This is a genomic window from Phaeobacter sp. SYSU ZJ3003, assembly GCF_041300735.1.
Classification (GTDB): Bacteria; Pseudomonadota; Alphaproteobacteria; order Rhodobacterales; family Rhodobacteraceae; genus Phycobacter; species Phycobacter gallaeciensis_A.
This window is the reverse complement of the sequence record NZ_PXNU01000004.1, coordinates 114,649-226,663: the sequence shown is the minus strand read 5'-3', so window position 1 is coordinate 226,663 and position 112,015 is coordinate 114,649. Positions and strand designations below refer to the sequence as shown.

The 112,015-nt window shown below is 61.0% G+C and carries 98 protein-coding genes, 2 tRNA genes and 1 pseudogene; 51 read left to right on the top strand and 50 right to left on the bottom strand.

The genetic code is table 11. The annotated features are described in order from the left end of the window. Positions 1-371: 371 nt before the first annotated feature. Positions 372-3,458 (top strand): Hint domain-containing protein, encoded by a 3,087-nt coding sequence (locus tag C6W91_RS03985; RefSeq protein WP_370570446.1) that lies wholly within the window; start codon positions 372-374, stop codon positions 3,456-3,458. Positions 3,459-3,611: 153 nt separating this feature from the next. On the opposite strand, the gene C6W91_RS03980 is transcribed toward C6W91_RS03985, so the two are convergent. The 7 genes from C6W91_RS03980 to C6W91_RS03950 form a co-directional block, all read right to left on the bottom strand. Next, positions 3,612-4,196: an NTP transferase domain-containing protein gene (locus tag C6W91_RS03980; protein WP_274827987.1), complete on the bottom strand. Its 585-nt coding sequence runs from the start codon at positions 4,194-4,196 to the stop codon at positions 3,612-3,614. Positions 4,197-4,340: 144 nt separating this feature from the next. Further along, the gene (locus C6W91_RS03975) at positions 4,341-6,758 is read right to left on the bottom strand and encodes an FAD-dependent oxidoreductase (RefSeq protein ID WP_274867546.1); all 2,418 of its coding nucleotides are present in this window, start codon (positions 6,756-6,758) and stop codon (positions 4,341-4,343) included. A 111-nt stretch (positions 6,759-6,869) separates the two neighbouring features. Beyond that, on the bottom strand, positions 6,870-8,492 hold the full coding sequence (locus C6W91_RS03970) for a hypothetical protein (RefSeq protein ID WP_274867545.1): 1,623 nt from the start codon (positions 8,490-8,492) through the stop codon (positions 6,870-6,872). A 58-nt stretch (positions 8,493-8,550) separates the two neighbouring features. Continuing rightward, complete coding sequence (locus tag C6W91_RS03965; protein ID WP_065273411.1) at positions 8,551-9,861, bottom strand: HlyC/CorC family transporter; 1,311 nt, start codon at positions 9,859-9,861, stop codon at positions 8,551-8,553. Positions 9,862-9,951: 90 nt separating this feature from the next. Further along, complete coding sequence (locus tag C6W91_RS03960) at positions 9,952-10,911, bottom strand: site-specific tyrosine recombinase XerD (protein ID WP_065273412.1); 960 nt, start codon at positions 10,909-10,911, stop codon at positions 9,952-9,954. Position 10,912: 1 nt separating this feature from the next. Then, on the bottom strand, positions 10,913-12,475 hold the full coding sequence (locus C6W91_RS03955; protein WP_370570445.1) for a hypothetical protein: 1,563 nt from the start codon (positions 12,473-12,475) through the stop codon (positions 10,913-10,915). Beyond that, positions 12,465-12,614, bottom strand: coding sequence for a hypothetical protein (locus C6W91_RS03950; protein WP_197492328.1), 150 nt, complete (start codon positions 12,612-12,614; stop codon positions 12,465-12,467). Before C6W91_RS03950 ends, C6W91_RS03955 begins: the two co-directional genes overlap by 11 nt. An 81-nt stretch (positions 12,615-12,695) precedes the next feature. Between C6W91_RS03950 and C6W91_RS03945 the strand changes: the two genes are divergently transcribed. Beyond that, the gene (locus tag C6W91_RS03945) at positions 12,696-13,289 is read left to right on the top strand and encodes a shikimate kinase (protein ID WP_274867543.1); all 594 of its coding nucleotides are present in this window, start codon (positions 12,696-12,698) and stop codon (positions 13,287-13,289) included. Further along, entirely contained in the window at positions 13,289-14,416 is a 1,128-nt protein-coding gene (gene aroB, locus C6W91_RS03940; protein WP_274867542.1) for a 3-dehydroquinate synthase, read from the top strand. The genes C6W91_RS03945 and aroB overlap by 1 nt, the downstream gene beginning before the upstream one ends. Before the next feature lie 58 nt (positions 14,417-14,474). On the opposite strand, the gene C6W91_RS03935 is transcribed toward aroB, so the two are convergent. Together C6W91_RS03935 and C6W91_RS03930 are read right to left on the bottom strand one after the other, a co-directional pair. Further along, positions 14,475-15,554, bottom strand: coding sequence for a site-2 protease family protein (locus C6W91_RS03935; RefSeq protein ID WP_274867541.1), 1,080 nt, complete (start codon positions 15,552-15,554; stop codon positions 14,475-14,477). A gap of 103 nt (positions 15,555-15,657) precedes the next feature. Continuing rightward, positions 15,658-16,176, bottom strand: a complete 519-nt coding sequence (locus tag C6W91_RS03930; protein WP_065273417.1) for a single-stranded DNA-binding protein — start codon at positions 16,174-16,176, stop codon at positions 15,658-15,660. 332 nt (positions 16,177-16,508) lie between these two features. On the opposite strand from C6W91_RS03930, the gene C6W91_RS03925 reads away from it, so the two are divergent. The 3 genes from C6W91_RS03925 to C6W91_RS03915 all read left to right on the top strand — a co-directional run bounded on the left by C6W91_RS03925 (position 16,509) and on the right by C6W91_RS03915 (position 18,936). After that, positions 16,509-17,093 carry a lytic transglycosylase domain-containing protein gene (locus tag C6W91_RS03925; protein WP_274828146.1) on the top strand — a complete coding sequence of 195 codons (585 nt, stop codon included), beginning with the start codon at positions 16,509-16,511 and terminating at the stop codon, positions 17,091-17,093. A 163-nt stretch (positions 17,094-17,256) separates the two neighbouring features. Next, the gene (locus C6W91_RS03920; RefSeq protein ID WP_274836943.1) at positions 17,257-17,631 is read left to right on the top strand and encodes a hypothetical protein; all 375 of its coding nucleotides are present in this window, start codon (positions 17,257-17,259) and stop codon (positions 17,629-17,631) included. 135 nt (positions 17,632-17,766) lie between these two features. Next, a complete protein-coding gene (locus tag C6W91_RS03915; RefSeq protein WP_274867540.1) occupies positions 17,767-18,936 on the top strand; it encodes a cytochrome-c peroxidase in 1,170 nt (389 codons plus the stop codon). A 53-nt stretch (positions 18,937-18,989) separates the two neighbouring features. On the opposite strand, the gene C6W91_RS03910 is transcribed toward C6W91_RS03915, so the two are convergent. The 6 genes from C6W91_RS03910 to miaA all read right to left on the bottom strand — a co-directional run bounded on the left by C6W91_RS03910 (position 18,990) and on the right by miaA (position 27,534). Beyond that, complete coding sequence (locus tag C6W91_RS03910) at positions 18,990-21,077, bottom strand: ABC transporter ATP-binding protein (protein ID WP_065273419.1); 2,088 nt, start codon at positions 21,075-21,077, stop codon at positions 18,990-18,992. A gap of 4 nt (positions 21,078-21,081) precedes the next feature. Continuing rightward, positions 21,082-22,518 (bottom strand): ABC transporter permease, encoded by a 1,437-nt coding sequence (locus C6W91_RS03905; RefSeq protein WP_274827996.1) that lies wholly within the window; start codon positions 22,516-22,518, stop codon positions 21,082-21,084. Positions 22,519-22,533: 15 nt separating this feature from the next. After that, complete coding sequence (locus C6W91_RS03900) at positions 22,534-23,580, bottom strand: ABC transporter permease (protein WP_065273421.1); 1,047 nt, start codon at positions 23,578-23,580, stop codon at positions 22,534-22,536. Positions 23,581-23,717: 137 nt separating this feature from the next. Next, the gene (locus C6W91_RS03895) at positions 23,718-25,388 is read right to left on the bottom strand and encodes an ABC transporter substrate-binding protein (protein WP_274867539.1); all 1,671 of its coding nucleotides are present in this window, start codon (positions 25,386-25,388) and stop codon (positions 23,718-23,720) included. Positions 25,389-25,708: 320 nt separating this feature from the next. Beyond that, complete coding sequence (locus tag C6W91_RS03890; protein WP_274827999.1) at positions 25,709-26,530, bottom strand: helix-turn-helix domain-containing protein; 822 nt, start codon at positions 26,528-26,530, stop codon at positions 25,709-25,711. A gap of 125 nt (positions 26,531-26,655) precedes the next feature. After that, on the bottom strand, positions 26,656-27,534 hold the full coding sequence (gene miaA / locus C6W91_RS03885; protein ID WP_274828000.1) for a tRNA (adenosine(37)-N6)-dimethylallyltransferase MiaA: 879 nt from the start codon (positions 27,532-27,534) through the stop codon (positions 26,656-26,658). A gap of 132 nt (positions 27,535-27,666) precedes the next feature. Here miaA and pyrH point away from each other — a divergent pair, with 132 nt between their 5' ends. The 13 genes from pyrH (at position 27,667) to lpxB (ending at position 40,103) form a co-directional block, all read left to right on the top strand. Beyond that, entirely contained in the window at positions 27,667-28,413 is a 747-nt protein-coding gene (pyrH, locus tag C6W91_RS03880) for a UMP kinase (RefSeq protein ID WP_065273425.1), read from the top strand. 212 nt (positions 28,414-28,625) lie between these two features. After that, positions 28,626-29,189: a ribosome recycling factor gene (frr, locus tag C6W91_RS03875; RefSeq protein WP_065273426.1), complete on the top strand. Its 564-nt coding sequence runs from the start codon at positions 28,626-28,628 to the stop codon at positions 29,187-29,189. Positions 29,190-29,198: 9 nt separating this feature from the next. Beyond that, on the top strand, positions 29,199-29,957 hold the full coding sequence (locus tag C6W91_RS03870) for an isoprenyl transferase (RefSeq protein WP_065273427.1): 759 nt from the start codon (positions 29,199-29,201) through the stop codon (positions 29,955-29,957). Continuing rightward, a complete protein-coding gene (locus C6W91_RS03865; protein ID WP_274867538.1) occupies positions 29,954-30,727 on the top strand; it encodes a phosphatidate cytidylyltransferase in 774 nt (257 codons plus the stop codon). Before C6W91_RS03870 ends, C6W91_RS03865 begins: the two co-directional genes overlap by 4 nt. 17 nt (positions 30,728-30,744) lie before the next feature. Next, a complete protein-coding gene (gene dxr, locus C6W91_RS03860; protein ID WP_274867537.1) occupies positions 30,745-31,914 on the top strand; it encodes a 1-deoxy-D-xylulose-5-phosphate reductoisomerase in 1,170 nt (389 codons plus the stop codon). A gap of 9 nt (positions 31,915-31,923) precedes the next feature. Continuing rightward, a complete protein-coding gene (gene rseP / locus C6W91_RS03855; protein WP_274867536.1) occupies positions 31,924-33,273 on the top strand; it encodes an RIP metalloprotease RseP in 1,350 nt (449 codons plus the stop codon). A gap of 144 nt (positions 33,274-33,417) precedes the next feature. Continuing rightward, positions 33,418-33,543: a hypothetical protein gene (locus C6W91_RS03850; RefSeq protein WP_274828005.1), complete on the top strand. Its 126-nt coding sequence runs from the start codon at positions 33,418-33,420 to the stop codon at positions 33,541-33,543. Between the two features lie 158 nt (positions 33,544-33,701). Continuing rightward, positions 33,702-36,107: an outer membrane protein assembly factor BamA gene (gene bamA / locus C6W91_RS03845; protein WP_274867535.1), complete on the top strand. Its 2,406-nt coding sequence runs from the start codon at positions 33,702-33,704 to the stop codon at positions 36,105-36,107. A 91-nt stretch (positions 36,108-36,198) separates the two neighbouring features. Continuing rightward, the gene (locus C6W91_RS03840) at positions 36,199-36,798 is read left to right on the top strand and encodes an OmpH family outer membrane protein (RefSeq protein WP_370570444.1); all 600 of its coding nucleotides are present in this window, start codon (positions 36,199-36,201) and stop codon (positions 36,796-36,798) included. A gap of 99 nt (positions 36,799-36,897) precedes the next feature. Continuing rightward, on the top strand, positions 36,898-37,362 hold the full coding sequence (gene fabZ / locus C6W91_RS03835) for a 3-hydroxyacyl-ACP dehydratase FabZ (protein WP_065273432.1): 465 nt from the start codon (positions 36,898-36,900) through the stop codon (positions 37,360-37,362). 5 nt (positions 37,363-37,367) lie between these two features. Further along, positions 37,368-38,153, top strand: a complete 786-nt coding sequence (gene lpxA / locus C6W91_RS03830; RefSeq protein WP_274832145.1) for an acyl-ACP--UDP-N-acetylglucosamine O-acyltransferase — start codon at positions 37,368-37,370, stop codon at positions 38,151-38,153. Between the two features lie 4 nt (positions 38,154-38,157). After that, positions 38,158-38,949, top strand: coding sequence for an LpxI family protein (locus C6W91_RS03825; protein ID WP_274867534.1), 792 nt, complete (start codon positions 38,158-38,160; stop codon positions 38,947-38,949). Next, a complete protein-coding gene (gene lpxB / locus C6W91_RS03820) occupies positions 38,946-40,103 on the top strand; it encodes a lipid-A-disaccharide synthase (protein ID WP_274867533.1) in 1,158 nt (385 codons plus the stop codon). The genes C6W91_RS03825 and lpxB overlap by 4 nt, the downstream gene beginning before the upstream one ends. Here the strand turns inward: lpxB and mnmA are convergent. Further along, complete coding sequence (gene mnmA, locus C6W91_RS03815; protein ID WP_274867532.1) at positions 40,100-41,245, bottom strand: tRNA 2-thiouridine(34) synthase MnmA; 1,146 nt, start codon at positions 41,243-41,245, stop codon at positions 40,100-40,102. The genes lpxB and mnmA overlap by 4 nt on opposite strands. Positions 41,246-41,392: 147 nt before the next feature. On the opposite strand from mnmA, the gene C6W91_RS03810 reads away from it, so the two are divergent. The 4 genes from C6W91_RS03810 (at position 41,393) to recG (ending at position 47,489) form a co-directional block, all read left to right on the top strand. Further along, complete coding sequence (locus tag C6W91_RS03810; protein ID WP_065273437.1) at positions 41,393-41,671, top strand: DUF1153 domain-containing protein; 279 nt, start codon at positions 41,393-41,395, stop codon at positions 41,669-41,671. Positions 41,672-41,843: 172 nt separating this feature from the next. After that, positions 41,844-42,569: a response regulator transcription factor CtrA gene (ctrA, locus tag C6W91_RS03805; RefSeq protein ID WP_065273438.1), complete on the top strand. Its 726-nt coding sequence runs from the start codon at positions 41,844-41,846 to the stop codon at positions 42,567-42,569. Between the two features lie 292 nt (positions 42,570-42,861). Beyond that, positions 42,862-45,402 (top strand): NAD-dependent DNA ligase LigA, encoded by a 2,541-nt coding sequence (gene ligA, locus C6W91_RS03800; protein ID WP_370570443.1) that lies wholly within the window; start codon positions 42,862-42,864, stop codon positions 45,400-45,402. Beyond that, positions 45,399-47,489, top strand: a complete 2,091-nt coding sequence (recG, locus tag C6W91_RS03795; protein ID WP_370570442.1) for an ATP-dependent DNA helicase RecG — start codon at positions 45,399-45,401, stop codon at positions 47,487-47,489. The genes ligA and recG overlap by 4 nt, the downstream gene beginning before the upstream one ends. Before the next feature lie 529 nt (positions 47,490-48,018). Here the strand turns inward: recG and C6W91_RS03790 are convergent. Next, positions 48,019-49,425: a methyl-accepting chemotaxis protein gene (locus tag C6W91_RS03790; RefSeq protein ID WP_274867529.1), complete on the bottom strand. Its 1,407-nt coding sequence runs from the start codon at positions 49,423-49,425 to the stop codon at positions 48,019-48,021. Between the two features lie 58 nt (positions 49,426-49,483). Continuing rightward, entirely contained in the window at positions 49,484-49,936 is a 453-nt protein-coding gene (locus C6W91_RS03785) for an iron-sulfur cluster assembly scaffold protein (RefSeq protein ID WP_065270139.1), read from the bottom strand. Positions 49,937-49,994: 58 nt separating this feature from the next. On the opposite strand from C6W91_RS03785, the gene hisI reads away from it, so the two are divergent. After that, a complete protein-coding gene (gene hisI, locus C6W91_RS03780) occupies positions 49,995-50,390 on the top strand; it encodes a phosphoribosyl-AMP cyclohydrolase (RefSeq protein WP_274833959.1) in 396 nt (131 codons plus the stop codon). Positions 50,391-50,396: 6 nt separating this feature from the next. Here hisI and gluQRS read toward each other — a convergent pair whose 3' ends face one another. The 3 genes from gluQRS to C6W91_RS03765 form a co-directional block, all read right to left on the bottom strand. Further along, on the bottom strand, positions 50,397-51,239 hold the full coding sequence (gene gluQRS, locus C6W91_RS03775; protein WP_274867528.1) for a tRNA glutamyl-Q(34) synthetase GluQRS: 843 nt from the start codon (positions 51,237-51,239) through the stop codon (positions 50,397-50,399). A gap of 15 nt (positions 51,240-51,254) precedes the next feature. Beyond that, complete coding sequence (gene trmFO, locus C6W91_RS03770; RefSeq protein ID WP_274867527.1) at positions 51,255-52,598, bottom strand: methylenetetrahydrofolate--tRNA-(uracil(54)-C(5))-methyltransferase (FADH(2)-oxidizing) TrmFO; 1,344 nt, start codon at positions 52,596-52,598, stop codon at positions 51,255-51,257. Positions 52,599-52,937: 339 nt separating this feature from the next. Next, positions 52,938-53,726, bottom strand: coding sequence for an enoyl-CoA hydratase (locus tag C6W91_RS03765; RefSeq protein ID WP_274867526.1), 789 nt, complete (start codon positions 53,724-53,726; stop codon positions 52,938-52,940). Positions 53,727-53,784: 58 nt separating this feature from the next. Between C6W91_RS03765 and C6W91_RS03760 the strand changes: the two genes are divergently transcribed. After that, positions 53,785-54,207 (top strand): PaaI family thioesterase, encoded by a 423-nt coding sequence (locus tag C6W91_RS03760; protein ID WP_274867525.1) that lies wholly within the window; start codon positions 53,785-53,787, stop codon positions 54,205-54,207. A 3-nt stretch (positions 54,208-54,210) separates the two neighbouring features. Here the strand turns inward: C6W91_RS03760 and asd are convergent, their stop codons facing one another. Beyond that, positions 54,211-55,101 carry an archaetidylserine decarboxylase gene (gene asd, locus C6W91_RS03755; protein ID WP_274867524.1) on the bottom strand — a complete coding sequence of 297 codons (891 nt, stop codon included), beginning with the start codon at positions 55,099-55,101 and terminating at the stop codon, positions 54,211-54,213. Between the two features lie 199 nt (positions 55,102-55,300). On the opposite strand from asd, the gene C6W91_RS03750 reads away from it, so the two are divergent. The 6 genes and pseudogenes from C6W91_RS03750 (at position 55,301) to C6W91_RS03725 (ending at position 59,940) form a co-directional block, all read left to right on the top strand. Continuing rightward, positions 55,301-55,921: a holin-associated N-acetylmuramidase gene (locus C6W91_RS03750; RefSeq protein WP_274867523.1), complete on the top strand. Its 621-nt coding sequence runs from the start codon at positions 55,301-55,303 to the stop codon at positions 55,919-55,921. Continuing rightward, positions 55,822-56,220, top strand: a pseudogene (locus tag C6W91_RS03745) (3TM-type holin); the annotation flags it as partial. The gene C6W91_RS03750 and the pseudogene C6W91_RS03745, both read left to right, overlap by 100 nt. After that, positions 56,189-56,440, top strand: coding sequence for an Rpp14/Pop5 family protein (locus C6W91_RS03740; protein WP_370570448.1), 252 nt, complete (start codon positions 56,189-56,191; stop codon positions 56,438-56,440). The pseudogene C6W91_RS03745 and the gene C6W91_RS03740, both read left to right, overlap by 32 nt. Positions 56,441-56,590: 150 nt before the next feature. Continuing rightward, positions 56,591-58,558: a heme lyase CcmF/NrfE family subunit gene (locus C6W91_RS03735; protein ID WP_274867522.1), complete on the top strand. Its 1,968-nt coding sequence runs from the start codon at positions 56,591-56,593 to the stop codon at positions 58,556-58,558. A gap of 11 nt (positions 58,559-58,569) precedes the next feature. After that, a complete protein-coding gene (locus C6W91_RS03730) occupies positions 58,570-59,049 on the top strand; it encodes a cytochrome c-type biogenesis protein CcmH (RefSeq protein WP_370570441.1) in 480 nt (159 codons plus the stop codon). Positions 59,050-59,163: 114 nt separating this feature from the next. Then, positions 59,164-59,940 carry an enoyl-CoA hydratase-related protein gene (locus C6W91_RS03725; protein ID WP_370570440.1) on the top strand — a complete coding sequence of 259 codons (777 nt, stop codon included), beginning with the start codon at positions 59,164-59,166 and terminating at the stop codon, positions 59,938-59,940. A gap of 64 nt (positions 59,941-60,004) precedes the next feature. Here the strand turns inward: C6W91_RS03725 and C6W91_RS03720 are convergent, their stop codons facing one another. The 3 genes from C6W91_RS03720 to gltX form a co-directional block, all read right to left on the bottom strand. After that, positions 60,005-60,877, bottom strand: a complete 873-nt coding sequence (locus tag C6W91_RS03720; RefSeq protein ID WP_274867520.1) for a calcium-binding protein — start codon at positions 60,875-60,877, stop codon at positions 60,005-60,007. Between the two features lie 253 nt (positions 60,878-61,130). After that, on the bottom strand, positions 61,131-62,426 hold the full coding sequence (gltA, locus tag C6W91_RS03715) for a citrate synthase (protein ID WP_065270151.1): 1,296 nt from the start codon (positions 62,424-62,426) through the stop codon (positions 61,131-61,133). A gap of 128 nt (positions 62,427-62,554) precedes the next feature. Further along, positions 62,555-63,955, bottom strand: a complete 1,401-nt coding sequence (gltX, locus tag C6W91_RS03710; protein WP_274867519.1) for a glutamate--tRNA ligase — start codon at positions 63,953-63,955, stop codon at positions 62,555-62,557. 79 nt (positions 63,956-64,034) lie between these two features. On the opposite strand from gltX, the gene C6W91_RS03705 reads away from it, so the two are divergent. Beyond that, positions 64,035-66,047 carry a ComEC/Rec2 family competence protein gene (locus tag C6W91_RS03705; protein ID WP_274867518.1) on the top strand — a complete coding sequence of 671 codons (2,013 nt, stop codon included), beginning with the start codon at positions 64,035-64,037 and terminating at the stop codon, positions 66,045-66,047. Positions 66,048-66,148: 101 nt separating this feature from the next. Here the strand turns inward: C6W91_RS03705 and lexA are convergent, their stop codons facing one another. The 7 genes from lexA to C6W91_RS03670 form a co-directional block, all read right to left on the bottom strand. Further along, a complete protein-coding gene (lexA, locus tag C6W91_RS03700) occupies positions 66,149-66,841 on the bottom strand; it encodes a transcriptional repressor LexA (RefSeq protein WP_274828025.1) in 693 nt (230 codons plus the stop codon). Between the two features lie 228 nt (positions 66,842-67,069). Further along, positions 67,070-68,248 carry a gephyrin-like molybdotransferase Glp gene (gene glp / locus C6W91_RS03695; protein ID WP_274867517.1) on the bottom strand — a complete coding sequence of 393 codons (1,179 nt, stop codon included), beginning with the start codon at positions 68,246-68,248 and terminating at the stop codon, positions 67,070-67,072. Continuing rightward, positions 68,249-68,719, bottom strand: a complete 471-nt coding sequence (gene moaC / locus C6W91_RS03690; RefSeq protein WP_065270156.1) for a cyclic pyranopterin monophosphate synthase MoaC — start codon at positions 68,717-68,719, stop codon at positions 68,249-68,251. Beyond that, complete coding sequence (gene trpC / locus C6W91_RS03685; protein ID WP_274828027.1) at positions 68,719-69,531, bottom strand: indole-3-glycerol phosphate synthase TrpC; 813 nt, start codon at positions 69,529-69,531, stop codon at positions 68,719-68,721. The genes moaC and trpC overlap by 1 nt, the downstream gene beginning before the upstream one ends. 14 nt (positions 69,532-69,545) lie before the next feature. After that, positions 69,546-70,196: a uracil-DNA glycosylase gene (locus C6W91_RS03680; RefSeq protein WP_274867516.1), complete on the bottom strand. Its 651-nt coding sequence runs from the start codon at positions 70,194-70,196 to the stop codon at positions 69,546-69,548. Next, positions 70,196-71,218, bottom strand: coding sequence for an anthranilate phosphoribosyltransferase (trpD, locus tag C6W91_RS03675; RefSeq protein ID WP_274867515.1), 1,023 nt, complete (start codon positions 71,216-71,218; stop codon positions 70,196-70,198). The genes C6W91_RS03680 and trpD overlap by 1 nt, the downstream gene beginning before the upstream one ends. Then, positions 71,215-71,796: an aminodeoxychorismate/anthranilate synthase component II gene (locus tag C6W91_RS03670; protein WP_065270159.1), complete on the bottom strand. Its 582-nt coding sequence runs from the start codon at positions 71,794-71,796 to the stop codon at positions 71,215-71,217. The genes trpD and C6W91_RS03670 overlap by 4 nt, the downstream gene beginning before the upstream one ends. A gap of 194 nt (positions 71,797-71,990) precedes the next feature. Here C6W91_RS03670 and C6W91_RS03665 point away from each other — a divergent pair, with 194 nt between their 5' ends. Then, positions 71,991-73,547, top strand: a complete 1,557-nt coding sequence (locus C6W91_RS03665) for a polysaccharide deacteylase family 2 protein (protein ID WP_274867514.1) — start codon at positions 71,991-71,993, stop codon at positions 73,545-73,547. 82 nt (positions 73,548-73,629) lie between these two features. Here C6W91_RS03665 and trpE read toward each other — a convergent pair whose 3' ends face one another. The 5 genes from trpE to fabI all read right to left on the bottom strand — a co-directional run bounded on the left by trpE (position 73,630) and on the right by fabI (position 79,981). Then, positions 73,630-75,141, bottom strand: coding sequence for an anthranilate synthase component I (gene trpE, locus C6W91_RS03660; protein ID WP_065270161.1), 1,512 nt, complete (start codon positions 75,139-75,141; stop codon positions 73,630-73,632). A gap of 30 nt (positions 75,142-75,171) precedes the next feature. Beyond that, positions 75,172-77,016: a SurA N-terminal domain-containing protein gene (locus tag C6W91_RS03655; RefSeq protein ID WP_370570439.1), complete on the bottom strand. Its 1,845-nt coding sequence runs from the start codon at positions 77,014-77,016 to the stop codon at positions 75,172-75,174. A 156-nt stretch (positions 77,017-77,172) separates the two neighbouring features. Then, a complete protein-coding gene (locus C6W91_RS03650; RefSeq protein WP_274867512.1) occupies positions 77,173-78,348 on the bottom strand; it encodes an aminotransferase in 1,176 nt (391 codons plus the stop codon). A 168-nt stretch (positions 78,349-78,516) separates the two neighbouring features. Beyond that, entirely contained in the window at positions 78,517-79,020 is a 504-nt protein-coding gene (gene gpt / locus C6W91_RS03645) for a xanthine phosphoribosyltransferase (protein ID WP_065270164.1), read from the bottom strand. 157 nt (positions 79,021-79,177) lie between these two features. Beyond that, a complete protein-coding gene (fabI, locus tag C6W91_RS03640) occupies positions 79,178-79,981 on the bottom strand; it encodes an enoyl-ACP reductase FabI (RefSeq protein ID WP_274828035.1) in 804 nt (267 codons plus the stop codon). Positions 79,982-80,203: 222 nt separating this feature from the next. Here fabI and pdxH point away from each other — a divergent pair, with 222 nt between their 5' ends. The 6 genes from pdxH (at position 80,204) to C6W91_RS03610 (ending at position 87,556) form a co-directional block, all read left to right on the top strand. Then, entirely contained in the window at positions 80,204-80,809 is a 606-nt protein-coding gene (gene pdxH / locus C6W91_RS03635) for a pyridoxamine 5'-phosphate oxidase (RefSeq protein ID WP_065270166.1), read from the top strand. 118 nt (positions 80,810-80,927) lie between these two features. Continuing rightward, a complete protein-coding gene (locus tag C6W91_RS03630; RefSeq protein ID WP_370570438.1) occupies positions 80,928-81,473 on the top strand; it encodes a cold-shock protein in 546 nt (181 codons plus the stop codon). A 4-nt stretch (positions 81,474-81,477) separates the two neighbouring features. Continuing rightward, entirely contained in the window at positions 81,478-81,966 is a 489-nt protein-coding gene (locus C6W91_RS03625; protein ID WP_370570437.1) for a DUF192 domain-containing protein, read from the top strand. A gap of 43 nt (positions 81,967-82,009) precedes the next feature. Further along, positions 82,010-82,086 (top strand) — tRNA-Pro (locus C6W91_RS03620). Between the two features lie 832 nt (positions 82,087-82,918). Then, positions 82,919-86,593 carry a vitamin B12-dependent ribonucleotide reductase gene (locus C6W91_RS03615; protein WP_274867511.1) on the top strand — a complete coding sequence of 1,225 codons (3,675 nt, stop codon included), beginning with the start codon at positions 82,919-82,921 and terminating at the stop codon, positions 86,591-86,593. A 219-nt stretch (positions 86,594-86,812) separates the two neighbouring features. Beyond that, on the top strand, positions 86,813-87,556 hold the full coding sequence (locus C6W91_RS03610) for a glycosyltransferase (protein WP_274867510.1): 744 nt from the start codon (positions 86,813-86,815) through the stop codon (positions 87,554-87,556). On the opposite strand, the gene C6W91_RS03605 is transcribed toward C6W91_RS03610, so the two are convergent. Together C6W91_RS03605 and C6W91_RS03600 are read right to left on the bottom strand one after the other, a co-directional pair. Next, on the bottom strand, positions 87,543-88,322 hold the full coding sequence (locus tag C6W91_RS03605) for a hypothetical protein (RefSeq protein WP_274867509.1): 780 nt from the start codon (positions 88,320-88,322) through the stop codon (positions 87,543-87,545). The genes C6W91_RS03610 and C6W91_RS03605 overlap by 14 nt on opposite strands. Before the next feature lie 121 nt (positions 88,323-88,443). Continuing rightward, entirely contained in the window at positions 88,444-89,994 is a 1,551-nt protein-coding gene (locus C6W91_RS03600; RefSeq protein WP_370570436.1) for a trimethylamine methyltransferase family protein, read from the bottom strand. Between the two features lie 491 nt (positions 89,995-90,485). On the opposite strand from C6W91_RS03600, the gene C6W91_RS03595 reads away from it, so the two are divergent. The 5 genes from C6W91_RS03595 (at position 90,486) to C6W91_RS03575 (ending at position 96,235) form a co-directional block, all read left to right on the top strand. Further along, positions 90,486-91,034 carry a hypothetical protein gene (locus C6W91_RS03595; RefSeq protein WP_274867507.1) on the top strand — a complete coding sequence of 183 codons (549 nt, stop codon included), beginning with the start codon at positions 90,486-90,488 and terminating at the stop codon, positions 91,032-91,034. A 289-nt stretch (positions 91,035-91,323) separates the two neighbouring features. Beyond that, complete coding sequence (cysS, locus tag C6W91_RS03590) at positions 91,324-92,769, top strand: cysteine--tRNA ligase (RefSeq protein WP_274867506.1); 1,446 nt, start codon at positions 91,324-91,326, stop codon at positions 92,767-92,769. Positions 92,770-92,878: 109 nt separating this feature from the next. Beyond that, entirely contained in the window at positions 92,879-94,501 is a 1,623-nt protein-coding gene (cimA, locus tag C6W91_RS03585; RefSeq protein ID WP_274867505.1) for a citramalate synthase, read from the top strand. Continuing rightward, positions 94,501-95,469, top strand: coding sequence for an alpha/beta fold hydrolase (locus tag C6W91_RS03580; protein ID WP_274867504.1), 969 nt, complete (start codon positions 94,501-94,503; stop codon positions 95,467-95,469). Before cimA ends, C6W91_RS03580 begins: the two co-directional genes overlap by 1 nt. Then, positions 95,459-96,235, top strand: a complete 777-nt coding sequence (locus tag C6W91_RS03575) for a squalene/phytoene synthase family protein (protein ID WP_274867503.1) — start codon at positions 95,459-95,461, stop codon at positions 96,233-96,235. Before C6W91_RS03580 ends, C6W91_RS03575 begins: the two co-directional genes overlap by 11 nt. A gap of 89 nt (positions 96,236-96,324) precedes the next feature. On the opposite strand, the gene C6W91_RS03570 is transcribed toward C6W91_RS03575, so the two are convergent. Further along, positions 96,325-97,545: an MFS transporter gene (locus C6W91_RS03570; RefSeq protein ID WP_274828046.1), complete on the bottom strand. Its 1,221-nt coding sequence runs from the start codon at positions 97,543-97,545 to the stop codon at positions 96,325-96,327. 105 nt (positions 97,546-97,650) lie between these two features. On the opposite strand from C6W91_RS03570, the gene C6W91_RS03565 reads away from it, so the two are divergent. Continuing rightward, entirely contained in the window at positions 97,651-98,325 is a 675-nt protein-coding gene (locus C6W91_RS03565; protein WP_274828047.1) for a DNA-3-methyladenine glycosylase, read from the top strand. Further along, on the top strand, positions 98,322-98,987 hold the full coding sequence (locus C6W91_RS03560; protein WP_065270179.1) for an alpha/beta hydrolase: 666 nt from the start codon (positions 98,322-98,324) through the stop codon (positions 98,985-98,987). The genes C6W91_RS03565 and C6W91_RS03560 overlap by 4 nt, the downstream gene beginning before the upstream one ends. Positions 98,988-99,014: 27 nt before the next feature. On the opposite strand, the gene C6W91_RS03555 is transcribed toward C6W91_RS03560, so the two are convergent. Continuing rightward, positions 99,015-99,704, bottom strand: a complete 690-nt coding sequence (locus tag C6W91_RS03555; RefSeq protein WP_274867637.1) for a pseudouridine synthase — start codon at positions 99,702-99,704, stop codon at positions 99,015-99,017. A 216-nt stretch (positions 99,705-99,920) separates the two neighbouring features. Between C6W91_RS03555 and C6W91_RS03550 the strand changes: the two genes are divergently transcribed. Further along, the gene (locus C6W91_RS03550) at positions 99,921-100,505 is read left to right on the top strand and encodes an HNH endonuclease (RefSeq protein ID WP_065270180.1); all 585 of its coding nucleotides are present in this window, start codon (positions 99,921-99,923) and stop codon (positions 100,503-100,505) included. An 8-nt stretch (positions 100,506-100,513) separates the two neighbouring features. Here the strand turns inward: C6W91_RS03550 and C6W91_RS03545 are convergent, their stop codons facing one another. Further along, positions 100,514-101,578: an ornithine cyclodeaminase gene (locus C6W91_RS03545; RefSeq protein ID WP_274867502.1), complete on the bottom strand. Its 1,065-nt coding sequence runs from the start codon at positions 101,576-101,578 to the stop codon at positions 100,514-100,516. Continuing rightward, on the bottom strand, positions 101,575-102,501 hold the full coding sequence (gene rocF, locus C6W91_RS03540; RefSeq protein ID WP_274867501.1) for an arginase: 927 nt from the start codon (positions 102,499-102,501) through the stop codon (positions 101,575-101,577). Before rocF ends, C6W91_RS03545 begins: the two co-directional genes overlap by 4 nt. Positions 102,502-102,617: 116 nt before the next feature. Here rocF and C6W91_RS03535 point away from each other — a divergent pair, with 116 nt between their 5' ends. Further along, positions 102,618-103,043 carry an Lrp/AsnC family transcriptional regulator gene (locus tag C6W91_RS03535; protein ID WP_274832187.1) on the top strand — a complete coding sequence of 142 codons (426 nt, stop codon included), beginning with the start codon at positions 102,618-102,620 and terminating at the stop codon, positions 103,041-103,043. Between the two features lie 43 nt (positions 103,044-103,086). Here C6W91_RS03535 and C6W91_RS03530 read toward each other — a convergent pair whose 3' ends face one another. Both C6W91_RS03530 and C6W91_RS03525 read right to left on the bottom strand, forming a co-directional pair. Next, positions 103,087-103,551: a disulfide bond formation protein B gene (locus C6W91_RS03530; RefSeq protein WP_065270183.1), complete on the bottom strand. Its 465-nt coding sequence runs from the start codon at positions 103,549-103,551 to the stop codon at positions 103,087-103,089. Next, the gene (locus tag C6W91_RS03525; protein WP_274867500.1) at positions 103,548-104,126 is read right to left on the bottom strand and encodes a YqaA family protein; all 579 of its coding nucleotides are present in this window, start codon (positions 104,124-104,126) and stop codon (positions 103,548-103,550) included. Before C6W91_RS03525 ends, C6W91_RS03530 begins: the two co-directional genes overlap by 4 nt. A gap of 159 nt (positions 104,127-104,285) precedes the next feature. On the opposite strand from C6W91_RS03525, the gene C6W91_RS03520 reads away from it, so the two are divergent. Then, positions 104,286-104,371, top strand: a tRNA-Leu gene (locus C6W91_RS03520). Positions 104,372-104,557: 186 nt separating this feature from the next. On the opposite strand, the gene tkt is transcribed toward C6W91_RS03520, so the two are convergent. Continuing rightward, entirely contained in the window at positions 104,558-106,579 is a 2,022-nt protein-coding gene (gene tkt / locus C6W91_RS03515; RefSeq protein ID WP_274867499.1) for a transketolase, read from the bottom strand. Positions 106,580-106,858: 279 nt separating this feature from the next. Here tkt and C6W91_RS03510 point away from each other — a divergent pair, with 279 nt between their 5' ends. Both C6W91_RS03510 and C6W91_RS03505 read left to right on the top strand, forming a co-directional pair. After that, entirely contained in the window at positions 106,859-107,656 is a 798-nt protein-coding gene (locus C6W91_RS03510) for a colicin transporter (protein ID WP_274867498.1), read from the top strand. Further along, positions 107,656-108,057, top strand: a complete 402-nt coding sequence (locus C6W91_RS03505; RefSeq protein ID WP_274867497.1) for a cell division protein ZapA — start codon at positions 107,656-107,658, stop codon at positions 108,055-108,057. Before C6W91_RS03510 ends, C6W91_RS03505 begins: the two co-directional genes overlap by 1 nt. 132 nt (positions 108,058-108,189) lie before the next feature. Here the strand turns inward: C6W91_RS03505 and grxD are convergent, their stop codons facing one another. The 4 genes from grxD to purL all read right to left on the bottom strand — a co-directional run bounded on the left by grxD (position 108,190) and on the right by purL (position 111,525). Beyond that, on the bottom strand, positions 108,190-108,552 hold the full coding sequence (gene grxD, locus C6W91_RS03500) for a Grx4 family monothiol glutaredoxin (protein WP_274828054.1): 363 nt from the start codon (positions 108,550-108,552) through the stop codon (positions 108,190-108,192). Positions 108,553-108,662: 110 nt separating this feature from the next. Further along, on the bottom strand, positions 108,663-108,893 hold the full coding sequence (locus C6W91_RS03495; protein ID WP_065270189.1) for a hypothetical protein: 231 nt from the start codon (positions 108,891-108,893) through the stop codon (positions 108,663-108,665). Positions 108,894-108,898: 5 nt separating this feature from the next. Next, the gene (locus C6W91_RS03490; protein WP_065270190.1) at positions 108,899-109,135 is read right to left on the bottom strand and encodes a BolA/IbaG family iron-sulfur metabolism protein; all 237 of its coding nucleotides are present in this window, start codon (positions 109,133-109,135) and stop codon (positions 108,899-108,901) included. A gap of 224 nt (positions 109,136-109,359) precedes the next feature. Beyond that, complete coding sequence (gene purL / locus C6W91_RS03485; RefSeq protein WP_274828055.1) at positions 109,360-111,525, bottom strand: phosphoribosylformylglycinamidine synthase subunit PurL; 2,166 nt, start codon at positions 111,523-111,525, stop codon at positions 109,360-109,362. Between the last annotated feature and the right edge of the window lie 490 nt (positions 111,526-112,015).

Here is a 112,015-nt window from a genome sequence, read left to right as displayed (position 1 = left end):
TATCACCACTCCTTTTCGGAGCCGTGAATCATGCAGCGAGACCGAAATCAATGCATCCTGACCCTAGGGTAGTTTCGATTGAGCCCATCTGGGGGGGCTGTTTTTGAGTACGCCGAAATTCGGCACTGGGGTTCTGTTCGCTCTGGTATTTGCTGTCGTCTGCCTGGCAGTGAGTGTGTCGTTGAATGTGCATTGTTGACCTGCACGCCTTTCGGGCTGTGCGGAATACGGCGGCGGTAGAATAGGCCGCATCCCCCTACATGATCGGGTATTGGCGATGTCGGCAGATCTGTGCGGCATGGTTATTTGGTATTCGGTCGCTCCGGCGTCCAGAGTTTCTGGTGCGAGCGCGTGCCGAAGAGGAGAATGTGATGGCTGAGAATTTCGACAACCCGTATTCGGCAAATCTGATTGGTTTGTGGGACTTCCGCGAGGATTATACCACTGAGGACACCGGTCTGGGCGATGGCATCGCGCAGGATGGGACGGGGTCTCCCTCCACCACCTACGCTGGCGGCTGGATGCTCGGAAATGGCAGCAACACGCAATTCTCTGTCGATGGCAGCAATGATGGCCCCTTCGATCTGACCGAAGGCACCCTTATCAGCACCTTCCAGCCGAATGAGGTCCCGGCCTCTGACTCCCAAACCGTTGTCAGCCGCGGTCTGGAAACGTCGGGCGATGCCGATGGCGAGAATTTCGAAATCCGGGTCACCGCCGATGGGGCGGTCGAGGTCGCACATGCCGATGGCGGCGCTTCCGTGCTGCTGACGACGGACCCGGGCTTTTTCACCTATGGCGATGTGCTGACCGTGAAATACAGCTGGACCGATGGGGGCCAGACGATGGTGGTGGAAAACACCACTCAAGGCACGGTTGCTACCGCCGGGGATGATGTGGCTGGCCTGTCTTTGGATGTTACCGCCGACGGCGATGACAGTTTCTCCATCGGCGCCGCCGGGGACGGGTCTGCGTCCTTTAACGGTCTGATTGATTATGTGGCCGTGCTGGATGAAGACGTGATTGCCGGTGAGTTGGACGGAATTGTGGAAGGTGGAGCCACGGACGACCTGATCGACACGGCCTATACCGGTGATCCAGAAGGCGACCGGATCGACGCCGGTGATGCGATTAACCCGGCAGATGGCCCGGATGACGATCTGGTCAACGCCGCAGCCGGGGATGACACCGTTGAAGCGGGCGCCGGGGACGACACCGTGCATGGTGGCTCTGGGGCAGACAGCATTAGCGGGGGCGCAGGCGATGACGTGCTGGAGGGTGACACCGATGCGCCGGGCGCCGGTCCCAGCAGCCGCGAGGTGTTCCAGTGGGATCTGGCTCCGGACCCGGATGACGGTGGCGCCGTTGATCCGCAGGACGATCTGAGCGGCGGCTTTTCGCAGGATACAGGTTCGGTCACCGTGGACTTCTCCGTGCTGTCTCAGACCTCGGGTTCTGAGACGCTATTCAGCGACACCACGCAGTTTGTTGGCAATATCGACACCGATGGCAGTGCTGCCGATGCCAACAGTGGCATGGCGTCTGAACTGGACGGCGACGGTAACAACGCGGCCTATCAGCTCGACTTTTCTGACCCGGTTGGAAATGTTTCCTTCCGTATCAACGATATCGATGGCGATGGCTCGGTACAGGTCAGCGCATTTGACGCCGATGGAAACCCGGTAATCGTCAATCTCTCGGGCGGACCGGCGCTGACTTTGTCGGATGCGGATGCCGTACCGGGCGATGACAGCGCCGAGGTCAAGGTTGACGGCACCTATGCCAGCGATTTCGACCCGGACATTTCCCTATTGGTGACGATACCGGGGCCGGTATCTTCGATCGTGATCAGCCACACGCAGGATGGACATGACAACAGTGGCATCGACGTCTCCGACGTCTATTTCGATGCCACAGATCCCACCGCGCCGATCGTGCCGGGAAATGACACCATTGATGGCGGCGACGGCGATGATGTGATCATCGGCAATGGCGGGGACGACAGCCTGACCGGCGGTGACGGGTCTGACAGCGTCGATGGCGGCGACGGGGATGATGTCATCGACACCTCTGGCAACGAACCGACACCGCTGCCGGATCGCGGTTTCCCGGGCTACACCGGCACCACGCCGAACATTCCGCCGATCCCGGCGGACAGCGATCCCTATGATGACATGGATACCGTTGCGGGTGGCGCAGGCAATGACACCATCACCACTGGTGATGACGCCGACCTGATCTCCGGTGGCAGCGGTGATGACAGCATCGATGGTGGCATTGACGACGATACGGTCGATGGCGGCGCCGACAACGATATGATCATCGGCGGTGAGGGCTCTGACGTTCTGCTGGGGGGCGATGGGGACGATACCCTTTATGGCGGTCTTGATCCGGCCTTCCCGGATGGGCTCAACATCATGGACGATGGCGCTGATGGGCGCCCCGTTGATCCTGATCCGACCAATGGCATGGACACCATCGAAGGCGGTGCTGGCAACGATCTGATCTACGGCCAGGACGACGACGATGTCATTTCCGGTGGTGAGGGCGACGACACCATTGATGCGGGGATCGATGACGACGAGGTGACCGGCGGCACCGGCAACGACGTGATCACCGGCGGCCATGGGGCCGACACGCTGAGTGGCGGCGCCGACCGCGACTTGTTCATCGGTGCATCCTATGGCGATGTGGTCGATGGTGGCTCGACTGGCGATGACTATGACACGCTGGATCTGACCGGTCAGAACTTTGAAATCACCAGCCGCACGCTGGACGCCGATGGCAACAGCTATTCGGGCACCATCAACCTGCTGGATGGCGCGGACTCCGTGATTGGATCCATGACCTACAGCGAGATCGAGCGGATCATTCCCTGTTTCACGCCGGGCACCCTGATCGCGACCCCTGATGGAGAGCGCAAGGTCGAGGATCTGCAGGCGGGCGACCGGGTGATCACCCGTGACAACGGCATTCAGGAAATCCGCTGGATCGGAGCCCGTAGCCTGACCGAAGCCGAACTGAAGGACGCCGCGCATCTGCAACCGGTGTTGATCCGTCAGGGTGCGCTTGGCAATGGTCTGCCGGAGCGCGACATGATGGTCAGTCCGAACCACCGGATTCTGGTCGCCAACGACAAAACGGCGCTTTATTTCGAGGACCGCGAGGTTCTGGTCGCGGCGAAGCATCTGACCGGCCTTGAAGGGGTGGACGTGGTGGAAACCACTGCGGTGACCTACATCCACTTCATGTTCGACCAGCACGAGGTGGTTCTGTCGGATGGTGCCTGGACCGAAAGCTTCCAGCCCGGTGATCTGACCCTGCGTGGTCTGGATGGGGATCAGCGCAACGAGGTGCTGGAACTGTTCCCCGAATTGCAGACTGTCGAGGGCCGCGAGGCCTATACGTCAGCGCGCCGGTCGTTGAAGAAACACGAAGCGCGGCTGCTGGTTCACTGAACGGTCCGTCCGTAGCACCGGGGGGAAGCTGCGGAAGAGGACCCGTGAACCACTGCAGACCGAGGCTTCGGGGGAGGGGCAGGGCCGCTGGGTCCTGCCTTTCTTGTTATCAGGTGGTCTTTCGGATTGGGGTAGGCGTCCGAGGGTAGGCCTTCAAACCCGCGCGGCACGCCAGGCGGCCCAGGCTTCGGGCGTGTCCAGATCCGTTGTCGCATGGCGGGCGGGCAGGGCGATGTATTGTACCTTGTCCTGCTTCAGCAGCACACGGGCGCCCTGATCGCCGGTGATCGCCTCAAGATCCGCAAAACAGCGTTTGGGGAAGAGCACCGGATGCCCGGACTGGCCGTCCTCGGCCGTGGCGCGCAGAATCGGGCCATCGCCGCCATGGAAATGCGCTGCCATGTGCATCAGGTCCTGCGTTTCCAGCTCGGGCATGTCTGCGGGCACGATCATCACCCCTTCGGTCGTCTCCGGCAGGGCTGTCACTCCGCGCCGGATCGAGGCGGCCATGCCCTCATCCGCGTCCGGTACCGGGACGGGCGTTGCCGTACCGGTCAGACCGGTGCGCGGGTGTGCTTCATTCGGGACGGTAACATAGACCGGCAATCCGGTCAGCGCCGCGCGGCGGCACATCAGAGCGAGCAGGGGCTGGCCTTCCACATCTTCGCTCAGCTTGTCGCGCCCAGCCATACGGGACGACGCGCCTGCCGCAAGCAGAAGGATAGCAATGTTGGACATGGAACGTTCCCCCGTGGCTGCTCTGTCACCTGCCAGCCGTTTGGGGATCTTGTGGGCATTGTGCCCATAAAGCCAGAGATTTCTGGCGCCTGCGTCACCCCCGCCCGGGAACAGGCGGAGGCGAAATGCGTTTCAGAGCGCCAGTCAGCCGCGCATGCGGGCGCCGTCGGCGTCGAACAGCGGCGTGGTGATCAGGCGGGCCTTGTGCATCTTGCCGAGAATTTCGATCTCGGCCTCCAGCCCTTCGGCCACCTTGTCGGTCGGTACGAACCCTTGCGCGATGGATTTCCCGGCGTGATGCGAATAGCCGCCCGAAGTGCAGAAGCCGACAACCGTGCCATCCAGCCAGAGCGGTTCATAGGCGGTGACATCGGCGTCATCCGCATCAACCTCAAAGGCGCAGAGCTTGCGCGCAGGACCCGCATCGCGTTCTGCCTCGGCAGCAGCGCGGCCAATGAAGTCCACGTCCTTCTTAAAGGAGATGAAGCGGTCCAGCCCGGTTTCGGCAGCGGTGTAGTCGGGGGAGAATTCCCGCAGCCAGGCGCCAAAGAATTTATCCAGACGTAGCGACATCATGGCCCGCATGCCGAAGGGCTTCATGCCATGGGGCTGGCCCGCCTCCCACAACACATTCCACAGGGCACGTTGGCTGGGCAGATCGCAGTAGATCTCATAGCCGAGGTCACCTGTGTAGCTGACCCGCTGCACCACGCAGTCTGCCATGCCGACGCTCATCCGGCGCACGTCCAGGAATTTCATGTCGGAAATATCCTGTCGCGTGCAGGCCTGCAGCACCTCGCGCGCCTTTGGGCCAGCAATCTGGAAGCCGTTGACCCGGTCCGAGATATTCTCGACGTGGACGCCTTCCTGTGCGTTCTGCTGGAACCAGCGCATATGATAGGCCTGCGCGCCGTAGGATGCGGTCAGCTGATAGGTTTCCTGATCCAGACAGGAGATGGTGAAATCGCCGATCAGACGTCCCTTGTGCGACAGCATCGGCGTCAGGCTGATCCGGCCCGGCTTCGGCACCCGGCCGGCCATGACACGGTCCAGCCAGGCGCGGGCATTGGGGCCGGTGACGCGGTATTTGCCGAAGTTATGCACCTCGTTGATCCCAACCGCTTCGCGCACGGCCTTGACCTCACGCGCGGTGGCGTCGAAGGCGTTGGAGCGGCGGAAAGAGGGCGTCTCGTAGCGCGGCTCACCCTCTGCGGCGAAGTAGTTCACCACTTCCATGCCGTATTGCTGGCCCCAGACCGCGCCCATCTTGTCGAAGATATCGTACATCGGCGTGGTGCGGAAAGGACGCGCGGCGGGCAGTTCCTCGTTCGGGTAGGAGACGGAGAACCGGGTCTGGTAGTTTTCGATCACTTTGGGGCGGGTATAGCCCGGCGTGATCCAGTCGCCGTAACGGGCACAGTCCATGGCAAAAGTATCGCGTTCGCATTCACCTTCGACCATCCATTGCGCCAGCATCAGGCCAACACCTCCGCCCTGGCTGAAGCCTGCCATGACGGCGCAGGCGGACCAGTAGTTGCGCATGCCGGGCACGGGGCCGACCAGCGGGTTGCCGTCGGGGGCAAAGGTGAAGGGACCGTGGATCACCGATTTCACCCCGGCGCGCTCCAGCGCGGGGAAGCGGCGATAGGCAAAGGCGATGCTGTCCTCGATCTTGTCGAAATTGTCGGGCAGCAGTTCGTGGCCAAAGTTCCACGGCGTGCCATCCACCGCCCAGGGTTTGCAGGGTTGTTCATAGAAACCAATACAAAGGCCACGGCCCTCCTGGCGCAGGTAGCTTTCGCCGGCCGGGTCCATGACGTGCGGGTGCTCGCCACCCGCGTCGATAATGGCCGCGATTTCAGGCACTTCGTCGGTGACGATATATTGGTGCTCCATCGGGTGCAGCGGGAAATAAACCCCGGCCATCGCGCCCACTTCGCGCGCCCAAAGTCCGCCTGCGTTGACTACGTGTTCGGCGTGGATGGTACCCTTTTCGGTGACCACGTCCCAGGTACCATCGGGGCGCTGGTTGGTCTCGATCACCTTGCAATGGGTCTCGATGGTGGCGCCGCCCATGCGTGCCGCCTTGGCATAGGCGTGGGTGGTGCCCGATGGGTCGAGGTGCCCGTCGAGCGGATCGTAAAGCGCGCCAAGGATGCCGTCGGTATTGGTGACCTCCGACAGTTTCTTCACTTCTTCGGGGCCGATGATGTCGGTCTCAAGCCCCATGAAGCGGTGCTTGGCCCGCTCGGCCTTCAGCATGTCAAAGCGTTCCTGGTTGTCGGCCAGGGTAATGCCGCCGACGTGGTGCAAGCCACAGGACATGCCGGTGATCTCTTCCAGCTCGCGGTAGAGTTTGATGGTATAGCCCTGAAGCGCCGCCATATTGGTGTCGCCATTGAGCGTGTGAAAGCCGCCTGCCGCGTGCCACGTCGAACCCGAGGTCAGCTCGGACCGTTCGATCAGCATGACGTCGGACCAGCCCAGTTTGGTCAGGTGATAAAGGACTGAACAGCCGACGACTCCGCCGCCGATGACTGCCACGCGCGTTGTGGTCTTCATAATTGTGCTCCCTGGCGTTCTGCGTTTCGGCTATTCTGGACAGAAGTGAACAGTAGTCCAGTGAAAAAGCGACATATCATGTCGCTGGCAGATCGGAGGAGAGGGGAACTGTCAGTCTTCGCTGCGGAAACGGCTGTTCTGGATGATGACAATGGCGATCAGCGGCGCGACGAGCGTCAGCACGGCAACGGTGATCAACAATGGCCCGAGCTGAGTGTAATCGGCGGCGGTGACGACGGTACCATCGGCATCTGTGACCTCGCGCGTGACCACGAAGATCTGGTTGAGGTACTTGGTGCCAAGGCTGGAAGCCGAAAGCGCCAGATTGGTGAAGGAGGCCATCACCGCAAAGAAGGTCGCCTTCAGCCCCGAGGGCGCGTTGCGGGCAATCCATGCCAGCATCGGGATCATCGACACCTGTCCCAGCGGCGATTCCACGGCCGTGTCCACCAGTGCGATGAAACGGGCATCCACGACCCCACCGGTCATCGCCGAGGTCCATTCATGGACACCGTAGTAAAGCGCCAGATTCGGCAGGCTCAGCAGGGCCTCGCTGCATGTCAGGAAAATCACGATCCAGGCAATCGTGTGGTTGGCCATCATTGGCCGCAGAACGATCATGCCGACCAGTGTCAGCAGCGAAGCGATCAGCGACAGCACCGAAAAGAACTGAGGATCAAAACCCAGAACGTCGATTTCGAACCAACTGGCCCCGGGGCCACTGAGGGGCTTGGCGCGGTACACGAAAATGATGATCGCGGTGCCAATCAGCGCGCGGGCCTGGGCTGGCGTCAACACCGCGATCAACTGGCGCATCAGCAGCAGGACGATGGCCATGGATCCGGCAAAGATGATTTCCTGCCCATAGGCCAGATCGCTGAGTCCGACGCTGAGCGACAGCGCAACAAAGGCGCCGCCGCCAATGAAATACCACCAGTTCACATCTACCGGATCGCGCGGCGGATCGAGCCGGGCGCGGATCTCGGGCTGTGGCAGTCCGGCGCGGCGCAGATCGGCAGTCCTGCGCAAGCGCTGCACAAGGGCAAGCGCGACCCCGGACAGGGACAGCACCGGCACCAGCAGCGCCAGAGTATAGACATGGGCGTAAAGCGCGCCCTTTTCGGCTTGTGGCAGGGCTTCGGCGCCTTCGAACAACAGCACGTTCAGCGCGGCCGCCGCGCTGGAGCCGCCGATCAGGGCGATACGGCCCAGGGTTTGCATGGTTGTGTGCAGTGCGCGGGTTTCTTCTTCGGCTAGCAACGTGCCGTCGGCATCCCGGTGCGGAACCGCCTCGACAGACATGGCATCGGCGACCACGTCCTGCAGCACAAAACCGCAGGGCGCCAGAATGATTGCGGTTACATACCAGGCATTGACCGGCATGATCGCCTGCATAACCTCGGGCAGGGTCAACAATGCCACGATGATCCCATAGCTTGACGCCATCAACGCCGCACCCAGAAGGATCAGCAGGTATTTCCAGCGCCAGATCAGGTCGACCAGATGCCCGATGGGCATTTTCAGCGCCCAGGGAATACCCACCCAAAAGCTGAGCCCGGCGAGGAAGGCCGCGGGCAGATCCAGATATTCCTTGACGTAAAAGGCCCCGGCAACCGAGGTGATGCCCTGCGCCCCATAGGCGAAATAGATCAACAGAGGCGGCAGGAACGACCAGCGCATCTGCCGGGACAGATCCACGAAGATACTGTCGATCCACCGCCACGCCCGGGTCATGGGCTGCGTCCGGTCCGGGAGGCGGGGCTATCGCCTCCGTTTCTGCGTTGGCTCTGGGTCATGTCAGCGGGCGCACCTTCAGGTCGGTGATCCGGTTGCCTTCACGGCCAGTCACCTCGAACCGGAAGCCATGGAAGGAAAACACCTGTCCAACGGTGGGGATCATCTGGGCCTCATGGATCACAAGACCGGCGATGGTGTTCGCCTCATCATCGGGCAGGTTCCATTCGGTGGCGCGGTTGAGATCGCGAATAGTCGTGGCGCCCTCCACGAGGAAATTGCCGTCCTGGGTCTTCTTGGCAAGGGATTGCTCCGCCGGGTCGAATTCATCGGTGATCTCGCCGACGATTTCCTCAAGGATGTCCTCAAGCGTGATGAGACCTTGCAAGGCACCATATTCGTCCACCACCAGGGCGAAATGACTGCGCATGCGCAGGAACTGGCGCATCTGGTCGTCCAGCGTGGTGGTTTCCGGTACAAAGTAGGGCGGTTTCGCGACCGAGGTGATCTGGAAGTTGCGCAACGCCGCGGCATCGCCATCCGGCCCTCCGATCTGGGCATACATATCGCGCAGCAGGTCCTTGGCATGCACCACGCCGATGATGTTTTCCTGCTCATCCTTGAACACCGGCAGACGGGTATGGGGTGAGGTCAGGCATTGCTCCAGAATGACCTCTGGGTCGGAATTGGCGTCGATCATCTCGATATGGGAACGGTGCAGCATGATCTCTTCGACAAAGCGGTCGGACAGATCCAGCGCGCCGAGGATACGGTCACGGTCCTCTTTTTCCACAACGCCTTCGGAATGGCCCAGTTGCAGGGCACCTGCGATTTCTTCGCGCACTGCCATGATGTGGCTGTCCGGGTCGATCTGAACTCCGAAGAGGCGCAGCACGCCGCGCACCAGCAGCCGCACTGCACCGACGACCGGCGCCAGTATGGTCACCAGAAAGCCAATCACCGGGGCTACGGCAGATGCGGCCTTTTCGGCGTTGGAAATCGCGTATGTCTTGGGCAGAACCTCGGCAAAGATAAGAACCAGCAGAGTCATGACCAGGGTTGCCAGTGCAACGCCGCCTTCGCCGAATGCGCGGGTGAACAGCGCTGTCGCCAGTGAGGTCGCCAGGATATTGACGAGGTTGTTGCCCAGCAGAACCGAGCCGATCAGCCGCTCGCTGTCCTCGGTTACGGCCAAGGCGCTGCGGGCGCCGCGTGCGCCCTTGTCGGCCTGGGTGCGCAGCTTCCCGCGCGAGGCGGCGGTTAGGGCTGTTTCTGAGCCAGAGAAGAAGGCCGAAAGAACGAGCAGCAGAGCAATGGATCCGGCGCTAAGCCAGAATGCGCTGTCCAGAGTGGTCGGATCGGTTTCCATGTCGGGTCCAGTTTATCAGAAGGATTTTGTATGGTTATGGGCGTCCTGCCGGTTTCGTTCAAGGGGCAGGGCGCTTCCGTGCGGCGCGGCTTATTCTTTGTCGCCAGGGCCCTTGTTGCGGGACAGGGGGTGGTGCTGCAGGACCAGCTCGCTCAGCCGGGCATCCAGCACATGGGTATAGATCTCGGTCGTGGCGATATCGGCGTGGCCCAGCAGCGCCTGAATGGCGCGCAGATCGGCGCCATTGGCCAGCAGATGGGTGGCAAAGGCATGGCGCAGCGTGTGCGGCGTCACCTTTTGCGGCGACACGCCACCGGTGACGGCAAATTCCTTGATCAACAGGTAGAACCGGTGCCGGGTCAGGTGCCCTTCCTTGCCGCGCGAGGGGAACAGAAACCGTGAGGCGGGCTTGCCCTGTTTTTCAACCTCGGCAGCGGCGGCATCGCGGGCTTGCAGCCATTCGGCCAGCGCATCGCGGGCCGGGGGCGACAGGGGTACCATGCGTTCCTTGCCGCCCTTGCCCAGAACCAGCAGCATGCGCGGATCGCCCCGGGCGGCGCTGACCGGCAGCGAGACCAGTTCGCTCACCCGCATGCCGGTGGCATAGAGCAACTCCATCAGGCAGGTGTTGCGCAGCCGGTCGTCGGGTGTGCGGCCAGTCTGACGCGCGGCCTCTAGCAGGCGGTCGACTTCGGTCACCTCCAGCGTCTTTGGCAGGGATTTGCTGCGCCCCGGCCCTTTGATCTGAATGGCGGGATTGTCTGTGCGCCAGCCTTCTTCGAAGGCAAAGCGATAGATCTGCCGGATCGCGGAGAGACGCCGCGCGCGGGTGGCGCGAGAGAGGCCCTCGGCGTCGCAGGCAATCAGGTAGGATTCGATGTCATCCTGACTGGCCGCGCCAAAGGAAATACCGCGCCGGGCCATCCAGCCCGCCAGATCCTTCAGATCGCGGCCATAGGCCAAAAGCGTATTGCGCGCCGCCCCGAGATCCGCTGCCTGAGCATCAAGGAAGGTCGCGATCCATTGCAGATCATCGCGCGGGGCATCCATATCAGTGCCTGACGAGCAGCAAGAGCTGAAGGGCCGCCCGGCGCGCGGTATCCTCAAGCCCCATCGCCCGTAGTGCAACCAGCGCGGCGCTGAGATCGCCCAGGTTGCCGTCGGCGCCATGGGCAAAGAGTTCCATGGTCTGCAAGATCGCTTCGCCCAGCTGGCCGTTGTCCAGAAGGCGGGCGAGGGAAACAGGCATTTCTGCGTCGGTTGCGAAGCCGGTCGCGATGGAGGCCGCCAGATCGGAAGGGGGCTGCACCTCTGCTGGGCGGCCTTGTGCCAAAGCAGCCAGAAACAGATCTTCGGCGGAGCGCGACGGCGGATTATGCGCTGCGAGTTCATAGCTTCGCGCCAAGAGCCGGATACGCCAGGCCAATTCGGCGGCCTCTCCCTGCAGGCGTGCGCGGCCCAGATCGTCGGCAAAAAGATCGGCAAAGGCGACTTCGATCCGGGAGGCCTGCGCGGCCTCCCAGGCAGACTGAAGGGCGTCATCCAGTGCCGTAGATGTGCCCGGATCGCTCCGATTGCCGCGCAGCGCGGTTTCAAAGGTCTGCAGGGCGCGGACCCGGTCCCAGATACCGCCGGAGGCGGCAGGTTTGCGTTCGGTGAACAGGCCAAGCAGTTGGTTTGGGTTTAGCGCCCCGACACGGGTCAACCGCTCTGCCGCCTCAAGCTGGGCCTTCCAACCGGCAATGTCGCGCAGATCGGCAGCGGCAAAGGCGCGCGGCAAGGGCGCCGTCGGTTGCCGTTCTCCGATGGTTTCAAACAGGCGGAAGGTCAGGGGATCAGGATTGTCTGGCGCCGGAAGCGGTGCGGCTCCTTCGAAGATATCCGGATTTAGGAACCGGTCGAGCAAGGCCAGCGCCGGTGGATCCAGCAGCTCCAGCGCATGGGCGGATTCCAGCATTAGCGCCGCGGTCGGCCAGTCGCCGCGCCGGGCCGCGCAAAAGATCCGCGCGCTGTAATCTGGCGCCAGATAGGGTGCAGCGGTCAGGGCGGCGCAGGCGCGGTCCTCATCCCCGGTCAGGAGCGTGCTGTCGAACCAGCGGTCGAATCGCGCGCGTGTTTCCGACGGTCCAGCCTGTTCGGCCAGCGCCTGTGCCGGGTCGATGGCACCGAGGTCGATCAGCCGGTCGAGGCGGGCCAGCAGAATGGCGTCATCGCCGCCGGGCAAGGGGCGGCTCTCTGATAGAATGACAGTGAACAGCAGCGACTGCATCGCCGGGCTGTTATGCACCGGCACGTCGCGCAGCAGCCGTGCAATGTCCTGCGGAGCGCTGCCGCGCCAAAGGTCGATTGGCAGCCCGGTGGCAGAGGGCGTCACCAATCCGATCGGGGGCAACAGCGCCTCAAGCGGGGTTACCGAGATTTCCGGCCGCGCGGCGCTTCCCGCGGTTGGCGGCTCCAGCAGCACTGTATCCGGCAATACCTGGCTTTGGGTTTGTCCCAGCCAGTCGATCACCGTCAGCGGTTCCTCCGCCAGTGGCGGAGAGGCGCCCGCAGCGCCCGCAAATATCGCCGCAACGGCAAGGGCCAGAGGTCCTGAAGAACGCCTAGTCGGCATGCAGGACCACCGGTTTGCGGATCTCCTCTGTCGGGGCGCTGAAATCAGCGCCGAACCACGGGCCGACATAGGCGTATCCCACCAGGCCGATCGCGGCCAGAACAACTATATAAAATAGATATTTGATCAAACTTGCCATTGCGTCCCTGCTGCCTGCTTCTTTGTGTTTTGCTCAAGTTATATATGGCCTTTTCGGCAATATCACGTCATTCACTGAAGAATGAGCGAAAAAGAGCAAACCGAAGAAACTGTGACCGTCGGACCGACACCGGGAAGGCTGAAAAAGACGATCGTCATGGTTGGGATGATGGGCGCGGGCAAGACCGCTGTGGGCCGGGCGCTGGCTGCCCGGCTGAATGTGCCGTTTCTTGATAGCGACCATGAAATCGAAGCTGCAGCCAATATGTCTATCCCGGAGATCTTCTCGCGCGATGGGGAGCCGTTTTTCCGGCTTAAAGAACGTCAGGTCATCGCCCGCTTGCTCGAAGAAGAGCGCGGTGTGCTGTCGACCGGGGGCGGCGCCTTTCTGTCCGAAGAGAATCGCACACTGATCACCGAAGGCGGTGTGTCGGTCTGGCTGCAGGCGGATCTAGAGGTTCTTTGGAACCGGGTGCGCCACCGGGACAGTCGCCCTTTGTTGCGTACCAGTGATCCCAAGGCGACCCTGCGCGATCTTTATGACGCGCGGGTGCCATTTTATGAAAAGGCCGACCTGACGGTGAAATCCGATGGTCAGGCTTCGATTGAAACAATGGTCGACCGGGTGCTTGAGGCCCTGAAGCAGCGGCCAGACGTATTGGAATGGACGAAATAATGCAGCGCACAGTTCACGTACCCCTTGGCGAGCGCGCCTATGATGTGGTGATCGGCCCCGGCCTGTTGAAGGAGGCGGGCAAGCGGATCAAACCGCTGCTGAACCGCCCCCGGGTTGCGGTTCTGACCGACGAAAACGTGGCGGCCAGGCACCTTGATACCCTGCGGGCCGGACTGGCGGCGGAAGGCATCGAAATGGATGCGCTGGCCTTGCCGCCCGGCGAAGGTACCAAAGCCTGGCCGCAGTTCTCGCGCGCGGTCGAATGGCTGCTGGAGTCGCAGGTGGAACGCTCTGACATCGTGATTGCCCTTGGCGGTGGTGTGATCGGGGATCTGGCAGGGTTTGCTGCAGCCGTCCTGCGGCGCGGCGTGCGTTTCGTGCAGATCCCGACCTCCCTGCTGGCGCAGGTCGACAGCTCTGTTGGTGGCAAGACCGGCATCAACGCGCCGCAGGGCAAGAACCTGATCGGCGCTTTTCACCAGCCCTCGCTGGTGCTGGCGGATACCGAGGTTCTGGGCACGCTGACCGCGCGGGATTTCCTGTCCGGCTATGGCGAGGTGGTGAAATACGGTCTGCTGGGCGATGCTGCGTTCTTTGACTGGCTCGAAGAACACGGCCCGACACTGGCGGCGGGCGATATGGCGGCCCGGGTCGAAGCGGTGGCCCGCTCGGTCCAGATGAAGGCCGATATCGTCGTGCGCGATGAGACCGAACAGGGCGATCGCGCTTTGCTGAACCTTGGCCATACATTCTGCCACGCGCTGGAGGCAGCGACCGGTTATTCCGACCGTCTGATGCACGGCGAGGGCGTTGCCATCGGCTGCGCGCTTGCGTTTGAGCTGTCCTCGCGTCTGGGGCTGTGCAGTCAGGAAGACCCCAGCCGGGTCCGCGCCCATCTGAAGGCGATGGGAATGAAGGCGGATCTGTCGGATATTCCCGGCGATCTGCCCGGCGCGGCGGCGCTGCTGGAGCTGATGGGGCAGGACAAGAAGGTGGTCGCAGGCCAGCTGCGGTTCGTTCTGGCGCGCGGCATTGGCAAGGCCTTCGTGACGGCAGATGTGCCGCGCGAGACGGTGCTGGCCGTGCTGGAGGATGCGCTGGCCCTGCGTCAGGTCGAACGGGCGTAACCATTCCGGGGAATGGGGGCTGTTGGCCCCCGTCCTGTTACAGGTCGTCTGCCTATGGCTAGCGGCCTTTCACTACCATCATCTCCCCGATGTTCTCCGAGGTGATATAGCCTGCAAGAGCGCCTGTTTTTGTCGTGACGACAACGGCAGGCGCGCCCTTGTGCAGGGCGTCGAGAACGGTCTCCAGCCCGGCAGTCAGCGGGACCGAGGGGATATCATTTGTCATCAGCATGGAAACCGCCTTCATGCGCGGTGTTTCTGCGGCGATGGCGGCGAACAGATCGCCGCGCGTCATAAAACCCAGCGGGCGGCCGGTGGCATCCAGAACCGGGAACTCATGCTGGGTGGTGCGGATGACTGCGGCAGAGGCCGTCTCCAGCGTGTCCTCAGGGCGCAGCGCCTCGAAACTGGTGATCATGGCATCGCGGGCCATGAACCGCTTGGTCACGGCGCGCATCGCCACGTCCTGATTTTCTGCATTGGCGGCAATGAAGACAAAGCCCGCCACCAGCACCAATACCGGGTTGCCAGAGGTGAGGCCGAGATATGCCAGCCCCATGGCGGCGATCTGCCCGGCGATGGCGGCGATGCGGGTCGCCTTGACCCGGTCCATCTTCAGGCACAGCGCAGCACGCAGCACCCGGCCGCCATCCATCGGAAAGGCGGGGATCAGGTTGAAGACTGCAAGGATCAGGTTCACCAATGCCAGACGGCCCAGGAAATTCCAGCCGGAAAACTCCTGCGCCGGATCTGCCAGGCTCGCCAGATCCCAGCGGCCCGCACCAATCACCACCAGAATGGCCCAGATCGCAATGTTGACGGCAGGCCCGGCAAAGGCCACAGCGATCTCGTGCCAGGGGTTGGACGGCATCCGTTCCAACCGTGCCAGACCGCCGATGGGCAACAGGGTGATGTCGGGGGTAGCAATGCCGTAGCGCCGCGCCATCAGCGCATGGCCGAATTCGTGGGCCAGAACACAGGCAAACAGCGCCAGCACGAAAACGGTGTTCTCGACGGCGCCCGGCAGGCCCTGTTCGCTGTAGGCAGATAGCCCGATCCACCCCAGAAGAAGGAAGAAGGTGACATGAACTCTGACCTCTGAGCCAAAGAGGCGGCCGAGAGAAAAAGACCATGTCATCGCGTCATTCCTTTTGCAGCCTTTGCGGATCGGGCAAGGATCATAAGAAGGATATCACCGAGGCTGTATCGCCAGGGTGATATCACGCGTCAGAACCGTTAGATCAGAACGGGATCTCGTCGTCGTCGATATTGTGCGAGGGGCCACCCTGACCGCCGCCGCCAAAGCCACCGCCCTGGGGTCCGCTGTCGTAGCCACCGCCGCCACCGCCATATCCGCCGCCGCCACCATAGCTGCCGCCACCCTGGCCGCCGCCACCGCCGCCTTCACCGCGGCCATCCAGCATGGTCAGGGTGGAGCCAAAGCCCTGCAGGACGACTTCGGTGGAATAACGGTCCTGACCGTTCTGATCCTGCCATTTGCGTGTTTGCAGCTGGCCTTCGATATAGACCTTGGAGCCCTTGCGCAGGTATTGCTCGCAGACGCGCACCAGACCTTCGTTGAAGACGGCAACGCTGTGCCATTCGGTCTTTTCGCGGCGTTCACCGGTGTTGCGGTCTTTCCAGGTTTCAGAGGTGGCGATGCGCAGGTTGCACACCTTGCCGCCGTTCTGAAAGGTCCGCACCTCTGGGTCGCGGCCCAGGTTACCGATGAGGATGACTTTGTTGACTGAGCCGGCCATTTGGTCCTGTCCTTGTTCTTATTGGATGTTCTTGTCTGTGGATGGGCATCTGGTGTCAGAACCGAATCTGAGCGCGCCCGGATTTTGGGCCACAGTACAGACCCGCAAGCTCTGATGAAAGCAACCTTCTTGGCCGCGGGGCGGGGGCTTTCGCGGGTTTCCGGTCGGGCAACCTCCCACCAGAATCTGTTCGCCGCACGCTGACGCTTTCAATTTAGTTAAGATCCGCTATAGTCCCGCCGGTCGGAAAACGGATCGCGACGGTAACAGAGTTGAGGGCCGCTATGTTTGGGCAAGCCACGTTTAAGACCGCTTTGATCAATGTCTATGCAATGAACGCTCGTGGCCTTGCCGCGGCTGCCGGGGTTTCGCTATTGGCGACTGGCGCTACCGCCGACATGTTCTCGACCAAGAACCAGCGCAGCCTGTTCGCCGCCCATACCAAGGTTCTGGATGGCCGTGCGGCGCAACAATATGAGAACTCCAGCCGTCTGTTGCCGCGGTCCTCATTTGAAACGGGCCAGTATGGCAGTCTGCCCTATACCGGCAAATACCGTGGGAAATTCATGACCATGGCGCGCGCTGCAGCGCGCAAACACGGCGTGCCCGAGGATCTGTTTCTGCGTCTGGTGCAACAGGAAAGCAACTGGAACCCCGGCGCGAAATCCCACAAAGGCGCGCTGGGGCTGGCGCAGCTGATGCCGCAGACCGCCCGGTCGCTGGGGGTGGATCCCGCTGTCCCGCAGGAAAACCTGGAAGGCGGCGCGCGGTACCTGGCGCGCCAATTCCGTAAGTTCGGCTCCTGGCGCTTGGCACTGGCTGCATATAACGCAGGCCCCGAGGCAGTCCAGAAACACGGCGGCGTGCCGCCTTACCGTGAAACCCAGGCCTATGTAAAAACGATCTGGGGCGGCTGACCGCTTACGAAACGCCTTGAACCGTGCCCGTTTGGGGCGGCCCGGATCACGACCGTGTTAACGCCTCGGTAAACTTGGTAAATGCCGCGTTAACTTCTTTTCTCCGCCACGAAGCTGCCCGAATTCCCCCTGAAAAAAGCGAGCAGTTTCAGGAGGATTTGCCGTGACAGCCTACAGTTTTGATGATCGCCTTGACCGTATGCACTGGACCCCGTCGGCGGGTCCCAGCCGCGAGATCGTCGACAGCGTCCTTGGCGCGCGGCAGCGTGCCGGCGCCCGCAGTGTCGGTGTTACCCTTGCCGGGGCCATCGTGGGAATACTGATTGGCTTTGGCCTGATCGGCATGTCCTTCGAACAGTCGCCCTGGGGGCCGGGCAGCGGTGCTGTCGGTCTCGTGTTTGGTACCCTGTCGCTGGCCGGTCTGGCCCTGTCGGTCACGCTGGCCTTGTTCGCGGCGTGGAAAAGCAAACGTTTCCCGCGCTTGATGCAGTTCGCCTCGATGAACCTTCTGATGATCGTTGTTCTGTTGCTGAGTTAACCAGTATCGGCCCGCCCCATGATCGGGGCGGGCTTTTTCCTAGTTTTATTGTCGGGAATTGCGCTCGATCAAGGTCGGGGCTATAGCTGTCGGGTACTTCGCGTGGGGACTGCCCCGGATCCAAAGGCCCTGATGATGACGATTTCTCCTTTCTGGCGCATGGGCGCCGCTGCCCGTTGCCTTGCCTTGTTGGTCGTCGCGGCATCACCGCATACTGCATTGGCCGAGGATGCAGAGCTGACGCCGGTTGAGGCCTTGGGAGAGGCTCTGTTTCACGATCCGATCTTGTCGCAGAACCGCACTCAGTCCTGTGCCAGTTGTCATGATGCCGAATATGGCTTCACCGATCCACGCCGTTCTGCCGATGGTGCGTTTTCGCTGGGGGATGACGGGCACTCGCTGGGCGACCGCAACGCGCCAAGCGCGGCTTACGCGGCCTTCACGCCGCCGTTTCACCAGAAGGAAGACGGAAGCTGGGCCGGTGGGATGTTCTGGGACGGGCGCGCCCGGGATCTGGCAGAGCAGGCCGCGGGGCCGCCGCTGAACCCGATCGAGATGGGGCTAAGTGATAAGGCGCAGCTCGTCGCGCGCCTGAAGGAAGAGCCGGACTATGTCACAGCCTTTCAGCAGAACTTCGGCGCGGATGTCCTGAAGGATCCGGAGGCCGGGTATGCGGCGATGACCGAGGCGCTGGCGGTCTACGAGAGAACCGCCATCTTTGCGCCGTTCGACAGTAAATACGACCGTTTCCTGCGCGGTGAGGTTCAGCTCAGCAAGGAAGAAGAATTGGGCCGGATCCTTTTCTTCTCGGAGCAGTTCACCAATTGCAACCAGTGCCACCAGCTGAAGCGCAGCGCGATGGATCCGCAGGAGACCTTCACCAACTACAGCTACCACAATATCGGCGTGCCTGAGAATGTTCTGGGGCGGGCCGAGAACGGCGTTGCCGCCGGTACCATTGACGACGGGCTGCTTGCCAACCCGGCGGTCACTGATCCGGCAGAACGGGGCAAGTTCAAGACGCCGGGACTGCGAAACGTGGCGGTGACCGGCCCCTATATGCACAACGGGGTGTTTCAGGAGCTGCGCACGGTGATTGCCTTTTACAATCGCTACAACAGCAAATCGGACGCCGCGCAGATCAATCCCGAAACCGGAAAACCTTGGGGGCCGCCGCCGGTTGCAGGCACCTTGTCGACCACCGAGCTCACCCACGGGCCTGCGCTGGATGACCGGCGCATTGACGCCTTGGTTGCGTTTCTGAAAACGCTGACCGATCAGCGCTACGAAGAGTATCTGGAATAGAAAGGGCGCCCGCGTGATGAACGCGGGCGCCGCTTTGGGTGTGATCAGAGTGGCTACTCGGCCGCGATCTTGATGACCGGGTTCATCCGTTCAAGGATCTCATCGCTGAGGTGGCATTTGATCTGATGCCCGCCCTGCATGTCGCGCACCGGGGGGACCTCGCGTTCACAGAGACCGCCCGGAACTTCGCTCTTCCAGCGACAGCGGGTCTGGAACGGACAGCCTGATGGCGGGTTCATCGCTGACGGGATGTCGCCTTCGAGAACGATATGCTCCTTTTCCACCGATGTATCGGCGATGGGAACCGCGCTCAGCAGGGCCTCTGTATAGGGGTGATAGGGTGGCGAGAAGACCTGATCGGTCGTCCCCAGCTCCACCACATGGCCGAGATACATCACCATCACCCGGTCGCTGAGATAGCGCACGATGGACAGGTCGTGGCTGATGAACAGCAGCGTCGTCTTCTCGTTGCGCTGGATCTCCATCAGAAGATCGGTCACCGCCGCCTGCACCGACACATCCAGTGCCGAGACGGGTTCATCCGCCACAACGATGCGTGCACCGCCAGCAAAGGCGCGGGCGATGCCGACACGCTGCTTTTGCCCGCCGGACAGCTGCCGCGGCATGCGGTCGGCAAAGGCGCGTGGCAGTTTCACCAGATCCAGCAGCTCCAGCATCCTCTGCTTGCGCTCCGCGTCGTTGTCACCGATGCCAAAGATTTCCAGCGCCCGGGTGATCTGCCGTCCGACGGTCATCGACGGGTTCAGCGTATCAAAGGGGTTCTGGAACACCATCTGCACGTCCGAAATCGTCTTGGTGTTGCGTTCTTCGATCGGGGTCTGTTCGATGTTCTGGCCATCCATCAGGATATCCCCGTCGGTGGCGGTTTCGAGCCCCATCAGCACCTTGGCAAAAGTGGATTTGCCACACCCCGATTCCCCGACGATGGCCAGCGTTTCGGATTCGCGGGCCTCGAAGCTGAGCGTTTCATTGGCCTTCACCACTTTCTTGGCGCCACCACCGAACAGGGCATTCGCGGCCACCTCGTAATATTTCTTGAGCTTGTCGATCTTGAGGACAACCTCACCCGGGGCGGTCTTTTCCTTCTTGTCGGCCACGGTGATCGGCGCGTTCCAGTCGATTTCCTGGAACTTCAGGCACCGCGTGGCGTGGCGGTCATTGCCGGGCACATCGGCCATGGCAATGTCGCCCGCATCGCAGCGGCCCGCTTCGAAATAATCGCAGCGCGGACCGAAGTTGCAGCCCGGCGGGCGTTCGTGCGGCAGGGGGAAGTTGCCCGGAATCGCCACCAGCGGGCGCGCGTTCTTGTCGGCACCCGGCAGCGGGATCGAGCGGAACAGCGCCTGCGTATAGGGATGCTGCATCTCGTCAAAGACGTCTTCGATACTGCCGCGCTCCACTGCTTCGCCGGAGTACATCACGCAGAGCCGGTCACAGGTTTCCAGGACAAGGCCAAGGTTGTGCGAGATGAACAGCATCGAGGTGCCGTATTTCTTGCCCAGATCCTTGACCAGTTCAACCACGGCGGCCTCCACCGTGACGTCAAGGGCGGTGGTGGGCTCATCCAGGATCAGCAGTGCCGGTTTCGACATCAGCGCCATGGCGATGACGATCCGCTGCTGCTGGCCGCCCGACAGCTGGTGCGGATAGCTGTTCAGCATCCGCTCCGGGTCGGGCAGGCGCACGTCGGTGACAACTTCAAGGGCGCGCTTGTAGGCTTCCTCTTCGCTGACGCCCTCGTGGATCATCGGCACTTCCATCAGCTGTTTGCCGATTTTCATCGCCGGGTTAAGGCTGGCCATCGGTTCTTGATAGATCATCGCGATCTCGTTACCGCGGATGTCGCGCAACTCCTCGACGCTCATCTCTCCCAGGTCGCGGCCCTTGAACTTGATCGAGCCGCCAACGATGCGGCCGTTCTTGCCAAGGTCCTGCATCACCCCAAGGGCGACGGTGGATTTACCGCAGCCGGATTCGCCCACAAGGCCAACCGCCTCGCCGGGCATCACGGAGACGGAAAAATCCATCACCGCCGGGATTTCGCGCAGCCGCGTGAAGAAGGAGATCGACAGGCGGTCGATTTCCAGGATCGGGCCATCGGTTTGCTCAAGCTTGCTCATGTCATCAATCCCTCAGGCTTTCTTCGCGCAGACCATCGGCCAGCAGGTTCAGACCCAGCACCAAACTCAGCAGAGCGATGGCGGGGGGCAGGGCCGGGTGCAGGTAGATCGACAAGAGCTTGCGCCCTTCGTTGATGGTCGATCCCCAGTCCGGGCTTTCGGGCGGCAGGCCAAGGCCGAAGAAACCCAGAGTCCCGAGAAGGATGGTCGTGTAACCAATGCGCAGGCAAAAATCGACGATCAGCGGCCCGCGTGCGTTCGGCAGAACCTCCCACAGCATGATGTACCAGGGACGCTCACCCCGGGTCTGCGCGGCGGCCACGTAATCGCGGGTCTTGATGTCCATCGTCAGGCCCCGCACGATGCGGAACACGGTGGGTGAGTTCACGAAGACCACCGAGACAAAGACCACAAGGATACCGCCCGGAATGTCGAACAGATCCACCGGCCAGAAGTCGATCTTGGACCCCTTGGCATTGATCAGCGACATGTAAAGGATGAACAGCGGCGCGAGAACGACAGCTAGGATGATGAAGTTCTTCTTGGGCTGCGTCCGGTAGCGGGCGTTCAGCAGCACCCCGAAGAACACCATCGGGAAAGCAAAGAGCACCACTGCCATATATTGTGGCAGGCCGGTTTCGACGATCTCGGGGGTTACCATCAGGTAGAACAGCAGGATCACCGGGAAGGCCAGAATCAGGTTGGCGAGGAAGGACAGGAAGGTGTCCAGTTTGCCGCCATAGTATCCGGCCGGCAGCCCTAGGGTGATCCCCACCATGAAGGCAAAGGTCGTCGCGAGCGGGGCAATTTTCACCACCTCCCAGGAGCCTTTGACCATCCGGCTGAAGACATCCCGCGCCAGGTTGTCACCGCCAAGGAGATACCATTGGAATTCACCTTCTTCGGCGCCGCGCAGGGGCGTGCCGGGGGCTTTGTTTTTCATGCCCGACGCCTGCGACAGCGCATCATGGGTGGCCAGCATGTCAAAGGCCGCAAAAAAGCCGGTGAAGACCCAGAACATGACAAGGCCAAAGCCGATCATGCCGATGGGGCTGTCAAACAGCTTGCCATAAAGGCCAAGACGCCGCTTGAAGGTGATGGAAACGGCATAAAGCACCACAAGGGCGATCCAGACCGGCAGCATCTGCTGCGACAGGGCGCCGATGATGCCCGCGCCGGTGCCCATCACGAGGCCAAGCAGCAGATAGGCCAGAAGGATGACGGCCGAGGCCAGAAAGGTGAGGCGCACAGCCAGCGCGGCAAGGCCCTGCGGCCCGGCCGACAGGCTGAGCGTACCGCCTGCGTTGGTAATGGCGCGTTCCTCGGGGGTGACCGCGCCGATGATGATCCAAAGAAGGATCGAGATTGCCAGTAGTCCCAAAGCCGCAAAAAGAAGCGGGTTGAGAAAGGCGATTGATCCGGTCCAGCTGAGTGGTTCCATAGTCTTTCTCCGTCTTCAGGAAATGCGAATGCGTGGGTTGAGGTAGACGTAGCCGATGTCCGAGATCAGCTGCGTGATCAACACCACGAGAACTGAGACGACCGAGACGCCCAGCAGCAGTTCGATATCGTTGTTGCCAGCGGCTTGTACCAGCGTCCAGCCAAAGCCCTTGTAGTTGAACAGGGTCTCAACGATCACCACGCCGTTCAGGAGCCAGGGGAACTGCAGCATGATCACGGTGAAAGGCGCGATCAGCGCGTTGCGCAGGGCATGTTTCATGACGATCTTGGGAAAGCTCACCCCTTTGAGCCGTGCGGTGCGGATATATTGCGCCGTCATCACCTCGGTCATCGAGGCGCGGGTCATGCGTGCGATATAGCCCATGCCATAAAGGGCGATAGTCAGAACCGGCAGCAGGAAGTTTTCGATGTTGGGGCTTTCCATCGCGCTGGTCGCGGTGCCCTTGAACCATTTGAGGCCGACGGCAGAGGAGGAGAAAATAGCGATAAACAGGACGCCGGAAACATATTCGGGCGTCGCCGTGGTGGTGATGGCAAAGGTCGACAGTGTTCGGTCGGTGGCAGAGCCTTCCTTCATGCCCGCCAGAACGCCAAGGATCAGCGCCGAGGGCACCATGACCAGCATCACCCAGAACATCAGCGTGCCCGTCAGCGACAGGCGGGTGGCGATGATGGAACTGACCTCATCCTTGAACACCGTGGAATAACCCCAATAGCCCTGCAGGATGCCGCAGAACTGCGGGGCCTCGGCTGGGTCCATGCCCGGAGTGATGCAGCGGCCGGTGATGGTGCCATCCTCAGCCGTGTGCTGGTAAGATGGCGCGAGGCCGATCCATTCCATGTATTTCTTTGGCGTGGATTGCAGGTAACCGCCCTTTTCAAGCCAGCTGGCCACGGCTTCGTCCGACATGCGGAAGTTGCCCTGGGTCTTGGCGAGTTTTTCAAGGTTCGGATAGAGGTTTGTCATGAAGAACACGACAAAGGTCAGACAAAGCGCCGTCAGGATCATGACCCCGACGCGTCTGAGGATAAACAGTCCCATGGATGCCCCCATTGGTGGCTATGCGCCCGGTTCAATGCCGCTGCGCTTTTGCTAGGCGCGGATGCGCCCTGTCTTTTGGCTGTGCTACGGGTCCAGCGGAAACGGGCCGCGCGATGCGCGGCCCGTGCAGGTCCAGGTCAGGCTTTGAGAGCCCACTTGTAAAGCTGGGGCAGGTCCGCAATGTGCTTGTCGACACCGACCAGGGTATCCCGGTGGTGACGCATGGCGGTGCGCCAGTAAGGCTGGATGGTGACGCCTTCGTCGATCATGATGGCTTGCAGTTTGCCCATCACTTCGCGGCGCTTGTCGGCATCTGCGATCGAGTTGGCCTCGGCCAGCAGCGCGTCGAACTCGGCATTTGCAAAGCCGCTTTCGTTCCAGGCCTCGCCCGAGCGATAGGCCAGTGCCAGAACCTGAGTGCCCAGCGGGCGGTGGTTCCAGTTGGTCGAGGAGAAGGGATATTTCACCCAGTCGTTCCAGAAGGTGGAACCGGGCAGGATGGTCCGCTTCACGTTGATGCCTGCATCGCGCAGCTGGGCTGCCACCGCATCGGTGGTGTTGCGGCGCCAGTCATCGTCGATCGACAGCAGCTCGTGCTCGTAATCGCCCATGCCTGCTTCGTCCATCAGGGCCTTGGCCTTGGCGGGGTCATAGGGGATACGGGTGACGCTGGGGTCGTGCTCCGGGTGCATCGGGCCGACGTGGCAGTTGTCTGCCGGGATGCCGTAGCCGGACATGCCCAGTTCAAGGCAGACGTTGTTGTCGACTGCCATGGCCAGGGCCTGGCGCACGCGCTTGTCAGCATAGGGCTTCATGCCATCGACTTCGGCCAGCTGGTTCGGGCGGATGACGATGGTAAAGCCGGAGGGGATTTCCGAGCGGGTCAGGCCGATGCTGTCGAAGATGTCGACATATTCACCGACCGACTCCCAGTTCATGTCGATTTCTTCGGCCTCGAAGGCGGCCAGGAAGGCGGCCGGATCGGTGCCGTAGTCGATGAACTCGATGCGGTCCAGATGGCCGCCCTTGCCAGCGGCGTAGCCCCACCACTCGTGGTCCTCGTTGCGCACCAACACACCCTTGACGCCGACTTCCATGCTCTCGGGCAGCATGTAACCGGTACCAATCGGGTTCTCCAGCATGGTTGCGGCGTCATGGCTGGCATGGGTGATGGCTGCGGGATAGTCCGCCATGCCGGGGATGATGGTAATGTCCGGCGTGTTGGTCTTCAGCATCACGGTGTGGCTGTCCACCACGGTGATGGCGCCATCTGCGGCCTTGCCAGTGGCTTCGTCGATCAGCGATGCCATGCGGCCTGCCATCGAGTTGCCTTCGACGCTCTTGTCGCACCAGCCGGTGATGTTGCGGGCCACGTCCTCGGCAGTGAAATCGTCGCCGTTGTTCCACTTCACGCCCTTGCGGACGTTCAGGGTGTATTCGGTCGCATCGGCATTGGCGCTCCAGCTTTCCAGCAGCATCGGGCCGAAAGAGCCGTCGCTGTTGTACTCGACCAGATACTCCAGCCAGCCAGCGGTGAAGGTTGCGATCTGCGTCCAGTCAAAAGTGCGCGGATCCTTGAGCGCACGGACCTCCATCTGCATACGCAGGGTGCCACCCTTCTGGGCATGTGCAGCGGCCTGCACCGGGGTCTCCAGACCGATCAGCCCGTAGGCAGCAGCGGCGCTGACGCCCAGTGCGGTGGAGCGGGCCAGGAATTCACGGCGGCTCAGTTTGCCGTTTTTGACTTCCTCGGCATGCATCTGGGCGGCCCAGTGGATCGGCGCGCCGGTGGTGGTATCGTTGTTCATACGGATCTCCCTGTTTGCACCAACAGGACGCTTGGCCCTGCCTCGAGGTGGCGATGGTATGTCCGGATTGCGGTCCGGAAAGGTGCTATTTTTGAATTTCGCCGTCTCACGCACCTATTCGGCCTCATAAGGCGGCTTAGGTCAATGCACAGATTCGGCGGAATACGGCAGAAAAGCGACCTTTTTTGCGTCGTTTTCGTATATTCGCGGTGGGTCGCGCCACAGGACTGGGCAGAAGTGCCCAGTTCTCCGCAGGGTTGAGGTGCAAACGGGGGCCTGGGCCGACTCACGACGGCAGGTCGCGGGCAGAGGCTGGAACGTTACTGGGGAATAGCGGCTTTGCGCGCCTTCTTGCGCAGGGCGCTTGGTGTCTCACCGGTGTGCTGGGTGATGAAGCGAGTGAAATAGGCGGCGCTGCCGAACCCCAGTTGGGCGGCGATGTCGCGCATGGCCAGATCGCTTGAAATCAGCAGGCTGCGGGCCGCGTGAAGCTGCCGCTCTGTCAGCAGCGTGGCGGCAGTCTTGCCGGTTTCCGCCTTGCAGACCCGGGTCAGATGGGTCGGCGTCACGTTCAGCGCAGCGGCGTGATCCGCCATGCTGGCGTGTTCGTCGAAATAGGTTACCACCCGCTTGCAATAGGCCTGTGACAGGCGCCGCGCGGCGTTTGGTTTCACCGGGGGCAGGGGGCCGGAGGGGGGCTGACGGCGCAGCTGGATGCTGATCAGATCGGTGTAGGACTGCATGGCCCGGCGCCACAAGGCAGGATGAGTGGATTGTTCGACCGACACCGCCTCAAGCAGGCTGTTGAGACGCGCTTGCTCGACCGGGTCGTTGAACTTCAGGTGTAGCGGCTCGGGCGGCATCGACACGGGCGCGGTGGCAGGCACGATCAGGGCCTGACCCAGGCATTGGCGTCCGAATTCCACTGACCACAGATTGCCGGCCGGAAAGAACAGCGCCGTATGCGCGCCAAACCCGCGCCGGTGCCCATCCATCAGAAAACGACCCTGTCCGCGTGTGATCCAGATCAGCACATGCTCGGCGCGATCATGCGCAAGTTCTGTTTGCCAAGGACCGTCTGGGTAGAGACGCGAAAGCGGCGAAACGTGAAGATCTTCGGCTGGTTTCGGGTCGAATGGCATGAGATGTTACATAGATTTACTTAAACTTTATCGATGTAACAGCGCATGAAAATGTGATTCTGGCAAGTTCCTGCCGAAGAAGGTTAAAAATTGATAAATTTGTGCCTCTTACCTGCACCTGCCGTTTAGCTGAGCTGATAGCCGATCTCGGGGGAGATTTTCCGCCATTTCTCCATGCGGGCACGGAACCAGGTGCGCTGCCGTTTGGCGAACCGGCGGGTGGCAATCGCGGCGCTTTCCTCCGCCTCCTCCAGCGTCATTCTGCCAGTGGCATAGGCCATGAGTTCCGGCGCGCCGATCGCCTTGCAGGAGGGCAGTTTGGGATCGAACCGATCTCGCATGGCCTCGACTTCATCCATGGCCCCCTGATCCAGCATGGCGCGGAACCGTTTGCGGATGCGTGCCTCCAGCCAGTCCTTACTGCTTTCCAGCACCAACGCACTGCAGGCGTCAAGCGGCAGGGGCGGCGGCGGGGTGTCATCCTGCCAATCGGCCAGCGCCCGTCCCGTTGCGGTCAGCACCTCCCAGGCGCGCTGCACGCGGGCACGGTTCTGCACATCGATGCGGGCCGCGGTCTGGGGATCAAGCGCCGACAGCAAGTCTTCGAGCGACATCGAATCGCCCTCGGCCCGGACTTCTGCAGGTGTGGGCGGGATTTCAGCCATACCTTCGGTCAAGGCACTGAAATAAAGGCCGGTTCCGCCGACGATGATCGGCCGCTGCGCTCCTGACAGCAGCGGCACCACCTCCCGTAGCCAGTGACCGGCGGAATAGGGCGCATCATAGGCCACATGCCCATAAAGCTGGTGCGGCGCGCGGGCTTCTTCTTCGGCAGAAGGGCGGGCGGTAACGATCCGCCAACAGTCGAACACCTGGCTGGCATCGGCGTTGACCACCACACCGCCTTGTTTTTCCGCAATTTCCAGCGCGAGCGCGGATTTCCCTGAGGCCGTTGGGCCAGCGATCAGAACAGGCCTATCCGGATCGATGCGAAGTTCTGTCATGTCAGCCTGTCCTCACCGAGGGCGGATTTGTTATACTCCGGGGAAGAAAAGGCGCCTGGCCTGCATTGATCCTGCCGGTGATTTGCTTCATTTTGCGGCGCAAATTAACCCCGTCATATTCCGGAGCGCAACATGCCCCAAGAAATCGAAACACCGGCCGCCACTTCGGCCGTTGCCTATAAACGTGTCATGCTGAAAATCTCTGGGGAGGCGTTGATGGGGGATCAGGGCTTTGGCCTGCATCCGCCGACCGTGGAGCGGATCGCCAAAGAGGTTAAGTCGGTACACGACATGGGCGTCGAGATCTGCATGGTTATCGGCGGCGGCAATATCTTCCGGGGCCTGTCCGGCGCTGCGCAGGGCATGGAACGCACCACAGCTGACTATATGGGGATGCTGGCGACCGTGATGAACGCCCTTGGCATGCAGGCCGCTCTGGAATCGCTTGGCGTCTTCACCCGGGTGATCAGCGCTATTCCGATGGATCAGGTCTGCGAGCCCTATATCCGCCGCCGCGCCGTGCGCCACCTTGAGAAGAAGCGGGTCTGCATCTTCGCGGCCGGCACCGGCAACCCCTATTTCACCACCGACACTGCGGCAACGCTGCGCGCCAATGAAATGGCCTGCGAGGCGATCTTCAAAGGCACCAAGGTCGATGGCGTCTATGACAAGGATCCGGTGAAGTTCGACGACGCCAAGCGCTATGACACCGTCAGCTATGACGATGTTCTAGCTAAACGTCTGGGCGTGATGGATGCCTCGGCGATTGCTCTGGCGCGCGACAACAGCCTGCCGATCATTGTCTTCTCGCTGGATGAGCCAGGCGGGTTCCGCGGTATTCTGGCTGGCGAAGGCACCTACACCAAGGTTCAGGGCTGAGCCGCAGGTGGTTTGAAAATGGCAAAAGACGCGTGTTCCGGCAGGAGGCGCGTCTTTTCGTTTATGCAAGGGGTTGCGAGCCGGTATTAACGCTGTGGCTAGCTTCTGCCATCGGGCAGAGTGGCCGTCAGCGGGCCGAGATTGCTATACAATCTTGCGACAATCGCTTATGAGCGGTGTAAAGACCGCCTCAAGTCAGGGGAGAGAGCAGAATGTCTGATGATTTTGAACTGGATACCGACGATCTGAAACGTCGCATGGATGGCGCCATGGCCAACCTGCGCACCGAGTTTGCCTCGCTGCGAACCGGCCGTGGCTCGGCTTCGATGCTGGATCCGGTGATGGTAGATGCCTATGGCTCGATGACGCCGATCAACCAGGTCGGCACCGTCAACGTGCCGGAGCCGCGCATGGTGACGATCAACGTTTGGGACAAATCCCTTGTTGGTAAAGTGGAAAAGGCGATTCGGGAATCCGGCCTTGGTATCAACCCGCAGCTGAACGGCACCATCATCATGCTGCCGATTCCGGAGCTGAACGAAGAACGCCGCCGCGAGCTGACGAAGGTTGCCGGCCAATACGCTGAACACGCCCGTGTGTCGGTGCGCAACGTGCGCCGCGATGGCATGGATCAGATCAAGAAGGCCAAGGCCGACGGCATGTCCGAGGACGACCAGAAGTTCTGGGAAAGCGAAGTTCAGGATCTGACCGACGCGATGATCAAGGCCGTGGATGAGGCGCTGGAAAACAAGCAAGCCGAAATCATGCAGGTCTGACGCCCGGATATGGTCAGCAATACCGACACGGCGCCTTCCGAGGGCGCGTCCGAAGACGGCACGGGGCAGGGCCCACGCCATGTTGCCATCATCATGGATGGCAACGGCCGGTGGGCACAGTCCCGTGGCCGCCCGCGTCTGTTCGGGCACCACGCAGGCGCCAAACGGGTGCGGGAAATCGTCGAATGCTGCCCGTCCCTGGGCATCAAGTATCTGACCATATTCGCCTTTTCGACCGAGAACTGGAAACGGACGCAGGTCGAGGTCGCGGGCCTCATGAGCCTGTTCCGCCGCTATATCTCCAAGGAGATGAAGGCGCTGGCCGCACGTAATGTGCGGGTGCGTTTCATCGGGGATCGGGTGCGGCTTGATGCCAAGCTGATCCAGTTGATGGATCAGTTGGAAGAGGAAACCAAAGGTAATGACGGCACCAATCTCACAATTGCCCTGAACTATGGCGGGCGGGACGAGGTGGCCCGCGCCACGAAACGGCTGGCGCAGGATGTTGCGGCTGGAAAACTATCTCCTGACGATGTGGACGAGGAAACCCTGCCGAAATACCTCGATACCCATGTGCTGCCGGATCCCGATCTGGTGATCCGCACCAGCGGTGAGGCACGGATTTCCAACTTCCTGCTGTGGCAGTCTGCCTATGCGGAGTATGAATTCATCGACACGCTCTGGCCGGATTTCACCGCCGAAGAACTGGGGCGCCTGTGCCGGGGCTATGGCGCCCGTGACAGACGTTTTGGCGCGGTGAAGACATGAGCGCGGGACGTTGGTCCGACCTGATGCCGCGCTTGCTGTCTGCGGTCGTCATGCTTGTGGTAGGCGCCGTGGAAATCTGGCTGGGTGGCATCTGGTTTGCGCTGCTCATCGCTGCCGCTTGCGGTGGCATGATCTGGGAACTTGTCCGGATGCTGGCGCCCGAAAAGACCGGACAGGCGCTGCAACTGGGGGCAATGTCAGCCATTGCGGTGCTGGGCGCGACCCTGCTGCCGCCGGTCTGGGGTATGCCCTTGCTGGTTTCGCCTATTCTTGGCGGTATGTTTCAACTGCCTGTTGCTGCCCGCCTGCGTTTTGGCTTGTTTGGTCTCTGGATCGTTTGCGCCGGCTTTACCTTTGTATGGCTGCGCAATGAAATGGGGGCCCCTTGGCTGTTGTGGCTGATCGGCGTTGTCGTCGCCACCGATGTAGCAGGCTATTTTGCCGGTAAGATGATCGGCGGGCCAAAGCTTTGGCCGCGTGTCAGCCCCAAGAAAACCTGGTCCGGATCTTCGGCTGGCTGGATCGCTGCGGCGATTGTCGGGGCCTTTTTCAGCGAAGCCTCGGGGCTGGGCATGGGCGCGATTGTCCTGTCGGTTGTCATGTCGATGGCTAGCCAAGCGGGCGACATCGCGGAAAGCGCTCTTAAGCGGAAGACCGGCGTTAAGGATTCCAGCGCGCTTATTCCCGGTCACGGTGGCCTTTTTGACCGGTTCGACGGGATGCTCGGGGCGGCGGCGGCCTTCCTGATCTTCGTGACATTTCTGGGATAGCCTTGTAGGGCATGACCATGCGTAAAATCTCTATCTTCGGCGCCACCGGCTCGATCGGGCAGAACACCATTGACCTGATCCGGCGCGATCTGCGCGCCTATGACGTAGTGGCACTGACGGGCGGTGCCAATATTGCCCGGCTTGCGGCGGATGCCATCGCGCTCAAGGCTGATATTGCGGTAACGGCCTATGAGGAGCGCCTGCCGGATCTGCGCGCCGCGCTGGAGGGCAGTGGCGTGGAGGCCGCAGCGGGAGAGGCTGCCCTGATCGAGGCGGCAACCCGTCCGGCGGATTGGATCATGTCGGCCATCGTTGGCGCCGCCGGTCTTGCGCCGGGTCTCAAGGCGCTTGAGCAGGGCACCACGCTGGCGCTGGCCAACAAGGAATCGCTGGTCTGTGCAGGTGGCCTTTTGATGCAGACCGCGCTGCGACATGGCGCCCGGCTCTTGCCGGTGGATAGCGAACATTCGGCGGTGTTTCAGGGGCTGGTCGGTGAAGAGATTTCAGCAGTTGAGCGGATCATCATCACCGCATCCGGTGGCGCGTTCCGCGACTGGCCGCTGGAAGATCTGCAAAAGGCAACCCTAGCCGAGGCGTCCTCTCATCCGAACTGGGACATGGGGCAGCGCATCACCATCGACAGCGCATCAATGTTCAATAAGGCGTTAGAGGTTATTGAAACCAAAGAATTCTTTGGTGTCGCGCCAGAACAGGTTGAGGTTCTGGTGCATCCCGAATCGATGGTGCATGCGCTGGTTGGCTTTCGCGATGGTGCGCTGATGGCGCATCTGGGCGCACCAGATATGCGCCATGCCATTGGATACGCGCTGCACTGGCCCGAGCGAAAGGACCTGCCGGTTGCGCGGCTCGATCTGGCGGAAATCGGTCAGCTGAATTTCACGGCTCCGGATACGGCGCGGTACCCGGCGCTACAGCAAGCCTTTGATGTAATGCAGCGCGGCGGTCTGATGGGTGCCGTCTTCAACGCAGCCAAGGAAAAGGCGCTGGATCTGTTCATCGCGGGACAGATCGGGTTCACCGAAATGGCCGAGGTAACGGCCGCGGTTCTGGAGCGGATGGAGGCACAAAGCGGCCTTATTGATTCCGCAATGACCCTTGATAACGTCACTGAGATTGACCATCTCGCCCGACAAGAGGCAGAGCGCGCCGCAGCGGAACGCAGATAAGGTAAGAACTTGGATATCGTGACCCTACTCCCGCAGTTTGGCGGCTTTCTCTACACTATCGGCAGTTTTGTTGTCGCGCTTTCGGTGATCGTCGCCGTGCATGAATACGGCCACTACATCGTTGGCCGGTGGTCCGGTATCCATGCGGAGGTTTTTTCGCTGGGCTTTGGTCCGGTGTTGTTCAGCCGCGTCGATAAGCGCGGCACCCGCTGGCAGATCGCGCTGTTGCCCTTTGGGGGATATGTGAAATTCCTTGGCGATGCAGATGCGGCTTCGGGCAAGGACAGCGGCGCGATGGAGGCGGCGGCCAATGATCCGACGCGCCTGCGCCAGACCATGCACGGTGCCCCGCTTTGGGCGCGCAGCGCTACGGTTGCTGCCGGACCGGTGTTCAATTTTGTGATGTCAGTGATCATTTTCTCGGTTCTGGCGATGACGCAGGGAACCCTGCGCGATCCGCTGGCTATCGGCACCTTGGTGCCGCTGCCCGGCATCGAAAACCAACTGCGCGAAGGCGACGAATTGGTCGCAATCGAGGGCGTTGCCATCCCGGACGAGGCCGGAGCCATGTCCTGGGGGGAATTCCGCGACCAACTGCCGATGGTGCAGCCGATGGAGTATCAGGTGCGCCGGGATGGTCAGCTGGTCTCGGTTCAGGGCCCGTTCCTGTCGCCGCCGCATGTGCGGGCCGTTGCGCCGCGCAGCGCTGCATCGGATGCCGGGCTTCAGGCCGGAGATGTCATCACCGGCGTCGATGGAGAACCGATTTTTGCCTTCGATCAGCTTAAGCAGACCGTCGAACAGGCCGATGGCCGCGTACTGCTGTTGGATGTCTGGCGGCAAGGGCAGGAGTTGGAGCTTGCGCTGGCACCACGTCGCACGGATGAGCCGCAGCCCGACGGAAGTTTCGCGACCCGTTGGCGGATTGGTGTGGTCGGCGGTCAGGCCTTTGAGCCCGCAACCGAAGTGGGCGGCGTCGGCGAATCCCTGGTAGCAGGGGCGTCGCAGGTTTGGTCAGTGATCGACATGTCGATTTCGGGCCTGACGCATATGATTACCGGCGCCATCAGCACCTGTAACCTGTCAGGGCCCATCGGGATCGCGGAAACCTCCAGCGCAATGGCAAGCCAGGGCGCGGTCAGCTTCATCCGCTTCATCGCGGTTCTGTCGACGGCTGTTGGCCTCCTGAACCTCTTCCCGGTGCCAGCGCTGGATGGGGGGCATCTGGTGTTCTACGCCTATGAGGCGGTCACAGGGCGTCCGCCCAGTGATGGAGTCATGCGGATCCTGATGACCCTTGGCATTGCGATGATTCTGTCGTTGATGGTCTTTGCACTCGGCAACGATCTTTTCTGTTAAAATTTAACGCACTTGTTGTGGCGCCCGCCTCCTGGAAGGGGCAGGTGCCCAACTGTCGCCATATTCCGGCATTAACCCTTTCTCAATCTGCTACGCCCGCAGCGCAGCCTTGCGCGCGGCATCGACTGGGGAAAGGAAGTCACCATGCACGCTCTGATGAGTACGGATAATGGCCTGGGTCTTTTGATGCGCCTGAATTGGGATCGCGCACTGTCGGTCGTGACGATTTTTCTCGCTCTGACTGCGGGTGCCTGGTTCGGATCCCTTTGAAACCATGGGGATGCGGCGTTTGCGCTGCGCAACGCGTCGGTCACCCGTGCTCAGTCTGTGCGCATCTTCATGCCCCGGAGTGATTTCTTAGTTTTGACAACGGTCAGTAAACCCGGTACGCACAGTTAAAAGCTGCTTAAAAAATCGGATTATGACTGATGGTTCGGGGGAAGGTCGTGGGTACATCCTGCGGTGTGCGCACAAAACGCACCAATATACTGTATAGAAGCGTATCGAGCGCCGTATTGGCTGTTGCCTTGGGATTTGTCCTGACGCCCAGTTTCGCATCGGCGCAAAGCTACCAGTTCAATTTGGTCCGGGTGGAGGGCAATCAGCGCATCCAATCGGATACGATCGTGTCCTATGCGGCGCTGGAACGGGGAAAACCGGTCAGCGCTGGCCAGTTGAATGACGCGTATCAGCGTATTCTTGACAGCGGTGTTTTTGAAACCGTTGAACTGGTGCCAAGCGGCAACTCTCTGATCATCAAGGTCACAGAGTTCCCGACGATCAACCAGATCAATTTCGAAGGTAACCGGCGGATCAAGGATGACAAGCTGGCCGAGCTGATCGAATCCGCGCCACGCCGCGTGTTCCGCGCCGCGCAGGCGGAACGGGACGCCGAGACCATTGCTGCCGCCTATGGGGCGCAGGGACGTTTGGCCTCGCGGGTGACGCCGCGCATCATCCGCCGTAGCGACAATCGTGTCGATCTGGTGTTTGAGATTGCCGAAGGCGACACCATCGAAGTCGAGCGCGTTTCGTTTGTCGGCAACAAGGTCTATTCGGATCGGCGTCTGCGCCGGGTTCTGGAAACCAAGCAGGCTGGTCTCTTGCGGACCTTCATCAACAAGGACACGCTGATCGAGGACCGCCTGCAGTTTGACCGGCAGGTGTTGCGCGATTTCTACCTGTCGCGCGGCTATGTGGATTTCCGGGTCAACAGCACCAACGCCGAAGTCACTCGGGAGCGTGACGCCGTCTATCTGGTCGTCGATGTCACCGAAGGCCAGCAGTTCGAGTTCGGCAATATCTCGGTGACCAGCGAAATCGCTGAGGCCGATGCTGACCTCTACCGCTCTGCGTTGAAAGTCAAACCGGGCGTGACCTATTCGCCGCTGATTGTTGAACGTTCCATCGAGATGCTGGAAACGCTGGCAACGCGTCAGGGGATTGATTTCCTGCGCGTTGAGCCGCGGGTGACCCGCAACGACCGCGATCTGACGCTGGATGTTGAATTCGCAATGGTGCGCGGGCCGCGTGTGTTCGTCGAACGCATCGATATCGAAGGCAACACGACAACGCTGGACCGGGTGATCCGCCAGAAGTTCCGCTCGGTCGAAGGCGACCCCTTCAATCCACGTGAAATCCGGGATGCCGCAGAACGGATTCGTGCGCTTGGCTTCTTTGCCAAATCAGACGTGGACGTCCGGGAGGGCAGCTCCGAAAGCCAGGTGATCGTAGACGTGAACGTCGAAGAGCAACCGACCGGTTCGTTGAGCCTTGGCGGCGCATACTCTGTCAACGACGGCTTTGGGGTCAACGTTGGCCTGACCGAGAACAACTTCCTGGGCCGCGGTCAACGCCTGTCTTTCTCGATCGCGACGGCTCAGGAATCGGAAGAGTACGTTCTGGGCTTTACCGAGCCGCATCTGCTGGGACGCGATCTGAAATTCGATTTGGACCTTGGTGTGTCCGAAACCGATTCTAGCTATGCGGAGTATGACACCTCCCGGGCGTTCTTCCGTCCCGCGCTGACCTTCAATGTGACCGAAGATACCACTCTGGAAGTGCGCTATACTTGGGCCGACAGTGAGATGATCCGCCGCGATGACGTGAGCTTTGTCGGAGGGACCTACCCTGTGGCGGGCCCTGTGATAAGAAGTGAGATCAATCAAGGCAGCAAAACGTCCAGCTCCCTTGGGTTCACATATACCTATGACAGCCGTCTAACCGGACTCGACCCCAATATCGGTTTCACCATGCAGGTGGGCGCTGATTATGCCGGGCTTGGCGGGGATAGCGAATACCTCAGAACCACGGCGAAGCTGGTCGCACAGCGCAAGATCCTCAACGAGGAAGTCACGCTTCGGGCGACTTTGGAAACGGGCTCGCTGCACTGGATGGGCGACGATTACAGCCGCTCGATTGACCGGTTTGTTCTGACCCCCAGCGTTATGCGAGGGTTCGAACCCGGCGGGATCGGGCCTCGGGATACTGCGCCGCGGGCTGATGGCGGAAGTTACGACGATTTCCTCGGCGGCAACGTCTATGCCGTTGCACGTTTTGATGCCGAATTCCCGCTGGGCCTGCCTGAGGAGTTGGGGCTGCGCGGTGGTCTTTTCTACGATGTCGGCAACCTTTGGGGCCTGCAGGACGTGGACACACCGGCCAGCGGTGGTTTCGTCGTCGGCCGTAACGGCTCTTTCCGGCACGTGGTCGGCTTTTCCGTCCTCTGGACGACGGCCTTTGGCCCGTTGCGGTTCAACTTTTCCAATGCGGTCAAGAAAGAAGACTTTGACAAGGAACAAAGTTTCGATCTGACCTTGCAGGCCCGGTTCTGACCCGGTGATGCAGGCAAGGCCGACGTGTATATCAAAGAGGGCGCCGACCGGCTGGTCGGCGCCCCTTTATCTGGCGCGCCGGGGGCTTGTTATGGGCCTGTTGCTGTGCCTGCCTTTGACCGCTGGAACAGCTTTGGCCCAGTCAACGGCTATTGGAACACCCACGCCTTTCAATCTGTCTCTCGGCCAGGAAATGCAGATTGGCGCGCCGCAAAGTGGCATTCTGACGATTCAGCCCGACCGTCTCTTCTCCGAAAGCGCCTTTGGCCAGCGTGTCACGCGTGAGCTGGAAGCCGAAGGTGCCGTGCTCACCGCCGAGAACCGCCGTATCGAAGCAGAGCTGCGCGCCGAAGAGCAGGACCTGACTCAGCGGCGGCCCTCTATGGAGCCCGAGGCGTTTCGCACGCTTGCGGATGCCTTTGATAAAAAGGTGCAGGAGACCCGGCGCACGCAGGATCAAAAACTGCGCGAGATCACTCAAATGGGCGAAACAGCCCGCCGGGAGTTCTTTGTAGCCTCTTTGCCCATCCTTCAGGGGATCATGCGTGACAGCGGCGCCGGTGCCATTCTGGATAACTCTTCGGTTTTCCTCAGCTCTGAGGCCGCGGATGTGACGGATCTTGCGATCACGCGCATCGATGCCGTTCTGGGAGACGGGGCAGACCTTGAAAGCCAGTCGTCTGACCAGTGAAACAGGTCTGACCGGTGCCTGACATCGGCGCGGTGCGCTTGCCCAGACCGTTCCCGCTTGGTAGTGACGCAGGACATATAAAAAAACGGGATACCCGCCATGACCGCCGATCTGAAAAGTGCCGATATTCACCTGATCCAGCGCATTCTGCCGCATCGTTACCCGTTCCTGCTGGTCGACAAAGTGATCGAAATCGACGGATACACTTCGGCGCATGGGATCAAGAACGTCACCATGAACGAACCGCATTTTCAGGGCCACTTCCCCGGCACGCCGATCATGCCGGGCGTGACCATCGTCGAGGCGATGGCGCAAACCGCTGGCGTCATGCTGGGTGTGGGCATGGATATGGTCGATACCGACCTGCTGATCTACTTCATGAATATCGACAAGTGCAAATTCCGCCGCAAGGTGATCCCGGGCGACGTCCTGGACATGCATGTCGAAACCCTGCGCGGGAAGAAAGGTGGCAAGATCTTCAAGTTCAAGGGCGTTGCCTCGGTCGATGGCGAAACCGCTGCCGAGGCTGAATTCTCGGCCATGGTCGACATTCAGAAGGATTGATCGCGATGAGCCAGATCCATCCGTCGGCGGTGATCGAACCGGGCGCCACCATTGGTGAGGGCTGCGAAATCGGCCCGTTCTGCATGGTCGGCGCTGACGTCACCCTTGGCGAAGGGGTGGTTCTGAAATCCCATGTGGTGGTCACCGGCGAAACCGAGATCGGCGCAGAGACGACGGTGTTCTCCTTCGCAGTGATCGGTGAGATTCCGCAGGATCTGAAGTTCAAGGGAGAGAAAAGCCGGACCGTGATCGGTGCGCGCAACCGGATCCGTGAACATGTGACCATCAATGCCGGTACCGAAGGTGGCGGCGGGGTGACCCGGATCGGCGATGACGGCTTGTTCATGGCCGGTTGCCACATAGCCCATGACGCGCAGATCGGGGATCGGGTGATCGTGGTCAATTCTGCCGCCGTCGCAGGTCATTGCGTGATCGAGGATGATGTGATCATCGGTGGTCTTTCGGGTATCCACCAATGGGTGCGTATTGGGCGCGGCGCTATCATCGGCGCGGTGACCATGGTCACAAATGATGTGATCCCCTACGGGCTGGTACAGGCCCCGCGCGGAGAGCTGGACGGGCTTAACCTTGTCGGCCTGAAACGCCGCGGTGTGTCGCGGGCAGATATCACCGCCCTGCGCGCCGCCTTCCAGATGCTGGCACAGGGGGAGGGCACCTTTCAGGAACGCGCCCGGCGCCTTGGTGAGGAAACCGACAGCGCTTATGTGCAGGAAATCATCGCCTTTATCACCGGTGCAAGCGACCGGTCGTTTTTGACACCTGGGGGATGATCGCATGATCGCTCTGATCGCGGGGCGCGGTGCGCTGCCGCTTGAAATCTGCAATCGCCTGTCCGAACGACCGCTGGTCTGCTCCATGGCGGGGTCCGAGCCGGATGCGCTTGATCCGGAAATCACCTTTCGGCTGGAACAGCTGGGCAGTTTCCTCGCCCGGCTGAAGTCCGCAGGCGTAACGGAGATTTGCCTGGCGGGGGGCGTGTCGCGCCCGGCCATTGATCCTGCGGCCATCGATGCCGAAACCTTGCCGATGGTGCCGGTGTTGCAGGCTGCGCTTGGCGCAGGGGATGACGGCGCATTGCGGGCGATCATGGAGCTTTTTGAGTCAGCAGGCTTTGCTGTACGGGCTGCGCATGATGTGGCGCCGGATCTATTGATGCAGCCAGGGGTGCCGACCCGTATTCAGCCAGGTGAACTCGACAAGGCAGACGCGGCCCGGGGAACAGAAATCGTTGCCGCGATGAGCGCGGCGGACATTGGCCAGTCCTGCGCGGTGCGGTCGCGGCAAGCGGTTGCGGTGGAAACGGTCTTTGGCACCGACTGGATGCTGGAGACCTTGATCCGCCGTCCGGACGGGCAGGGCGGAGTGATGGTCAAGGCGCCGAAGACAGGACAGGACCGGCGCGCCGATCTGCCTACCATTGGCCCTGCGACGGTGGAAAAGGCCGCAGCAGCCGGTCTGTCCGGTATCGTGCTGGAGGCCGGAGGCGTGATCGTGCTGGAGCAGGAGGCGGTGATTGCCACCTGTGACCGTCTGGGCCTGTTCCTGTGGCTGCGCGACGCAGCATGAGCCTCCGGGTCTTTATCCTGGCCGGGGAGCCTTCGGGGGATCGGCTGGGCGCGGCCCTGATGGAAGGGCTGAAAACGCTAGCCCCCGATGTTTCATTTGAAGGGGTTGGCGGTACCCTGATGGCTGAGCAGGGGCTGCAGTCCCGGTTTCCGATGGACGAGCTGTCCGTCATGGGCCTGGCCGAGGTTCTGCCGAAATACCGCCATCTGAAACGCCGTATCCGTGAAACCGCCGATGCTGTGATCGCCATGCGCCCTGATGTGATGATCACCATCGACAGCCCGGATTTTTCGCTGCGCGTGGCGCGGCTGGTGAAACAGGGCAGCGACATCCGTACCGTGCATTACGTGGCACCGTCCGTCTGGGCCTGGCGGCCGGGCCGGGCGCAGAAGATGGCCACCTGCATCGATCACGTGCTTGCGCTGCTGCCGTTCGAGCCGCCTTATATGGAAGCCGCCGGGATGGACTGCGATTTTGTCGGCCATCCCGTAGTAGCAGAGCCAAAGGCGACAGCAGAAGAGATCGCCGCGTTGCGCCAGACCTGTGACCTTGGCGATGCGCCGATCCTTTTGGCCTTACCGGGGTCACGGCGGTCAGAGGTGGGGCGCTTGGCGCCCGTTTTCGGGGCCGCGCTGCGGGATTTCGCAGCGGCCTATCCCGAATACCGAATCGTGGTACCGACCGCCGGTCCGGTGGCTGAGTTGGTGCGCCAGCACGCCAAAGATTGGCCACAGGGCACTGTGTTGCTCGACCCGACCGGTCTTGACCCGGCTGTTGCCGAGGCGCGCAAACGAGCGGCCTTTGCCGCGGCGGATCTGGCGCTGGCGGCTTCGGGCACCGTGTCGCTGGAGCTAGCCGCCGCACGCACGCCCATGGTGATCGCCTATCGCTTCCAATGGCTGACCTGGCAGATCATGAAGCGCATGGCCCTGATCGATACGGTCACACTCGTCAATCTGGTGAGCGAGACCCGCGTCGTGCCGGAATGCCTTGGGCCAGATTGCACCCCGTCGCGGATCGCCGGGGCGCTGGCAGATGTCCGTGCCAACCCTGAGGCGCAGCAGGAAGCCATGGGGCTCACCATGGAGCGTCTGGGCGAGGGCGGGGAGGCTCCGGGCCTGCGCGCCGCCCGCGCGGTTCTGGCGCGCCTTTAGTAGCCGCGCCAGATCCAGCCGCCGCCAAAGATGCGGCTACTTTCGGTGTCATAGAAAACGCAGGCCTGTCCGGGCGATACGCCTTCTTCGGGCGTCAACAGCTCAACCTCGGCCGTGGTTTCGGACAATGGACGGATAATCGCCTCACGCGGGGGGCGGGTCGAGCGGACTTTCACCGCGACATGCCATTCCTTCCGACTGGTAAAGGGTTCGTCGCCCAGCCAGTTGATTTCCCGCACAGGCACGATTCGGGTGGCCAGCATGTCCTTGGGGCCGACGACCACCTGTTTCTTGTCCACATCAAGCCGCACCACATAGAGCGGCTCGCTGAGGCCACCGATGCCAAGGCCGCGGCGCTGGCCGATGGTGTAGTGAATCACCCCGGTGTGCTTGCCCAGAACGCGCCCATCCGCATGAACGATCTCTCCCGGATCAGCCGCGCCGGGGCGCAGTTTCTCGATCACGCTGGCATAGTTTCCATCAGGTACGAAACAGATGTCCTGACTGTCGGGTTTGTCGGCCACCGCCAGCCCATAGCGGGAGGCCATCTCGCGGGTGGCATCCTTGGAGGGCAGATGCCCTAGCGGAAAGCGCAGATAGTCCAGCTGTTCCGGCGTTGTTGAAAAAAGGAAATAGCTCTGATCCCGGTTGGCATCCTCGGCCGAATGCAGCTCGGGGCCGTTGGGGCCCATCTTGCGCTGGATATAGTGACCCGTCGCCATGCAATCGGCCTCGAGATCCTTTGCGGTCTCCAGAAGATCCTTGAATTTGACCCGTTCATTGCAGCGGATGCAGGGCACTGGCGTCGCCCCGGCCAGATAGCTGTCGGCAAATTCATCGATAACGGCATCCTTAAATATGTTCTCATAGTCGAGAACATAGTGCGGGAACCCGCGCTCTTCGGCGACTCGCCGCGCATCGTGAATGTCGATCCCAGCGCAGCAGGCGCCCTTCTTGGCCAGGGCCGCGCCGTGGTCGTAAAGCTGCAGCGTGACGCCCACCACATCATAGCCCTGATCGGCCAAATATGCAGCAACAACAGAGCTGTCGACGCCGCCGGACATGGCAACAACCACCCGCGTTTCCGAGGGCGGTTTGGCAAAGCCAAGCGAATTCAGCGGGCCATCGGTATCCAGCGCCATAGGGCGACTCCTTAGTTCAAGGGAAAGGCGTTGCAGAATATAGGAAAATCCTAACGACTCTCAAGTGTGTGGTTCACGCGCCATTAAGGACAATGGGGGAAACCTGCTCACGAAGCTAATTACGCAGATCCTCACAAGGATAAAGCAATGTTCTTGAAAAAAGTAGATGGACCACGGGCTGTGACCTTGCCGGACGGCTCCGTTATGACCCGTGCGGACCTTCCGCCCAAAACGACAAAACGCTGGGTTGCCTCGCGCAAGGCCTCGGTGGTGAGGGGCGTTCTTTATGGATTGCTGCCACAAGGGGAAGCACTGCGTCTTTATGGTCTCAGTGAAGAAGAATTCCGCAGCTGGGTTGCTGCGGTTGCCGATCACGGCGAAGAAGCGTTGAAAACCACCCAATTGAAGAAATTTCGTAAGCCTTAGTGCTTAATACTAACCTTTTGCTCCGCCTACCCAGTGCCATTTTGTGCTAAAACAACACCGAACGGTTGATTTGATGTTGAGTTTTAACGATCATGGTAACGGGGCATTAACTATTTTCCAGCAAGGTTAACAGCGACCTGAGGGAAACAGGATACAGGCGGAGAAAACGAACATGCGCATTCTTCTTGTTGAGGATGATCCTACAACTGCAAAAAGCATTGAGTTGATGCTGACCCATGCCAACCTGAACGTCTATACGACGGATCTGGGCGAGGAAGGCATCGATCTGGCGAAGCTTTACGATTACGATCTGATCCTTTTGGATCTGGGACTGCCGGACATGAACGGGCACGAAGTGCTGCGCCAATTGCGCATGGCACGTATTGAGACGCCCATTCTCATCCTGTCTGGTGCTGACGATACAGACAATAAAATCAAAGGCTTCGGTTTCGGCGCTGATGATTACCTGACCAAGCCGTTCCATCGTGAGGAACTGGTGGCACGGATCCACGCGATCATTCGCCGCTCCAAAGGTCACTCCCAGTCGATCATTAAGACGGGCAAGATCTCGGTTAATCTGGATGCAAAAACCGTTGAGGTTGACGGCAAGGCCGTTCACCTGACCGGCAAAGAATACCAGATGCTGGAATTGCTCAGCCTGCGGAAAGGGACCACCCTGACCAAGGAAATGTTCCTGAACCACCTTTATGGCGGGATGGACGAGCCCGAACTGAAAATCATCGACGTTTTCATCTGCAAGCTGAGAAAGAAACTCAGCACTGCAACAGGCGGTGAAAACTACATCGAAACGGTCTGGGGGCGGGGCTATGTGCTGCGCGATCCGCAGGACGATCAACTCGGTGGTGGCGCAGAACAACGGATGGCAGTCGGCGCCTGATCGGCGACCCATTCGAATTGTAACTCTTTGTTGGGGGCAGATGTCTGCCCTCAATCATAATGGCATGTGCTGTTAACCAAAGGCGTGTGTCGTTAACCATGTGGCTGCGCCATTTACCATGTGCGCGCCACGCCAATTTTGATTTTCGTGAGTAAGGTTCTGTACGGGCCTTGGCTCAACCCGCTGCGGCGGGATTTTTTGTGTTTGATGGGACGCCAAAGCCCTCTTGCTTCTCTGGACGTGGCAGGTTCTGCGGCCTATCACCGAGTCTGAAGCAAGACGGGGCAAACGCGTGACACAAAGCCAAGACAGCGATCCGAAGAGTCTTTCCAAAGAGGACGCCCGCCAGGAATTCCTGGCCTTGCAGGAGAAACTGCAAACCGCCGATCTTGCGTATCACCAGGAAGATGCGCCGATCATTTCGGACGCCGAATACGATGCGGCGAAGCGGCGGTATGTTGCTTTGACGGAAGCATTTCCGGCGTTGAAGGACGAGGCGTCTCAGCTTGAGGCCATAGGGGCGCCCGCGGCCTCTGGCTTTGGCAAGGTGGCGCATAGCGTGCCGATGTTGTCGCTCGGAAATGCGTTTGAAGACAGTGATGTAGAAGATTTTGCCCGCAGTGTTCGAAAATACCTGGGCCAGTCCGAGGATACTCCGCTCAGCTTTACCGCCGAGCCAAAAATCGATGGTCTGTCTCTTTCTCTGCGCTATGAAAACGGTGTGCTGATACAGGCCGCCACCCGCGGTGATGGATCGGTGGGCGAGAACGTCACCGAAAACGCCCGCACCATCGCCGATATTCCGCAGCAGATCGTAGATGCGCCTGCAGTGCTGGAGGTGCGCGGCGAAGTCTACATGAGCCACGAGGCTTTTGCCGCCCTGAACGCCCGGCAGGAAGAACGCGGCGGCAAGACATTTGCCAACCCGCGCAACGCGGCGGCAGGGTCCTTGCGTCAGCTGGACCCGAAAATTACCCGCTCCCGTCCATTGCAATTCTTTGCCTATAGCTGGGGTGAGCTCTCTGAACCTCTTGCGGAAACGCAGTTCGAGGCGATGAAACGATTGGAAAGCTTTGGCTTTACCATCAATTCCCTGACCAGGCTGTGCCCGACGGTGGACGAGATGATCGCGCATTACCGGAGCATCGAGGAACAGCGGGCCACGCTGGGCTACGATATCGACGGTGTCGTTTACAAGGTGAATGACATGGCGCTGCAGGCGCGGCTGGGGTTCCGCTCCACCACGCCACGCTGGGCGATTGCGCATAAGTTTCCGGCTGAACTGGCCTGGACCCGGCTCGAAGCCATCGACATCCAGGTTGGCCGCACCGGTGCGCTCAGCCCGGTGGCGCGGCTGACCCCGGTGACCGTCGGCGGGGTGGTTGTCTCAAACGCAACCCTGCACAACGAGGATTACATTCGCGGGCTAGACTCCAAGGGCGAAGAAATCCGTGGCGGCAAGGACATTCGCATCGGCGACTGGGTACAGATCTATCGCGCTGGTGATGTGATCCCCAAGGTCGCCGATGTGGATCTGTCCAAACGTCCCGTAGGCGCAGTGCCGTTTGAATTCCCTAATGTCTGCCCCGAATGTGGCTCGCCGGCGGTTCGCGAAGAGGGTGATGCGGTGCGCCGGTGCTCTGGCGGCTTGATCTGTCCCGCACAGGCCATTGAAAAACTGAAACATTTCGTATCTCGCAGCGCTTTTGATATTGAGGGTCTTGGCAACAAGCAGGTCGAACAATTCTACGCGGTTGGCTGGATCAAGGAGCCTGCTGATATCTTCACCCTGCGGGACCGCTTTGGTGCCGGAATGCAACAGCTGAAACACCGCGAAGGTTGGGGGGAAAAATCTGCGACCAATCTGTTCGATGCTATAGACGAAAAACGGAACATCCCACTGGCCAAGCTGATCTTTGCTTTGGGCATTCGACATGTCGGTGAGGAACAGGCCAAGCAACTTGCGGCATATTGGCGAGATATTGAGAGTTTACTACAAGCTGCTCGCGATTTGTTCTGCGAGCGACAAAACCTCTGGCGTCCTCTTTGCCAAAGAATGACAGGTTCGAATGAGATAATCGATCGCCCATGGGAGACGCCTCTCTTGCTACGTGAGCGGGAAATGCAGGTATGGCCTGATGCACAGGAGTTTCCTGGCCTCGGAGGGCAGTTATTGCTGTTTGCACTGTATGGCCTTGCAAGAGGGGAAGCGTCCGATACGATTTTCTTTACGGCTCTTCGAAACTCCAAAAAGCACCCAGACAAGTTGGACAGAGCATATGAGTATTTTGGGGGGCCAGATGAATTTGCATCCAACTTAGAGCCTCATCTTTACCAGCTGAAGAAAATGTGGCGGGATGCGTTTGGTATGCCGCGCGATCTGGCGAACGAAGAGTGGGCGAACGCTTCCTACGAAACCAGTCGTTTGGTTCTTAAGGATAACAAGCTGTTGAACGAACTGACGGCTGTTGATGGGGTTGGTAGAGAAGTTGCGAATTCTATATTCGACTTTGCGCATGATGAGTTGCAGATGCAGGCAGTTGAGAGGCTTCTATCCCAGCTTTCGATTATGCCGCCTGAGCAAACAGCCGACACTAGTTCGCCGATTTCCGGATTGACGCTCGTCTTCACCGGAACGCTGGAAAAGATGACACGGGCCGAGGCCAAAGCGCGGGCCGAGGCGCTGGGGGCAAAGGTCTCCAGCTCGGTCTCCAAGAAAACCGATATCCTTGTGGCGGGGCCCGGGGCCGGTTCCAAGGCAACCAAGGCGGCAGATCTTGGGATCAAGGTGCTGGATGAAGACAGCTGGCTGGAGCTGATAGAACAGTCATGAGCGGGCGTCCCGAGATCCTGTTTCCCCTGTTTTCAGGGCTGGAGAAACTGCCAGGGATTGGGCCGAAGACGGCCCAAAATCTGGAGCAGATCCATATAGAAACGCCGCGTGACCTGTTGTTTTCATTGCCATACTCGGTACAGGATCGCCGTCGTCGCGATACGGTTTCCGGGTTGGAGCTGCCGACCGTTGCCACGGTTGAAGTCACCATCGGCGCCCACAGGCCGCCGCGCAATCGCGGGGGCGCCTACCGCATTACGGTGACGGATGCGGAGACGGATTTTCAGTTGGTGTTCTTTCACGGACGCAGCCGTTATCTGGAGGCGCAATGCCCCGAGGGATCGCGCCGTCTGGTGTCGGGCAAGCTGGAGTTGTTCGACGGTATCGCGCAGATGGTGCATCCCGATCACATGGTGCCAGTCGAAGAGGCCGCGACGATCCCCGAGTTCGAGCCGGTCTATCACTTGACCCATGGGGTGTCGCAGAAAACGATGTTCAAGGCACTGCGCGGTGCCTTGGATCTGGTCCCTGATCTGCCCGAGTGGATCGACCCCGAGCAAGTCAAGCGCGAAACCTGGCCCACATGGGGTACGGCGATCACCACCGCGCATGAGCCACAAGGACAGGAGGATCTGTCGCCTGATGCTCCGGCGCGGGCGCGTCTGGCCTATGATGAGCTGTTCGCGCATCAGCTGACGCTGGCGCTGGCCCGGCAATCCGAACGCAAATCCCGTGGCATCCAGAGCCAAGCCACTGGACGTTTGCAATCCCGTGTGCTGTCGGCGTTGCCTTATCGCCCCACGGGGGCGCAGACCCGCGCGATTGAGGAAATCTCCGCCGATATGGCCTCGGACAGGCGGATGAACCGGCTGCTGCAGGGCGATGTGGGCGCGGGCAAGACGCTGGTGGCGCTGATGGCGCTTCTGGTTGCGGTTGAGGCAGGCGGGCAGGGCGTGATGATGGCCCCGACCAGCATCCTCGCGCAGCAGCATTACGACGGGCTGCGCCCCCTGGCCGAAGAAGCAGGCGTGGTTCTGGAACTGTTGACCGGCCGCGACAAGGGCGCCGAGCGCAAGGCCAAGCTTGCAGCGCTACAGCGAGGTGATATCCAGATCCTGGTCGGGACCCATGCAGTATTCCAGCAGGATGTTCATTTTGCAGATTTGCGGTTGGCCATCGTGGATGAACAGCATCGGTTTGGCGTTCGTCAACGTATGGAACTGGCCGAAAAGGGCATGGGCGCGGATGTTCTGGTGATGACCGCGACTCCCATTCCGCGCTCACTGGCTCTGGCGCAGTACGGGGATATGGATGTTTCGGTGCTGGATGAGAAACCCCCGGGCCGCAAGCCGGTCAAGACGGCTGTGATCAGCACGGAACGGACCGAAGAGACTGTCAGCCACCTGCGCCACGCCATTGAGGAAGGGCGGCAGTGCTACTGGGTGTGCCCCTTGGTCGGCGAATCCGAGGTCATGGACCTGACCGCTGCAGAGGAACGGTTCAAGCTCTTGCGTGCCGCCCTTGGCGAAGGCGTGGTGGGTCTCGTGCATGGGCAGATGCCGGTTGGGGAAAAAGATGCGGCCATGGCCGCCTTTCAAAGCGGTGAGACCAAGGTTCTGGTGGCGACCACGGTGATCGAGGTGGGCGTCAACGTGCCGAATGCCTCGATCATGGTGATCGAACGGGCCGAAATCTTTGGCCTAGCCCAGCTGCATCAGCTGCGGGGGCGTGTCGGGCGCGGCAGCGCAGAATCCACCTGCCTGTTGATGTACCAGCCACCGCTGAGCGAGGGAGGCCGCCGGCGGCTGGAGGTGCTGCGCGAAACCGAGGATGGCTTTCGCATTTCCGAAACCGATCTGGAGATGCGCGGTGCCGGGGACATGATAGGCACAGCCCAATCCGGTCTGCCGCGGTTCAGGATTGCCGATCTGGAACGGCAGGCCCCGCTGATGGCCGTGGCGCAGAGCGATGCGCGTGCGCTGCTGGCCAAAGACCCTGATCTGACCGGCCCCCGGGGGCAGGCCGCACGCGTTCTGCTGTGGTTGATGAAGCAGGATCAGGCGTTCCGTTTAATTTCAGTGGGTTAGTCTGTTTCGTTCCTACTGAAACCAGTTTTGTTCCAAAAAGTTCGCAAATGTTCTCTTAAAGTTCTTTACTTGCTGTTCGTAAAATGAGAACAAAGAGGCAACAAGAACGCGCCTAAGCGCAAACACAGCGAACTGACCGGAGGAACGATAATGATTGCACAGTTGAAAACGACCCTTCAAAACGCCCAATCCACCCTGCTGCAGGACGCGATTGGTGCGGGCGCCCTTACGGTCATGCTAGTGGCGGCGCTGCACCTTCCGGGATCTTTCTAAGCCTGACACAATCCTGAATTCGATCTTGGCTCTTCATGGTGGTCGCACTGCATCCTGTCCCGAACCGATGAGGGGAACACCTGCCTGTACCCATCCCCGTCCGGCCTTGCCTGATTGCCGGAAAGCGTGACCCGTCCCGCATGAAGAACCAGAGTTGCCGCCACCATCTGCCCGGATGTGTGGCGGCTTTTTTTATTGCGTGAATATATAGTTGCGCGGGGTTTTCGTCTGTTTCTGGGATCCGTGTAATTGGGCTTCAGGTCGTAAAGGCCATCCGGAGCCCCCCCCAATGGCGACCGCCCACGGTAATGGGCGCCGACAGGTCCTTCATCATGACAAAGTCGCCGCCGCCCATGTCGCGCCGGTAAACCTGCATCAGGAAGGGACCTGTGTTGCGTCCGGCCTTGAGCCCGACGCGGTCATCGAAAATCCGCCGGTTGCGGCAGTTGGCCATGTTCCAGTCAGGATCTGCGCTTTGCGGTTTGGAAAATTTCTTGTTGTGGGTCGGGAGGTATCCGTTGACGTCCACCGCTGCGGAAAAGACCACGCGTGGATCCAGATCCAGGGCGGCCTCCAGCAGCGGCGGCAGGACGCTGTCGGTGAACTTGGTGAAACGGGTCATGACCTGTGTCGGATTGGTGTTGGGGATTGGAACATAGGTCCGGTCGAACAGATCTGCCTGCGAAATCCGGCTGCTGGTAAGGCCCTCTTCGAATAGCTTGCCAATCTGGGCCGCCATGTCGGTGACAAATGCGATGAACATCTTGTCCCCGGATTGGCCGCCAAGAGCGACCGTGCCTTGAACAAGGCGTTCAGAGGAAATGATAAGATTTTCAACACGGTGGTGGGTCTTTTGAATGTCGTCAGTGGTGTCCTGAACAGAATGCTTGATCCGGTTGATGTTGGGAAAACACGCCTCCATCGCGTCGCGCACGGTCGTGGCATCGGTCAGAATCCGGCCGGTTTCGCTGTTCACGTTCTGGGCGTCTTTTTCAATGCCAGCCAGCGACGCGTCGGTATCTCGGGCGCGGTCCAGGATTTGTTTGGCGGATTTGGATATCGTCTCAGTCTCTTCGTCCAGAGTCCGGATCCAGCTGTAAAGCGTTTCGATATTTGTGCTGATCTCCCGTGCCGCGCGTTGGGTGCGTTTGGACAGATCATTGATCGCCTCTGCAACGACCGCAAATCCCCGCCCGGCATCGCCTGCGCGCCCCGCTTCGATCTTGGCATTGATGGCCAGAATGTTCACCTGCGCCGCGATCGAAGTGATGATCTCGTTGTCCTTGCGCATAGCGTCGACGGTGCTGCTGACGTCCTCGGTCCGGCTGTTGAGATCCTGCACCCATTCGGCAACCTCCTGGCTGCGGCCGCTGCTTTCGCGGACGAGGGCTACGGACTCTCTGGCTGACTCCAGCGTTTTCTGGGTTGATAGAGAGACGGCACCCACGGTCTCCATGACCTGCGCATTCGATCTGACAACCCGCTCGGCGCCTCGGTCCAATTGGTCAAGATCTTCAAGTTGGGTTTTGGATTTACTCTCGATCGTGTCCAGAAACCCGGCAATGTCGACAATTTCAAAACCGAGCTGGGAAGAGATTTCGGCAAGATCGTTCAGATTGGCGTCCGCGACTGATGGCGCCTGAGTGTCTTGTTTTTGCAGCATTTAGGGACCCGTTTACTCGTTACAGTCAACAAGTAGCCCAAATGTTATAAAATTATCGTTAAGTGCACTCTTCCTTAGCAACTTGCTGAAGCGCCTCACGCGTCGCATCCAGCGCCAGCATGATCGAAGCATGGCGATTCTTGAACTCACGGGCGGGCACCAATACCTCAAGCTCGTCAAAGGGGGCTTGCGGCGGTTCGGCACCCTCGGTCAGCATCGCTTTCAGCTGGTTGCGGGCTTTTTCCACCGTCTCCAGCGAGCAGCCGATAATGTGATCCGCCACAACCGATGCCGCAGCTTGCCCCAGGGCGCAGGCTTTCACGTCCTGGCCGAAATCGGTGATCTTGCCATCCTCGACCTTCAGATCGACGGTCACCGTCGACCCGCAGAGAGGCGAGCGTTTTTTCACTGTGACATCAGGATCTTCCAGACGCTCTAAATGCGGAATATCCGCTGCAAGGGCCAGAATGCGGGAAGAATAGAGTTTGATCAGATCGGTTTCGCTGGACATGCGGGCCTCGGGGTTTCCCTTGGGTGGAGTTCCTCATACATAGGGGGCGACGTTTCAGATGCAAAAGGTTTTTGCCATGTCCAGCGCGACCACACAGTCCTTTGATCCCGCAAGCCTGCGTTACGACGCAAACGGGCTGATCCCCTGTATCGCGCAGGACCATGACAGCCATGAGGTGCTGATGATGGCCTGGATGAATGCCGAAAGCGTCGCGCGCACGCTGGAGACGGGCAAGGTAACCTATTGGTCGCGTTCGCGGCAGTCGTTCTGGGTCAAAGGCGAAAGCTCGGGCCACGTGCAGGAACTGGTGGATCTGCGACTGGATTGTGACCGGGATTGCTTGCTTGCTGTCGTGCGCCAGACCGGACCGGCCTGCCACACCAACCGGCGCAGCTGTTTCTATACCGCTGTGCGGGAAGGGGAAGAGGTCGAACTGATGGCGCCCATGGTCTGAGGCAGCTCAGCCAAGGCCCACCATGCGGCGGATGTCCTGCGGTGTTGCGCCTTCGGCGCGGTATTTTGCGATGGCTCGGGCATCGTCACGTTTTGCAAGGCGTTTTCCCGCTTCATCCCGGATCAGGCGGTGATGGTGGTAGACCGGCACGGGCAGATCCAGAAGGGTCAGCAGCAGCACCTGCAGCTGGGTGAAGTCAAACAGATCCTCGCCCCGCACCACGTGGGTGATCTCCTGATGCACGTCGTCCAGCGCAGAGGCGAGGAAATAGGCGATGATCTCTTCGCCCTTGCGAGACAGAACGACATCGCCGATTTCCTGCAGGGCGCGCTCAGGATCCAGATGGTGTGTGCCCTTATGCGCCGCGCCGGTTTCCTCAAACGTCACGCTCTGGCCGTTGAGGCGGGCCAGCGCGCGGTCAAGATGCAGCCGCAGCGCGTCGCCGGGTTTGCGATCCGACATGGGGCGGTGCTTGCAGGTGCCGGGATAAACGTCGTGCGATACCCCTTCCTGCGGCGCGGAAACGGCGGCGCGGATATCGGCGCGGCTGCAGGAGCAGGGATATAAAAGCCCCATACTTTCAAAGGCTTTGAGGTATTTGTTATAGCCTTTCAGGTGCTCTGACTGGCGCAGAATAGGCTCGTCCCAGCGAAGGCCCAGCCAGGTCAGATCTTCGATGATGGCCGCGTCCCATTCCGGTTTCGACCGTTGCAGGTCGGTGTCCTCCATGCGCAGCAGGAAGGCGCCTCCGGCGGCGCGGGCCATTTCATGAGCAATGATCGCGGAATAGGCATGGCCCAGGTGCAGCGGGCCGGTGGGCGAGGGCGCAAAACGGGTGCGAAATGTCATTGCGCCCCTCGCGGTTCAGGAAAACTGCTGCAGCCATTCGGTCCAGGCGGCCTTGGCCCGGTCGGTATAGGCCTTGTAGCGGTCCTTGCGGCCGCGACGCCCGCCTTTCAGCCCATCCACCGGGCGGAACAGGCCAAAGTTCACGTTCATTGGCTGGAACGTCTTGGCCTCGGCGCCGCCGGTGATGTGGTGGATCAGCGCGCCCATGGCGCTGTCCTGAGGCACATCGGTCAGGGGCTTGCCCAGGATCTCCGCAGCGGCCAGACGACCGGCAAGCAGGCCCATGGCGGCGCTTTCCACGTAGCCTTCGACGCCGGTAATCTGCCCGGCAAAGCGGATATTGGGCCGCGATTTCATGCGCATCTGGCTGTCCAGAAGGGTCGGAGAGTTGAGGAAGGTATTGCGGTGGATACCGCCAAGCCGAGCGAAACTGGCATTCTCCAGCCCCGGAATCATCCGGAAAACCTCGGTCTGGGCGCCGTATTTCATCTTGGTCTGGAAACCGACGATGTTGAACAGCGTCCCCAAGGCATTGTCGCGGCGGAGCTGGACCACCGCGTGGGCCTTGACCTCTGGCTGGTGCGGGTTGGTGAGGCCGACGGGCTTCATCGGTCCGTGGCGCAGGGTCTCGCGGCCACGTTCGGCCATCACTTCGATCGGCAGGCAGCCGTCGAAATAGCCTGCGGTTTCGCCTTCGTGGAACTCTGTCTTGTCGGCGGCGAGCAGCGCGTCGATGAAGGCCTCGTATTGGTCCTTGTCCATCGGGCAGTTGAGGTAGGCGGTGCGCTCCTCCTCGGTTTCGCCCTTGTCATAGCGCGACTGCATCCAGGCCTTGGACATGTTGATGCTCTCGGCATAGACGATGGGCGCAATGGCATCGAAGAACGCCAGCGCCTCGGCGCCAGTTTCAGCCTGGATCGCCTTGCCCAGATCGGGGGAGGTCAGCGGACCGGTTGCAAAGATCCAGTGACCTTCGGTGGGAAGCTCTGTGATTTCTTCATAAGAAACAGAGACATTCGGAAGGCTCTTAAGCTGGGCGGTCACGGTTTCGGCAAAGGGTTCCCGGTCCACCGCCAGGGCGCCGCCTGCGGGCAGGCGATGCTTATCCGCCGTGGTCATGATCAGACCCTTGGCGGCGCGCATTTCCCAATGCAGCAGGCCGACGGCATTCTGTTCATCGTCATCGGAGCGGAAGGAGTTGGAGCAGACCATCTCACCCAGGTTGCCGGTCTGATGGGCAAAGGTTTCGACCTTGGGCCGCATCTCGTGCAGCACGACCTTTACGCCCATGTTCGCCGCCTGCCAGGCAGCTTCGGACCCGGCCATGCCGCCGCCCACGATATGCAATTCTTGTGTCATGAGGTGCCACATAGGGCAGGGATGGCCATTGCGCAATATGACATGCGTCGGGGGCAGCGATGGCGCGCAATGCAAGGGGGCCGACAACGCACCCGTTTGCTCATCATTGGAACCGGTATTGTGCAGGGGAGAATTTTGGGGCCACTGCGGCGGGAATGTCGACCGGGGAGAGAGACCCGGTTGGAGGGACCTTCCGACGCAGCGGCCCAAAATTGTGACCGGTCTGTGACCAGTGCCCAACCTTTGCCATTATCCTGCCTTTATTGAAAGACCGGATATGGAAACAATATCTAGTCAATCGTAAACAAAGGCTAAACTTGTTTTAAATTTTCGGAAAACTCAGTTGTCTTCCCAGTTGGGCGGACGCTTTTCGATAAAGGCGTTGAGCCCTTCGATGGTGTCGCGATGCATCAGGTTTTCGACGATCACCCCGCTGGTGTAGGCATAGGCCTCATCCAGCGGCATTTCGATTTGACGGTAATAGGCTTCCTTGCCGATCTTCACGGCCGAGCCGAGTTTTGATGCGATGGTTTGTGCCATCTTCAGCGTTTCCGCCTCCAGATCCTCTTCGGGCACCGCTCTGTTGATTAGACCCAATTCGGCGGCGCGGTCGGCCGACATGAATTCGCCCGTGGTTAGCAGTTCAAAGGCATGTTTTCGCGGGATATTGCGAGACAGGGCCACCATCGGGGTTGAGCAGAACAGACCGATATTGACGCCATTGACGCCGAACCGGGTGCCCTGCGCGGCCACGGCCAGATCGCAAGAGGCGACAAGCTGACAGCCGGCGGCAGTCGCAATCCCATGCACCTGGGCAATCACCGGCTGCGGCAGGCGTTGCAGGCCCAGCATCACGCTGGTGCAGCGGGCGAAAAGGCCCTCGAAATAGGCCTTGCCACCATCCTCGGCCGCGCGCCCTGCGTTCATCTGTCGGATATCGTGCCCGGCGCAGAAGGCCTTGCCCTCGCCAGAGAGTACAACGGCCTTGATTGTGCTGTCGTTTTTCAAGGCGTCGATCTGCTCTTGCAGGGCGGCCAGCATCTCATCCGACAGCGCGTTTAGCCGCTCGGGGGCGTTCATGCGCAGATGTGCGATCGCATTTGCGTCGCGACGTTCCAGAATTGTCATCTTGTCCTCCTGACCCTGTTTGGGGCAACTCTATGGCGGACAAGGGAGAAGGAAAAGCATGGCTTTGGCTTTTGATGCGGCGGGGCTGACCGCCTATATGGCGGAGATCTTTCCGCAGGTGGCGGATGATTTCGCCGTGGATGAACTGTCCGAGGCAGGGATCACCATGCGGCTGCTGACGGCAGAACGGCACCTGCGACCGGGCGGCACTGTGTCTGGCCCTTCGATGTTCGCGCTGGCTGATGTGACGGTCTACGGGCTGGTACTATCCCGGCTGGGACGCAAGGCACTGGCGGTGACCACCAATTGCTCGCTTGATTTCATGCGCAAGCCCGAGGCGGGTGTCGATCTGATCGCCAAAGGAACTCTGTTGAAACTGGGCCGCTCGCTCGCTGTTGGCGATGTGCATATGTATTCGGAAGATTCGGACAAGATGGTGGCGCGCTCCACCATGACATACTCGATTCCGCCGGAAAAATAGGGGTCAGAGGGCGCGCGCCAGAGGTTCGCCGACTTTCACAAGGGTTTCCAAGCCTTTGGAACTGTTGGTGATCAGGTCGTCGCTGAACTGGACCTTCCCGGGTTCAAAGACTACGACGACGGTGGAGCCGCCGAACTTGAAATAGCCCTTTTCGTCCATCTTCTCGACCCGGCCACTGGTGCGGGTGTTGACGATGGACCCCACGCCAAAGGCGCCGACCTCGACAAAGCACATGGTGCCCGCCGTGTCCGTGTCGATCAGGGTCAGGCTGCGCTTGTTGTCACCGAACACATCCGGCCCGGCGCCAAGCGCGATGGGGTTCACCGAATGCAGCGCGCCGGGAATGTCACGGGTTTCAACGATCTGGCCTGCGGTCGGAAAATGATACCTGTGATAATCGGCGGGGCACAGGCGGACGATGGCCAGGGCGCCGCCCAGAAACCGCTCATGCAGGCCGGGCAGCATGGTACGGATTGACATCGGGTGCCCTTTGACCGGGACAAAGACGTCCTTATCCAGCTCTGGGAACACCAAGACACGGCCGTCCGCGGGGGAGACGATGTCGCGTGGCTCATCGCTATAGGGGCGGGTTTCCGGTTTCAGGTGCCGCACGAAGAAATCGTTAAAGCAGCGAAAGCTGGAGACCGGATCACGGGCCTCGTCCATGTCAATCGACAGTTCCTCGATGACCGCGGCGATCTTGCGCCGGGACAGGGGCGAGTCGAACCACAGCCCGAACAGGCGGCTAACCAAAGAGGATCGGAACAGTGCGCGCTCCAGCAGGCTGGAGCCTGCGTCCTGATAAGCCCAGCGGATCCATTTCTCGCCAAGGATCACCTCGTCGAAAACCGTGCCGCTTGCCCGGTCGACTACCTTGATCGGAGTATTCGTCATCTGTCTGCCTTGCCGCTTGTCCGGCCTGTCTGGCCCGTGGCGATGAGGTAGCAGAGTGCGCGCAGAAGGCTCAAGGGCGGAATGCAACGGCGGCGGAGGGCCGCAGGGCCAGACCGTTGCCTCACACGCGGACGCCAGGGTAACGGGACCTCAGCTGTTTGGTGCAACACTTTGCCACTAAACAGCAAAGAGTGTGCGGATGCAGGTCAGGCAGATTGCCGAAGAGATCGTCGAGCGCGAAGGCGGTTATGTGAATGATCCCGGTGATCCGGGTGGGGCCACCAAACACGGGGTCACGATCGGGACCCTGAAACGGCTGGGAATTGATGTCACCGGTGACGGGCAGGTCGACACCAGGGATGTGAAGGCGCTGAGCCGCGAAGATGCGGTGGATATCTTCATCCGCTGGTATTTCGAACGTCCAGGAATCGCCCGCTTGCCAGAGGCGCTCCAGGCATCGGTGTTCGATATGTACGTCAATTCCGGCGCTAACGCGGTCCGGATCCTGCAGGGGCTGCTACAGGAGATGGGATTTGACTTGGCGGTGGACGGGGTTATCGGGCCGCATACAGCAGCGGCGGCGCAGCGGGCGGCGCAGGTAGATGACGGCAGCCTGCGCGACGCCTACGGCATTGCCCGGCGCAGCTACTATTTCGACTTGGCAGACCGGCGCCCGGCCAGCCGTAAATACGCTCGGACCCGCGCGGGCGGCAAGGGCGGATGGATCCGGCGCGCCGAGGTATTCATCAGCACCAAATACCACATGGACCGGAAGGCCTTTGTCCGGCGGGTTGCACGGTGGCAGGAAGAAAAACGATGATCACAGGTTTATTTCAATTGCTTTTTGGAAGCAATCGCAATGCATTGTGGAATGCAGTTGAGGTGTTTCGTGAAAACGCGGAGGCCGGTGCAGAGCGGGCCAGCCGGGCGCAAGGCGCGGCGCTGCAGCAGTTCGCGGCAGAATTCCGCGCTGAACGGCGTAGCGGGTTTGATCGGGTGATGGATGGGATCAACCGGCTGCCAAGGCCGCTGCTGGCGCTCGGGACAGTGGGGCTGATGGTGAGCGCAATGGCCAACCCCTCGTGGTTTGCAGCCCGGATGCAGGGGCTGGCGGCAGTGCCTGAACCGTTGTGGTGGCTGCTGGGGGTTGTCGTCTCTTTCTATTTTGGCGCGCGTCATCAGATCAAAAGCCAGGAGTTCCAGCGGAGTCTTGCGAAAGTCGCGGCGCGCATGCCGAAAGGCGTGGAAAGCTTTGCATCTTTGCAGGGTGGTGAGGCGCCGTCCGTTCAAGAAGCCCATTCTATGCAGCAGGAAGGACACTTGGCGGCGAGTGCGGTAGCCGAAAACCCGGCGCTGGCGGCATGGAAGCAAAGCCAGCTCAGGCTGTTGCAGGCCGACCCCGCAGAGTAAGCGCGCAATCGCCTCCTGCGGCGGCTGGACGCGCCAAATGCCATTGGCGCCGCCCCGGTGAAAGATTATAGACAGAAGTATGATTACAGAACTCGGTCACTTCGCCCTCATCCTCGCCTTTCTGGTTGCCATCGTGCAGATGGTCGTTCCCATGATCGGCGCCCATAAACGCTGGCCCGGCTGGATGGCCGTCGCCGAACCTGCGGCACAGGCGCAGTTCTTCTTTACCGCCTTTGCCTTTGCGGCGCTGGTCTGGGCCTTCGTGACTTCGGATTTCTCGCTCCGGCTGGTGACGCTCAACAGCCACTCGGCCAAGCCGATGCTTTACAAGATCTCGGGCACCTGGGGGAACCACGAAGGCTCCATGCTGCTCTGGGTGCTGATTGTCAGCCTGTTCGGCGCGGTGGCTTCGGTCTTTGGCGGCGGCTTGCCGCAGACGCTGAAGGCGCGGGTTCTGTCGGTGCAGGCGGCCATTGGCGTCGCCTTCTTTGCCTTCATCCTGTTCACATCGAACCCGTTCCTGCGGCTGGTGTCGCCGCCGTTTGACGGGCAGGATCTGAACCCGCTGCTGCAGGACCCGGGCCTCGCCTTTCACCCGCCATTCCTTTACCTCGGCTATGTTGGGCTTTCGATGGCGTTTTCCTTTGCCGTGGCTGCCCTGATCGAGGGGCGCATTGATGCCGCCTGGGGACGCTGGGTGCGGCCTTGGACGCTTGCCGCCTGGATTTTCCTGACCATCGGCATCGCGCTGGGATCCTGGTGGGCCTATTACGAGCTGGGTTGGGGCGGTTTCTGGTTCTGGGACCCGGTGGAAAACGCCAGCTTCATGCCCTGGCTGCTGGCGGCAGCGCTGCTGCATTCCGCCATCGTGGTGGAAAAACGCGAGTCACTCAAAAGCTGGACCATCCTGCTGGCCATCCTCGCCTTTGGCTTCTCGCTGATCGGGACCTTTATCGTTCGCTCGGGGCTGCTGACCTCGGTGCATGCCTTTGCCAACGATCCAGAACGCGGCGTATTCATCCTCTTTATCCTGGCCTTCTTTACCGGCGGGGCGCTGACGTTGTTCGCGGCGCGGGCCCAGCAGATGCAGGCCAAGGGCGTTTTTGGCATCGTCAGTCGCGAAGGCGCGCTGGTGGCCAACAACATCCTGCTGGCCGTGAGCTGCTTTGTGGTGTTCTTTGGCACGCTCTGGCCGATCGTGGCCGAAATGGCCTTTGCCCGCAAACTGAGCGTCGGGCCGCCCTTCTTCAACGCGGCCTTCACCCCCTTCATGGTGCTTTTGGGGATGATCCTGCCGGTTGGCGCCATGCTGCCGTGGAAACGCGGTAAGCTGGGCCAGACGATCTGGTACTTGCGCTATGTGCTGGTCCTGTCGGTTGCCTTGGGTGTGCTGGCCTGGGCCATGCAGACGGGCCGCTCCGGTCTGGGGCCCATCGGGTTGTTCATCGGCTCCTGGGTGGTCTTTGGCGCCGCTGCCGATCTGTGGTCGCGCACCGGCAAGGTCGGGCAGATTGGGCGCTTGCTGCGCCTGCCGCGCGCCGACTGGGGTAAGGCCGTGGCCCATGCAGGGCTGGGGATCACCATCTTTGCCATTGCCGGTCTGACGGCGTGGGAAGAGGAAGACATCCGCGTTGCCAAGATCGGAGAGCCCTTTACTGTCGGCGGGTACGAGCTGGTGCTGGATGCGGTCGATCGCGCGCGGGGGCCGAACTACTTCACCTCCATGGCCACCGTCAGCATCTTTAAGGATGGCGCGGATGTTGCTGTGCTGCATCCTGAAAAACGCACCTATCCGGTGGCGAAGATGCCGACGACAGAGGCCGCAATTGACTACCGGCTGTTGCGTGACCTTTACGTGGTGATCGGGGATCAGCAGGCAGATGGCGGCTGGACCGTGCGGACCTATATCAAACCGCTGGCCAACTGGATCTGGGGTGGCTGTCTGCTCATGGCGCTTGGCGGCATGCTGAGCCTCAGCGATCGACGATTCCGCGTGGCGGCAGGCGCTCGCAAGGGCGCTGGCGCGGCCAAGGTGCCCGCAGAATGAGGGGCGCGGCTATGCTCAATCGGTTTGCAAAGGTTCTGGTGATCACCCTCATGGGGGTGGTCGCGCTGCCTGCGACGCCTGTACTGGCCGTCCAACCGGATGAGGTCCTATCCGATCCGGTTTTGGAGGGACGCGCGCGCGAATTGTCCAAGGACCTGCGCTGCCTTGTCTGCCGCAACGAGAATATCGATGAATCCAACGCCGATCTGGCGCGGGATCTGCGGCTTCTGGTGCGCGAGCGCCTGGTGGCCGGGGACAGTGATACCGAGGTGATCGATTTCGTGGTCGACCGGTACGGCGAATACGTGCTGCTGCGGCCCACCACCACGGGAGCGAATTGGCTGCTTTGGGCGGCGGGTCCGCTGATGCTGTTGCTGGCCCTTGGTCTTGGCGCCGGGTATCTGCGTGGGCGGGCCAGGGCGCCCGGAACAGCAGAGGCCGGGCTGAGCCCCGAGGAAGAAGACCGGCTGCGGAAAATTATGGACGAGTGACGCCGGGTCCGGCTTTTCGACCGCAATGCTTTACGCCACCATGGCTGAAATCACATCCGCTCTGCGGCGCCACTGGGCCGCGGGGATCCGAGAGAAGACAGACGAGGCCCTCTGATGGACTATAAAGAAATCCAATATTCGCTTGAGATCGGATTGGCGATCCTGACGCTGAACCGCCCGTCGAAGATGAACGCGCTGACGGGTCAGATGCGGGCCGAACTGACCCATGCCCTGAAACAGGCCGCGAGCGAGGCACGTGCTGTGGTGCTCACCGGCGCTGGCAGCGCCTTTTGCTCGGGGCAGGATCTGAGCGATGCCTCTGGCTCTGGCGACCTGGATCTGGAGCGGACGCTGCGCGACGAATACACGCCGATGCTTGAGGCGCTTTATGATTGCCCGGTGCCGACCATGTCGGCGGTCAACGGTCCTGTGGCCGGGGCAGGGGCCAATCTGGCGCTGGCAGCCGATGTGGTGATCGCGACCGAGAGCGCCTATTTCCTGCAGGCCTTTGCCCGGATCGGCCTGATGCCGGATGCAGGCGGTACCTGGTTCCTGCCGCGCCAGATGGGGCTGGCCAAGGCAATGGGCGCGGCCCTGTTCGCTGACAAGATTACGGCCAAGCAGGCTAGCGACTGGGGCATGATCTGGGAAGCGGTGCCGGATGCAGAGTTCGACGCCCATTGGCGGGCGCGGGCTGCCTATCTGGCCGAGGGGCCGACCAAGGCCTTTGGCGCCATCAAGACCGCGATGCGCGGCAGCTATGACAAAAGCCTGCCCGAACAACTTTCGATTGAGGCGCAACTGCAGGGCGAATGCGGCAAGACCCGCGATTTCCTGGAAGGCGTCACTGCCTTCATGGAAAAACGCCCAGCCAAGTTCGAAGGGCGCTGAAGACAGCCTTATGCAACAGGAAGCCCCCGCCGGTTATTCCGGCGGGGGTTTTTCATTTCAGTTATCAGATCGTAGGTCTCGCGCTAGCGCCATCGGCAAACAGCCGGATATGGCGGTCTGGATCGAACTGTCCATCCTGATCCAGAACCCGTAGGACCTCGACCCCGTCTGCCAGGACGATAGCATCGCTACCCCCATCCTCATTCTCTTGATTGAAGACAGAAAACCGCGGTGGCGGGCCGTCTTCGGGATTGAAACCGTAAACGATCTGATCCTCGCCCGGCTCGAAATCAGTAATGGTGGCAGCCTCGGTGGTTTCCAGCCAACGACCGGCGAAAAATTCATCTGCGCCGTCGCCGCCAGTCACGGTATCATCGCGGCCAAAGAGGATAAGATCATCCCCGGCGCCGCCATTCACGGCATCGCCACCGGTATCGACATCGGCCCGGATGGCGCCGGAGGGATGCAGATCAAAACGGCTGACCCATAGGACGTCATCGCCTTCTCCCCCGTTGATGGTGTCGCTCCCTTGACCCTCAATGACTCCGTCATTTCCCTGACCACCAAATATGGTGTCATTGCCTTCGGCACCGGTCAGCAGATCGTTGCCGTCGCCGCCGGAGACCAAATCGTTGCCAAAGCCTCCCACCAACGTGTCACTGCCACTATCGCCAAACAGACGATCATTTCCCCCACGACCGTCGATTTCGTCATTTCCGGAGCGTCCCGCGATGGATTCACCTGCGTTAGTGCCTGTAAGCGAGTCATCCCCGCTGCTACCTTCGATCAATTCGCCCGGTGGGGTCGTGTTACCATTTCCTGGGGGGGAGGGCAGATCGCTGAGATCGTCATCGGGCAGGTTATCTCCATCATCGCTGGAGTCCATGATCAGCCCGGCAAAAAGCCCAAGAGAAACAAGCGCGAAAAGAGCAATCATAGGGTCGTCCTGAAATTATTTAATACAACTTATGGAAAATTAACCCCGAGAGGTGGGTGAGTCAATTTTTAATAGAAAACAAACTTTTACCACCGTTTCCCGTCGAGCGACAATGCTCATGTGGGCGCCTGAAATTCGCTGGAGCAGGAGTTTTTCGCCTTTGCACACGAAGGCCGGAGGTGACCGCCACGCCCAAAAAAAAACGCCCCGCACCCAGAAGGCGCGAGGCGTCCAATCAAGGCTGTTATGCCGATCAGCGGTTCTCGATATCCACGTAATCGCGGGCGGTTTCGCCGAGGTACAGCTGACGCGGACGACCGATTTTGTTCTGTGGGTCTGCGATCATCTCTTTCCACTGCGAGATCCAGCCGACGGTGCGCGACAGCGCGAAGATCGGCGTAAACATCGAGGTCGGGAAGCCCATCGCCTCCAGGATGATGCCCGAGTAGAAGTCGACGTTCGGGAACAGTTTCTTCTCGATGAAGTAAGGATCGTTGAGCGCGGTCTGTTCCAGCTCCTTGGCAACCTGCAGCAGCGGGTTGTCTTCGACGCCGAGCAGTTCCAGAACCTCATCCGCGGACTGTTTCAGAACCTTGGCGCGCGGGTCGGTGTTTTTGTACACGCGGTGACCAAAGCCCATCAGGCGGAACGGATCGTTCTTGTCCTTGGCGCGGGCGATGAACTCGGGGATCTTGTCGACGGTGCCGATTTCTTTCAGCATCTCGAGGCAAGCCTGGTTGGCGCCGCCATGGGCCGGACCCCAGAGGCAGGCGATACCAGCTGCGATACAAGCGAACGGGTTTGCACCGGAAGAGGACGCCAGACGCACGGTCGAGGTCGAAGCGTTCTGTTCGTGGTCCGCGTGCAGGATAAAGATCCGGTCCATGGCGCGGGCGAGGATCGGGTCGACGTGATATTCTTCGGCCGGAACCGAGAAACACATGTGCAGGAAGTTCGCGGCGTAATCCAGATCGTTGCGCGGATAGACGAAGGGCTGACCGATCGAATATTTATAGGCCATCGCGGCGATGGTCGGCAGTTTTGCGATCAGGCGGATCGAGGCGACCTCGCGCTGCCACGGATCGGCGATATCGGTGGAGTCGTGGTAGAAGGCGGACATCGCGCCAACCACACCAACCAGGGTCGCCATCGGGTGCGCATCGCGGCGGAAACCACGGAAGAAGTTGTGCATCTGCTCGTGCACCATGGTGTGACGGGTCACACGCGCTTCGAAATCTTCCAGCTGAGCAGCGGTCGGCAGCTCACCGTACAGCAGCAGGTAGCAGACTTCGAGGTGGTGCGAATTGGCTGCAAGTTGGTCGATCGGGTAGCCACGGTGCAGCAGCTCGCCCTTGCCACCATCGATGAAGGTGATGGTGCTGTCGCAGCTTGCGGTCGAGGTGAAGCCCGGATCGTACGTGAAGACACCGGCCTGCGCGTAGAGTTTGCGGATGTCGAGAACATCGGGCCCGGCTGTCGGAGAGAAGATGGGAAGCTCGTAAGTTTCGCCATTCAGGCTGAGCTGGGCTGTCTTATTGGTATCGGTCATAGATGTCCCTTCCTGTTACAGGCACGAAAACCCGGAGAAATCCGGGCTTCGTGCAGGCAGCACCTGCGCGTGGACTGCGCAGGTGAGGTCGTATCGAAGCAGACTTACCCAAGGGTTAAGAGGCGGGATCAGCCTGCAGCGTCGGTCAAACGGGCCAATGTTTCCTCACGGCCCAAAATCAGCATCATATCGAACACCGAAGGCGTTACCGCCCGGCCTGCCAGGGCCGCTCTCAGCGGGCCGGCCAGCTTGCCGAACTTGGTATCCTGTGCTTCCGCGAATTGGTTGAGAAGCGCCTCCAGATCGTCACGCGTCCAGCTAGCACTTTGCAACTGCGGCGTCAATTCATTCAGTATACTATCGGATACAGATGCCAGCGCCTTGGCCGCCTTTGCATCCGGTTCGATGGGGCGTGACGTCAGGATAAAATGCGCTTTCTCAAGAAGTTCAGGGAAAGTCTTGGCGCGATCTTTCAGGCAGTACATGGCCCGTTCAAGATCAGTTGACTGAACGTCAGTCAGGGCAGGCTCACCGGCTGCGGCAAGATAGGCTTCGATCTCTTGCCGCAGTGCAGCGTCATCGCTAACGGCGATATGCTGCCCGCAGAGGCTTTCCAGCTTTTTGGTATCGAACCGGGCCGGGCTTTTGCCGATTCCATCCAGATCGAACCATTCGCGTGCTTGCGCGTCGGTGAAGAACTCATCGTCGCCATGGCTCCAGCCGAGACGGGCCAGATAGTTGCGCATGCCGGCCGCGGGATATCCCATGGCCTGATACTCCTGCGCGCCAAGGGCGCCGTGGCGTTTCGACAGTTTCTTGCCGTCGGGGCCATGGATCAGCGGAATATGCGCCCAGACCGGAATTTCCCAGCCCATGGCCTCGTAGATCATCATCTGACGGGCGGCGTTGTTGAGATGGTCGTCGCCCCGGATCACATGGGTGACGCCCATGTCGTAATCGTCCACGACCACGGCCAGCATATAAACAGGCGTGCCATCGGACCGCAGCAGAATCATGTCGTCCAACTGGTCGTTGCGGATCGAGACATCGCCCTGCACCTGATCGCGAATGACCGATGTGCCCTCCTGCGGGGCCTTGATGCGCACCACGTAAGGCGCATCCGGATGAGTGGAGGCATCGGCATCGCGCCAGGGCGAGCGGTAGAGCGTCGATTTTCCCTCGGCCCGGGCGGCATCGCGGAAGGCGGCGATCTCTTCCTGGGTGGCAAAGCACTTGTAGGCCTTGCCTTCGGCCAGCAGCTGATGCGCAACCTCGGCGTGGCGGTCGGCGCGTTCGAACTGGCTGATCACATCACCGTCGTGATCCAGGCCCAGCCAGTCCAGCCCCTGCAGGATGGCGGCGGTGGCTTCGGGGGTGGAACGCTCCCGGTCGGTATCTTCGATTCTGAGCAGGAATTTACCGCCGCGTCCGCGCGCATACAGCCAGTTGAACAGCGCGGTGCGGGCGCCGCCGATATGCAGAAAGCCGGTGGGCGAGGGGGCGAAACGGGTGACGACCGGTTTGGACATGGAGGTGATTTACCTTTTGGAAACCATAAGAGGAGTAGCGTTTCTGCCTGTCTACCCACCCGAAGGGTCAGGAGCAAGCATGCGTATGATGCCTATCCTGGACCAGCTGCTACAGGTTCAAAGGGGACATTTGCTGGCCTGGGTGCCGGTGTTTCTGGGGCTTGGAATAGGGGTCTTTTTTGCGCTCCCGGTCGAGCCGGAGGCGGTGGCCTATCTTTGCGCTCTGGTTCTTGGTGGAGTGTGCGCTGCTTTCTCGTTGCGGGGCAGCGCCAGCGGATTGCTGGCACGGGCGGTTCTTCTTTGTGTTCTTGGGTTCATGGTTGCGGGGTGGCGGACCCATTCTGTGGCGGCTCCAGTACTCGGCTTTCGCTACTACGGCCCTGTGGAGGGGCGCGTCGCCACTATCGACCGCTCCGCGCGCGATATGCTGCGTCTTACGCTGGATCAGGTGCGGCTGAAGCAGGTATCGCCGAGTAGAACGCCTGCGCGGGTGCGTGTCTCGGTGCCGGTGGATAGCGGGTTGCCCGGTCCCGGCGCAAGGGTGGCCACCACCGCACATCTGATGCCGCCGCAGGGCCCAGCAGAGCCGGGCGGTTTCGACTTCCGGCGCCATGCCTGGTTTTTGCAACTGGGCGCGAATGGCTACACCCGCGTTGCCGTGCTGACGCTTGATCCCGGCCCGCCGGGGTCAACGCTGGCCGGGCTGCGGCGGGATCTGTCTTTGGCGCTGCGCCAGCGGCTGCCCGGTGAGACCGGCGCCATCGCCGCCGCCATCACCACCGGCGACCGCAGCGGCGTCAGTCAGTCAACGTTGCAGGATTTGCGAGCCAGCAATCTGGCGCATTTGCTGGCCATTTCCGGCCTTCATATGGGGCTGGTGGCCGGATTTGTCTTTGCATCTTTACGGTTTGCCCTGTGCATGGTGCCGCCCATCGCACTGCGACTGAACGTGAAGAAACTATCAGCGGCTGCGGCCTTGCTGGCGGCGGGGGCATATCTGGCGCTGTCCGGCGGGAATGTCGCGACCGAGCGGGCCTTTATCATGGTGGCGGTGATGTTTGTCGCGGTGCTGCTGGACCGGCGGGCGATATCCTTGCGCGCGGTTGCCATTGCTGCGGTTCTGGTTCTGTTGCGGCGCCCCGAAACGCTGCTCAGCCCCGGTTTCCAGATGAGCTTTGCTGCCACGGCCGCGCTGGTGGGGGTGTTTGGGGCGATCCGGGATGGCGGTCTTACCCTCGGGCCAAAATGGCTGCGCCCTGTGGCCGCCTTGGTTCTGTCCTCGCTGGTTGCTGGGCTGGCCACGGCGCCCTTTGGCGCGGCCCATTTCAACACCCTGTCGCACTATGGGCTGCTGGCCAACCTGCTCGCGGTGCCGGTGATGGGCCTTGTTGTGGTGCCCGCCGCAGTTCTGTCCTTTTGCCTGCTGCCCCTCGGTTTGGAGGGCTTCGGCCTGGCGGTGATGGGGGCGGGCATTGACTGGATCCTGACCGTCGCCCGCGCGGTTGCGGAGCTGCCGGGAGCAGAGGGCACGGTGATGCAGCCGGGGCAGTGGGTGTTGCCGTCGCTTTCGGTCGGCGGGGTGTTCCTATTGATCTGGCAGGGGCGTTTGCGCCTTCTCGGGGTGATGCCGATTGCCCTGGCCTTCGCGCTTTGGTCGCAAGACACGCGGCCGCTGGCGTTGATTTCATCGAATGGCGGCTTGGTCGGGGTAATGGGGCCAGAGGGCCGGGCCTTGTCCCGCAGCAAGGGGCAGGGCTTTGCGGCGCGGGTCTGGCTGGAAAATGACGGTGATCCCGTCAGACAGGTCATTGCAGCAAACCGCTGGCGGTCTCAAGGCAACGACCCGAGCCATCGCCGCGCCAGGATTGGTCCCTACAGTCTGGTGCATGCGGTAGGCAGCAGGGCTGCGGAGCGTTTGACCTCATGTGCTGAGGGGGAGGTTCTGGTGTCGACGGTCGATCTGAAGCCGGAGGGCGGCTGCATCATTTTGGGGCTACAGCAATTGCGGCGCATGGGCAGTATTGCAATCGATCAGCAAGGTAAATTGACCACGGCGAGGGACCTGTCAGGGCAGCGCATCTGGACCCGTTAGGGCCATTGACCGCGATTGGTACGGCTCATCCGAACCGGGCCGGTGTCCGCCGCATACGACAACTGGCCGACACTCCGCCCACCAAACAGCGGTGCGGGCGGTCAGTAGCTGCGGATCAAGCCAACCAGCCGCCCCTGTACCTCGACCTGATCGGAGGGGTAGGCGCGGGTTTCATAAGCCGGGTTGGCGGCCTCCAGTTCAATCGCGCCGTTGCGGCGATAGATCTTTTTCAGCGTGGCTTCATGCCCTTGAACCAATGCGACCACGATGTCGCCATCGTCCGCCGTGTCGGTTTCGCGGATCACCACGATATCGCCGTTGTTGATCCCCGCGTCGATCATCGAGTCGCCGCGCACCTCAAGGGCGTAGTGGCTGCCGGATGAGGTCAGCATCGAACTGGGCACGGTCACCTTGCTGGCCATCTGGCTGATTGCCTCGATCGGTACACCTGCAGCGATGCGCCCCATGACGGGCAAGTCCATTGCGGAGCCAATCGCTCGGTCGGTGTTGGCCGCAGCCGGTCCCGCATCTGCACTGGCGGAGCGATCCGTGCCCGTTTCGGTGGATCCGCCGCTGATACTGTCAGGGAGACGCAGGATTTCGATGGCGCGGGCGCGGTGGGCCAGGCGGCGGATGAAACCGCGTTCTTCCAAAGCAGTGATCAGGCGGTGGATGCCGGATTTCGACCGCAAATCCAGTGCGATCTTCATTTCATCAAAGCTGGGCGGGACACCGTCCTTTTGCAGACGCGTGTGAATGAATTCCAACAAATCCAATTGCTTCTTGGTCAGCATGTCCGCCCCTCTGCGCCCTATGACGCTTTGCCATGTTTCCCTTTGTTCTAGTCATGTTCCCGTTTTGTGTCAACGGACCCCATGCGAATTTCCCGGTGGCGTTGTGGCGACGCACCGAACGGCCGGGGTATCACAAGGGGCAAGGGGCGTGTGGCGTGCGGGCAGACCGCAGGAGCGGTCAACCTGAGAGACGGTTGGGATACGGCAGCCCTCCGGGCGCTGGAAACATCAGATCAAGCGCAGATAGGACATTGTTTCGCCGATCTGGCGGGGCGGATCATGCGGTGGGCGGATCAACAGGGCGTCGGCCTCTGCCAGTACCGTCAGCAGCGCACTGTCCTGCCGCTCGAACGCGCGGATCTGCCCGTCCTCCGTCAGGGTTGCGCGCATGTAATGCTCTCTCGGACCGTTCTGTCCCAGCGGTGCCGCCAGCGGCGCGGATAGAATAACCTCTTGCAAGGGCGGCAGCCCCAGCATCGCCCGCACCATCGGTGCCAGGAAGATATGGCCGCAGACCATGGCCGACACTGGATTACCTGGCAGTCCGGCCATGGCAGAGGTGCCAAGGCGGCCAGCCATCAGCGGTTTGCCGGGGCGCATCGCCACCTTGTAGAAACTCCGCTCCATGCCAAGGTCGGCGGCAACCTTGCCAACCAGATCATGATCGCCAACCGAGGCGCCACCAATGGTGACGATCAGATCAGCGCCCTCGGCCAGCGAAAAGGCGGTGCGCAGGGAGCTGTGGGTGTCCCGCGCGATGGGCAGGATCCGGACCTGTGCGCCCAGACCCTCCAGCATTGCCTTCAATCCAAATGTGTTGGAGGCGATGATCTGATCCGGTCCAGGGGCGCTGCCGGGCATCACCAATTCATCCCCGGTGGAGATCAGGGCGATATCGGGTTTGCGGGCAACAGGGACCTCGGCAATATTCATCGCAGCGAGAAGGGCGATGTCAGATGGTGTCAGCAGCCGCGGCGCCGAGATGGTCTGGCCATTTTTGAAATCACCACCGCGCGGGCGAACGTTGGGATTGTCGCCAGGTGCGTCGGTGATGGTGATCAGGGTGCCTTTTGCGGTGACGTCTTCCTGAATGACGACGAAATCGGCTCCGTCGGGGATCGGTGCGCCGGTGAAGATACGGACCGCCTGACCCGCGCCGACGGTGCCGTCAAATCCGTGGCCGGCGGCGGCTTCGCCGATCACCTTGAACATGGCGTGAAGTTCGACCTCGGCAGATTTTAGGGCGTACCCGTCCATCGCCGATGCGGCAAAGGGCGGCTGATCCCGGCGGGCGGCAACATCCTGTGCCAGAACCCGTCCGGCGGCTTCGGCCAGGGGCACCAGCTCGCTGCCAAGCGGGGAAACCAGCTCCAGAAGGTGCGCGCGCGCTTCGCTGACAGGGATCATTTAAGCCTCGTACCGTCCTGATTTCCCGCCATCTTTCAAAGTGACGCGGATGCCGCCGATTTCCATCGCCTTGTCCACGGCTTTGGCCATGTCATAGACGGTGAGCGCCGCGGTGGACACCGCGGTCAGGGCTTCCATCTCGACGCCGGTCTGGCCGGTGGTCTTGACGGTGCCTTCGATGCGCACGCCCGGAAGGTCGGGATCCAGGGTCAGCTCAACCGCGACCTTGGTCACCGGCAGCGGATGGCAGAGCGGGATCAGCTCGGGTGTTTTCTTGGCGCCCATGATCCCGGCCAGCCGGGCCACGCTCAGAACGTCGCCCTTTTTCGCGCGACCTTCGGAAATGATATCAAAGGTTTCCCGGGCCATGGTGATGTGACCTTCGGCGGTGGCGATACGCGCGGTTACGGCCTTGTCCGAGACATCAACCATATGGGCGTCACCCTTGCCGTCAAAATGCGTCAGGGGCATCACATCGCTCCCGGTGTCAGGGGATTGGCGAGTAAGTGGCGGGTTGCGGAGGCCACGTCCTCCTGACGCATCAGGGATTCCCCGATCAGGAAGCTGCGGGCGCCATAGCGGGCCATGTCCGACAGATCCTGCGGCGTGAACAAGCCGCTTTCGCAGACGATGGTGCGATCTGCGGGAACCATGCGCGACAGCTCACGCGTGGTGTCCAGAGTGGTCTCGAAGGTCTTGAGATTGCGGTTGTTTATTCCCATCAGGGGCGATTTAAGCGCGCAAGCGCGCTCGAGTTCTTCGGCATCATGCACCTCGAGAAGGACATCCATGCCCCATTCGGTGGCGCAGTCTTCCAGCTCGGCCGCCTGCGCGTCACTGACAGAGGCGAGAATGATCAGGATGCAATCGGCGCCAAGCGCGCGTGCCTCGGCCACCTGATAGGTGTCATACATGAAATCCTTGCGCAGCGCGGGCAGGCTGCAGGCGTCACGCGCCTCGGTCAAAAAGGATTTGGCGCCCTGAAAGCTGGGCGTATCGGTCAGTACGGACAGGCAGGTGGCGCCACCCTGTTCATAAGCCTCTGCCAGCGCTACGGGGTCGAAATCCTCGCGGATCAATCCCTTGGAGGGGCTGGCTTTCTTGATTTCCGCGATCAGGCCGTATCCTTCGCGGCTCGCCCCAAGCAGCGCATTTGCAAACCCGCGCACCGGAGACGCGTTGCGAGCCATGGCTTCAACCTCGGTTAGCGGAACGGCGGCCTTGTCGGCGGCGACTTCCTCCAGCTTGTAGGCCTTGATCTTGTCGAGCACGTTTTCTGTCATCGCGTTGCCTCCAGTCAGCTGGCCCAGTCGATGGGCGCTTCGCCGCGCGCGCGCAGCCATGTGTTTATTGCCGAAAACGGCCGGGATCCGAAGAAGCCGCGCCGCGCCGAAAGCGGCGAGGGATGCGCGGTCTTCAGGATCAGGTGATCGCCCGGATTCAGGTGTTTTTCAAGCCTTTGTGCCTGTTTTCCCCAAAACACATAGGCCGTGGGGCGCTGCGATGTGCGCTGCAGCACCTCTTCGATCAGGGATAGCCATCCCAGATCCTTGTGCCCGTTCGCGTCCCCCGCCGGTACGCTGAGCGCGGTATTGAGAAGCAGCACCCCTTGCCGTGCCCAGCTGCGCAGGTCACCGGTGGCGGGCACTGCACCAATATCGCTCTGCAACTCCTTGAAAATATTGCCAAGGGATCGGGGTAGGGGCGCAACATCCGGTTCCACGGAAAAGGCCAGCCCATGGGCATGGCCGAGGGTTGGATAGGGATCCTGCCCTAATATTACGACACGGGTGTCTGCAGGCTGGGTCAGCTCCAGCGCAGCAAAACGCTGCGCCGCAGGGGGCAGAACCGGCTGCGTCTCTGCCTTAAGCGCAGCCTCGATTGCGGGCCAGTCACGCTGAAAAAACGGCAGGTCGGACCAGGCGCCAAGACCATCGGGCAGGGGCATCAGCTGCCCCCGGATGTGATCCGCGCGACGGTTGCAATTTTGTCCCGTGCGGCGCCACTGTCGATGCTGTGGGCCGCCTTGGCGACGCCTTCGCGCAGGTCTTCGGCGTCTCCGGCGACCACCAGCGCGGCGGCGCTGTTGAGCAGGACGGCATCGCGATAGGCCGAAGGCTGCCCGTCCAGCAGCGCCCGGAAGGCAATCGCGTTCTCTTCCGGCGTGCCCCCGATGATATCGTCGAACGGGTGGACCGGCAGACCCGCGTCCTCGGGGTGCAGTTCCACATCGCGGATGCTGCCGTCTTCTTCCAGCGCGGACACCCAGCTAACGCCGGTAATGGTCAGCTCGTCGGTCCCGTCCGAGCCATGCACCAACCAGGCCCGTTCAGAGCCAAGCTGCCCAAGGGTTTCCGCCATGGGACGGATCAGATCGCGGGAGAAAGCCCCGGTCAGTTGGCGTTTAACGCCCGCAGGGTTGGTGAGCGGGCCGAGGATGTTGAAGATCGTTCGGGTGCCAAGCTCCTGCCGGGTGGGCATGACATGGGCGATCGCAGGGTGGTGCATGGGGGCCATCATGAAGCCAATTCCGGCCTCTTTCAGTGATTTTTCAACCACTTCTGCGCCGACCATAACCTGAATACCCATCTGCCCCAGCGCATCTGCCGCTCCGGATTTTGAGCTGAGATTGCGGTTGCCGTGTTTGGCGACAACCGTGCCTGCACCAGCGACCACGAATGCGGTCGCGGTCGAGATATTGAGCGTGCCCTTGCCGTCCCCGCCAGTGCCGACGATGTCGATAGCGCCCTCGGGCGCCTTCACCGGATTGCATTTTGACCGCATCACGGCGGCGGCAGCCGCATATTCATCGACGGTTTCGCCGCGGGTACGCAGGGCCATCAGCAGCCCGCCCATCTGGCTGGGGGTCGCTTCGCCTTCGAACAGCAGCTTGAATGCCTGCTCCGCCTCGGCCCGTGTCAGCGGGCGGTCGGCTGCGGCGTCGATCAGCGGCTTCATCTGGTCGCTCATGCGGGCACCTTCATTTCATTCAGGAAGTTCTTCAGCAGGGTATGGCCGTGCTCGGAGGCAATCGATTCCGGGTGGAATTGCACCCCGTGGATCGGCAGTTCCCGATGTTGCAGCCCCATGATGGTGCCGTCTTCGAGCTCTGCTGTGATCTCAAGGCAGTCGGGCAGGCTGTCGCGATCCACCACCAACGAATGATAGCGCGTTGCCTGGAACGGAGAAGGCACTCCGGCAAAGACGCCTTTGCCCTGATGATGCACTGCGCCCATCTTGCCATGCACGATTTCGTGGCAGCGCACGACCTTGCCGCCAAAGGCCTGTCCGATGGTCTGGTGGCCAAGGCAGACGCCCAACAGCGGAATACCGGCCTCTGCCGCAGCAAGGGTCAGCGGCAGGCAGATCCCGGCCTGATCCGGATCGCATGGGCCGGGGCTCAGCAGGATCCCGGCGGGGCGCAGGGCCAGAGCGGCCTCGACATCCAGCGCGTCGTTGCGGCGCACTTCCATCGAAGCCCCCAACTCGCCCAGATAATGCACAAGGTTGTAGGTAAAGGAATCGTAGTTGTCGATCAGCAGCAACATCTTGGCAGGCTCTTTTATGGGTGGCGGGCAGGGCTTGCGCCGCAGTATAGTTGTTGCGACATACATGTTCAGGCTTGCAAGGCAGCGTCAAGAGCGCGGCGCGTTTTTGAAGGCTCGGCGGGGCAGTGGCGACAGGGTGACGCCCCGCTGGTCCTGATGGCCAGGCCGGACACAAGGATAAAGGGCGAGCGGGCATGCGTGGCTTTCTGGGAGGCGTGAGTATCGGAGCTTTGGTGGCGGTGTGCGGCGCAGCCATGTGGTCGTTGTCGACCCCGCTGCCGCGGCAGGTCGACGTCAGCGCCACGGGACCGGAAAAGGCCACTGTGCCTCAATCGGGCGCGCTGGCGCCCATAGAGACGCCGCAACCCGACGCCGATCTGGTCGAGGCCGCGCCGGTAGCACCTGAAACGGCGCCTGCGGATGACCTCAATGACCTGACCTCTCTGGATACCGAACCGGCTGCCCGTCCCGAAGTCGGACCCGCGGGTGATGTGCGCGGCTCTGGCGATGCCGATCTGCCGGATGTGCCAGAGGCCCCGTCCGAGGCGGAAACAGCGGCTGGCGGCGCTGAGCCTGCAATGTTGCCCGAAACAGCAGAGAGCGACGACGGTGTCGAGGTGTCCATGACCCCGGCGCCGACACCCGAGGCGCCGGACACCACGGCAGAGGTGGGGAAGAGCCCGACCGACAGCCCGGCGCCTGGCACCGCGCCTGAAATGACGGCGCCGCAGGGCGCGCCCGAGACGGTTCAGCTGGAGCAAGGCGCTGCGGTGCCGGTGCCGCAATTGGGCAGCGCCCCGGATCCGACCGCGCCTCCGGTGATTGCCTTCTCCACCCCCGAACCCGCGCCTGAGCAGCCTGAGGTCGTCGAGGCGGAGCCGGAAGAAGACATGCCGCCCGCCGAGGAGGCCGAGACGGAGGATGCGCCGGAAAATGGTCGGATCGCAGCGCTGCCAACCGCAGACGGAAGCCGCGCGTCGCAATCGCCGCAGATCGGAACCCGCGTGGTGCCGCTGACCGAACGCGACAGCGAGGAGACCGCTGCGGCGGGCGCTGAAACCACGCAGCAGCCGTTTGATGCCTATTCCGAACCCTTCGCTGGCAGCGATGGGCGGCCCTTGATGTCGATTGTCCTCATCGATGATGAGACATCCGTCGGCGCTGAGGCGCTGGTCGATTTCCCCTATCCGCTCAGCTTTGCTATCGATCCCGAAGATCCTAGGGCAACTGAGAAAATGGCCGCGCGCCGGGCCGCGGGCTTTGAGGTGTTGATCCTGTCGGATCTGCCGCGCGAAGCCATGCCGCAGGACGCGGAGACTGCGATGGAGGTCTGGCTGGACCGGGTGCCGCAGGCGCTAGGAATTCTGGAAGGCGTCGAGACAGGCGTGCAGGGCAACAGGCCGCTGGCGGATCAGGTGTCCGATGTGGCGCGGACCGGGGGATACGGGCTGGTGCTGCAGAACAGCGGCCTTAATACCGTGCAGAAACTGGCGCTGCGCGACGGCGTGCCGTCCGGCGTGGTGTTCCGGGATTTCGATGGCGCCGGTCAGAACCCGCGTGCCATTCGCCGCTTTCTGGATCAGGCGGCCTTCCGGGCCGGTCAGGAAGGCGCAGTGATCATGCTGGGGCGGTTGCAGCCAGATACGATTTCAGCACTGTTGCTGTGGGGGCTGCAGGACCGGGCCAGCCGGGTGGCGCTGGCGCCGGTTTCGGCCAGTCTGCGCGCCAATCTGGCTGCAACGGCAGAATAACCCGTAATAGACACGCACGGGGCAGAGCCCGGGGGCATGGGGTCGCTTATGCTTCCCCGCGCCCCGGAGCGCTTTGATGTTATCAGCTGTTGCGGCTGCCGGTAAAACGCGCGGCATCCGCAGCAGCGCGGCGGATCGCGTTCGATTTATGCACGGTTTCCTGATACTCGGCCTCGGGGTCGCTGTCATAGACCACGCCGCCACCGGCCTGAATATAGAGCGTCTGATCCTGCACGATGGCCGTGCGCAGGGCGATACACATATCCATGTCGCCCCCGGCCGAGAAATAGCCGACGCCGCCGCCGTATACGCCGCGTTTTTCTGGCTCCAACTCGTCGATGATTTCCATCGCGCGTACCTTTGGCGCGCCGGACACCGTGCCCGCCGGCATGCCCGCAAAAAACGCATCCAGCGCGTCCTTGTCCTCGTCCAGCTCACCCACCACGTTCGATACGATATGCATCACGTGGCTGTAGCGTTCGATGATGAACTTTTCCGTCGGGCGCACAGTGCCGATCTTTGACACGCGGCCCGTATCGTTGCGGCCCAGATCCAGCAGCATCAGGTGTTCTGCCAGCTCTTTCTTGTCGGCCAGAAGATCGGCCTCCAGCGCCTTGTCCTCTTCCGGTGTTGCGCCGCGCGGGCGGGTGCCTGCGATGGGGCGGATGGTGACCTCTTTGCCAAAGACACGGACCAGAATTTCGGGGCTGGCGCCAATCACCTGAAAGCCACCGAAGTTGAAATAGAACATGAAGGGCGACGGGTTGGTTCGCCGCAAAGAGCGGTAAAGCGAGAACGGCGGTAGCGGGAAGTCCTGCTTCCAGCGCTGCGCCGGAACCACCTGAAAGATGTCGCCCGCCCGGATGTATTCCTTGGCCTTTTCCACCGCTTCCATATAGCCGGATTTGCTGAAGTTGCTGACCGGCGGGGCCACCTCGTGCGCATCGCCAAGATCGCGGGTTTCGGCGGGCATGGCGCGCTCCAGGTCGCGCACCGCGTCCATCACCCGTTCGGCGGCCTGCGCATAGGCGGCCTTGGCCGATTTCCCGTCTCCGGTCCAGGCCGGGGAGACCACGGTCACCTCGCCTTTGACGCCGTCCAGAACCGCGACCACCGAAGGGCGCATCATGACCGCGTCGGGCAGGCCAAGGGGGTCGGGATTGACGTCCGGCAGATGTTCGATCAGCCGGACCATGTCATAACCAAGATAGCCGAACAGCCCGGCCGCGGCCTGCGGCAGGTCGTCGGGCAGGTCGATGCGGCTTTCGGCGAGAAGCGCGCGTAGGTTGTCCAGCGGCGCACCCGGCTGCGCTTCGAAACCCTCGGGATCAAAGCGGGCCGAGCGGTTGATTTCGGATGTCGTGCCGCGGCAGCGCCAGACCAGATCGGGTTTCATGCCGATGATCGAGTAACGGCCGCGCACCTCGCCACCGGTCACTGATTCCAGCATGAAGGCGTCCTTCTGGGCGCCCGTCAGCTTGAGCATCAGCGACACGGGCGTGTCGAGGTCAGCCGCCAGCCGGGTATAGACCAGCTGGTTCTCTCCCGCCTCATAGGCGGCGGCGAAAGTGTCGAAATCCGGGGTCAGAGCCATCGTCAGGTGCCTTGATTGATCTATGCGCGCTTATTGGAAATTGGCCTGAACCGCGTTCAGGGCCTGTTGGTCAACACGCGGTGCGGCGCGCAGCTGTGCGTCCTGCGCGAAGGCTTCGAACAGCGCCTGCGACAATGCCTGATCCAGCTGGGTCTGCATCGCGTTGGCCAGCATCTGCATTTCCTCGCTGGTGTCCTCGGCAGGCAGAACCTCGTCCAAACGCAGCACCACGGTGGAGCCTTCACCGGACACGGTGCGCAGCTCGCCCGGGTTCATTTCGAAGACCTCGATCATCATCTCGACCGGGGTGGTGTCGATATAGGCGGTGCGGGTTTGCGCCGTCTCGGTCTGCACGTCGTAGCCTTCGGGGAAGGCTCCGTCTGCCTCGGTCTGTTTCAGCAGATCCTGTGCAAGGCTGTTTACGGCCTCTGCTGTCCGGTTTTCGTTCCAGGCGGCAAGTACCTTGTCCCGAGCGTCTTCGAAGGGCTCGGGGCGCGGGGGCAGGACTTCGTCGAGCCGCAGGGCAAAGAGGCTACCATCCTCAAGGAAGGCGACCGAGGGGAAATCATCAACCGTCACGGCCTCTGCGGCCTCGCGGAATCCGTCATATGCGGCGATGCCTTCGGCGTTGAGCCCGGTCCAGCCGAGGGTGTCAATCTGCATGTCTGTCTGATCCGGCAGTTCTTCCAGCGTGACGCCACCAGCGAGCATGTCCTCGATGGATTCGGCTTGCTGCTCAATCACTCGGCGGGCGCGGTCTGCCGCCAATTCGGCGCGCAGCTCGGCTTCGGCCTCTTCAAAGCTGGTTTCGCGGGCTTCGAGGCGGCCGTTCACCCGGTAGAGCGCGGGGCCAAGATCCGACGGCAGCGGGCCAACAACATCGCCGACCTCTGCAGCAAATACTTCAGCGCCTGCATTCGCGAGGTCAGCTTCGGTCACATCGCCCATATCCACGTCCGACAGGGCCAGACCGCGATCCTGCACCAGGACTTCAAAAGTCGTGCCGCTCACGTCAAGCTGTGCCTTGGCGCTTGCGGCACTGTCATTGTCCGCAAAGACAAGGCGTTCCACCAGACGGCGTTCCGGGATCAGGTATTGATCGGCGCGATCTTCATAAAGGCCACGCAGCGCCTCCTGATCGACCTCAACGGTGTCCAGCAGCATGTCGGGGCTGAGATGCGCGTAGGTCAGGGATTTGGTTTCGGGCAGGGTGAAATCCGCGATATTGTCGTCATAGAAGGCACGCAGCGCAGTGTCATCGGGCATCTCCTGCGTCAGCAGCACATCGTCGGATGACAGTTGCACGTAGGAAAAGCTGCGGCGCTCGCCGATATAGGACACCAGCGTGTCGCTCATCACTTCGGGCATCTTGGTGCCGGACATGATGGCGCCCTGGACCAGCGTGCGTGAGGCCTCGCGGCGAAGGTCGTCTTCGAACTCGGCTTCGGTGAAACCGGCGTTGTCGAGGGTAAAGCGGTAGGTCTCGCGGTCGAACTGGCCGCTGGAGTCCTGGAATGAGGAGACCTTGGTCAGTTCGGACAGCAGGTTTTCATCCCCGATGGAGATGCCCAGTTTGCTGACCTCATTGTCAATGGCGGCGAGGGTGATCAGTCGCCCGAGCACAACCTGATCCAAACCCATTGCGGTCAGCTGCGACATCGGCATTGCCTGACCGGTCTGGGCCTGCATGGCGCGTTGTTCGCGCTGCAACTCGCGCACATAGGCGTCGACGGTGACTTCTTCGTCGCCAACCAAGGCAACCGCGCTCATCGAGCCGGTGAAATTGACCGCACCAAAACCGGCAAGGCCGACGATCAGCATCCCCATCAGGATCCAAACAAAGGTTCTGGAAAGATTTTTCATGCCTGCGGCCATTGTGCCCTCATTCGTACCTGTTGCCCGCTCCCTTTGCGCCGGATAGGCGCTGCGGGCAGGGTGCCTGTGTCATAATCGTGTTCTGCATACGCTGCCGCCCGTACAGGAGCAAGATCTTGTGCCGGGCTTGTTGGTTTCGGATGGCGCAGCGTAGCGTTAGGGGTGAAACGCGCAAAGCCGGTCGAACAGGGAGACGATCCCGGCCCGGTCGACATTGGCAAAGGCGATGCGGAATTGCTTGCTTCCTGCCGGATCGCCTTCGGGCATGAACATCGTGCCCGGCAGCATCAGGACCGACGCGTCCTGCACCAGCTTTTTGGCCAGCTCGGACGAGGCTTCCTCGAAGGGGTGTTCCACATAAGCGAAATAGGCACCGCAGCCCAACAGCTTCCATCCCTTCTCGGCTAGGCGGGGGAATTCCTCTTCGATCGCCGCCTTGCGGTCCAGAATCTCCAACCGTTCCCCCGCGAGCCAGGACTTGAGGTTTTCAAGTCCCCAAAGCGCGCCGATCTGCCCAAGCTGTGCAGGGCAGATCGTTATCGTATCGAGAAACTTCTCCATTTCGAACAATTTCTCTTCAGAACTCGCGATCGCTCCAACCCGGTGACCGGTCAGCCGATAGGCCTTGGAGAAGGAGTACAGATGGATCAGCGTCTCGTCCCAGTTCGGCGTCTGGAACAGGTCGTGCGGCGCCCCTTCGCGGCTGTCAAAGTCGCGGTAGGTTTCATCCAGAATCAGTGCCAGCCCATGTTTGCGGGCCAGGTCAAAGAAGGCCTGCACGAGGCCCGAGGGGTATTCGGCGCCAGTGGGATTGTTGGGGGTTACAAGCGTGATGGCCCGCGTCTTGGGTGTGATCAACTGGGCCGCGGCCTGCGGATCCGGCATCATATCAGCACCTACCGGCAGCGGAACCGCTGTGACACCTGCCATATCAAGGCACATTTTGTGATTGAAATACCAAGGCACCGGGATGATCACCTCGTCCCCTTCGCCGCAAAGGGCGGCGATGGCAGCGGCAAAGGCCTGATTGCAGCCAGAGGTAATACCGACCTGCGCTGCGCCAACGGTGCCGTCATAATGCTCCGAGATCTGTGCTGCCAGTGCTGCACGCAGCTCGCTGCGGCCCAAAACGGCGCCATATAGATGCGCGTCGGTTTCATTCAGGGCCGCATCGGCGATGGCCTGCCGCAAGCCCGTGGGCGGCGGATCTGCCGGGGCGGCCTGACTGACGTTGATCAGGGGGCGCGACGGCGGAAAAGTGACCCCTTCGGTCCAGCGCCGGGACTCGACGATCGGAGAACAAAAGGTCGCTTCGGTGCGGGAGATATGCATGCAGTCATCCTATTGTCGCAAGGCCCTGCCAGGGCAGGCGTATTCGGGCCTTATCTGTGGCACGCCCTCGCGGCAGGCTCAAGAAAAAGCGCGCCTCCAACAGGGGCGCGCATTCATGGTGTTTTGAAAATCGGCTGCGGTCCGTCCCGCGCACGGGGCGGGGCGGCGTCAGTCCTTGCCGCGATAGGGCTCGACGTATTGCAGCGCCATATCCCAGGGGAAGAAGATCCAGGTGTCTTGGCTGACCTCGGTGATAAAGGTGTCCACCATCGGGCGGCCCTTGGGCTTTGCATAAACCGTGGCAAAATGCGCCTTGGGATACATCTGGCGCACCAGTTCAAGGGTTTTGCCGCTATCCACCAGATCATCGATGATCAGGATACCTTCGCCATCACCCATCAGCTCGGCGTCGGGTGCTTTCAGCACCACGGCCTCACCCTGATCCTGGTGGTGGTAGGATTTCACCGAGATCGTATCGACGGTGCGGATATCCAGCTCGCGGCTAACGATCATCGCGGGGGCCATGCCGCCACGGGTGATCGCGACCACGGCACGCCATGCGCCACCGTCAGGTCCCTGACCGTCCAGCCGCCAGGCCAGCGCGCGGCTGTCCCGGTGGATCTGATCCCAGCTGATGTGAAACCCTTTTTCGTGCGGCAGGCGGTCGGTCATCTTGCGATTTGCTCCGGCAATTGTAGCGTCTGATGCGGTGTCATGTGCCGGGCTGCAAAGCAGGCACGATACCAGTGTTGGTCTGACGAGTGCGTCGTTGATATAGCCCCGGGCGCACCATTCAAAATAAAAACAGCACAGGCCCGGGGCAGTTCGTTTATTTGGTAATGTCGGGGGCGTCCACGGCTTTCATGCCGACAACGTGATAACCAGCATCCACGTGCAGATTTTCCCCGGTCACGCCCGATCCGAGGTCCGACAAAAGATACAAAGCGGATTTACCGACGTCCTCGGTTGTAACATTTCGCCGCAGCGGCGAATTGTATTCGTTCCATTTCATAATGTAGCGGAAGTCGCCAATTCCGCTGGCGGCCAGCGTTTTGATCGGACCAGCGGAAATCGCATTTACCCGAATGCCGTCTTTTCCAAGATCTTCGGCCAGATATTTGACCGATGCTTCGAGCGCGGCCTTGGCAACGCCCATCACATTGTAGTGAGGCATAACCTGCTCGGCACCATAGTATGTCAGGGTGAGCATCGAGCCGCCCTCGGACATCAGTTTCTCGGCGCGGCGGGCAACAGCCGTAAAGGAGTAGACCGAGATATCCATGGTCATCTGGAAATTGTCACGGCTGGTATCGACGTAGCGGCCGCGCAGTTCGTTTTTGTCAGAAAAACCAATGGCGTGCACGACAAAGTCCAGCTTGCCCCATTCGTTTTCGAGGCTCTCAAACAGGGCGTCAATCGAGGCTTCGTCGGATACATCGCAGGGCAGAACGATGGAGCTGTTCAGCTGTTCGGCGAGCGGGCCAACGCGCTTTTTCAGGGCTTCGCCCTGGTAAGAAAAGGCAAGTTCGGCACCGGCATCGGCGCAGGCCTTGGCGATCCCCCATGCGATGGATTTGTCGTTGGCCAGGCCCATGATAAGGCCACGTTTGCCGGACAGCAGTTGACTGGGCATGCAGGTTCTCCGCCTGTAAAATATGAACTGAAGGACCTTTAATATGCTCGGGCCGCTGCATCAAGAGAGTACCGGTTGAGGCGCATTGTCAGTTTTGCGGCCCGTTTTGGATGTCGGCCTGCATGGCCGCACATATTTATACGCATAAATCCGCAGCCACCTTGGCTTGTATGCCCAACCAAGGCGGCATAGATTGGCGCGCACAGTTAAGAAGAGGTTTCCATGTCAGAGCGGTCGGGACTATTTGCGGGGGATAACCCCTTTGAACTTGCGCGGGCATGGCTCGCGGAGGCCGAAGAGACTGAGCTCAATGATCCGAATGCGATTGCGCTGTCGACGGTGGATGCTGATGGCATGCCGAATGTCCGCATGGTGCTGCTCAAGGAAATCGAAGATGGCGCTTTTGTCTTCTTCACTAACTACGAAAGCGCCAAGGGGCAGGAGCTGGAGCAGTCCGGCAAGGCCGCCTTCGTGCTGCATTGGAAGAGCCTGCGTCGCCAGATCCGTGTCCGTGGTCATGTGACACGCGAAGACGGTCCGCAGGCAGACGAGTATTACCACTCCCGGTCGCTGAAAAGCAGGCTCGGGGCGTGGGCTTCGCGGCAATCGCGCCCATTGCAGAGCCGTTCGGCCCTGATGGCAGAGGTTGCAAAAATCACGGCCACGAAAGGCCCGAACCCAGACCGGCCGCCATTCTGGGGCGGATTTCGCATCGTTCCGAGCGAAATTGAATTCTGGGCAGATGGGGCTTTCAGGCTGCATGACCGATTTGTCTGGCGCCGAAATACGCCGGATGACGAATGGAGTGTGGTGCGGCTAAACCCTTAATGGGTTAAGCACAAAATAGCATTTTCGTGATAATGGGGAATTTTTTTAACTTGAACTCATATGCGAAAATCGCGCATCAAGCATCGAGAAATCAAATACGACGCGGTGGACGAGATAAGTGGCAGACGATCAAAGCAGTCTCAGGCAAATCCAGGGCATAGTGAAGTGGTTTGACCCGACCAAAGGGTATGGCTTCGTTGTGTCCGACGAGGGTGGTCCCGACATCCTGTTGCACGTGAATGTCCTGCGTAACTTCGGGCAGAGCTCGGTGGCGGACGGGTCCAGCGTAACCGTTCTGACCCACGCGACGGAGCGCGGCGTTCAGGCTGTGGAGGTTGTCGCAATCGTGCCTCCGGCCCGGGATGACGCGCCGGTTCTCAGCGATTTCGTCGATATGGATATCGAGGAGCTGAAAACTCTTCCGTCGCGCCCGGCGCGTGTGAAGTGGTTCGACAAGGGCAAGGGCTTTGGCTTTGCCAACCTGTTCGGCTACGGAGATGACGTCTTCTTGCACGTCGAGGTGTTGCGCCAGTCGGGTCTTGCTGACCTCCAGCCGGGCGAGGCTATCGCGATGCGATCGATCAGCGGTCGGCGTGGCTGCATGGCGGTCGAGGTTCAGGCCTGGGAAGCGGCCATTTCCGAAACCGCATCCGAAGAAGAATAAGATCATGTCGGTGCGCGCCTCTGGAATTGTCCGCTGGGGTGCCGCCATAATGCTGTGCCTTGGTGCAGGTATTGCACAGGCACAGGAGACCTGTGCCCCGGATCGTGTCGATCTTCGCGGCGATTGGGGGCAGGCGTCCTTCTCTGTTGAGATTGCCGATACTGTCGACAGCCGTTCAATGGGGCTGATGCACCGTGAGGACCTGCCGCGGGGGGCGGGGATGCTGTTTGTTTACGAGCATCCTCAAAGGGCGGCTTTCTGGATGAAGAACACGCTGATCCCCCTGGATATCATTTTCCTCGATGAAACCGGCGTGGTGACGTCGGTGCATTCCAATGCCATTCCCCATGATCTGACCCCCATTCCAGGCGGCGACCGGGTGTTTGCGGTGCTGGAAATCAATGGTGGTTTGGCGCGCCGATATGGCATTGGGCCGGGCACCCAGATGCGGCACGAAGTTTTTTCTTCTAATGCGTCTGTTTGGCCCTGTTAGGGCTTTTCAAATCCGTTTCACACCGCTAGGAAAGCGCACGGTCCGGGGCGTGGCGCAGTCTGGTAGCGCACCTGTTTTGGGTACAGGGGGTCGTGAGTTCGAATCTCGCCGCCCCGACCACTTTCTACCTATAAAAATCCCAGCTCTGATCGGTTTGGCCCGGTCAGGGTGACGTCCTTTGGCGGTCAAGTCCAAGGCGGGCGTGCAAGCAGCCAGTTTCACTGAAAGGGCGATCAGGGATCCAGATCTCACTTAGATGTGATCGGGGCGAGGATTAGAATCGCGCAAAATGTGACCCCGAAATGTTGGTGGCCACCAAATCTTGTGTTAACCGATTATTAACCATGTGACGCGAACTGGCGCCACCTGCAGCTGGGTTTTGCCTAACTTGGCACACGATTTCAGCAGATAGACTGTGCGCTTCGTGCAACGTGGCAGGTCGGCGTAAAAAGTCCGCTGCCATGTCTCGGAAGTTGACCGCCCGCGGGTGTTAGTGGAGTCGCCGAGGAAGTGGTGGAGGGGCCGTGAGTAAGGTATTTGCGGCAAACCATTAGTGTTTCGCAAAAAAATACGAGGCTGCCGAAGTGGTGTTGGCAGCTCGGTCAGCCCGCGGGTGCAGTCGGTGAATCGATGAAGCGAACCACGGGCGTTTCCGATTTCACCGGTCAACCAAAAAAATGGTATCTAAGTGGTAAATTTTGCGTTGACCCTCACGGCGTGATTACGCCAAATTGTGGGTGCCAGTTGCTTCGCTACTAAATCTTGTATGTTCTTTGGGCGCTGCAACAAGACTAAACACTAGTAGAGATTCCAAGGACCGGGGCCGGTGTAGGGCTCCCTGGCACGCTTCTGACAGCAGTTGCCGCCTGTTTTCTGTGTTTCTTCATGGCAAGGCTGCGCCGCGACGTGGCCAACAAAAAGACGGGACAGAGCTAATGCGAAGGGGCAGAGCATGAAGATCGAACGGAAGTACACCAAATCTGGTCAGGACGCATATGCGGACCTCGATTTCATCTCGGCTACATCCGAAATTCGAAATCCTGACGGGACCATTGTCTTCCGACTCGAAAACATCGAAGTTCCGGCTGAATGGAGCCAGGTTGCCAGCGATGTCATAGCCCAGAAATACTTTCGCAAAGCCGGTGTTCCGTCCCGCCTGAAGAAAGTCCGGGAAAAGGGCGTGCCAGAATTCCTGTGGCGGTCGGTCCCCGATGGCGATCATGTTGAATTCGTTGGCGAAACCTCTTCCAAACAGGTCTTTGACCGTCTTGCCGGTGGCTGGGCATACTGGGGCTGGAAAGGCGGCTATTTCTCGACCGAGGAAGACGCCCGCGCCTATTACGACGAAATGCGCTATATGCTGGCGTCGCAGCGCGCGGCGCCGAATTCGCCGCAGTGGTTCAACACCGGGCTTCACTGGGCTTATGGCATCGATGGCCCCGCGCAAGGCCACCACTATGTCGATTACAAGACCGGCAAGCTGACCAAATCCGACAGCGCCTATGAACATCCGCAGCCGCACGCCTGTTTCATCCAGTCCGTGTCCGACGATCTGGTGAACGACGGCGGCATCATGGATCTTTGGGTGCGCGAGGCGCGCCTGTTCAAATACGGCTCCGGCACCGGCACCAACTTCAGCCATCTGCGCGGCGAAGGCGAGCCTCTGTCCGGCGGCGGCAAATCTTCGGGCCTGATGGGCTTCCTCAAGATCGGTGACCGGGCAGCTGGCGCGATCAAATCCGGTGGCACTACGCGCCGCGCGGCCAAGATGGTCATCGTCGATGCGGATCACCCCGATATCGAGGATTTCATCCAGTGGAAGGTGATCGAAGAGCAGAAGGTCGCCTCGATCGTTGCGGGTTCGAAGATGCACGAGCAGATGCTGAACGGCATCTTTGCGGCGATCCGCGAATGGGACGGTCTGGAGGCAGACGCCTATGAGCCGAGCAAGAACGAGGGGCTGAAGAAAGCCATTCGCGAAGCGAAAAAGGTCGCGATCCCGGAGACTTATATCAAACGGGTTCTGGATTACGCCAGGCAGGGCCACACTTCGATCGAATTCCCGACCTATGACACCGATTGGGACAGCGATGCCTATTCCTCGGTTTCGGGTCAAAACTCCAACAACTCGATCCGCGTCACCAATGCTTTCCTGCACGCGGTAGAGAAGGACGCCGATTGGGAGCTGATCAACCGCACGGATGGCCGCGTCGCCAAGACCGTCAAGGCGCGTGATCTGTGGGAGAAGGTCGGCCACGCCGCATGGGCCTGTGCCGATCCGGGCATCCAGTTCCATGACACAGTGAATGACTGGCACACATGCCCCGAAGATGGCGAGATCCGCGGATCGAACCCGTGCTCGGAGTATATGTTCCTGGATGACACCGCCTGTAACCTGGCCTCGCTGAACCTCCTGACCTTCCTCAAGGACGGTGAGTTCCAGGCCGAGGACTACATGCATGCCTGCCGCCTGTGGACCCTGACGCTGGAAATCAGCGTGATGATGGCGCAGTTCCCGTCCCAGGAAATTGCGCAGCGGTCTTATGACTTCCGCACGCTGGGTCTGGGATATGCCAATATCGGCGGTCTCTTGATGAACATGGGCTATGGCTATGACAGCGACGAAGGCCGCGCGCTCTGCGGCACGCTCACTGCCATCATGACCGGCGTCGCCTATGCCACTTCGGCCGAAATCTCCTCCGAGCTGGGCCCGTTCCCTGGTTTTGAAAAGAACCGCGACCACATGCTGCGGGTGATGCGCAACCACCGCACTGCCGCCCAGGGGAAGACAACCGGCTATGAAGGGCTGGCGGTGCCGCCGGTGCCGCTGGATCTGAAAAACTGCCCCGATGCACGCCTGACCGATCTGGCCGCGGGCGCCTGGGATGAGGCGCTGGAACTGGGCGAGAAGCACGGCTATCGCAACGCGCAGGCCACCGTGATTGCCCCGACCGGCACCATCGGCCTGGTGATGGATTGCGACACCACCGGGATCGAGCCCGACTTTGCCCTGGTGAAGTTCAAGAAACTGGCCGGTGGCGGCTATTTCAAGATTATCAACCGCTCGGTGCCTGCCGCGCTGGAAGGGCTCGGGTATACCTCGGCCCAGATCGAAGAAATCGTTGCTTATGCCGTCGGCCACGGCACCATCGGCAATGCGCCGGGGATCAACCATACCTCGCTGGCCGGTCACGGCTTTGGCCCCAACGAGCTGGCCAAGATCGACGCCGCGCTGGAAAGCGCCTTTGATGTGCGTTTCGTGTTCAACCAATGGACCCTTGGCGAAGAGTTCTGCACCGGTGTTCTGGGCATCCCGGCGACCAAGCTGAACGACCCGACCTTTGATCTGCTGCGTCACCTGGGCTTTACCAAGGCCGATATCGAGGCGACCAACGATCACGTCTGCGGCACCATGACCTTGGAGAACGCGCCGCACCTGAAGGAAGAGCACTATCACATCTTCGATTGCGCCAACCCCTGCGGCAAGAAGGGCAAGCGCTACCTGAGCGTTGACAGCCACATCCGCATGATGGCGGCGGCGCAAAGCTTTATCTCGGGCGCGATCTCCAAGACGATCAACATGCCCAACGATGCCACCATCGAAGACTGCCAGAAGGCCTATGAGCTGTCCTGGTCGCTGGGTGTGAAAGCAAACGCGCTCTATCGTGACGGGTCCAAGCTGAGCCAGCCGCTGGCGGCTGCGCTGGTCGAGGGCGACGATGAGGCGGCGGAGATCCTGGAAAGCGGTAGCCAGCAGGAAAAGGCCGTCACCCTGGCCGAGAAGATCGTCGAAAAAGTGGTCATCAAGGAAGTGGTGAAATCGCACCGCACCAAGATGCCCCAGCGCCGCAAAGGCTATACCCAGAAGGCGGTTGTCGGCGGGCACAAGGTCTACCTGCGCACCGGCGAGTATGAAGACGGCAACCTTGGCGAGATCTTCATCGACATGCACAAGGAAGGCGCTGGCTTCCGGGCGATGATGAACAACTTTGCCATCGCCGTCTCTGTTGGCCTGCAATACGGCGTGCCGCTGGAAGAGTTCGTCGATGCCTTCACCTTCACCAAGTTCGAACCGGCGGGCATGGTGCAGGGCAACGACAGCATCAAGAACGCAACCTCGATCCTCGACTATGTTTTCCGCGAACTGGCGGTCAGCTACCTGGATCGCACCGACCTCGCGCATGTGAAACCCGAAGGCCCCGCATTCGATGATATCGGTCGCGGTGAGGAAGAGGGCGTCTCCAACGTCACCGAGCTGAGCGAAAGCGCCGCAACCCGTTCGCTGGAGGTGCTGAAGCAGATCTCCTCGACCGGGTACTTGCGCAAGCGTCTGCCGCAGGAACTTGTGGTGCTGAACGGCGGGCAGACCGTGCTGGACGGGATCGCGCCGCTTGGCACCGGTGCTGACCCGGTGACTGCGCTGCAAACACTGGTGCCGGAGGTGACTGAAAGCGCAACGGTGACGGAAACGGCTTCGGTTACGGTGACCGGCATGGACGCCCGCACCAAGGCCAAGATGCAGGGCTACGAGGGCGAGGCCTGCGGTGAATGCGGCAACTACACGCTGGTGCGCAACGGCACCTGCATGAAATGCAACACCTGCGGCGCCACTTCGGGCTGCAGCTGAGACCAGATCGGGGGCGAGTGCGCTCGCCCTGGACGCCAAGAAGGCCCAGGCAAAAAAACGCGGGCGGTACACTAATGAGCCTGATTGGCGAAACTCGCCCCCTCCGCATCGGAGGGGGCTTTTTCCTGTTGGGTATCCGTTTCCCCGTTCTGCCGCTTGGCCTTGGCGCGGCTCTTTGCTAGGCCAAGAGCGCAGTCCACCAAGCCCCGGAGAAACGCCATGCCTGCCATAAGTATCTGCATTCCGGCCTATGGCATGGGGGGCAAGGGTGCAGAGTATCTGGCTCAGTCGCTGGAGATCCTGACAGGGCAAAGCTTTCGTGATTTCGAGGTTGTCGTTTCGGACCAATCCGATGACACGGCGGTGGCAGATGTCTGCGCCGCTTTCTCGGATCGTCTGACCATACGCCACATCTGGAACCACGATGCACCACGGCAGGCATCGGCCAATGTGAACAATGCCCTGGATCACGCATCCGGTGATATCGTCAAAGTGCTTTTTCAGGACGATTTCCTGAATGGAAGCCGTGCCTTGGGTGATATTGTTGAAGCGATGGATGCGGGGGGCGACTGGCTGTTGTGTGGCTCGGGTATCAGCCGCAATAGCGGGTCGGTTGAACGCCCCATGGTGCCGCGACTGACTGAGAAGTTGCAGTTTGGCAAAAACACCGTCTCAAGCCCATCGGTGCTGGCAATGCGGCGCAGCCGTATGCAGCGGTTTGATGAAAACCTGATCTGGCTGATGGATGTGGACCTCTACAAACGGCTGTGGGATGCGCTTGGCGATCCGGTGATCCTGCCGCAGACCCTGGTGGTGAACCGGATACACGAGGGGCAGGTCAGCGCCAGCGTCTCAAAATCGCTGCGCCAAAAAGAACTGCGCTATGTCCGCCAGAAATTCGCCGCCTCCACATCCCTTTCAGGTTATCTTGAATACCTGCGCCAAAGGATCAAGGCTCTCTAGAGTTTCGGGCCAGTAGTTGGTGCAGACGCCCGGTATCCTTTTTGAAATCCTGTGTTTCGTGGGAGTTCATCTGGAAATGCTGCAAAACCTCACGGTCGTACAGGTTGTGCCTTCCTGTCAAAATGCAAAACAATTTGATGGCACGCTCGAACGCATGCCCGGACGGGCGGCTGTTTCCCATCGCAAGGCCAAGCGGCGTAAACCAACGCACGAAATCGGACAGCGTATCGCGGCGCATAGCCACGTTGTTTGTGGCAGGCCAGTTCTTGTCGGTTGCTGAGGCCATGTGGCTGCGCAGGATCGGTTTGATGTCAAACCCATACACCTTCTTCACGGCCTCACGCAGGGGCGCGTAACCCATGTTGTCACGGATAAAATTCCGATCTGCCATGGGGACAGGGCTATATCCCAGCACCGCGTCTGGATCGGTTTGAAGCTGGGACAGCGTGGCGCTGGAGAAACTTTCGCTTACGGTTACATCGTATTGAATCAGCGCGACAAATTCCGTCAGGGGGACAGCGTTATTGATGCAGGCGTACCAAGACGTGAAGTCTACTAGGAATTTGAAATCCTCAATATTGTCAGCCTGTTCCCGGGCAATGATGACGCGATCCATGGCGCGAACCTTGTCTACCGGCCCTTTGCCTACGAACATATAGGTGACAGGGCACCCAATCGTTTGGAATTTGTTCTCAGCTTCATACTGCAGAAGAAGGTCCTGATCGTGGATGGTCACGATTGCGGATAATTGGGAGGGAGGTGTCATCGTATGCTCCAACAGGGCGCTGCTTTCTCCGCAGCGGACGCTCCCCTATATGGACCATTCGACAGCCCAACACTAGGTGCGAGCACCGGAATGCCTGAGACACTCAGGTGCTCGCGCTGTGTCAACTGGGCAAATGGATGGGGAACCGCTCCCTTATGACCCGGTCCAGATCCAGGGGAAGGCGCGCCGGGCTTCGGCGTGACAGGATCTCCTCCTTCCGCTCCCGTGCCTTGCGCAACAGATCCGGCTTCCCCTTTTCCTCCCACTCCTTGGGGGAGGTGCGATCCCCAAGGGTTGGATAGACATGGTCGGCTTGCATCCGTGACAGGGTTTGCGCCGTTCCAAGGTAGTGACCACTGCCGCCAAGGCAAACCTCGGCGATTTGATCAAGCGCCAGGGTTTCATCTGTCACCTCGATCCCCCGCACGCAGCGCAGGGCCTGACCGATCAGATCATCGCCAAGGATCAGGGATTCGTGGCAGAACCCCAGCAGAGATGCGTGCATTCCGGCGGCCTCATATACCATGTTGAGGCCGGAAAGACCGGCCATGACGTTGGAGCACATCTGCTCCCATCCCGCCTGCATGTCGGGCAATTTTGCATCCGCGATCCCCGCCGCCGCGCCGCCGGGCAGGCCGTAAAAACGGTGCATCTGCGCACAGCCCGCCGTCAGCAACGCCTGTTCACCCGATCCGCCGGTCATAGCGCCGGTGCGCAGGTCGAGTCCGAATGGCCAGGTGCCAAAAATTGCAGGATGTCGGGGGCTTACGGCGTTGACGTAAACCAGGCCTGCCAGGCATTCGGCCACTGCCTGCACGATGGCACCAGCCACGGTTGATGGCGCAGTGGCCCCGGCCATTCCCGCCGACAGCAGCAAGACAGGAACGCCATGGCGAATGCATTCCTCCATCACCAGACAGCTTTCAGTGGCGAATTTCATCGGCGGCACCACAAAGCAGTTGGAATTGGAGACAAAGGGGCGTTCGCGCCATTTCTCCTCGCCACCTGCGATCATGTGCAGCATTTCCACGGCGGGCGCGACAAAACTCGCGTCGGTGAATGAGGTGCCGATGTGTTTGAAGGTACCAGAACAGCAAGCGTAGATGGTGTTAAGGTCAAGTTCGCGGCTGTCAGTGATGTCCCGGGCCACCATGGGGCGCTGTACGAAATGGATATTGTCAAGCGCGTCGCAGATCCGGGCGGCGTCATGCAGGTCCTGCAAGGTGGACTCGCGATAGGCGCGGCCGTCGACGTCAACCATATGGACCGCTGCGCCCGCCGTTCCGTAGTGCACCCGGGTGCCGGAGAGGTTTAGGTCGGTCTGCCCGTCGCGGCTGAACAGGGTGACGGATCGGTTGGCGCGGGCCAGGGTATCTTCGACCAAGGCGCGGGGAAAGCGCAGGCGCCCGTCGCTGCCCAGCGTGCAGCCCGCAGCGGTCAGGTAATTAATTCCACTTTGTGGGGCGTCGGCAAGGCCGATCCGCTCCAGCGCGTCCAGCGCAGCGTGGTGGATTTTCTCCACATCGGCCTGTGACAGGGGCGAATAGGCGCCGCCGGACATACCGGGGCGGATGGGACGGAGGGCGCGGTCCAGCGGCGCGGCGCGCGCGGCGCGGCGCGCCGCACGCCCACCGCTGCGTAAATTGGTGCGGATTGTCGGATCAGAAGTCATGGAAAATCCTGTGGATAGATAGGGTTACCTTCTTTTGTTAAGCGGATAACCCGATCTTGGCCGACCGCGCGCCGCAAGACCCCGCGCGGCGCCGATGGTGCGCCAGACCAGACTGACCAAGCATTGCTCCTCCTGCATCCGTGCGCCCTCCTTTCACGGTTTCAGGATGGCAGCGCGACAAGGCAAAACTATCGTGTTTGCGACCGATGTGAAAAAAACGTCATCTATTTCACGAGCGCGCTCGGACGATGGAGGGGTGCGCGGGGGCGCCGCGCAAGGGCTGGGGAATGTTCTGGAAATTTTACGGTGGGAAAGTAGCGCGCTTTCAAAACGTTATAACGAGGCGGTGATTTTGCGGGGGAATGGCCACAGCACACGCGATACGGGAACAAAGTGTTAAGAGATTTTTGACAAGCTGGATCACGGGGATGCCGCGCCATCACTGGCGTAAAATACCGCACCGATACGGGTGCGAAAACAGGACCGAAACAATGTCAGGGGTTTTCCAGCTTCATCATTTCAGCACCAGTGTCATCGGGGCGATGACCGGGCTTGCGCTGGCCATTCCCGCAGCGGCGGGGGATTGGTCCACCTCCTTTGTGGCACGCTCTCTGGGGCAGGCGGGATCAGGCGGTATTGGTGCATATGTCTCTCGGTCGGGGCTGCAGTCAAACGGGGCTGCCACGCTGCAGGCTGGGTTCGATCATGACTATGGTGAGCTTGTCCTTGGTGGCACGGTCCGGCAGGGCGGCGGTCTGGATATTACCGGTCTTGGCGGTCAGTCGGACAGTCAGCAGCTGCATCTGCGGGCCGGATATGATTTTGGCGATGCCCTTGGCTATGTCACGCTGGGCGAGGTTCAGCACGGTGCGTCCTCTGGTCTGGCGCCGAGCCAGGTCTTTGGTCTCGGGTTGCGGGTCTCGGTGAACCGTGTGTTGCAGATGACCGGCGAATTTCTGCACCATGATGTTGATCCTGCGGCCGCGCAGGCGGGAAAGGGCGGCGATATCCTTTCGGTGCGGGCCGCCTTCCGGTTTTGAAGGCGGCACCGGGTCTCCAAAGGGTTGGCGAGACCATGGGCAGAAAGAGCTAGCATAGCATTGCGAAATGCTTGGCGGCGGGGCCGGGGCGTGCTAACAGCCATCCCATGACCAGAACCGCCGCGCCTATCTCCATTAGCTGCTGCATTACCTGCTGCATAACCTGCTGAATTTCACAGCGGGCTGGTTTCTGTCGTTCCCTTCCAACTGACAACTTGCTAAGCCCGCGCTGCGCCCCCGTGCGCCTGGCCTTGAGCCCTACACGCCCGTGCCTGTCAAAGGAGCTGTCATGACGACGACCGATACAGTGACCCAACCGGTGATCAAACTGCACAACACGAAGACCCGCAAGAAAGAGGTCTTCACTCCGATCGATCCGGAAAACGTGCGGATGTATGTCTGTGGTCCCACGGTCTATGATCGGGCGCATCTGGGCAACGCACGGCCTGTCGTAGTGTTCGACGTGCTCTACCGGCTGCTGCGGTACGTCTATGGCGCCGATCACGTGACCTATGCGCGCAATTTCACCGACGTGGATGACAAGATCAACGCCCGCGCTGCCGAAAGCGGTCGTGCGATCAGTGAGATCACCGCCGAGACGACCCAGTGGTTCCTGGATGACATGGGCGCCCTTGGCGCGCTGGAGCCGAACCACATGCCGCGGGCAACGGAATATATTCCCCAGATGGTCGCAATGATCGAGGATCTAATCGCCAAGGGCCACGCCTATGCCGCCGAAGGGCATGTGCTTTTCGCCGTCGACAGCTGGCGCGAGGGCTACGGCAAACTGTCTGGCCGTTCGGTCGACGACATGATCGCGGGCGCCCGGGTGGAGGTTGCACCTTACAAGAAGAACCCGATGGATTTCGTTCTGTGGAAACCGTCAACCGATGATCTGCCCGGTTGGGACAGCCCCTGGGGCCGCGGACGCCCCGGCTGGCATATCGAATGCTCGGCTATGGCTGACGATCTTTTGTGGAAACGGCCCCTTGAAGAGGGGAAGTTGTCAGAAAACGCGTTGAAGTTCCCACATGTGATCGACATTCACGGCGGCGGCAACGATCTGATGTTCCCGCATCATGAGAACGAGATCGCACAAAGCTGCTGTGCGCATGGCAATGAAGTTTTTGCGCACTACTGGCTGCACAATGAGATGCTGCAGGTCGAGGGCAAGAAGATGTCGAAATCGCTCGGTAACTTCTTCACCGTGCATGATCTGCTGGAGCAGGGCATTCCGGGTGAGGTGATCCGGTTTGTCTTCCTGTCGACCCACTATCGCAAACCGATGGACTGGACCGAGAAGAAGGCAAAGGAAGCTGAGAAGACCTTGCGCAAGTGGTACGCTCAGGCGGCAGAGGCCCTTCCCGGCAGGCAGCCGGAACTGCATGTCGTTGAGCTCCTTGCGGATGATATCAACACCCATGGCGTTCTGGCGGAGTGCCACCAATATTCACAGGCCGGAGATGTGGCTGCGCTACGCTCTAGCATGGAACTGCTTGGATTGCTGGGCGATAATGTTCCGGACTGGGTGAAGGCACCTGACGTGGATCTGTCTGCGCATGAGACGCGGCTGTTCGAGGCCCGTCAAACTGCCATGGAAAGCAAGGACTTCTCTGAAGTGGATCGTCTGAAAAGTGCCTATACGGGCGCAGGACTAGAAGTCCGGATGAGCAAGACAGGCGTCGAACTGGTACCGGGGCCGGGGTTTGATCCGGCCAAGCTGGACGAGATCTGATCCGACCCGCCCGGAGCCGCGCTCCGGGCAGCGCCCGACCCGCCCCATGGGCGGGCGCTTTACGCCCACCCCGGGCCGGGCGCCGCCCGGTGAACACAACGAGGCAGGAATGAGCAAAGAACGTCTCTACCTTTACGACACCACGCTGCGCGATGGGCAGCAGACGCAGGGCGTGCAGTTCTCGACCGCGGAAAAACAACAGATCGCCAAGGCGCTGGATGATCTGGGGATCGATTACATTGAGGGAGGCTGGCCCGGCGCCAATCCGACCGACAGTGCCTTTTTCGAGGTGGCGCCGAAAACCCGCGCGCGACTGGCGGCCTTTGGAATGACGAAACGGGCAGGGCGCTCGGCTGCCAATGACGATGTTCTGGCGGCAGTGATGAACGCGGGAACCGATACGGTCTGCCTGGTGGGCAAATCGCATGACTACCACGTGACGGCCGCGCTTGGCATCACGCTGGAGGAGAACCTTGAGAATATCGGCGCCTCGGTGGCGCATATCGTGGCCGAGGGACGCGAGGCGCTGTTTGACGCCGAACATTTCTTTGATGGCTACAAGGATAATGCGGAGTATGCGCTGGCCGCCTGCCGTGCCGCGCTGGATGCGGGGGCGCGCTGGGTGGTTCTGTGCGACACTAACGGCGGTACCATGCCCGCCGAGGTCTATCGCATCGTGACCGAGGTGATCGCGGCAGGCATTCCCGGGGAGCGCCTTGGCATCCATACGCACAACGACACGGAAAACGCGGTGGCCTGTTCGCTGGCGGCCGTGGATGCGGGCGTGCGGCAGGTGCAGGGCACGCTGAATGGGCTGGGCGAACGCTGTGGCAATGCCAATCTGACGACGCTGATCCCCTCGCTGCTGCTAAAGGACCCCTACGCCAGCCAGTTCGAGACCGGCGTCAGCCTTGAGGCGCTGACCGGCCTCACGCAACAAAGCCGGATGCTGGATGATATCCTCAACCGGGTGCCGATGAAGCAGGCGCCCTATGTCGGGGCCTCGGCCTTTGCCCATAAGGCGGGTCTGCACGCCAGCGCGATCCTGAAGGATCCGTCGACCTATGAGCATATCCAGCCTGAACTGGTGGGCAACGCGCGCATCATTCCCATGTCCAATCAGGCCGGTCAGTCGAACCTGCGCAAGCGGCTGACCGACGCCGGGCTGAACGTGGAAAAGGGCGATCCGGCACTGGCACGGATCCTTGACCGGATCAAGGCGCGCGAGGATGAAGGATACTCCTACGATACGGCGCAGGCCTCGTTCGAGCTGCTGGCGCGCGAGGAGCTGGGGCAACTGCCGACGTTTTTTGAGGTGAAGCGCTACAAGGTCACGGTTGAGCGGCGCAAGAACAAGTACAACAAGATGGTGAGCCTCTCAGAGGCGGTCGTTGTCGTTAAGGTGGATGGCGAAAAACGCCTGTCGGTCAGCGAATCCATGGATGAAACCGGCAGCGACCGCGGCCCGGTGAACGCGCTGGCGAAGGCGCTGGCCAAGGATCTGGGGCGTTACTCCGAGGTGATCGACGATATGCGTCTGGTGGACTTCAAGGTGCGCATCACTCAGGGCGGCACCGAAGCGGTGACGCGTGTGGTGATCGACAGCGCCGACAATCAGGGCCGCCGCTGGTCCACGGTCGGCGTCAGCCCGAACATCATCGACGCCTCTTTCGAGGCGCTGCTGGATGCGATCCGCTGGAAGCTGATACGCGACTGCGCGCCGGAAGCATGATGGAAGCGCTGATCCGGGCGGCGGCTATCGGTCTGGCCATCACGGCGGTGCTGCCCTTTGCTTTGATCCTGTCGCAGAGGCCTGCAGATATGCTGCCTGCGGCGCAGGAAAAGGGGCTGGATTTCTCTGCGGTCTCTGCGGGGCCGGACATGCCAGAGCCGGAGACCGTTCCGATGCGGGATGGCTATCCGCTGCAGGTGCGCAGCTTCGACAACGGCGTCGGGCCGCTGGTAGTCATGGTGCATGGTTCCGGCTGGAATGGGCTGCAATATGCCACGCTTGCACCGCAGATCGCAGGACATGTTCTGGTGCCGGATCTGCGCGGGCACGGAGCCGCCCCCGGGCGGCGCGGCGATGTGGAGTATATTGGCCAGCTGGAGGATGACCTTGCGGACCTGATCGCAGCCCGCGTGCAACCGCGGCAGAAAGTTGTTCTGCTCGGGCATTCCTCGGGCGGCGGGCTGGTGGTGCGCTTTGCCGGGGGGCAACATGGGGGCATGGTGGACCGCGCCGTTCTTCTGGCGCCGTTCCTGAAGTATGACGCCCCGACAACCCGCAAGAATTCGGGCGGATGGGCGCAGCCGCTGACGCGCCGGATCATCGGGCTTTCGATGCTGAATGCCTTGGGGATCACGTGGTTCAATCACCTGACCGTAATCCAGTTCGCGATGCCGAAACAGGTTCTGGACGGACCGCTGGGGCATCTGGCGACGACGGAATATTCCTATCGGCTCAACACCTCATACGCACCGCGAAGCGACTATCTGGCGGACATTAGGGCTCTTCCGGAGTTCTTTGTAATGGCAGGGGAAAAGGATGAAGCCTTTGTCGCGGAGGGCTATGAGCCACTGATGGCGCCAGTGACGCACCGGGGGAGCTATCGCATCATTCCGGGTGTCGGCCATCTTGGCATCGTCGATGCGCCGGAAACTGCAATGGCCGTGAAGGAGTTCCTAGATGGAGTTTGACGACGATCTGAAAGGCTGCGCCGAGTTGGTCCGGCAGGGCGATCCGGACCGCTTCATGGCGACCATGGCGGCGCCCGTTGCAGCGCGTCCGCTTCTGTTCGCGCTTTATGCCTTCAATCTTGAACTCTCCCGCGCGCCCTGGGCCAGCCAGGAAAGCATGATCGCCGAGATGCGGGTGCAGTGGTGGCGCGATGTCGGCGCCGAAATCGCGGAAGCGAAGCCGGTACGCCGTCACTATGTGGCGACCCCGCTGGGGCGGCTGCTGCGGCCCGACCTGGCGAAAGAGATCGACGCCATGGCCGAGGCGCGGCGCTGGGACATTTATCGCGATCCGTTCGAGGACGAGGCGGCGTTCGATACCTATATCGATGCCACTTCGGGCAGCCTGTTGTGGATGGCGGCGGCCTCATTGGGGGATGCGGAGGAAGAAACCGTGCGCGCCTTTGGGCGCGGGATGGGCATTGCCAACTGGCTGCGCGCGATCCCCGAGCTGGAGAAACAAAAGCGCGTGCCGCTGCTGGACGGCACACCAAAGGGCGTGCAGCAGCTGGCGGAAAAGGGATACCAATACCTTGAGCAAGCGCGGCGGTCGCGTGGTAGCGTGTCGGGTGCAGCGGCGCCGGCGATGCTGGCGGGCTGGCAGGCGCGCAGCATTCTGAAACAGGCAATGCGCGAGCCGGAGCGGGTGGCTGCAGGTGCGCTTGGCACCAGCGAGTTCCGCCGCCGTAGCGGGTTGATGATGCGGGCCGCGCTGGGGCGCTGGTAGACGGGCGCGTTTGAGGCGGTAGGTCTTTGTAATCGAACAAAAAAAGCCGCCCACTGGGCGGCTTTTGTGTTTTTGGTTGGGCAGCGCCGTCAGACCCGCTTGGGCCGCAGAGCGAGCCAGACCAGTGCGCCACCTGCCAGCACCAGGAAGGGGGCCATTGCCATGTTGACCGCGCTCCAGCCATCCACCGGCGAGCCGCCCGAACAGTTCATCAGACCGCCCGAGGCGAGCGAAGCCATGGTGACACCGCCAAAGACTAAAAGGTCGTTCAGACCCTGCATCCGGCCACGTTCGTGCGGCTCATGCGCGCCTGCCAGCATGGTGGTCGCGCCGATAAAGCCGAAGTTCCAGCCGACACCAAGCAGGACAAGCGCGATGAAGAAGTTGCCGAGGTCGACGCCTTGCAGCGCCACAGCGCCCGCGCCGGCCAGAATGACCAGACCGGCGGCAACGATCTTTTCCACGCCGAAACGCGCGATCAGGTGACCGGTAAAGAAGGAGGGCACATACATCGCCAGGACGTGAGAGGTCACCACATCGGCGGCGTTGCCTTCGGTATAGCCGCAGCCAACCACGGCCAGCGGGGTCGAGGTCATCACGAGGTTCATCAGCGCGTAGGAAACCATTGCACAGATCACCGCCACCGCGATCACCGGGGTTTTCAGCAGCTCGATACGGCTGCGGCCCTTGGGGGCGTCATGGCTGGGGACCGGCGGTTTCGGGATGTTCAGGAACAGAAACAGCGCCGCGCCCACAACGTTGACCGCTATCACCGCCATATAGGTGCCGAAGAAGGGGATGACGAAGGCCTGGCTGGTCGCCTTGACCAGCTGTGGGCCGATGATGGCCGACAAAAGCCCGCCCGCCATCACGTAGGAAATCGCCTTGGGACGGAACTCTTCGGACGCGGTATCGGCGGCGGCAAAGCGGTAGAAACCATGCGCGCTCATGTAGACGCCGGTCAGAAGGCTGCCGAGCAGGAACACAGGGAATGAGCCGAGATAGAGACCATAGGCGCCAACGATGCCGCCAAGCGCTCCGAACAGCGCTCCGGTAAAGAAGCCCGCGCGGCGGCCCCAGCGTTGCATGATCGCCGAAATCGGCGTTGCTGCCATCATCGACCCGGCGACGATCAGTGAGATCGGCAAAGTGGCGAAACAGGGGTTGGAGGCCAGCGACTGCCCCGCGAGGCCGCCAATGGTAAAGATCATCGGCATCTGAGCGCCGAGGAAGGCCTGCGCCATCACGAGAATGGCAACATTCTTCTTGGCGACTCTGTCGTCGGTGGGGGTGGTCATGGTCTGTGTCATGTGGGATGCGTAACCCTGAATGTGAGCGGGAACAAGACGCCAGGCGCGCCTCATCGGGCGTCCGTCGGCAGTTTTGTGAAAATTAACAGATGAAGGAAACGTGACGTGGCGTCACACACAGATACAGAGAGCCGTGTAGTCACGGATAACGGGGTTGGACGGATCATTCACAGCGATGCATGCGTTACCGAAGGCGCGGAATGGCTGGCGGCGCAGCACCCACGCTTTGCCGATGCGTTGGCCCAGATCGAAACTTTGCCACTGCGGCGCCATCCTGATGGTTTTGCGGAGTTGTTGAATGCCATCGTGGGCCAGCAGCTCAGCATTGCTTCGGCGGCCTCGATCTGGACCCGGATGTCCAATGCGGGGCTGACCGAACCGGATGCGATCATCGCGGCCAGCGACGAGGAAATGCGCGCAGCCGGGCTTAGCCGTCAAAAGGTCCGATATGCGCGGGCTTTGGCGGAGGCCTCTATCGATTTCAATGCCTTGCGGAGTAAACCGGATGCGGAAGTCGTGGCGATCCTGACCGAAGTTTCCGGCATCGGGGTCTGGACTGCGGAAATCTATGCAATGTTTGCGCTAGGGCGGGCGGATGTCTTCGCGCCCGGCGATCTGGCCTTGCAGGAGGGCGCGCGGCTGTTGTTCGATCTGCCGGAACGTCCCAAGGAACGCGCCTTGCGCAAAATGGCCGAAGACTGGTCGCCCTGGCGCGCGGTTGCGGCACGGGTTCTCTGGGCCTATTACCATGTGAAGAAGGACAGGGAAGGGATCCGATGACTCGTGTATTGACTGCTGGCCGCAAAGAGCCGCTTTCCGGCTCAACCCGCTCGGTTGTGGTGTTTCTGCATGGCTATGGCGCCAATGGAGCCGACCTGCTGGGGCTGGCTGATCCGCTGGCCGAGCACCTGCCGGACACGCTGTTCGTGGCGCCTGATGCGCCCGAAAACTGCGCCGGGGCGCCGATGGGCTATCAGTGGTTCCCGATCCCCTGGATCGATGGCTCCTCCGAAGAAGAAAGCATGCGCGGCATGCAGGCCGCCGTCGAGGATCTGAATGCCTTCCTCGACGCGCTGATGGTGGATGAGGACGTACTGCCCGAGCAGGTGGTGCTGTTCGGCTTCTCGCAAGGCACCATGATGAGCCTGCACGTGGCACCGCGCCGCGAGGATCCGGTGGCCGGGATCGTTGCCTTCTCTGGCCGTCTGCTGAGCCCGGATACCTTCAAGGACGAGGTGGTCAGCCGGATGCCGGTGCTGCTGGTGCATGGTGATGCGGATGACGTGGTCCCTGTGCAATCCCTGCCCGAGGCCGCCGAGGCGCTGCAGGAAGCCGGGTTTCAGGATGTGTTTGCCCATATTCAAAAGGGCACCGGCCATGGCATTGCCCCCGACGGGCTGAGCGTCGCGCTGGCCTTCATGCGGGACAAGCTGAGCCTCTGACCGGCGCGGACGCCGAACAGGAAGAATTCAGTACGGGCGGCGAGGCTTTCGGGGCTTGCCGCCCGTTTTCTTTTGATCGGTGTCTTTGGCTTTTTCCTTGGCCCGTCTCGCCTGCGCCCGGCGGTTGGGTAGCTGCGCCGGTTTGGGCCGCCCCGGCACCTTTGGCGGTTCCAGATCTTCCCATTTGGCCTGCGCCAGCCCATCCAGGGTCCAGGCGCCAATGGCATAACGGATCAGCCGCAAGGTGGGGTGACCGACCCCAGCGGTCATCCGGCGGACCTGCCGGTTGCGCCCCTCGGTAATGGTCAGCTCGATCCATGTATCGGGCACCGATTTGCGCACCCGGATCGGGGGAGTGCGTGCCCAGAGGCCCGCAGGTTCATCAATCCGCCGCGCCTTGGCGGGTTTGGTCAACCCGTCTTTCAACTCCACCCCCTGCCGCAGGGCCTGCAGCGCGGCCTCATCCGGCGTGCCTTCGACCTGCACCCAATAGATCTTTGCCATCTTGTTGCGCGGATCGCTGATCCAGGCCTGAAGGCGGCCATTGTCGGTCAGCAGCATCAATCCCTCGCTGTCGCGATCCAGACGGCCAGCGGGGTAAACGCCGGGGCAATCGATGAATTCGCTCAGCGTCTTGCGGGGCCCCCCTTCGGTGCTGCGGTCGGTGAACTGCGGCAGAACGTCAAAGGGTTTGTTAAAGCGGATAAGTCGGGTCATGGCGCCGCAATAGGCCTCGCGTTTGAAAGGCGCAAGTTTCTTGAGCAGGCCCGTCACCTGCCTGTCACGGAATCGGCCTATGCCTGCCTTCGAGATGTTGTAGCGCGCAAGGGGCTTGCCAGCTTTCTACCGCGATATATAGTTAATCTCAGACTGGGGCGGGTTCCCCGCTCTGGTGTCAGGTAACGGGCAGGCAGGGCGAGGAAGACGTTTAGAATGGACGGCGATTTCAGAACAGACTTTGTACGGGACCCCGGGGCGCTGAAACAGCACCCGGCCTTGGTACTGAATGCGGACTACCGGCCGCTTTCCTATTATCCGCTGTCCCTGTGGCCGTGGCAGGATGCGGTCAAGGCAGCCTGGCTGGACCGGGTGGCGATCGTGGCAGAGTATGACACCGTGGTGCATAGCCCGAGCACGCAGATCCGAATACCGTCGGTTGTCGTCCTCAAAGATTATGTCAAACCTCAAAAGCGCGTGGCCTTCACGCGCTTTAATTTATTTCTGCGGGACGAATTCTGCTGTCAGTACTGTGGCGCGCGGGGGGATCTGACCTTCGACCATGTGGTGCCCCGCGCCGCGGGTGGCGTGACCAGCTGGGAAAACGTTGTCGCGGCCTGTTCTAGATGCAACCTGCGCAAGGGGTCAAAATCGCTGCACCGGGCCGGGATGCACTTGCGCAAGGCGCCCAAACGCCCCGGCGCCGAGGAGTTGCGCAACATCGGGCGCAAGTTCCCACCCAACCATCTGCACGACAGCTGGATGGACTTCCTATATTGGGATTCCGAACTCGAAGCCTGAGCTGCCGTTTATGCGGGGTGCGCGGTTCCGGCCCGTTGCAGCATGCCGAACAGATCGCGCGGATCGTCCGGGTCTGCCAGCATGTCGAGTTCGATGAAGAATTCGCTGCCCTTGATCTGGTCGCGGATATACCGCAGGGCACTGAAATCCTCGATGGCGAAACCGACGCTGTCGAACAGGGTAATCTGCCGGTCGTCCCGGCGTCCTTGCTTTTGGCCGGTGATCACCTGCCACATTTCGGTGACTTCGAAATCCTCGGGCATTTGCTGGATCTCGCCTTCGATGCGGGTTTGCGGTGGGAATTCCACAAAGACATCCGACCGGGACAGGATACCAGCCGCCAGTTCCGTCTTGCCGGGGCAGTCACCGCCGATGGCGTTGATGTGTACGCCGGGGCCGACCATATTGTCGCTGAGGATAGTGGCGTATTGTTTGTCCGCGGTGCAGGTGGTGAGGATCTGCGCGCCTTCGATGGCCTCTTCGGGGGTTTTGCATTTCACCACTTCAAGACCGCAGCCCGCCAGATTACGGGCGCATTTTTCGGTGGCATTGGGATCCTGATCATAAAGGCGCACGGATTTCAGGCCGCAGATCGCCTTCATCGCCAGGGTCTGGAATTCCGACTGGGCGCCATTGCCGATCATCGCCATGGTGTGAGCGTCCTTTGGTGCCAGGTATTTCGCCACCATGGCCGAGGTCGCCGCCGTGCGCAGTGCCGTCAGCATCGTCATTTCCGTCAGGAGCACCGGATAGCCGGTATAGACATCCGCCAAGAGCCCAAAGGCGGTCACGGTCTGCAGCCCCTCCGAGGTGTTCTTGGGGTGGCCATTGACGTATTTGAATCCGTATGCCTCCCCATCCGAGGTGGGCATCAGCTCGATCACACCCACGTCCGAATGGCTTGCCACGCGCGGGGTCTTGTCGAACAGCTCCCAGCGGCGGAAGTCCTCTTCGACATAGGCGGCAAGGTCGCGCAGCATGTTTTCCACGCCGGTGTGATGGATCAGGCGCATCATGTTGTCGACGCTGACAAAAGGCACCATGGCTTTGGCGGAAGGATTGAGGTTGGTCATTGGTAGCTCCGTGTGGGGCGGTCAAAGACGCGGCGGCCCAGGGCCGAGGCGCAGAGATCGACCATCAGATGCGCGGTGCGGCCGCGTTCATCGAGGAAAGGGTTGAGTTCGACAAGGTCGAGCGAGGTCATCAACCCGGAATCATGCAGCATTTCGCAGATGAGATGCGCTTCGCGCACCGTGGCGCCGCCGGGCACCGTGGTGCCCACCGCCGGGGCGACAGAGGGGTCGAGGAAATCCACATCCAGAGACACGTGCAGCATGCCGTTCTGGGCTGCCACATGGTCCAGAAACGCGGCCAAGGGGCCGGTGATACCGTTTTCGTCAATGTCGCGCATGTCGTGGCGCCGGATCTGGCTGCCTTCCAAAGCCTGCCGCTCGGACGTATCAACAGACCGCAGGCCGAACATGCAGACGTTCTCCTCGGGCACCGGGTTCTTTACAGCTGGAAACCCGTCAAAGCCTTCGCGACCGGTGAAATAGCCAACCGGCGTGCCGTGCAGATTGCCACTGTCGGTGGTTTGCGGTGTGTGGAAATCGGTATGTGCATCCAGCCACAGCACGAATTGCGGCCGGTTCTGCCGGGCGGCGTAATTGGCCACACCGATGACCGAGCCAAGGGACAGCGCGTGATCACCGCCAAGGAAAATTGGCAAGCCTTGCTCCATTGCGGATGCAGCAGCATCGCGGAGCGCGCTGGTCCAACCGATGGTCTGGTTCAGCGAGAACAGCCGCGAGTTCGCCTCGTCCGGCGGGTGCGCTGCGGGTGTCACCGTGCCAAGGTCCGTCACCTGATGGCCCAGATCGGTCAAGGCCGTGGACAATCCGGCGGTGCGATAGGCATCGGGTCCCATCAGGCAGCCGGCGCGACGTTTTCCACTGTCTACCGGCGCGCCGATCAGAATGCAGTTCTGTGTGCTCACGGGGGAAGGATCTCCATCACGATTGTGTCGAGCCTTCAGGGGAGCTCCAATTCGGGGTGGATTGAAGTCAGTATTTTGACCATAATGCGTAGCAATTTCACGTAATGGAGGTAAGTTTGGACAAAACGGATGAACGGCTGATCGCGGCGCTGCGCCACAATGCACGGGCGTCCCTGTCCGATCTTGCGCTGGAGCTGAACCTGTCACGCACCACGGTGCGGGCGCGCATCGAACGGCTACAGACGCGGGGGGACATCCTGGGGTTTACCGTTGTCCTGAAGGAGGACGTGCTGCGGGATCCGGTGCGCGGCTTGATGATGATCGGGATCGAGGGACGCGGTGCCAGCCGGATCACGCGGCAACTGCATGGTCTGCCAGAGGTGCGTGCAATCCACACAACAAATGGGCGTTGGGACCTGATCGTGGAACTTGGCACGGAAACGCTGGAGACGCTCGACTCTGCTCTTGCGAAGATCCGTAACTTTGATGGGGTGTCGACCAGCGAAACCAATCTGTTGCTGGCCACCAAGAAAGAGACCTGAGTGGGGCAGGGCGGGGGCGCCACCCGTTGCCGTTTCGTCCTGCTCAGCGACGCTGCCGCGCGGCCGCGATCCAGATCAGCATCAGCCCGGCAGAAATCACCGCGTTCCAGCCGGCCATCGACAGGCCAAACATCTCCCACGGGATTTCATCGCAGCGTACCATCGGCGCGGCCATGATCTGCTCCATCAACTGATCAGGTGTCAGCCCGGTAATCGATCCCGAGGTGCAGGCGCTCGGTCCTTCCCACCAGCCCTGTTCGACACCGGCGTGATAGGCCCCGATGGTTGAGGTCGCCAGCGCTGCCAACGCGCCGAGGTAGGGGAAGAATGCACCTGGGATCAGGATTGCCAGCGCCCCGATGCCAACGGCGGCGGCATGCGGATAACGCTGCCAGTAGCACATTTTGCACGGCGGCATTTCACCGATGTACTGAAAGCCAAAGGCCCCCAGCAAAAGGGCAGCGGATCCGCCTGCTGCAATCAGGATCAGGAAAGTTCTGAACGTCATAGGTATCTCACCACAAGAAAGCCGCAGAAAAGAAGCACGACAAAGGCCGTGAAAACAAGACCGAGCCGCCGCTCGATAAAGGCGCGTACCGGCGCGCCGAACAGGCGCAGCAGCGCCGCAACCGCGAAAAACCGCAGCGATCGCGCGAGGATAGAGGTTGCAACGAAGGTCACCAGCGGCATGCCGGTCCAGCCGGACATGATGGTGATCACCTTGAACGGGAATGGCGTGATGCCCGCGCCCAGAACCGCCCAGAAGCCAAAGTCGTTGAACCGGGAGTTAAAGGCCTCCATGGCATCCGCCTTACCCATCATCTCAAGGATGGGCTGACCGATGCCTTCGTAGAAGAAGGCACCGATGGCATAGCCCAGAAGCCCGCCCAGAACCGAAGAGACCAGCGCCACCAGGGCAATCAACCAGGCCCGCGAGGGGCGCGCCAGAATCATCGGGATCATCAGCACATCTGGCGGGATCGGAAAGACCGAACTTTCGGCAAAAGAAACGATGGCCAGCCACCACAGCGCCCGCGGATGATCCGCCAGCGCCATCGTGCGATCATATAGCCTGCGTAACATTGACCATCCGCCGTTATCCCCTGTGGCGCCGAGGTTGCACGCAGGCGCGGCAAGGTCAACATGCGGGTGGGGACTGAGAGGCGTTTGCACAGAATTATGCCATGGGGCCGCGTTTGGCTCTGGACCTCATCTGCCGCCTTGGGTAACAACAGCCCCGAGGCCCAAGTGGCGGAATGGTAGACGCAGGGGATTCAAAATCCCCCGCCTTAACGGGCGTGCCGGTTCGAGTCCGGCCTTGGGTACCAGCCTCAACCCCATCCAAATTTATGAATTCACAAGTGCTGCCACATCGGGGTTATCCGGTGCTTTCGCTGTTGTGACATGGTTTCAATAGCTTGACGTCTGTTCTTGCTCCACACTTCACGGGTCGGAAATGAAATGAGGCGCCCGGTTGGGGCGCCTCTGGTCTCAGTGATAGGATGGTCCGCAGATCACCCAAGCAACTCTTTTGCCTTTGCAACGGTGGCCGCTGCGGTGATGCCGAATTTCTCGAACAGCTCACCTGCAGGTGCGGAGGCTCCGAAGCGGTCCATGCCCACGAATGCGGCTTTCTTCTCCTGGCCACGCTCTCCCAGCAGCCAGCGGTCCCAGCCACCGGCGCGCACGGCGGCCTCGATACCAACACGCACGGGGCCTGCGGGCAGGACCTTGCGGCGGTAGGCTTCGTCTTGCTGAGCGAAGAGCTCCATGCAGGGCATGGAGACGACGCGGGTGCCGATACCTTCGGCTTCCAGCTTGGCCTTGGCTTCCATCGCCAGCGAAACCTCAGAACCGGTGGCGATCAGGATCACCTGACGCTTGCCCTCAGCCTCGGCCAGGACATAGGCGCCCTTTTCGGTGAGGTTGCTCAGCTTGTGCTCGGTGCGCACGGTGGGCAGGTTCTGACGCGTCAGCACCATGACCGACGGCGTTTCCTTGGCGGTAACCGCGATTTCCCATGCTTCTGCAGCCTCCACCGTATCGGCGGGGCGGAACACATAGGTGTTCGGGGTTGCGCGGCAGATCGCCAGGTGTTCGACCGGCTGGTGGGTCGGGCCATCTTCGCCAACACCGATGGAATCGTGGGTCATGACAAAGACGGTCGGGGTCTTCATCAGCGCCGCCAGACGCATCGACGGACGCGCGTAATCGGTGAAGCAGAAGAAGGTACCGCCATAGGGGCGCATGCCGCCGTGCAGGGTCATGCCGTTCATCGCAGCGGCCATGCCGTGCTCACGGATACCCCAATAGACGTAGCGGCCTTTGCGGTTGTCGGTGTCAAAGACGCCGAGGTCGCCGGTCTTGGTGTTGTTGGAGCCGGTAAGGTCAGCCGAGCCGCCCACGGTTTCAGGCATCAAGGGGTTGATCACCGCCAGCGCCATTTCGCTGGATTTGCGGGTGGCGACCTTGGGCTGCTCTTCGCTAATCTGCTTTTTCAGGGCCTTGATGGCAGCAGAGAGCTTTTTCGGCGCTTCCAGTGCGTAGGCGCGGTTGAATCGCTCCTGTTTCTGCTTGGACAGCTCGGCAAAGCGCGCCTCCCAGGCCGCGCGGTCAGCGGCGCCACGGGTGCCGATGGCTTCCCACTGGGCTTTGACGTCGGCGGGGACCTCAAAGGCGCCGAGCGGAGCGCCATAGGCCTCTTTGGCGGCTTTCAGCTGCTCGGCATCGGTCAGCGCGCCGTGACCCTTGGAGGTGTCCTGCGCGGCGTGGCCAAGGGCGATATGCGTCTTGCAGGCGATCATCGAGGGTTTCTGCGCCTTCTTCGCGGCGGTGATGGCCGCGTCGATGGCTTCGGGATCATGACCATCGATTTCCTGCACGTGCCAGCCGGAGGCCTTGAAGCGCTGGATCTGGTTGGTGCGGTCAGAGAGTTCAACCGAGCCGTCGATGGTGATGTTGTTGTTGTCCCACAGCACGATCAGCTTGCCCAGTTTCTGACGACCGGCAATGCCGATGGCCTCCTGGCTGATGCCCTCCATCAGGCAGCCGTCGCCTGCGATTACATAGGTGTTGTGATCGACGACCTTCTTGCCGTAATGGGCGCGCTGCATTTCTTCGGCCATGGCAAAGCCGACGGCGTTGGCGATGCCCTGACCCAGCGGACCAGTGGTGGTTTCCACCGCATCGATCAGGAAGTTTTCCGGATGGCCCGCGGTCAGCGCACCCATCTGACGGAAGTTCTTGATCTGATCCAGCGTCACCTGCTCGTCGCCCATGAGATAGAGAAGCGAATAGATCAGCATGGAGCCGTGGCCTGCCGACAGGATGAACCGGTCACGGTCGGCCCATTTTGGGGCCTTTACGTCGAATTTTAGATGCTTTTCAAACAGGACGGTGGCCACATCGGCCATGCCAATCGGCATGCCGGAGTGGCCGGAGTTTGCGGCAGCGACGGCATCAAGGGTCAGGGCGCGAATGGCGGCGGCCTTGTTCCAATGCTCGGGATTTGCGGTGCGCAGGGCTGTCAGATCCACTGAACTGTTCCTTTAGGTTGGCAGGCTGATGAGCCGCTGAATACCAGTGATGGGGCAAAGATCAAGCGTTGGCAGGCGTTTCTGTGTTTCGAACGCGAAGGACCGCTTGCAAGTGCTTGAAAGCAAAGAGGCGGTGTTTTACTCCTGCAAGGGTGAAGCTGCGCGTATGATCGGCAGGCATGTGCGATTCGCACAGCGGTGCAAAGCAGAGGTGCAAACCGGCACGGCAGGAGGCAGCGCGAAGATCGCGCCAGCGAGATGGACGGGTGAGGGACAGGCATGAAGCAGATTGAAGACTTGCAGGGCCGGATCCTGGCCGCAATGGACCGGATCGGGACGGGTGTCGGCGCACTTGAACAAGCGCGCAGCTCGGCCGAGGCCAAGGCCGTTGCGGCGGCCGATACCAGCGCGCTGGAACAGGCGCTGGACGAAGAACGGGTCGCCAATGCCCAGTTGACCGAACGGGTCAAGGTCCTGCGCGGGCGGTTGAAAGAGCTGGAAGAGCAGGCACCGGCGGCGTCCGCGGCAGATGCCTCGGGTGATATCGCTGCAATGCAGGCCGAGCTCGAGCTATTGCGGAATGAGGCTGCAAATGCCCAGCAGGCCGAAGCCTTGAAACAGGAAGTGGCGCGGCTGAAGGCGCAGATGGAAGGCGCAGCCAATTCGGCGGCCACCGAGAAAGAAAGCCTTGAGGACCGGATTGAACAGCTCGAGGCCGCCAATACGGAACTCACGGCTCAGCTGGCTGAATCCGGATCCGTTCAGGAAACGTCCACTTCCGAAACTGCTGATGGTGAAAGCGGCGGCACTGACGAGGAGGTGCTGCAGCGATTGGACACGGAATTGCAGCAATTGCGCCTGGCCAACGAACAGCTCCGTACATCCAACGCTGCCCTGCGCGAAGCCAATGCCGAAGGGCTGGGCGATGCAGGGCTAATTAATGCGGCGATGGCAGCAGAGATCGACGGTCTGCGCGCGGCGCAGGCGAATGACAAGGCGCAGGTGAACGCGGTTCTGGCCCGGCTTGAACCGCTGCTGGCGGCAGCGCCCAACCTGCCCGAAGGAGAGGAAATTTGATGCCCGAAGTGACCATTCATATTGGCGGCCGCGGTTTCGAGGTCTCCTGCCAGGAAGGCGAGGAGAGTTATCTGCATTCTGCCGCCAAGATGCTGGATGACGAGGCGCAGGTGCTGTCGGACCAGATTGGCCGTATGCCTGAAGCGCGCATGCTGCTGATGGCGGGGCTGATGCTGGCGGACAAGACCGCAGCGGTCGAGGACCGGATCAAAGAGGTCGAGGCGGTCCTGGCTGAGCGCGAGGCGGAACTGGCCGCGCTGAAGGCACAGCCCGCGCCGGAGCCGGAGCGGATTGAAGTACCTGTCGTGCCCCCTCAGGTGGCTGAAACCCTGGCCGAACTGGCCGCCCGCGCCGAATCCATGGCGCAGGAGATCGAAGAAAAAGCCTCTGCCGCGCAATAGACGGCGGGGCGCTGCGCTGACGGGGGCGATCGGTTTTCGATGTCGCTCGCCGAATGTGCGAATCCGAAACGTAAAAAAGGCCTGTCACGCGTGCTGCGGACAGGCCTTTTTCATGTTGTCTGGTCGTGCGGCTTAACCGTTGGCTTCGCGGATCTTATCCGCCGCGGCCTTGTCAAAGCTGACGCCGTTCTGTTCGAACATGCCGTCGAGCTCACCGGACAGGGTCATTTCGGTGATGATGTCGCAGCCGCCGACGAATTCACCTTTGACATAAAGCTGCGGAATGGTCGGCCAGTCCGAGTAATCCTTGATCCCGGCGCGGATCTCTTCGTCGGCCAGCACGTTGACGTCGGTATAGTCAACGCCGATGTAGTTCAGAACACCGGCCACGCGGGAAGAGAAGCCGCACTGCGGCATGTCCTTGGTGCCTTTCATGTAAAGCACCACGTCGTTGGATTTGACGGTTTCATCGATGCGGGTTTTTGCGTCGCTCATGTTGCGTTTCCTTCTGGCGGATGTGCCGTTGTTCTGCTGCCCGAGATATAGGGAACAAAGTGGAGAATTCCAATCCGGGCCGGGGAACGGATGTGTGAGGCTCTGCGCGCTCAGCTCTTGTCTTTGGGAACAAAGAGGCGGGCATATTCCTGCGGGTCCTTGGGGACCTTCCAGGTCCTGACAGATCCGCCGCCCATGCCGGACTGATAGTCCGAGCGCAGCGTGTGATAGTCCGGGTCGCTGTCGTCCTCTTCCGTTGGTGCGCGTCGTTGACCGATGACGGCAACAACTGCCGTCATCACAATAACGCCGACCACCAGAAAGGACATGAACAGCGACATGTGTGCTACTCCGGCGCTTTGGTGGTCAGGGCAAGGGCGTGCAACTCACCATTGGCGCCGTCCATTTTGCCTTTGAGGGCCGCGTAAACGGCGCGCTGCTGCTGCACACGGTTCTTGCCGCGAAAGCTTTCATCGACGACCATCGCGGACATATGCACGCCGTCGGTGCCACCGACCTGGATTTGGGCATCGGGAAAGGATGCGCGCAGAAGCTCTTCGATTTCATGGGCCTGCATGGGCATTGCGTGGGATCCTCGTGGTTCTGTTCGCTAAAAATGTAGGCCCGACGGAGAGGCAGTTCAAGCAGGGAGATGCTCCCGCCGCGCAAGACCTGATTGAAAATCAGACCGTGCGAGTTGGGCCCGGCAGCGCGCGATGCGCGCTGCCGGGCCCAAGGCCGTAAAGGGGGGCTTGCCATAGGCAAGGGCACCTGCGGGCGCGGGAGGGCGCCCGTTTGTGTTTGTTATCAGGCGACGGCCTCGGCAAAGCTGCTGCGGAAAATCTGCGACAGCTCTTCCAGCGGCGCTTCGCTGCCACCGATTTTTACCGTGTCACCGGTGAAACGGCCCACGGTGGTGACGCTGACACCGGCCTGACCGGCTGCCAGCATCAGACCTTCGGCCTGATCAAAGTTGCAGGCGACCAGATAACGGGCCTGGTCTTCGCCAAACAGGGTCGGGGTGTCACCGGCATCGATCTGCACGCCAACGCCAGCGCCCTCGGCCAGTTCAAAGGCCGCCAGCGCCAGACCGCCATCCGCCAGATCGGTGCAGGCCTTGATCAGCTCGCGGTTGGCGCGGATGAATTCGCCGTTACGCTTTTCCGCTTCCAGATCCACCGTCGGCGCATCTCCGTCCTCGCGGTTGAAGACTTCCGCCAGAAGGGCCGACTGACCCAGGTGGCCAGTGGTTTCACCGATCAGCAGGGCGATATGGCCTTCGCGCACTTCACCGGTGATCGCCTCTTCGCCCTCGGCGATCAGACCCACGGCACCGATGGTTGGGGTGGGCAGGATGCCCTGTCCGTCGGTCTCGTTATAAAGCGAGACGTTGCCCGAAACGATCGGCATGTTGAGCGCTGCAACAGCTTCGCCGATGCCTTTGATGGCGCCGACGAATTGGCCCATGATCTCGGGCTTTTCCGGGTTGCCGAAGTTGAGGTTGTCGGTCGTCGCCAGAGGCAGGGCGCCCACGGCAGAGAGGTTTCGGTAAGCCTCGGCTACCGCCTGTTTGCCACCCTCAAAGGGGTTCGCTTTGACGTAGCGCGGCGTCACATCGCTGGTAAAGGCCAACTGTTTGCCGGTGCCATGCACCCGGACGATGCCGGAGCCCGCGCCGGGGCGGCGGGCGGTGTCGCCCATCACGGTGGTGTCGTACTGTTCATAGACCCACTGTTTGCCTGCGTAGTTCGGTGAGGCGATCAGCGCCTTCAGGCCGTCGATCGGATCGATAGTGGGCACATCCGCGTCGGTCAGCGGTTCTGCGGCGGGCGTTTCGACCCAGGGACGGTCGTATTCAGGCGCAGAGGACGCCAGTTTCGACAGCGGCAGGTCGGCCATCACCACGTTGTTGTGCTGGATCAGGAAACGGTCCTCGGCGATTGTTTCGCCGACGATGGCGAAATCGAGGTCCCATTTCTCGAACACTGCCTTGGCTTCGGCCTCTTTCTCGGGCTTCAGCACCATCAGCATCCGCTCCTGGGATTCCGACAGCATCATTTCATAGGCGGTCATGCCTTCTTCACGCTGGGGTACGTCTTCGAGGTTCAGCTTGATGCCAAGCTCACCCTTGTCGCCCATTTCCACCGCCGAACAAGTGAGACCAGCTGCGCCCATGTCCTGGATCGAGATCACCGCGCCGGTCTGCATCAGCTCCAGCGTCGCTTCCATCAGGCGTTTTTCGGTGAAGGGGTCGCCAACCTGAACGGTGGGGCGTTTTTCCTCGATGGTGTCGTCGAATTCGGCCGAGGCCATGGTGGCGCCGCCGACGCCGTCACGTCCGGTCTTGGCGCCCAGATACACCACCGGCATGCCGACACCGGATGCGGCGGAGTAGAAGATGCTGTCGGTTTTTGCGAGACCCGCAGCGAATGCATTCACTAGGCAGTTGCCGTTATAGGCAGAGTGGAAACGAACCTCGCCGCCTGCGCAGGGCACACCGAAACAGTTGCCGTAGCCGCCGATGCCTTCGACCACACCGTTGACCAACTGCCGGGTCTTGGGGTGGGACGGCTCACCAAAGGACAGCGAGTTCATCGAGGCGATTGGCCGCGCGCCCATGGTAAAGACGTCCCGCAGGATGCCGCCAACCCCGGTTGCCGCACCCTGATAGGGTTCGATGTAAGAAGGGTGGTTGTGGCTTTCCATCTTGAAGACTACCGCATCGCCATCGCCGATATCGACGATACCGGCATTTTCACCCGGACCGCAGATGACCTGGGGCCCCTCGGTCGGCAGGGTGCGGAGCCATTTCTTGGACGACTTGTAAGAGCAGTGCTCGTTCCACATCGCCGAGAAGATGCCCAGCTCGGTAAAGGTGGGTTCCCGTCCGATGATTTCGAGGATCAGTTGATATTCCTCGGAGTTCAGTCCGTGGTTTTCAATCAGTTCGGGCGTGATTGCTGGTTCCTGCATCCGTGTCGTTTCCCCAGTGGCTGCGGTTGCGCGCCTTTTAGGGCAAGGAAGCGGACGGGGGAAGGGCAAAGCGTATGTATCATTGAAGGCAGGGCGTTTCGTCGCTGCGAGAAGGTCCGGCTTGGGGAGGGGGGTCATGCTCGAATTGCCTGAAAAATGTGCAGACCGTCATTGGGGGCCGGAAAATGCCGTCATTATCCGTGCACGTGAGAAAACTGGGCAATGATCACCGGGGAAAGGGTTGCAGCTGGCGGTGTGGATGCGAGACGTTGAATGTGTCCGGCGCTTCCGAGTGGCGTGTGACCTGATTGAAAGCCTCAGGAGCTGGACCAAATGGCCAAAAAAAAGGCCGAGCACTAAGCTCGGCCGAAGTCCAACAGGGAGGTATGAAGTGCGCCTTGGCGCCGTCTTCATGAGGGTCATTTAGGGATAGAGCTTCTCTGCTTCAAGAATTTTCCGTCTCAAATTGCGTCATTTCTGGTATGCATGT

Excerpts from the sequence above, each read along its gene's own strand:
- C6W91_RS03495 (WP_065270189.1), bottom strand. The coding sequence starts at position 108,893 with ATGTCGCTGTTCATGTCCTTTCTGGTGGTCGGCGTTATTGTGATGACG.
- C6W91_RS03555 (WP_274867637.1), bottom strand. The coding sequence starts at position 99,704 with ATGACCCGACTTATCCGCTTTAACAAACCCTTTGACGTTCTGCCGCAG.
- C6W91_RS03510 (WP_274867498.1), top strand. The coding sequence starts at position 106,859 with ATGAAGCAGATTGAAGACTTGCAGGGCCGGATCCTGGCCGCAATGGAC.
- C6W91_RS03960 (WP_065273412.1), bottom strand. The coding sequence starts at position 10,911 with ATGGATGCCCCGCGCGATGATCTGCAATGGATCGCGACCTTCCTTGAT.
- gluQRS (WP_274867528.1), bottom strand. The coding sequence starts at position 51,239 with ATGACATTTCGCACCCGTTTTGCGCCCTCGCCCACCGGCCCGCTGCAC.
- C6W91_RS03490 (WP_065270190.1), bottom strand. The coding sequence starts at position 109,135 with ATGCCCATGCAGGCCCATGAAATCGAAGAGCTTCTGCGCGCATCCTTT.
- C6W91_RS03560 (WP_065270179.1), top strand. The coding sequence starts at position 98,322 with ATGACTCGTGTATTGACTGCTGGCCGCAAAGAGCCGCTTTCCGGCTCA.
- C6W91_RS03750 (WP_274867523.1), top strand. The coding sequence starts at position 55,301 with ATGCAGGTCAGGCAGATTGCCGAAGAGATCGTCGAGCGCGAAGGCGGT.
- C6W91_RS03970 (WP_274867545.1), bottom strand. The coding sequence starts at position 8,492 with ATGACCCGGGCGTGGCGGTGGATCGACAGTATCTTCGTGGATCTGTCC.
- C6W91_RS03580 (WP_274867504.1), top strand. The coding sequence starts at position 94,501 with ATGGAAGCGCTGATCCGGGCGGCGGCTATCGGTCTGGCCATCACGGCG.
- C6W91_RS03655 (WP_370570439.1), bottom strand. The coding sequence starts at position 77,016 with ATGGCCGCAGGCATGAAAAATCTTTCCAGAACCTTTGTTTGGATCCTG.
- trpD (WP_274867515.1), bottom strand. The coding sequence starts at position 71,218 with ATGAGCGACCAGATGAAGCCGCTGATCGACGCCGCAGCCGACCGCCCG.
- C6W91_RS03910 (WP_065273419.1), bottom strand. The coding sequence starts at position 21,077 with ATGAGCAAGCTTGAGCAAACCGATGGCCCGATCCTGGAAATCGACCGC.
- hisI (WP_274833959.1), top strand. The coding sequence starts at position 49,995 with ATGCAAAAGGTTTTTGCCATGTCCAGCGCGACCACACAGTCCTTTGAT.
- lpxB (WP_274867533.1), top strand. The coding sequence starts at position 38,946 with ATGAGCCTCCGGGTCTTTATCCTGGCCGGGGAGCCTTCGGGGGATCGG.
- C6W91_RS03915 (WP_274867540.1), top strand. The coding sequence starts at position 17,767 with ATGACGATTTCTCCTTTCTGGCGCATGGGCGCCGCTGCCCGTTGCCTT.
- C6W91_RS03615 (WP_274867511.1), top strand. The coding sequence starts at position 82,919 with ATGAAGATCGAACGGAAGTACACCAAATCTGGTCAGGACGCATATGCG.
- fabI (WP_274828035.1), bottom strand. The coding sequence starts at position 79,981 with ATGCCCAGTCAACTGCTGTCCGGCAAACGTGGCCTTATCATGGGCCTG.
- C6W91_RS03980 (WP_274827987.1), bottom strand. The coding sequence starts at position 4,196 with ATGTCCAACATTGCTATCCTTCTGCTTGCGGCAGGCGCGTCGTCCCGT.
- C6W91_RS03945 (WP_274867543.1), top strand. The coding sequence starts at position 12,696 with ATGAGCGAAAAAGAGCAAACCGAAGAAACTGTGACCGTCGGACCGACA.
- cimA (WP_274867505.1), top strand. The coding sequence starts at position 92,879 with ATGAGCAAAGAACGTCTCTACCTTTACGACACCACGCTGCGCGATGGG.
- gltA (WP_065270151.1), bottom strand. The coding sequence starts at position 62,426 with ATGACCGATACCAATAAGACAGCCCAGCTCAGCCTGAATGGCGAAACT.
- C6W91_RS03670 (WP_065270159.1), bottom strand. The coding sequence starts at position 71,796 with ATGTTGCTGCTGATCGACAACTACGATTCCTTTACCTACAACCTTGTG.
- C6W91_RS03665 (WP_274867514.1), top strand. The coding sequence starts at position 71,991 with ATGCGTGGCTTTCTGGGAGGCGTGAGTATCGGAGCTTTGGTGGCGGTG.
- C6W91_RS03650 (WP_274867512.1), bottom strand. The coding sequence starts at position 78,348 with ATGCATATCTCCCGCACCGAAGCGACCTTTTGTTCTCCGATCGTCGAG.
- C6W91_RS03545 (WP_274867502.1), bottom strand. The coding sequence starts at position 101,578 with ATGACCAACCTCAATCCTTCCGCCAAAGCCATGGTGCCTTTTGTCAGC.
- C6W91_RS03760 (WP_274867525.1), top strand. The coding sequence starts at position 53,785 with ATGGCTTTGGCTTTTGATGCGGCGGGGCTGACCGCCTATATGGCGGAG.
- purL (WP_274828055.1), bottom strand. The coding sequence starts at position 111,525 with ATGCAGGAACCAGCAATCACGCCCGAACTGATTGAAAACCACGGACTG.
- frr (WP_065273426.1), top strand. The coding sequence starts at position 28,626 with ATGTCTGATGATTTTGAACTGGATACCGACGATCTGAAACGTCGCATG.
- C6W91_RS03950 (WP_197492328.1), bottom strand. The coding sequence starts at position 12,614 with ATGGCAAGTTTGATCAAATATCTATTTTATATAGTTGTTCTGGCCGCG.
- C6W91_RS03735 (WP_274867522.1), top strand. The coding sequence starts at position 56,591 with ATGATTACAGAACTCGGTCACTTCGCCCTCATCCTCGCCTTTCTGGTT.
- C6W91_RS03870 (WP_065273427.1), top strand. The coding sequence starts at position 29,199 with ATGGTCAGCAATACCGACACGGCGCCTTCCGAGGGCGCGTCCGAAGAC.
- C6W91_RS03595 (WP_274867507.1), top strand. The coding sequence starts at position 90,486 with ATGTCAGGGGTTTTCCAGCTTCATCATTTCAGCACCAGTGTCATCGGG.
- lexA (WP_274828025.1), bottom strand. The coding sequence starts at position 66,841 with ATGCTGACCAAGAAGCAATTGGATTTGTTGGAATTCATTCACACGCGT.
- recG (WP_370570442.1), top strand. The coding sequence starts at position 45,399 with ATGAGCGGGCGTCCCGAGATCCTGTTTCCCCTGTTTTCAGGGCTGGAG.
- C6W91_RS03575 (WP_274867503.1), top strand. The coding sequence starts at position 95,459 with ATGGAGTTTGACGACGATCTGAAAGGCTGCGCCGAGTTGGTCCGGCAG.
- asd (WP_274867524.1), bottom strand. The coding sequence starts at position 55,101 with ATGACGAATACTCCGATCAAGGTAGTCGACCGGGCAAGCGGCACGGTT.
- trpE (WP_065270161.1), bottom strand. The coding sequence starts at position 75,141 with ATGGCTCTGACCCCGGATTTCGACACTTTCGCCGCCGCCTATGAGGCG.
- C6W91_RS03625 (WP_370570437.1), top strand. The coding sequence starts at position 81,478 with ATGTCGGTGCGCGCCTCTGGAATTGTCCGCTGGGGTGCCGCCATAATG.
- C6W91_RS03905 (WP_274827996.1), bottom strand. The coding sequence starts at position 22,518 with ATGGAACCACTCAGCTGGACCGGATCAATCGCCTTTCTCAACCCGCTT.
- fabZ (WP_065273432.1), top strand. The coding sequence starts at position 36,898 with ATGACCGCCGATCTGAAAAGTGCCGATATTCACCTGATCCAGCGCATT.
- C6W91_RS03705 (WP_274867518.1), top strand. The coding sequence starts at position 64,035 with ATGCGTATGATGCCTATCCTGGACCAGCTGCTACAGGTTCAAAGGGGA.
- grxD (WP_274828054.1), bottom strand. The coding sequence starts at position 108,552 with ATGAGCGACGCAAAAACCCGCATCGATGAAACCGTCAAATCCAACGAC.
- glp (WP_274867517.1), bottom strand. The coding sequence starts at position 68,248 with ATGATCCCTGTCAGCGAAGCGCGCGCGCACCTTCTGGAGCTGGTTTCC.
- C6W91_RS03825 (WP_274867534.1), top strand. The coding sequence starts at position 38,158 with ATGATCGCTCTGATCGCGGGGCGCGGTGCGCTGCCGCTTGAAATCTGC.
- C6W91_RS03850 (WP_274828005.1), top strand. The coding sequence starts at position 33,418 with ATGCACGCTCTGATGAGTACGGATAATGGCCTGGGTCTTTTGATGCGC.
- pdxH (WP_065270166.1), top strand. The coding sequence starts at position 80,204 with ATGTCAGAGCGGTCGGGACTATTTGCGGGGGATAACCCCTTTGAACTT.
- gltX (WP_274867519.1), bottom strand. The coding sequence starts at position 63,955 with ATGTCCAAACCGGTCGTCACCCGTTTCGCCCCCTCGCCCACCGGCTTT.
- C6W91_RS03720 (WP_274867520.1), bottom strand. The coding sequence starts at position 60,877 with ATGATTGCTCTTTTCGCGCTTGTTTCTCTTGGGCTTTTTGCCGGGCTG.
- C6W91_RS03840 (WP_370570444.1), top strand. The coding sequence starts at position 36,199 with ATGGGCCTGTTGCTGTGCCTGCCTTTGACCGCTGGAACAGCTTTGGCC.
- C6W91_RS03810 (WP_065273437.1), top strand. The coding sequence starts at position 41,393 with ATGTTCTTGAAAAAAGTAGATGGACCACGGGCTGTGACCTTGCCGGAC.
- C6W91_RS03785 (WP_065270139.1), bottom strand. The coding sequence starts at position 49,936 with ATGTCCAGCGAAACCGATCTGATCAAACTCTATTCTTCCCGCATTCTG.
- C6W91_RS03530 (WP_065270183.1), bottom strand. The coding sequence starts at position 103,551 with ATGACGTTCAGAACTTTCCTGATCCTGATTGCAGCAGGCGGATCCGCT.
- C6W91_RS03865 (WP_274867538.1), top strand. The coding sequence starts at position 29,954 with ATGAGCGCGGGACGTTGGTCCGACCTGATGCCGCGCTTGCTGTCTGCG.
- C6W91_RS03935 (WP_274867541.1), bottom strand. The coding sequence starts at position 15,554 with ATGACATGGTCTTTTTCTCTCGGCCGCCTCTTTGGCTCAGAGGTCAGA.
- lpxA (WP_274832145.1), top strand. The coding sequence starts at position 37,368 with ATGAGCCAGATCCATCCGTCGGCGGTGATCGAACCGGGCGCCACCATT.
- mnmA (WP_274867532.1), bottom strand. The coding sequence starts at position 41,245 with ATGGCGCTGGATACCGATGGCCCGCTGAATTCGCTTGGCTTTGCCAAA.
- aroB (WP_274867542.1), top strand. The coding sequence starts at position 13,289 with ATGCAGCGCACAGTTCACGTACCCCTTGGCGAGCGCGCCTATGATGTG.
- dxr (WP_274867537.1), top strand. The coding sequence starts at position 30,745 with ATGCGTAAAATCTCTATCTTCGGCGCCACCGGCTCGATCGGGCAGAAC.
- C6W91_RS03730 (WP_370570441.1), top strand. The coding sequence starts at position 58,570 with ATGCTCAATCGGTTTGCAAAGGTTCTGGTGATCACCCTCATGGGGGTG.
- cysS (WP_274867506.1), top strand. The coding sequence starts at position 91,324 with ATGACGACGACCGATACAGTGACCCAACCGGTGATCAAACTGCACAAC.
- C6W91_RS03680 (WP_274867516.1), bottom strand. The coding sequence starts at position 70,196 with ATGCCCCTGCCCGATGGTCTTGGCGCCTGGTCCGACCTGCCGTTTTTT.
- C6W91_RS03985 (WP_370570446.1), top strand. The coding sequence starts at position 372 with ATGGCTGAGAATTTCGACAACCCGTATTCGGCAAATCTGATTGGTTTG.
- C6W91_RS03525 (WP_274867500.1), bottom strand. The coding sequence starts at position 104,126 with ATGTTACGCAGGCTATATGATCGCACGATGGCGCTGGCGGATCATCCG.
- C6W91_RS03605 (WP_274867509.1), bottom strand. The coding sequence starts at position 88,322 with ATGACACCTCCCTCCCAATTATCCGCAATCGTGACCATCCACGATCAG.
- C6W91_RS03725 (WP_370570440.1), top strand. The coding sequence starts at position 59,164 with ATGGACTATAAAGAAATCCAATATTCGCTTGAGATCGGATTGGCGATC.
- C6W91_RS03930 (WP_065273417.1), bottom strand. The coding sequence starts at position 16,176 with ATGGCCGGCTCAGTCAACAAAGTCATCCTCATCGGTAACCTGGGCCGC.
- C6W91_RS03900 (WP_065273421.1), bottom strand. The coding sequence starts at position 23,580 with ATGGGACTGTTTATCCTCAGACGCGTCGGGGTCATGATCCTGACGGCG.
- C6W91_RS03505 (WP_274867497.1), top strand. The coding sequence starts at position 107,656 with ATGCCCGAAGTGACCATTCATATTGGCGGCCGCGGTTTCGAGGTCTCC.
- pyrH (WP_065273425.1), top strand. The coding sequence starts at position 27,667 with ATGCCCCAAGAAATCGAAACACCGGCCGCCACTTCGGCCGTTGCCTAT.
- trmFO (WP_274867527.1), bottom strand. The coding sequence starts at position 52,598 with ATGACACAAGAATTGCATATCGTGGGCGGCGGCATGGCCGGGTCCGAA.
- C6W91_RS03965 (WP_065273411.1), bottom strand. The coding sequence starts at position 9,861 with ATGGAAACCGATCCGACCACTCTGGACAGCGCATTCTGGCTTAGCGCC.
- miaA (WP_274828000.1), bottom strand. The coding sequence starts at position 27,534 with ATGACAGAACTTCGCATCGATCCGGATAGGCCTGTTCTGATCGCTGGC.
- C6W91_RS03600 (WP_370570436.1), bottom strand. The coding sequence starts at position 89,994 with ATGACTTCTGATCCGACAATCCGCACCAATTTACGCAGCGGTGGGCGT.
- moaC (WP_065270156.1), bottom strand. The coding sequence starts at position 68,719 with ATGCCCCTGACGCATTTTGACGGCAAGGGTGACGCCCATATGGTTGAT.
- C6W91_RS03975 (WP_274867546.1), bottom strand. The coding sequence starts at position 6,758 with ATGAAGACCACAACGCGCGTGGCAGTCATCGGCGGCGGAGTCGTCGGC.
- C6W91_RS03550 (WP_065270180.1), top strand. The coding sequence starts at position 99,921 with ATGGACGGCGATTTCAGAACAGACTTTGTACGGGACCCCGGGGCGCTG.
- ctrA (WP_065273438.1), top strand. The coding sequence starts at position 41,844 with ATGCGCATTCTTCTTGTTGAGGATGATCCTACAACTGCAAAAAGCATT.
- C6W91_RS03890 (WP_274827999.1), bottom strand. The coding sequence starts at position 26,530 with ATGCCATTCGACCCGAAACCAGCCGAAGATCTTCACGTTTCGCCGCTT.
- bamA (WP_274867535.1), top strand. The coding sequence starts at position 33,702 with ATGGTTCGGGGGAAGGTCGTGGGTACATCCTGCGGTGTGCGCACAAAA.
- C6W91_RS03610 (WP_274867510.1), top strand. The coding sequence starts at position 86,813 with ATGCCTGCCATAAGTATCTGCATTCCGGCCTATGGCATGGGGGGCAAG.
- C6W91_RS03955 (WP_370570445.1), bottom strand. The coding sequence starts at position 12,475 with ATGCCGACTAGGCGTTCTTCAGGACCTCTGGCCCTTGCCGTTGCGGCG.
- gpt (WP_065270164.1), bottom strand. The coding sequence starts at position 79,020 with ATGACCGACCGCCTGCCGCACGAAAAAGGGTTTCACATCAGCTGGGAT.
- trpC (WP_274828027.1), bottom strand. The coding sequence starts at position 69,531 with ATGACAGAAAACGTGCTCGACAAGATCAAGGCCTACAAGCTGGAGGAA.
- C6W91_RS03765 (WP_274867526.1), bottom strand. The coding sequence starts at position 53,726 with ATGACAATTCTGGAACGTCGCGACGCAAATGCGATCGCACATCTGCGC.
- C6W91_RS03790 (WP_274867529.1), bottom strand. The coding sequence starts at position 49,425 with ATGCTGCAAAAACAAGACACTCAGGCGCCATCAGTCGCGGACGCCAAT.
- C6W91_RS03925 (WP_274828146.1), top strand. The coding sequence starts at position 16,509 with ATGAACGCTCGTGGCCTTGCCGCGGCTGCCGGGGTTTCGCTATTGGCG.
- C6W91_RS03895 (WP_274867539.1), bottom strand. The coding sequence starts at position 25,388 with ATGAACAACGATACCACCACCGGCGCGCCGATCCACTGGGCCGCCCAG.
- C6W91_RS03570 (WP_274828046.1), bottom strand. The coding sequence starts at position 97,545 with ATGACACAGACCATGACCACCCCCACCGACGACAGAGTCGCCAAGAAG.